The sequence below is a fragment of the Prevotella sp. OH937_COT-195 genome (assembly GCF_003932845.1).
Classification (GTDB): Bacteria; Bacteroidota; Bacteroidia; order Bacteroidales; family Bacteroidaceae; genus Prevotella.
The window spans coordinates 1-115,343 of sequence record NZ_RQZH01000003.1 but is presented as its reverse complement, the minus strand read 5'-3'; the positions used below and the strand labels follow the sequence as shown (position 1 = coordinate 115,343).

Below are 115,343 nucleotides of genomic sequence, written 5' to 3'. Positions count from 1 at the left end.
TTTTGTTGCTCTAATCACGACTTCGGAGTGATTTAATCCCCATTTTTGGGCAAGGTGTGTCTTTGTGGGACAAACGGCAGTTTGTGTCACAAAGACACACCTTGCCAGTATCAAAAATGATATACTTAAGCCCTGCTGTGTTACTGCATTCTCTGAATGCTGTAACTCTGCATAGGCTTGCGTTCTCAGAACGCTACAGTTCAGAGTTTCCGCCATACTTCTACTTCCTCTTTATATCGGTCAAGATACTCCTGAAGAACCAGTTCCACATACCCTGAAATACTTGCTCCCTGCTCACCAATCTTACGCACAACGAAGTCTAATCTTCTTTGGGTTTCTTCTGATACATACACCGCTTTGCGGTGGCTGATACGAATTGGCTGAAGATATTTCCTTTGAAACCTTGCTAATCGTTCTCTATACTTGGAATTGTCCATTCTCTGATGAATTTCTTCGGCAGTGGCTGCTCCTTACATTGGTTGCGATTCTGCCACTTGACATGGAGAAAGAGAGGCTTCCTCATGGTTCTTTTCCTCATCTAATTATTCCATTTGAATAGGCTCAAATCTTTTCTTTTCCTCCTCATAATTATAATTTACGGGTTGGTCATAAAACGACAAGTCTTCTGGCTTGTAGAGCTTAGAGCCATAATTACTCATATCTTTAAGAGCTTGTTCTAAACGCAAACTCCTCTTTTCATCTATAATTGCCATGGCTTCTTGGATATTGGGTAATAGTGTTTCTCAAGCATTGTTTGTATGTCGCCCTGCCTATACAGTATCTTTCCTCCGATTTTGTAGTAGGCAATCGTTCCGTTGTTGCGGTATTCTTGGAACGTCCTTGTACTCAACCGTAGCTGTTTGCAAACTTCCTCTCCTGTGAGATAAACCTCACCGTCCAATATCGGACGCGAGGTGGCACAATAACGCTCCAACCTCTTTAATATGCACTCCATCAATTGAGCAAACATTTGCATCTGAGGGTCTTGTTGCGTAATGATTCCATTCTCGTTCATTGTTCATTCATTGTTTGAGCTCGTTAAATCTTTGAGTTCATTTTTTATTGCATTCAGAATCTCGGTGATGTCACTCTCCTTGTAGTAACACTTGTGTCCAATCATTGAGAAGGGGATTTTCCCCGTATCTCTGTAAGTTTGCAAGGTGCGCTTGCTGATGCCTAGCCTCTTGCATACGGCTTCATTGTCAATCCACTGCTCCGCTTCTGGCGGATTACCAATAAGTTGTTGCACACTGTGGATAAAGTCTGTAAAGGAGGAGCGAAGATGCTCCCATGCATTGCGCTCGATAATGATAAGTTTCATTGCCTTGATTATATTTCAATTGCGTTATTATTACTCGGAAAACAAACAAAGATACAGTCCGTTTCCTCTTTTATCGTGTGCAAACATAGCTCTTCAAGAGCAAGGGGAAAAGGGATGAAGAGAAGTGAGGAAAGAGTGGGATAATAAGGGAAAAAGGAGATAGAAAAAGCGGTGGTATTGCGGTAATGAGATGAGGTGTCGGTTCTTTCTTTTTTCATAGAAATATGAAACCCTCTAATCAGTCATATGATTTTCGCTGTATGCCCAAATCTATGCCTTGAAAGCAGGTGTGCTTGCGTATAAAGAGCCTGAGTATGCCGTATTCTTTTCGTGTATCTCTTCTCAACGGCAGCCTAGCCATGCAAGGTTGGGAGGGAAGAATACTACCGATCGGCGAACGGAAATAAAACATCAGATTCGAAAACGGAAAATCCTGCGGTGGAGATTCTTCTCTCCATCCGCAGGACTTTGAAAGGGTGCAGTTGTATCTTTACACGATAAAGAGACGGCACCAGGGGCTTTCGTGAGCCTAAACAACAAAGGTATGGGCTTACATCATTTGTTATTTGACGATGGGCAGTCTATTGCTTTCAATAAGCAGCACTATTGTGCCTGTCAGTTCGGTGTAAAGACGGTCGTATTGCTCGCTTGCGGAAAATTCGTCCGTCAAACCGAATTTGGCGAATGTGGCTTGAACAGCCTTATTCGCCAACAATATGTGTGCAAGCCTTTTAGGAAGCGGTGTAGGCAATTCCTTGCCAAACTCATTCTCTAAGACAGAAACGAGGGTGTCGTACTTGGAGAAGTGCAAGCCTTGGTACAAGACCTCGCTAGCCATATTTTCGGCATCTTGGTGCGTAAGCCCTTGTATCACTGCATTGCAGTAAGTGATTAATCCCATGTCGGCTCGCTCCTTAATAAACTCCGTTTCTTCCAATCGATCGGGATGATGTTCACGAATATGGCTTTCCAATTTCAGACGAAAATAGGAAAGTTCCTTTTGATAGCTGTGTTTCATAGTACTTGAGAATTATATGTTTGTGATTCATACGAGTTTTGCCTTGTCTTCTGTCGTGAGATGGACTCGCAATAGCCTTCAAGAACTGAATGCTCCCTGTCAGTGAGTGCAGTCATATCCTCCTGTATCTTGTGGTCCGTTATCTTCCCATAGATTTTTGTCGTGCCGATATTACTGTGTCCGAGCATCTTGCTGAGTATTTCCATTGAAATACCATTGGATAGGCATATCGTGGTCGAAAATGTGTGTCGTGCCATGTGAAAGGTCAACCCTTTTTCTATACTACATATCTGACCGATGTTCACACAGGCAAAGGAGGCTTCGCGAACGGTCAGATTTGGAAATATCAAATCGTTATTCTCCTTATCCTTGATAAACAGAGAAAGGATTTGTTCCGCAATGGGTAGAAGGGGAACGATGGCTTCTACATTTGTTTTCTGTCGCTTGATGCGAATTTCCTTTGTGCCATCAGCATTACAGATGATATGTTTTGGTTTAAGTCGTTGCATGTCCACTCGTGCCAATCCTGTAAAAGCGCAGAACAGAAAGAGTTGTCTTACACGCTCGAACTGCTTATCTACAATGGGCGTTTCAAGAAGACGTTGCAATTCCTCTGTGGTGAGATAACGTCTTGTGCGGTGGGGCTGTTCCGCCTTGTAGGCTACAAATGGGGCGATGCGTATGTATTTCTTTTGCTGACCGATACCGATGAGTTTTCGCAGATAGATGATCACAATCTGAATAGTGGCAAGGGAGAGGTTTCGCTCACTTTTGAGATAGAAGTCCATTCCCTCAATAAAGCTATAGTCCAATAGAGAGTAGCGAATATCCTCAAGTCCCAAGCGTTCACGCAGATAGGATTGGATAAGCTTTGTGGCATAGATGTAGTTGGCAAAGGTCGGCTTAGCAACTGTCTCTCCGACACAAGGACGCTTCTCCTCAATGAAGAGATGTGCTTCCTCCATGAGAAAGCCCTTGTGCGAGTCTTCTTCCATGAGTTCATGCTTTATAAGTTCGGCAGAGATATAACCACGCTTCCATACCAACTCTTGGTACTTGGCTTGTATTTGTTCCTCCTTGGCATGGAGATGGCGGTTGATTTCTCTTACCTTTTCGTCCGTCCTCTTGCATCGTGCTTTCCTGATGTCCCAGAATTCATGGAAAATTTCCTTTCCTGTGCTGTATTGGACTTGTTCTCCGTCTATGGTGATGCGTCCCATAATCGGACACTTACCGTTCTTCTTCTGTTTGGAGCGGTTGATGTAAAACAGGTTTTTGAAGGTGCTTCGTGCCATATGTTCAAAGTTTTAAGGTGAAAATATCTTGTACTCGCTGCAGCACTTTTTGCATATCCCGATGGATTCTTTCGGAGGAAACCGCGGCGTAGATTTGTGTTGTTCTCAGATTGCTGTGTCCGAGCATTCGGCTTACCGTTTCTATCGGTACACCTGCCGATAGCGTGATGAGGGATGCAAATGTATGGCTAGCCATATGGAAAGTCAGCGGGGTTTCCATGTCAATGTTTCTCTGTATGTGGTGCATGCCGTTGTGGATGATATCGCTAGTCGGTACGTCAAAGATAAAACCTGCCCGTTTTCCCCTGTAGCGCTCCATAATCGCCAATGCAGGAGATAGCACCTGCACACGGTAGAGAGTTTTGGTCTTCATGCGTCTGCCCTTGATACAGAGTTCCCCTTCCTATGTGACGAGGTTCTCCTCTTTCTGGTTGCGGACATCGGAGATGGCAAGCCCAGTGAAGCAGGAGAAGACAAAGAGGTCACGGACGACACGGTAATTCTCCCACTCAATCTCTAAGTAGATAATTTTTTGCAGTTCCTCCTGAGTAATACTTCTCGGTTCTCCTTTGGGACGTTCATAGCTGTACCTCAAGAAGGGATAAAAGTCCAGCACGCCTCTTTTCACTGCCATGCGGACAATGGTCTTCAAGGTGGACAAGGTGCTTGAGATGCTGCTCCGTTTCAGTTTGCGATCGATTGTGAGATAATACTCGAAACCCTCAATAAAAGCTTTATCCAACTGTGAAACAGGAATGTCACTTACTCTGTATTTCTTTTGCACATACTCACGAAGCAATGAGAGCTGGTAGGTACGGAGTTTGAATGTCTTCAAAGCTCGGTCGATACCTATGCGCTCCTTTGTTTGTCTGAGATATTCCTCAAAACTTTCCAAGAGCATGGTCTGACGATAGATTTGTCCTTGATAGGCATCTCTTACATCTGTAGCGGTGAAGACAGTTTCCCTTTCACTGAGTTCATGAAAGCGTGAGTGAATAAGTGCGGTGCATTCACTTAGTTTCTGATTAATGGACACCGCAATGGCACTTTTTCCGATGAGTCTCTGTTTACGGCTGTCCCATAGGGACAGCGGAGTCTTGCACTTGGTGGAAAAGCCAGAATGGGTTCTACCCAGAGAGATGCGCCCGATGATAGGCACAAGCCCTTTCTTGTCGGTTCGTTTCGCCTGAACGAAGAACGATACTTTCAGTTTGTTTTCTTTCATTTTTCTAATTTTTTTCTATGTTACAAAGTTACTTACGCACCTGTGTTTATGAGCGATGCAAAAGAATGAAAGATGAAGAATAAAAACCTATGGCACAGTTGTTTACATGCTATTCGTAACCCCTTTTTGCTTTTTCCATGATGGGTTACGATTTGGTAACGGAACTCCTGCCGTTTTCTGCTCGTTCTTGCTCATCCTCAAAGTGGCAAGAAAACGCTAAGTAACACCATTTCAAATGGTTACATTCCTTTCGTTTCCCTCTATTTCCCTTGATTCTTATCTACTTACTTTGCCCGCAAAAGATACTACACACAAGTGGTTATCGGACAGAGTGGCAAGATATTTTATGCTTAAACAGTATGATTTCGTGTAATGTCTTAAAACAAACCATAAACAAACGATAAAGGGTGAATAACGTGCTTACCTTTGCAGAGGTGTCAGACAAAGAAAAAGAATGTATTTAAAAAGCCAATATATATGATTAGGAAAAAAATGATTAAATTTGCATTTGCTTATGGAATCCTCCCAAGTTGTGTCATGGATTAACAAATGATTCAGTAGAAATAATAAACTAAAAAATCATATTTGACCGGAAATAAGTGTTATATATAAAGTCGGATTAACAAACGTACAAGATATGACAGAGCAAGAGTTAGAACAAAATCTCATCAAGCAATATTCAAAGGAGAATGAGGGCTGCGAGTGGAAGGAGTTTAAGAATATGAAGAATGGCTTTAACGGTCATGAGAAAGATGATGTCATTTCATACGTATCGGCATTGGCAAACATGGAAGGCGGACATCTGGTTATTGGTGTAGAGGACAAAACATTGAAAATTGTTGGAACTAATACCTACAACTATACGATACAACAGGCAGTACTACGATTGACGGATTTATGCGCCAATCTTTCGAGTGAGGGTCTGAACATTGAAGAGTTCGTTACAGATGACACACAAAAAACGGTTTGGGTGATACATATTCCCAAACATCAGCCAAAGTTGCCTGTTTATGCTCATAACAAGGCATGGCAGAGAATAGAGGATTCGTTGGTGGAACTGACACCGGAGCGGTTGAATGCAATCTTGGAGGAAACAAGTCCGACATACGATTGGTCTGCGGAGACGATTGCTGAGGTTACGCTTGATGATTTGGAACCCAAAGCATTGCAAAAAGCTCGTGAGGAATACAAGTCAGTTCATCCGAGGGTGGCTGACGAGGTTGACACTTGGTATGACATGGAACTACTTGGCAGGGCGGGGGTCGCCGTTAAAGATAAACTGACCAGAGCTGCCGTCTTGCTCCTTGGTAAACCAACGGCAGTTCATTTCTTGGCTCCGTCTGTTGCCACTGTCACATGGGTGCTGATTGACGGGCAGGGCGAAAAGATGGACTATGAGCACTTCACCATTCCGTTCATGCTAACCGTGGATGAAACCCTTGCCAAAATACGTAATCTAAATCAGCGTATATTACCAGGCGGAACGCTGTTTCCGGACATCGTGAAGCAGTATGACGATTACAGTATCCGCGAGATTTTGCATAATGCCATAGCTCATCAAGACTATACGATGCAGAAAAGAGTGACAATGGTAGAGACATCGGAGTCTGTGACATTTTCTAATGGTGGTTATTTCTTGCCGGGTTCTGTGCGAAATGCCATTGAACAGACCGACCCGCAGAAGTATTATCGCAACTATGTCTTGTCGGCTTATACAGCCAAGACTGTTGATGACAAGGAATTGAAAATGGAGTATATTCGGAACAAGAGTTTTAACTATCTTCATTTCAAGGACATGATAGTGCAATATCTGCGCTCGTTTGGCGGAGCGACAAGAGCAGAACTTAATATGCTGTTACAATCAAAATTGTCCGATGTACTCACCGAAGAACAAAAGATAAGAAAGATTGGCAACATGTTGTTTGCATTGAAACATAAAGGAGTCATTAAACTAAGTGAAAAGAAAAGTGGGTTTTAGTCGAAGTTTAGTCGAACTCACAACTTACGATATGCTGAAATGCCTTTGGATAAAGACTTCTTTCTATTCATTTGCATGTATGGAATTGGTTGAAGTTTTGATTTGATTTAGTCGAAAGTTAAGTCGAAGTAAAGAACTCAGTATATAAAAAGGTACAAATAATCCGAGATTTTTTGGGGAGTCTGAGTATTATTTTGTTCCTTTGCAACCATTAAGAGTGTTCTTTGGATTTGTGTAAAATGTGTAGGAATATATAAGTCCTATCGTTTCCAAAATATACCCTGTTCTTGTTTGTCTTATGGGTAATCGGTTGATTTCCAAAGAAATTTTGATATGGCATTGTTTACGAACGTTTTCTATCTAAAAGAATCATGTGTCCGGAAGAATTATTTGAAAGAGCGGCGCAAATAGCCTATGCCGTGAACAAAACGAAAGACGAAGACGAGTATTTGCGTCTTTGTCCGAAATTGTTGAGGCATGCCCATGAGACACTTGTGATGGCATGCGCGGCAGGAGTTGCCGACACAAAACAGGCTTACGGCAATCTTTTTGCCCAAGTTGATTATCTTTGCAAGCGGCACGGGATTGCCGTGAGCGACGTAACAGACATACAGGCAATGCGCCGACACAGCAACAGGTGCGAGCCGGTAACGCCCGTACAGTTGCTATACGACGTGCGCTCGCTTTGCATATTCATTTCGGCAGTGTTCTCTTGTCATGTCCCGGCATCAGTCATGAGACTGCTGCCACAGGTGATGCCGGAGAAAATTGAGCGTAAGGAAGAGGCGAAGCGCGAACGTTATCCGTATGTCAGGTGTATCGTTGACAGTATTGCCGACACTTCGTTTTCAGCCACCGCCGATGACATCGGCAACGCATCGGGCATAATGGTTGACATATCGGCAGAACACTTGCGATACTTGCAACCGATACTGCACGCCGGTATGCAGGTGAATTTGCTTGACAGTCGCTCGTCGCGTGCCGACCACGGCGGAGTGCACTATCTGCAACCGTCGATAATAGTAATAGAACCCGATTTTTTGATAGACATAAGCACCATCGCATCGTGCTTTAAGTCGTATGGTCGCAGTCCGCTGAACTACATCGTTAAAAGGTTCGGCGCACCGCCAAACACACAGCCAATATTGCTCGGAAACCTTGCAAGCGCGGTATTGGATGACACAATCAATGCACCTGCGACGAAAGTCAACGACACCATACGTCACAACTTCCGCGACAAGGCATTGGCATTTGCCACATGCAGCGACTTCAATGCCGAGACATTTGTCAACGATGCGCGGAGACAAGCGGAGAATATCACGAAAGCAATAGAAGTGTTGCGTAATGACAAAATGGTTCCGTTCGATACAGACAAGGCATTGCTCGAACCATCGTTCGTGTGCGAGAAACTCGGCATGTCGGGACGCATAGACCTTATGAGTGCAGACATGAAAGTACTCGTGGAGCAAAAATCGGGAAAGAATTGGAACATTGAGACGCACCGTAGAGACAGGCACGGCGTGCAACTCGAGGATAACTATGTCCAGATGTTGCTGTACTATGGTGTGTTGAAGTATAATTTCGACCTTGGGAAAGACAGGGTAAACATGCATCTGCTATACTCCAAGTATCCGCCGAACGAAGGATTGGTGGCGATGAATTTTTATCAGGGACTATTCCGCGAAGCGATAAAGATGCGCAACCGAATGGTTGCTCTCGACATGTTTACAGCCGACAAAGGATTTGCGACAATATTGCCTATGCTGACACCCGATGTGTTGAATGAGAACAAATGCACCGACACACTTTACGTGCGCTACCAACTGCCGCAACTGCATGCCTTGCTCGGCCCGCTGCACAATCTTACCGCACTCGAACATGACTATTTCTGTCGCATGATGACATTTTTGTTCAGAGAGCAAAGGGTGGCAAGACTCGGACTACAAGAGGGTATCGGTTCGGCGGCAGCCGACTTGTGGAATATGCCGCAGGCGGAGAAACGCGAGACGGGAAACATTTACACCGGTTTGAAGATTGTGGCGAAGGAGAGGAGCGATCCGTATAGGGGCTTCGACATGATAACTCTCCATGCCCCTGCGCAGGGCGATGATTTCCTCCCTAACTTCCGTGTTGGTGATGCTGTCTATCTGTATGAATACAATGACGTGCCGGATGTGAGGCGAAGCATCTTGTACAAAGGTTGCTTGACGGAAATGACGACAGACAGAATTACCGTGGCTTTGAGCAACGGGCAGCAAAACCCGACGGTACTTGTGCCACACTCTGACGCGGTGTATGCCGTGGAACATTCTGCGGGCGACTTGTCGCAAAGCAGCAAGATTCATGCCTTGCATAACTTCATAAATGCACCGAAAGCGTTCCGCGACCTGATGTTGGCACAGAGAGAACCGCTTGGCGAAGATGTTGACGAAGACGATGATATTACGCGGCGTGCACTTTCGTCGAAGGACTATTTCCTCATCATCGGTCCGCCGGGGACGGGCAAGACTTCAAAAACGTTGCGCAGCCTCGTAGAGGGAGAACTCGCTGCCGGCACACATACATCGCTGCTGCTTATGTCATACACCAACCGTGCGGTTGACGAGATATGCTCGATGCTGGATGACGCCGGCATCGACTATCTGCGAATCGGCTCGCCGTACCGCTGCGACCCGCGTTTCCGCGACCGCCTTTTCTGCAATGCCGTATGCAGCGATGCTACCTTGAACGGAATGCGGCAACTGCTTGTATCGACGAGAGTCATTGTCGGTACGACGACCACAATGTCGTTGCACGAGGAACTGTTATCGCTGAAGCATTTCTCGCTTGCCGTGATAGACGAGGCAAGTCAGATTCTTGAGCCGGACATAATCGGATTACTAAGCCGGTGTGATGCCGATGGTACAACGGGAGTGGAACGTTTCGTACTAATAGGCGACCACAAACAACTGCCGGCGGTGGTACAGCAAAGTGCGGCAGACAGCAGGGTGGAGGAAAAATGCCTGCGCGACATTTGTCTCGATGATTGTCGCAACAGCCTGTTCGAGCGACTGTTGCGGATTGAAAGGCGTGCAGGCAGGGAACGCTTCATCGGCGTGCTGAACCGTCAGGGACGCATGCACCCGGACATAGCACGTTTCCCGTGCAGCATGTTCTATGCCCGCGAGAACGTTACAGCCGTGCCACTGCCACATCAACTCGAACCGTCGGATCCGAAACGGCGCATTATATTTATTCCATCCGACGATTGTCGCGAACCGGGGCAGTCCGACAAGGTGAACGTGAGCGAGGCTGCAATCGTGGCACAAGAACTTAAAAACATATACGAGGAATACCGAGACAATTTCAGTCCGCAGCATACGGTGGGCGTAATAGTGCCGTACCGTAATCAGATTGCCGTTATACGGCGAGAGACGGAGAAACTCGGCATAGCACCGCTGTGCGACATTGTCATAGATACCGTGGAGCGTTACCAAGGCTCGCAGCGCGACATAATAATCTTTTCGTTTACGGTACAGAACCCTTACCAACTCGATTTCCTTACCGCCAACTGCTTCGATGAAGACGGCATTACCATAGACCGCAAACTCAATGTGGTGCTGACGAGGGCGAGGGAACGATTGATAATAACCGGAAATCGTAGCACGATAATCCGAAATGATATATTCAGACAGTTGGTGGAGAGTATTGAGGAGGTTTGATTATTTCCATGACTGTTTATGATGTTAAGGAAATACTTTATGATGCACATATAGAAACATACTTTCAAAGAATCTGTCGGTAAAGAAATCCAAAGTAGCAACATTCATAATAATATTTATCCACAATGGGTAATTGGGAATAAGACAGTCAAACTATTCTAATTGCCGATTGTGGATAAATGCTTTTCGTGGTTTTTATCTGTCGAAAATATAAAGTAGAAAACATTATTTTGTGTGATGCTCTACATAATTCATATATCCGCAGAACTGCCAAACCGATTTGTTGGAAGCAGGTGATGTTGATTTATAGTTTGTCTAACATTCCTTTCATGGCCTCTTCCTCTTGTCGGATGCGGATAAGGAGAAGTAACATATAGAGCGGAAGTCCGATGCTTAATGTAAGCCAAGCGTTACATAGTAGTGCCACGCCTATAAGCTCGGGAATGATGTTCAGAAAGTAGTTTGGGTGACGTACGGTTCTGAACAGAAAACTACGCTCGATGCGTTGATTTGGTACGATGTATAGTTTCACCGTCCATACATCTCTCAGTTTGTAGATGACATAGAACAGCATGCCGTATGCAAATGCCATTACACCGATACCGGCCACAGAGATGGTATTGAAATCGCCCCCTTTGGTATATGCTTCATATAGTGTTGCGAAATAATATGCTATGTGCGCAAATGTCAACAGTAGCGAGTTGAACTTGCCGTATTGTACCGCTCCCTTTTTCAACAGTAGTTTTTCGTTGCGTATTGAAAACGACAGAGAAACCAATCGCAGAATGAAGAAAGCAATGAATGTGATTATGATATATTGCATTATAGTGATGTTTATTTATTGTTAATATTTACTCAAAACCGGTCATTAGGTTACAAAAACCATCATTTCCTATTGACAGTCTTGCTTCCTGCCATCTTTTATTCGCTTGTTTGCATCCTGTCTGTCTTTCTAACTCGATGTGGCTCTGCCACACCTTCGATAGAAAGACAAACAGCCTGCTCGGCAATCGAACAAAAATGTTCAGACTCTAATGACCGATTCGGGTTTAAAAATAGCCCAGCCAGCGCAGTATGTCATTGAGATTGGCAACCACCATGAGCAGAATGAGTATTCCGAAACCGGCATACTCGGCATATATGAGGAATTTTTCCGATGGCTTGCGGCGTGTTATCATCTCGTAAAGCAGGAATAGAACGTGTCCGCCATCGAGTGCCGGAATGGGAAGAATGTTCATGAAAGCGAGGATGATTGACAAGAATGCCGTCATCAGCCAGAACGAATGCCAGTCCCAAGTAGGCGGGAAGAGGCTGCCAATAGCCCCGAATCCGCCGAGCGATTTCGCCCCTTCGGCGGAGAAGATGTAGCGCATGTCGCCGACATATCCTGCCAAGGTGTTCCAGCCATAGGCAATTCCTGCGGGTATGCTCTCTATGAAACCATATTCCACATTCACCGGCTTGTAGTATTTCGCTATGCTTGTCTGTCCCACGCCGAGCAGCAAATCCGGTGTCATGGTCAGCGTGGTGTTCAGCGTGTCGCGCCCTGCCTTTCCTCGTGCCACGCTAACCGTGACGGTGCGCACCTTCATGGAGTCGGCATGCGACACGGCAGCGGCAAGCATATCGGTAAGTACGCCATGCTCGAATTTGAATTCGTTCCACGAGTCTATTGCCTTGCCGTTTATGGCAAGCAGGCGGTCGCCTTTTCTTATCCCTACTTTTTCTGCCGGCGAACCGGGCATTACGCTGTCAATCTCTGCAGGTACGAAAGGGCGTGCGAACACCGGTTCGTTCTTTAGCATTGCCAACAGACTCATATCTTCGGGCATGGCGATGTCTATTTTCTTGCTTCCGGTCACTTTCCCCGTTGCGTCGGTTGTGTTTCTTATCACTTGTACCGTCTTTGCATCGGTGATGTTGCGATATACGTCAACGTTGAACTTTCCGAACTCCTTGCCGTCGAAGCCCACGAGAATGTCATGGTCGCGGAAACCGAGTTCCTTTGCCTCGGTGTTGAATTTCCAGCCCATTGTGAAATCTTTCGTGTCGAAATACGAATCGCCCCATGTAAAAAGCACCATAGAGTAGATGAACAATGCAAGGACAAAGTTGACAAGTACGCCGCCTGTCATTATTAGCAGTCTCTGCCATGCGGGTTTTGTACGGAACTCCCACGGCTGTGCAGGTTTTTTCATTTGTTCGGTATCGAAACTCTCGTCAATCATTCCCGAGATTTTACAGTAGCCTCCCAATGGCAGCCACCCGATGCCGTATGTGGTGTCGGATTTCTTCGGTTTGAACTTGAAAAGATGAAACCAAGGGTCGAAGAAGAGGTAGAATTTCTCTACCCGCACTCCGAAAAGTTTTGAAAAAAAGAAGTGCCCTCCCTCGTGAAGCAGCACCAAGAGTGAGATTGCCAGCACAAATTGCAGCAGTCTGATTAAGAAAACTTCCATGTGTTAAAAATATGTGTTACGGTGTTATTGTTTATTTCTCCGTCTCCGGGAAAGACTTTCGGTTTATTGCTTGCTCCTTCCGGTTTGCAGGAGATTCTGTTTTATATATTAAATTAGTTCCGTTGCGATGCGCCTTGCTTCGCGGTCGGTCTCGATGTATATGTCGTAGTCGGGTTCGGCAACGAATGTTGCGCGTTGCATGGTACACTCTATCGTTTCGGCAATTCGCGGGAACGAGCAACGGTCTTCAAGGAAGGCACGGTTTACTATCTCGTTGGCTGCATTCATTATGCACGGCATGTTGCCTCCACGCTCTATTGCTTCGAAAGCGAGTGCGAGGCAGCGGAATTTACCGAGGTCGGGTTCAAAGAACTCGAGAGGCTGTTTGAACAGGTCGAGACGGTCGCCGGTAAGAGTGAGCCTGTCGGGGAACGAGAAAGCATATTGTATCGGCAGTCGCATGTCCGGCACGCCGAGTTGCGCTTTTACCGAGCCGTCGCAGAACTGTACGGCACTGTGAACTATCGATTGTGGGTGTACGAGAACCTGTATTTTGTCTGCCTCCACGCCGAAGAGCCATTTTGCTTCGATTACCTCGAAGCCCTTGTTCATCATCGTTGCAGAGTCTATCGTTATCTTTGCTCCCATGTCCCAAGTCGGGTGTTTCAGGGCATCGGTTTTCGTAACCCCTGCAATCTGCTCCATTGTCATCAGTCGGAACGGTCCTCCCGAGGCAGTCAGCAGAATTTTCTCTATGACATTGTCGCCCTCGCCAACAATGCTTTGGAATATTGCCGAGTGCTCGCTGTCAACCGGTAGTATCGGAGCTTGGTTCTCCATTGCTAATCTTGTTATCAGTTCGCCCGCCACCACGAGTGTCTCTTTGTTGGCAAGACAAATCTTTTTTCTTGCCTTTATGGCGCGGATTGTCGGTGAAAGACCTGCAAAGCCCACCATTGCCGTCAGCACAATGTCTATCGGGTCGGCCTCGACAATCTCGTCAATGGCTCGTGCTCCGGCATATATCTTTATTTCCGGCAGGTCGCCGAGCATCTCCCGCAGTTCGTCGTATCTTGCCTCGTTGGCAATAACCACGGCTGCCGGATGGAAGCGTCTTGCCTGTTCGACGAGTTCCTTTACGCGGTTGTTCGCCGTAAGACAATATACTTCGTACAAGTCAGCATGCTCCTCTATCACCTGCAATGCCTGTGTGCCGATGCTGCCTGTCGAGCCTAATATGGCTATTTGTTTTTTCTTTTCCATTTCTGTAATGTCTATATTTCGAGCAGTCCCTCGGGCAGTGTCATTATTATCGTTTTGCCGTCGGCGTCGATTTCCCTTATCAGTTCGGGCGATGCCGGTATAAGCAAATTGCCTCCGGTTTCTGTCTTTACCACGAAAAGTATGTTGGTCGTTGCGTCATCAATGCCGCATACGGTTCCTATTACCTTATTATATATACAATCTTTTATTTCGAAACCCACCAACTCGGTAAGGCTGTATTCGCCGTTGCCGCTGTCGGAGAGATTTCTCGGGAAGAACACTTCGCAGTTTGTCAGTTGTCTTGCCTGCTCCTGTGTGTCTATGTCGCAAAACTTTACGATTGCTGTTTCGTCCGAGCGGAAGCGGTATTCGTCAAAAAAGAAAGGAACGAGTATGCCTTCTGTTTTAAGTATTACATATTCTGCATCCACGCGGTCGAATACGTCGTCGTCGAACATCATCGTGACTTCTCCGCGTACGCCGTGCGTTTTGCCTATTTTCCCTATACGATATACCTCTTCTTCGTGTATCATGTCTCAGTTTTCTACCCGTGTTATGCGTGCTCCAAGTGCATTGAGGCGTGCTTCGATGTTTTCGTACCCCCGGTCAATCTGCCCGATGTTGTCTATCCTGCTGGTTCCGCCTGCCGTTAGTGCAGCAATTAGCAATGCAATGCCTGCGCGTATGTCGGGACTTGTCATTCGTCCGGCACGCAGTTGTTTCTTGCGGTCGTGTCCCACAACCACGGCTCTGTGCGGGTCGCATAGGATTATCTGCGCCCCCATGTCAATCAGTTTATCTACGAAAAACAGTCTGCTCTCGAACATCTTTTGATGTATGAGCACCGAACCGCATGCCTGTGTCGCCACCACGAGCAGCACCGAGATGAGGTCGGGTGTGAGTCCCGGCCACGGTGCATCGGCAAGTGTCATTATGGAACCGTCGATGAACGAATCCACCACATAATGTTCCTGATGCGGTATGACGAGGTCGTCGCCGTCGGTTATTATCTCCACTCCGAGGCGGCGGAATGCCTCGGGTATTATACCGAGGTTATGTACCGACACGTCCTTGATGCGTATGCCGTCGCCTATCATTGCCGCCATGCCGATGAACGACCCAACCTCTATCATGTCAGGCAGTATTCTGTGGTTGGTGCCGTGGAGCGATTCCACTCCGTCTATCGTAATCAGGTTGCTGCCAATACCTTCTATGCGTGCTCCCATTCCGTTGAGCATTTTGCACAGTTGCTGTATGTATGGTTCGCATGCGGCATTGTATATTGTTGTTTTACCTTCGGCAAGTACTGACGCCATGATTATGTTTGCCGTTCCCGTCACGCTTGCCTCGTCGAGCAACATATATGTTCCGCGCAGCGAGTTACACCTTTTTCCGCCGTCTTCGTTGTTGTATCCGGGCAGTGCCTGTATCTCGTACACGTTCTGTTTTTTGTTGAATTCGAAATGCGCCCCGAGATTTTTGAAACCGAGGAAGTGGGTGTCGAGCCGCCGCCGTCCTATTTTGTCACCTCCCGGTTCTGCCACCACGGCTTTCCCGAAGCGTGCCAACAACGGTCCCATCATCATTACCGAACCTCGCAGTGCGGCACATTTCTGCACGAAAGCGTCGCTGCCGAGAAATTCGTGGTTCAGGTTTCTCGTTTGGAATATATAATCGTTCTCCCCTTGTTTATTAACTTCCACCCCGATGTCTCGCAGCAGTTGTATAAGGTTGTTTACGTCGAGAATGTTCGGAACATTAGTTATTCGCACCTCCTCTGTTGTCAGCAGCGAGGCACAAATCACCTGCAAAGCCTCGTTTTTGGCTCCTTGTGGCACTATTGTACCGCTCAACGTGTGTCCTCCTTCGATAATGAATGATTGCATGTTCGGTGTTTTTCTACTTTTTCCTCCTCTTTTTGGCCTGTTGTCCTTGTGGAATCTGCTTTGTCGTGTAATGGTTGTCGAACTTGAACGTAGCGAGGTCGAGTTGTATTACGCCGTCGGTAAAGCGTGCAAGGTCGCTTGCTATTTTCTCATCGTCGATTGAACCGTGACTCCACTGCATGAGGTTATGCTTCATTTGGTTTGCCGTGAGTTTTGTAAGTTCGTCCCTCTCCCTGCCTTCGGGCATGTTTTTTAGTTTCTCGAAGAGTTCGAACAACATTTTCCCGTAGTGCCTCACCGGTATTTGCTGCATCGGGTATTCCATCGGTTCGGGCTTGGCGGCAATCTTCAGTGCCGACGACACGTCGAACGGATATTCGATGTCGAGTTTGAAGTCGCTCATAATTGCGAGATGATCCCAGAGTTTCCGTTCGTAGTCGATGCTTTCTCTGTTTTTCGGAACCATCTGTCCCATCACCTTTATTATGGCTTTGGCACAGTTTTGTCGCTCTTGTTTCGTGGGCAGTGTCATGGCATGCTTAACCATTTTCTGAACCTCGCGTCCGTATTCCGGCATCACAAGTTTCTCGCGTTGCGTGTTATAGTCAAGTCCTTCGATGTTCATATATAAATTCTTTAATCCTTAAATTGTCTGTATTTTAATCCTGTTCGTGCTTCAGATGAGTTTCTTCGGAGTCTTTGCCACAAAGTCTTTCAGGTAGTACGGCACATAGTATGCCACGTCCTCAAACTCTTCCGTTACCCATTTTCGTTCCGCAATAGGGAACATATACTTTGCCAGCGGTTCTATTCCCTCAATCAGTCGGGCATTGGGATGGTTGATGGTTTCCATGCACTTGGCTGCCCCGTTGCCGAAGAAATACACCGGTCGGCTGTCAAGGTATTCGCGGTAGGTGTCGGCATCCACAATGTCGGCTCGTGTCTCGCGTTGCTCTTTCAGTGCGCGGTCGTATATTGCCGAATACACTTCCATGCGCCGTGCGTCTATCATTGGGCACAGCAGTGCATCGTCTTCAATCTCGTGATTCAGCAGTACCGGCACACTCATCACTTTTAGTGTGGGCACGGCGAGCAGTGGGACGTTTCTTCCGTAGCACACTCCTTTGGCCATCGACACCCCGATGCGCAACCCCGTGTATGAGCCGGGACCGCAACTTACTGCCACCGCACCGAGCGGAATGGTGTGATTGTCGGTAAACGATAGTGCTTCGTCGATAAAAACGCCAAGACTTACGGCATGGTTAGGTCCGCTGTGGTCTTCTTGTTTGAATATGCACTGCCCGTTCTCGCTCATGGCCACAGAGCATACTTCTGTGCTTGTCTCAATGCTTAAAATACACGACATGATAATGTTATTGTCTTAATAATTTTGCAAAATTACTCATTTTCCAAGAAAAAATAGTACTTTTGCAGAAAATTAACGCGAAAAGAGAGATATGATACAATCAATGACGGGCTACGGCAAGGCCGTTGTCGCTTATAAGGACAAGAAGATAAACGTTGAAGTAAAGTCGCTGAACTCCAAGGCTCTCGACCTGTCCACGCGCATATCACCGCTGTACAGAGAGAAAGAACTGGAGATGAGACAAATAGTTTCGGCCGCCCTCGTGCGTGGCAAGGTAGATCTAAACGTGTGGATAGAGAAAGATGCCGGAACCGATGCCACACCGATAAACGCAGCACTCGTGGAGAACTATTTCTGTCAGTTGAAAGATATTGCCGGCAAAGTGGGCTTCGAGTTGTCGTCGGAGATGCTGTTGCCTACGCTGATGCGAATGCCCGATGTGCTCGCAAAGACCGAGACGGAAACTCTCGACAACGAAGAATGGGCTGCACTGAAAGAGGCTCTCGCCGTTGCTCTCGATGCCGCAACGGAGTTTCGCAGACAGGAAGGAACCGCGCTGCAAAAGAAGTTTGAAGAGAAACTCGACAACATAACTGCATTGCTTGAAGGAATAGAGCAGTATGAAACGTTGAGGGTGGAGAAGATACGACGGAGAATAGTTGACGGACTGAAAACCATTCCCGAGGTGGAATATGACAAGAACCGTCTCGAACAGGAACTAATATACTATATAGAGAAACTCGACATAAGCGAGGAGAAGCAGCGTCTTGCCAACCATCTGTGCTATTTCCGCCGTACGATGGAAGACGACGAGTGTCAGGGGAAGAAACTCGGATTCATAGCGCAAGAGATGGGGCGCGAGATAAACACCACCGGTTCGAAGAGCAACCTTGCCGAGATGCAGAACGTTGTGGTAAAGATGAAAGACGAACTGGAGCAGATAAAGGAGCAGGTGCTCAACGTGCTTTAGACATAGTTCCTTATTGTATGCGGCTCATTTCTTTGCAGGCACCACGATAATCTTTATCGTCGTGCCCTCTCCCTTGGCACCCTTGAGCGTCTCGCACTTGCCGTTTGACCATACGGCACCAAGGAAACCGACATCGCCGGTGGCATAAACCTTTCCGCCGGCAACTGTCATCGACTTTATCCAGCCCATCTCGTTATTGTTGTCAATGTTCATTGCCTTTCCGTTCTTCCAGATTCTCGGCATGCTGATTAAAGTTTCGTTCCCGTCGTCAGATACGCGACTCTCGCTTCCTCCGACGTAGATGTCGTTGCCATCTGCCACTATGCAATCGGCTGTTTTGAAAACGCCATTCTCTCCCAGCGACCTCACAGACATGCCATTCTTCCACAGTGTGAGTTCGTCGTATTCCGGTTCACCGTAGTTTGATATCATCGTTGTGTATATGTTGCCTCCCGAAACTGCTATTGCCGTGAACCCGAACATCGTTGTTCCGTTATTCGGGGCAGGGTAAGTGGTGAGTTTTCCGTTCTTCCACAAGGCACCATAGCCGTTCTCGTAATTTCCCCTATACACCCGGCCGCAGGCATAAATGTTGCCGTTTTCCGCCGCGACACCGCATATTTCGTTGCATTTGAAACCGTCGAGGTCAAATGTTTTCATACTACCGTCTTCGCTCCACATAGCAGGTTGGTAAATGATTGTGGCATCTTCGTCAGTTCCCGGGATTCCTCCCACAACGACAGGTTTCCCGTCAACGTCGAGCAGTTTTGGTTTTTCGAGATCTTCCTTGTCTCCTATCCTCGTGAATTTCCCGCTTTTGTAAATGAAATAAGTAGCCCCGTCCATGTCATTTATGGTTGCCGAGCCGAGGAAAACGAACTTCCCTTCTATCACTATCATGTCGAAAATGGAGAAAAGGTCGTATCCGTCGGGTGTTCCAACCTTGTCGGCAATTACTTTTGGTACCCCGTTTTTCCAATACACCATGTCATATCTCGTCTCCGGAAAATCCGTTTCATCATTGTCCGCCGTACCGTTTTTTTGCATCGCACCAAGTACATAAACATCATACTTGCATGCTTTGTCGTTCTCTTTTTGTGTTTCTCCGACTTTCTTTTTGTTCATGCAACTAATCGCCGTTACGGCTGCCAATACAATTAATAACTTTTTCATAATTGTGTCGTTTTATAGAGGTTTTGTTTGCAAATATACAAAAATATTTTTACGGATAATTGAAAAACGTGTAAAAATTTATTGGTAATATACCGAAACTTTGTGCTTTTATGAATACTTTTTAGTACCTTCGCACCATGAAAGGGAACAAACTTGTAATTTTCTCGGCTCCCAGCGGAAGCGGGAAGAGTACTATCGTGAACTGGCTTATGACCGAACATCCCGAACTGTCGCTCGCTTTCAGCATATCGTGCACCAGTCGTAAACCGCGCGGAACGGAACGAGACGGCGTGGAGTATTTCTTCATAACGCCCGAAGAATTTCGCCGCCGCATTGCCGCAGACGAGTTTCTCGAATACGAGGAGGTGTATCAAGATCGCTTTTACGGCACGTTGAAATCACAGGTGGAACGTCAGTCGGAAGCCGGACAGAACGTGGTGTTCGATGTGGATGTTAAAGGCGGATGCGCCATAAAGCGGTTCTACGGTCGGCGTGCGTTGAGCATATTTGTCCGCCCGCCATCGATAGACGTGCTGCGCGAGCGTCTCCTGCATCGCGCCACAGACGCACCGGAGGTAATAGAGCAAAGGTTGCAGCGTGCCGAATTCGAACTGTCGTTCGCCGAAAAGTTTGACAAGGTTGTGGTAAACGACGACTTGAATAAGGCAGAAGAAGAGACGCTGGCAGTGGTGAAGGCATTCCTTGAAAATGATTAAGACGGAATCTGTTTCCCTTTGTCAATCTGCTCTCGGCATTGACAGGCAGATGCTTAAATATATTCGCGTATGTTATCCGTTAAGTCGGTAGGTCTTCTCGGAGGCTCGTTCAATCCCGTTCACAACGGCCACATTGCCCTTGCCAAGGAAATTCTCGTTGAGGCATGTCTCGACGAGGTGTGGTTCGTGGTGTCACCGCAAAACCCGCTGAAACCCACGGAGACACTGCTCGACGATGAATTGCGGTTCGAGATGACGCGCCTCGCTCTCGAAGGCGAACCTCATCTCGTGGCAAGCGACTACGAGTTTCGTCTCCCGCGCCCCTCTTACACATGGAACACGCTACGTCATCTGTTTGTCGACTATCCGCAATACCGTTTTGTCCTGCTCATCGGAGCAGACAACTGGCACGTTTTCGGCAACTGGCGCAACGGCAAAGAAATACTTTCCGCCTGCCAAGTGATAATCTATCCTCGCAGAGGTTATGTCGTTGACGAGTATTCGTTGCCCGACGGTGTACGTGTTATAAACACCTCTTTGCACGATGTCAGCAGTACGATGGTGCGCAAGGAGATTGCAGAAGGAAAAGACGTGAGCCGCCATGTTCCCACGCGAGTATTGACATTCATCAAACAAAAACATCTTTACAAATAACCCCTTAGGTCATGTTTCATCATGATACGAGCGAGTCAGGGGGGTAATACACGAGTTCAACATTAAAATTCTTGTTAAATTCATCGATAATACAGAAAGTTTACAGAGTTTCCTTGAACCCAAACCGGTCATTAGAATCCTCAACCGATTTTGTCCGATTGTTGAGCAGATGTGCAGCCGTTTCATCGAAGGCGTAGCGGGCTGCGTCGAGATGTAATGGCTGTGCAGATGTCAGCAAGCGGGCTAAAGCAGTCGGGAAGCGTAACGGCAAAGGCAAATCTAAGCAAATGCGGTCTAATGACAGATTTGGGTTGAACGAAGTGAAAAACATTGTCCTCGGTAATCATAGTGGCTTTTGTTCGTATTTTGTTGATTTTAGGACTATAAAAGCGCAACGATTTTCGCAGATTACCAAATTTCATGATGATTTCTTATCCCGAACCCGCGTATTGGATGAAAACCAAATCAGGCGGTTTTGCAAAACAATTTGGGCGAAATTGGTCAGCAAAATCGCCCAAATTGGTCGGCAATTTCGTCCAAATTACTTTTCCGAACAATATAAACAAGACGCGTATTGTGGGAAAAGTGTGAGAAAGTCAGGCTCCTGTCATCGAAAAAGTGTGATTATCTCTTGTTTTAATCATCGAAAAAGTGTATTTTTGCAGAAAAGCAAACGATTATGAAGAGACGGGCATTTAAACAACTGAAGGCTTGGAAGGAGAGTAAGAACAGGAAACCGTTAATACTTCTTGGTGCACGACAGGTGGGCAAGACATGGCTCATGAAGGAGTTTGGTGAAAAATGTTATGACTCTGTTGCCTATGTGAATTGCGATGCGGAACCATTGGCAAAGAGTTTGTTCGTTGATGATTATGGCATTGAGCGCATTCTCTTTGCCGTGCAGGCCATAACCGGTGTGAAACCGGAACCGTGCAAGACGCTGATTGTCTTTGACGAGATACAAGAAGCACCGCGGGGCTTGCATAGTTTGAAATATTTTCAAGAGAACGCCCCGGAATACCATGTGATGGCGGCGGGTTCGTTATTGGGTATTACGCTTCATAAGGGAGATTCGTTCCCCGTGGGTAAGGTCGACATGCTCTCTGTTCATCCTATGGACTTTGAAGAGTTCTTGGAAGCAAATGGTGAATATGCCTTGTCTCGACTTCTTCATCAAGGCGATTGGGAGATGATAGACATTTTTGCACCGAAATTCATTGAACAACTACGTTACTATTATTTCGTGGGAGGCATGCCCGAAGTGGTTTCGCATTTTATTGAGAATCACGATTTGGCAGAAATGCGCAGGCTTCAACGGAATATCCTCGAAGCCTATCGCAATGATATTTCCAAACATAGTTCAAAGTCGGAAAGTGTGCGCATCGGGCAGGTTCTGGATAGTTTGCCCTCACAGTTGGCAAAAGAAAACAAGAAGTTTATATATGGAGTGATAAAACAGGGGGCACGTGCCAAGGAGTACGAGTTGGCCATTCAATGGCTTATGGATGCCGGGATTATTCATAAAGTGAGCCGGGTGAAAGAAATACTGTCGCCCGTTAAGTTCTATGAAGACATGAGTGCTTTCAAACTATTCTTGCTTGATTGTGGTTTGTTTGCCTGTATGGTGGATGCACCGTCCAAGCAAATGCTTGTAGGCGATAATGTTTTCAAGGAGTTCAAGGGGGCTTTCACGGAGCAATACGTGTTGCAACAACTCGTAGCCAAAGGTTTTACACCTTATTATTGGAGTAACTACAAGACCCCCGCGGAAATAGATTTCGTCATTCAAACAGAAGACAGGGTAATTCCCATTGAAGTGAAAGCAGAAGAGAATGTCCGTGCACGTTCAATGAAAAACTATATTGACAAACATTCTGAAGCCCGCCTGAAAGGACTTCGTTTCTCTATGAAAAGGTATGTTGACCAAGGGTGGATGGAGAATGTGCCGTTGTACGGAATAATAAATGTGTGATTAGTACATGATTTCTTACTGCCGAACTTATCGAGTTATTTCTTCTGCAACGGAACTGTCGCAATGTGATAATATCCATGCACACATATTGTTGCGAATAAAAGATGTTTTTAATGGCAATAGTGTTAAATAAACAAAAAAGAGAACATTCGCACCCGTTACGCGCATTATTATCGAAATAAAAGAATTAACTTTGCACTCACAAATTTTCGAGGGGCCTTGGAACCCCCGGGGGCATTGTGTAAATAGCAGTCACCTTATATATAAATATGGTCATTGCGGTTTGTGAATCGATGTCTCACTGGCAGGCGGAGAGTCTGCCCGCTCCCAGGTGCGTGAAGCCAGGCGCGATCGGATGGCGACATATCCGGCAATAATAAAACGTTTTAAGTAATATTTTCAAATTACATGAACACTTTAAGTTACAAGACTATTTCCATTAACAAGGAAACAGCAAAGAAAGAGTGGGTTGTTGTCGATGCCACCGATCAGGTGGTGGGTCGTCTCTGCTCAAAGGTAGCGAAATTGATTCGCGGAAAGTACAAGCCGTCTTTCACTCCACATGTTGACTGCGGCGACAACGTAATCATCATCAATGCCGACAAAGTGGTATTTACCGGCAAGAAAGAGACCGACAAGGTTTACACCCGTTACACCGGCTATCCCGGCGGTCAGCGTTTCAACACTCCCGCACAGTTGCGTCTCCGCAAGGACGGTGCCGACCGTATTCTCCGCCATGCCGTGAAAGGTATGCTTCCAAAGGGTCGTCTCGGTCGTGCGTTGCTTGATAATCTGTATGTATATGGAGGTTCGGAACATCCACACGAGGCACAGAAGCCTAAGGCAATTGATATTAATCAGTACAAATAAAGAATAAAGGAAAAATGGAAGTAATTAATGCAATAGGTCGCCGTAAGAGTTCTGTGGCACGCATATATGTCAGCGAAGGAACAGGCAAAATCACTATAAACAAGAAGGACATCGATACTTATTTCCCTTCTGCAATACTCCAGTATGTGGTAAGGCAGCCGCTGAACCTACTTGATGTGGCAGAGAAATATGACATCAAGGTAAATCTCAACGGAGGCGGTTTTACCGGTCAGAGCCAGGCACTGCGCCTTGCCATAGCACGCGCTTTGGTAAAAATCAATGCCGATGACAAGAAGGCTCTTAAAGATCAGGGATTCCTCACACGCGACAGCCGTGCTGTTGAGCGTAAGAAACCGGGTCAGCCAAAGGCTCGTCGTCGCTTCCAGTTCAGCAAGCGTTAAACTTTTTCTTGGCGAGAGTGTGTTCTCGTATTTCCGGAATGTGCGGACTGCATGGCATGTATTGCCTCTGTCGGGCTGTTCGGGAAACTTGAAAGCACGCACGATGAACTCGTCATGGAGAAAAGTTGCTGACAGTTTAGTATCTAAATCTGCGAGACTTGGGGCATCGGTTCCGATTACCCGCAGGTTGGTTCTAATCGAAACAAGAATTTAAAAGAAAGTAAACAACAAACAAAATTTAAGAAAAAATGGCAAGAACAAACTTTGACCAACTGCTTGAAGCAGGCTGCCACTTCGGCCACCTCAAGCGCAAATGGAATCCGGCAATGGCTCCCTACATATTCATGGAGCGCAACGGTATTCATATCATAGACCTGCATAAGACCGTGGAAATGATCGACGAGGCAGCCGATGCACTGCGTCAGATTGCCAAGTCGGGAAAGAAAATTCTTTTCGTGGCCACCAAGAAACAGGCGAAGGACATCGTGGCAGAGAAAGCATCGAGTGTAAGTATGCCTTACGTAATCGAGCGTTGGCCGGGCGGTATGCTCACCAACTTCCCCACAATCCGCAAGGCTGTGAAGAAGATGTCCAACATCGACAAGATGATCAACGACGGAACTTTCTCCAACCTTTCGAAACGGGAGATGCTGCAAGTGACACGTCAGCGTGCGAAACTTGAGAAGAACCTCGGCTCGATAGCAGACCTTACGCGCCTGCCTTCTGCACTTTTCGTAATCGACGTTATGAAAGAGCACATCGCAGTGAGCGAGGCAGTGCGCCTTGGTATCCCCGTGTTCGCAATCGTTGACACCAACAGCAACCCGAAAGACATCGATTTCATTATCCCTGCAAACGATGATGCAAAGGACTCTATCGAGGTAATCCTCGGTGCTTGCTGCGAGGCAATCAACGAAGGACTTGCTGAACGTAAGGTGGAACGTGCCGATGAGAAAGCCGCAAAGGAACAGGGCGAGGAGGCAGAAGATGCCAAACCGCGCCGCCAGCGTCGTCCGCGCAAGGACGAGAAATCTGAGGCTCCGGCTGCAGAGGCTCCCGCCACAGAGGAGGCACCTGCCGCAGAGACAGTAGCAGAAGAGGCTCCCGCAGCAGAATAAAACGTCCGCATCCTTGCAAAGGAACTTTTAATATTAAAATTTTAACATTTAACGTATATAAGAAATGGCTATTTCAATAGACGACATAAAGAAACTGCGCGCCATGACCGGTGCCGGTCTGGCAGACGTGAAGAAAGCTCTGACCGAGGCCGAGGGCGATTTCGACAAGGCAAAAGACTTGCTGCGCGAGCGCGGATTGGCTATTGCCGCAAAGCGTAGCGACCGCGAGACATCGAACGGATGCGTACTCGTGAAGAGTGTTGACGGCTTTGCCGCGACATTGGCTTTAAAGTGCGAAACCGACTTTGTGGCAAACGGTGCCGATTTCATCGCTCTCACACAGTCGATACTCGATGCCGCCATAGCAGCGAAGGCTAAAACTCTTGACGAGGTAAAGGCTCTCGTTCTCGCCGACGGACAAAAGGCCGAGGACGCGGTGACACAGCGTTCGGGTATTACCGGTGAGAAGATGGAACTCGACGGATACCTCGTAATCGAAGGAGAAAACATCGAGGTGTATGACCACATGGGCAAACACACTCTCTGCACGATTGTACAGACCAACAAACCTGCCGCCGAAGCAGGTCACAAGGTGGCAATGCAGGTGGCTGCTATGAAACCGGTGGCTCTCGACGAGGCTAACGTTCCGCAGAGCATGATAGACGAGGAGTACAAAGTTGCGGTTGAGAAGACTAAGGAAGAGCAGGTGGAGAAAGCCGTCGTGGCTGCCATAAAGAAAGCCGGCATAAACCCGAACCTCGTGGATAGCGACGACCACATCGAGTCGAACATCAACAAGGGATGGCTCACACGCGAAGAGGCTGACAAGGCAAAGGAAATACGCGAGAAGACGGCTGCAGAGAAAGCCGCCAACCTGCCTGCACAGATGATAGAAAACATCGCAAAGGGACGCGTGGCAAAATTCCTCAAAGAGAATTGTCTCGTGGACCAAGAGTTCCAATTCGGAGACGGCGACAAGGCTACCGTAGCACAGTGGCTTGCCGCACAGGACAAAGAACTGAAAGTCGTTGCATTCAAACGTTTCACGCTCGTTGCAGATTGATGATAAAAAGACACACTTAAAAATAAATCCCGGAATGCAACATGCATTTCGGGATTTATTTATATCTTTGCAATTAACGGGTGAAAAATTAATTATTGTTATCATATGACTAATCTCTGACAAAATGAAGATTTTTGCAATAGGAATGAACTACGCGCAGCACAATAAAGAACTCGATGGCGCGTTATATATACCTGAAGAGCCGGTGGTTTTTACCAAAGCAGACTCGGCATTGCTGAAAGACGGCAAGCCGTTTTTCGTGCCGAACCACCTCGGAAGAGTGGATTACGAGGCAGAGTTGGTGGTTAGAATATGCCGTCTTGGCAAAGGCATTCCGGAACGTTTTGCCCACCGATACTATGATGCGGTAACAGTAGGTGTCGACTTTACCGCCCGAGACCTACAGCAACGGTTGCGTGCCGCCGGCAAACCATGGGAATTGTGCAAAGGTTTCGACGGTGCGGCAACGATAGGGGAGTGGGTTGACAAGGAAAAATTCCTTGACGTGCAGGCTCTGCACTTTCGTCTCGACATTAATGGGACGACCGTTCAACAAGGATTTTCCGGCGATATGATATTTAAGATTGACCGGATCGTAAGTTTTATAAGTAGTTTTTTTACACTGAAAACCGGCGACATGATTTATACAGGCACTCCCGCGGGAGTGGGATCGGTAAGTATCGACGACCATATTACCGGCTATATCGAGGAAAGAAAAGTACTCGAGTTCAACGTGAAGTGATAAATATTTGATATGATGAGCATACGGAATATAACATTATCTTATAAATGTAAAGTGTCGGGAGCGGGGCTGTTGCTGCTTCTTTTGCTTTCGTATATGCCGGTATCGGCACAGACACGTTTCTTCAATCTTACCGCCGACGAGGTGAAGATAGACTCCGTGCTGCCGTATTTCGGTTACAGTCAACGTTTGGGCGACAACTATGTTGACTCTGTATATACGGTGGAAATTGTTTATCCGGAGTTTTACGACATGTCGGAGAAAGACATAGAGGCATACAAACTCATTGACGACGAACTGCCGCCGGCAATGCCCGAGATTATCAGCAGCGTGGTTACGGAACGCAAAAAAGGAATACTTAAGGCAGGATTTACGCCCATCGTGTATCGCGACGGCAAGTATCGGAAGGTTGTAAGTTTCATGTTGCGCGTGAAAGCAAGTGTCGCAAAGAACGATGTGAGACACATAATGGCAAAAGCCGCTGTGCCAAAAGCAGAGAGATATGCAGAAAAATCGCTGCTCGCAACAGGACGATGGGCAAAGATAAGGGTGTCCGGAAGCGGCATTCATCAACTTACCAATGAAGTGATAAAACGTGCAGGTTTCTCCAACCCCGAACGAGTGAAAATCTACGGGTATGGAGGTGCATTGCAGAACGAAAAACTCGTGGGCGATGAACTCGTGGCTCTCGATGACCTGAAGGAAGTACCAACATGTACGGTAAACGGTCGCCGATTGTTCTATGCACAAGGACCGGTAAGTTGGGAGGACGGAAAAAAACGTGTGCGCAATCCCTACTCCGACTACGGATATTACCTTATAACGCAGTCGGAAGATGCACCGATGAGTGTCTCGGCAGAAGAATTCATGAAAGAGAATTACCCTAAGCCGGACGACTACAACAGTCTTCACGAGATAGACAACTACGCATGGTTCCACGGAGGACGCAACCTGTATGAGAACTCTCCGATAAATGCCGGTGATGACAAAACCTACACCATTGCAAGGAAAGGGAAATCGGAAAGGGGAAATATAAAAGTGGTAGTTTCGGCAGGGAAGAAAACAAATGTGGATATTGAGATAAACGGCAAGACTGTGGGAAGTATTGGTGTGCGACCGATTATTTATGAAGTGGGACATGCCACCGAAGCAGAATTTAATATAGACGGATTGCAGGACGAGAACAAAGTAAAGATTATTGTGAAAGACGGCGGTCCGGCACGTCTCGACTATATTTCATTACACACGGACGACCCCGCACCGGAACCGGATATTGCCTCGGCGGCATTCCCACAGGCAGAATATGTGCACAACATAACAAACCAAAACCTGCATGCCGACCGCAACATAAACATGGTAATAATAGTTCCCACATCTGGAAAACTTACGGAACAAGCACTTCGTCTTGCCACTTTCCATGAGAAATACGACAATATGAAAGTGAAAGTTGTGCCGGCAGACGAACTGTACAACGAGTTCGCATCGGGAACACCGGATGCAAATGCGTATCGCAGATACCTGAAAATGCTGTACGACAGAGCGGAAAACGAGGCAGACATGCCGAGATATTTGATACTGTTCGGAGACTGTGCATGGGACAACAGGATGAGAATAAGCGATTTCAGGAACTATTCCGTGAACGATTTCCTGTTGTGTTACGAGAGCGAAAACTCGTTCAGCCATACCGAATGTTACATAGACGACGGTTTCTTCTGCGTACTCGACGATGGTGAGGGGGCAGATCTGCTCAAACAGGATCTGCACGATATTGCCGTGGGACGTATTCCGGCACGGAATGAAATCGAAGCAAAAATAATGGTGGATAAAACCATCAACTACATCAATAATGTCAATGCCGGGGCGTGGCAGAACGTGGTAATGTTCATGGGAGACGACGGAAACGGTAATATTCACATGGAAGATTCGGAAGATGCGGCACTACAAACCGAGGCTCAACAGCCGGGAATGGTGGTGCAACGTGTGATGCTGGATGCCTATCAGGTGCAAAGCAGTTCTACGGGAAATACTTTCCCGGGAGCAACGGCAGACATATTGCAGCAGCAGAAGCGTGGAGCATTGGTAATGGATTACTGCGGTCACGGAAGCGCATGGCAGTTGAGTCACGAGGGTGTTATAAGACTCAAGGATTTTAAGGAAACCGAATGTCACAACCTGCCGCTTTGGATCACGGCATCATGTGACGTAGCCCCTTTCGATGGTGTGGAGGAAAATATCGGTGAGGCATCAATATTTGCCCCAAAGGGAGGTGCCGTGGCGTTCTACGGAACAACCCGGACGGTGTTCGTTACACGCAATAAGGTGATAAACCTTGCCTTCTTGAAATATGCACTCGGATACACAGACGGCAGACCGAACACACTCGGAGAGGCGCAACGGCTGGCAAAGAACGAACTTATAACAAACGGAAAAGACAGAACTGCCAACAAATTGCAATACTCATTGCTCGGCGACCCGGCACTCGCTCTGAAACTACCGACACTGAAAGCGGTGGTGGATCGTATAAACGGAGTTGACCTGCAAGAGGGCGTAATGCCGAAGCTGAAAGCCGGAAGTGTGGCAAAGGTGGAAGGGCACATTGAACGTTCGGGGGCTGAATGTACTGATTTTAACGGACTTCTGACTGCCATCGTGCGCGACAGCAAGGTTCTCGTAAAATGCAAACAGCAGGATCCTAATACCTCAAAAGCATTCGAGTTTTATGACCGTAAGAAAGTTTTGTTCAATGGTTCGGACAATGTGAAAGATGGAAAGTTCGCATTCTCTTTCGCCGTGCCTATGGATATGAGTTATACAAACGAACAGGGATTGATAAATTTATATGCCGTAAATAACGAGAAAACCGAGATGGCAAACGGAAGTACGGATAAATTCACGCTCGGAGAAACCGTCGCCACGGGCAACGACTCGATAGGACCGTCGATATATTGCTACCTTAACTCGCCGGCATTCGTCAACGGTGGGAAAGTTAATGCCACACCGTTTTTCGTGGCACAGATAACGGACAAGGACGGGATAAACACCTCCGGAAACGGCATCGGACACGACCTCGAACTCGTTATAGACGGAGAGATGTCGCTAACGTTCAATCTCAACGACAATTTCGAGTACGAGTTCGGCTCTTATACATCGGGAAAAACCTCCTATGCGTTGCCGGAATTGAAAGAAGGACCGCACAAACTGAGATTCCGTGCATGGGACATTCTGAATAATTCGTCAACTGCAGAACTCTCATTCAATGTGGTACACGGATTGGCACCGACTCTTTTCGACATTAACTGTACCAAAAATCCGGCATCGAACGCAACAACGTTCATCGTAAGTCACGACTACATGGGGAACAAACTTGACGTTAACATCGATATTTTCGACATAAGCGGCAGACATCTATGGACATATACCGACAAAGGGGTTACGTCGGCAGGCTCATATACCATGGACTGGAACCTTACCATTGACGGAGGCGAACGGCTTAAGACGGGAGTATATCTGTACCGTGTGCGCATAAGTGCCGACGGAAGCAGCAAGGTATCGAAAGCAAAGAAACTCGTGATAACACAATAAAAACATCATAACATAGTTAATATAGATGATGTACAAAAAAGTGCATCGTGAAAAATCATAGTAAGATGAACCGAAAAACAAGGATAATTTTCATTGCGCTGACATTGCTCGCAACCGTAGGGCTGAGAGCGCAGGACAAGAAGAACTTTTTCAATCCGGTAAATACCTCGGTAACGTCGCAGAGCATTGCTCCCGATGCACGCTCCGCAGGAATGGGCGATGTGGGTGTTGCCACGGATCCCGACGTGAACTCGCAATACTGGAACCCTGCCAAATATCCGTTCACGATAGGTCGGGCGGGAGTGGCGCTAAACTACACTCCTTGGCTGAGACAACTCGTAAGCGACATGGACTTGGCTTATCTTTCCGGATATTATCGTATCGGCGACTATTCTGCCGTAAGTGCATCACTGCGTTATTTCTCGCTCGGAGAGGTAATTATGGACTCGGCACCGAATTCTAACAACAACCTTACAATCAACCCTTACGAGATGTCTTTCGACGTTGCATACTCACTAATGTTAAGCGAGACATTCTCCCTTGGTGCCGGAGTGCGTTGGATTTACAGTGATCTGACATACAATTACAACGAGGATACCGCCCCCGGGTCGGCATTCGCGGCAGACCTTTCAATGTATTATCAGAACTATATCAACCTCGGACAGCGCGAGTGTCAGTTGGGTTTGGGCATGAACATAAGTAACATCGGTTCGAAGATAAACTTCGGAGACGACAACCGCAGCGAGTTCATACCGACAAACCTGCGTCTCGGAGCATCGCTTATGGTGCCGATAGACGAATATAACCGTTTCACAATAGCCGCAGATGCAAACAAACTGCTCGTTCCGACATACCCGAAGATAAAAGACGGTGAGGCAAAGTCGGACTACGAGGATCGTGTGTTGCGCGAATACTACGATGTTTCGTCGATAAGCGGTATATTCAAGAGTTTCGGAGATGCACCCAACGGCATCAGCGAAGAATTGCAGGAGATACAATGGAGTTTGGGAGCGGAATACATCTATAATGACAAATTTTCATTACGGGCAGGCTACCACCATGAGAGCGAGAACAAGGGAAACAGAAAGTACTTTACCGTTGGAGCCGGTTTCCGCATGAGTGTCTTCTCACTCGATGCCGGATATGTTATTGCCACGGCAAAAAGCAACCCGCTCGACCAGACTCTGCGCTTCTCGCTAACGTTCGATATGGACGGCATAAAAGACTTGTTCCACCGCAGATAATATTGAATTGTTTATGATACGAGTTGGTTTTGGATATGATGTTCACCGTTTGGTTGAGGGGCGCGACCTATGGCTTGGCGGCATAAAGATACCACATTGTAAAGGATTATTAGGGCATAGCGATGCCGATGTGCTGATACATGTAATCTGTGACGCGTTGCTCGGGGCTGCCAACATGCGCGACATCGGTTGGCACTGGCCTGACACCGCTGCCGAAACAGACGGAATAGACAGTAAAATATTGCTGCGCGAGACAATGAAACTCATTGCCACAAAGGGCTATCGCTTTGGCAACCTTGATGCAACGATATGCGCAGAGCATCCGAAACTGAACCCGCATGTGCCGGCAATGAAGAAATGTCTTGCCGAAATAATGAATACCGACGAGGACAACATATCCATAAAGGCGACGACAACAGAACGTCTCGGATTTACCGGACGCGAGGAAGGTATGTCGGCATTTGCCACCGTACTGATAGAAAAGGAATAACTCATAAGTTCCTTTTTCCGGCATTGGGAATATAAATAATACGTTTATGGCAGGTCTGAATCCTGCCTTTTTTGCCGGAAAAATCAATGACACATTATACTATTAAAAGAATAAAGACAAAGATTAAACAGGTGTTATCGCATATTACGTTTGATTGTTAATACCTGACTACCTATTAACGATTAATTATTCGTCATTAACGATTAATTGTTATGTTTATGTAAAAGCATATAAATCAAACACTTGCTATTCAATTATTGCAAGTGCGTATGTATGCCGCAAGAATAAATATACTACCTTTTTAGTATTGTGGGTATCTGTAATTGTTTTTAACTTTGCCGACAATATTTAAGAAATAAACTATTGATTAATTTTAAAATTAAATGAAAATAAAGTTGCCCACGGTAATGTCATGCCTTGAAATGTGTGTGTTACAACCTTGTGGATACGAGAAAAACCAAAGAAAATAAACACAGCCTGAAGTCTGATACTTATATGTAACGAAATGAATAAGATACATGCTTGCTTTTACTAACATTTATATTTACATTAAATAAAAAACACATGATTAAAAAATTACCATTTGTTATTGGAGCATTATTGCTCTCAACGTTTTACAGTGCATCGGCACAAGTTAAGATGGCACCAAATTATTTCAAAGCCGATCCTGCCGTCTGCAAATACCGTATGAAATCCGTAATTGCGTGGAAAGACACTCAATACGAGATGAAAACGACATACACCTACGACGACAACGGACTTCTCATCCGTGAAGAAAGTGGTGAGCAGAACAGTGAAAATTTAATTACTTCCAATTATTCTTATGACAAGAATGGTTATCTCGTAAAAAAAGAGAACGTGGAAATTAATGCTTACGGAACTGAAAAAATTGTAACGCACAAGGAGGTATATGTAAGAAACGAAAAGGGATATCCTTTGGAGTACCACCGTTACACTCTTCATGGCCCCGATCCGGACAATCTTGTACTCACCGAAGATGTTATAGTTTTGTTCAACTATGACTCGGAGAATCGTTTGACAAATGCAGAAATACGCCAATATGATTACATATTGGAGATGTTGGAAGAGAACATTGGACGTATATGCAGAGTGGAATACAATGAAATTGGAAAGGTTTCGAAAGTCAGCCAGTTCCTTCCGGGAAATGAACTGATATGGTATGAAGAATTTACTTATGACGATAAAGGTCGACGCACGGCAATAAGCAAAATTTGTGGCTCGGCCTACAATGCCGACTCTGGTGATATAATATGGAGTTGGGTTTATGATGAAGAAGGTGACATAATAGAGTCTGGACGTGAAGACTTTATGAAGTCATTCACTTATGACAAATCCAAGAAGGCTTCGGAGACCTTCATGCCATTAGAGGGAGCCGAGGGAGACTGGGTTTTATTAGGCCCGGTAAACTGCACACTTTTCAGAGAATTGCCCATTGAAAAGTATTTCACGCACGCAGTAACGGGTGAAATTTCGACAGAGTCGGTCGTAACTTATGAAGAAGTACCTATTAGCACAGTTATCGATACGACCGTTGCAGATGATGCAAATATAGTTGTTACGGTGAATGGAAACGTTCTATCGGTCAATATTCCTGCCGAACTTGTTGGCAAACGTTTGTCAATATTCAGTGCCACGGGTGTTATTATTTACAGCGAAATAGTCACAGATGTCCGCCAAAACATCGGTGTCGGCAAACTTAATGCCGGACTTTATGTGCTCGAAATAGGTGGAAAAACAGCGAAATTCATTAAAAGATAATTTCCAAAACAGAAGTTCACGGTTCGCCTTTGATTTTTCCCAATTCATTATATGAACCATTAAACCTTTTAAACCCAAATCGGTCATTAGAACCTTCAACTGATTTTGTTCGATTGTTGAGCAGATGTGCAGCCGTTTCATCGAAGGCGTAGCGGGCTACATCGAGATGAAACGGCTGCGCAGATGTCAGCAAGCGGGCTAAAGCAGTTGGGAAGCGTAACGGCAATGGCAAATCTAAGCAAATGCGGTCTGATGACCGATTTGGGTTAAATAAATTCCGGGAAAGATTTTTATTGCTTTCCCGGAGTTTTGTTTTTTATATAATTACGATATAATTCTCTTCCAAATAAAAAACGCGCAGCAATTCTCATCGAACTGTGGCGCGTAAAAAATATGTTTAACTAAAAAACCTCTGCTGATCGAAAGGCAGTCTCGCGACTCCCCTTGTCAACCTTTTACAATCATGAAAAACTTACCTTAATTCAATAACTAAAAACCTAAATATTTTACTACTAACCTAAACATTCTGTCTTTTTTTGACGGTGCAAAGGTATGACTATTATGAATTACACGCAACATACATGCCGGATATTTATTGCTTTTAGTGCTTTTCTTGAGGTAAATCAATCCGTTGTGTGCGGAAACAATGACTAAAATGTCGTTTTCGTTTTGTTTTTACATAAATTAGGAGTACCTTTGCTTTATGTTTTAAAAGCCCATTCGAGGGGTAAAATAGCAGATGAAAGTATTGATAGTGAACACGAGCGATGCGAGTGGCGGAGCCTCGACGGCTGCCAGAAGACTTGCCGAAGCCCTCAACAACAACGGTGTCGAGGCGCGAATGCTTGTGCGAGAACGTCTTACGGAAACCCCGTTCGTGGAACTGTTGCCGGGGAGATTGCGGCAGAAATGGAATTTTCTGTGGGAGCGTATGCGTATTTTCGTCTCAAACATGTTTTCCCGAGACAACCTTTTCACGGTGTCGATAGCCAATACCGGACAAGACATTACCCGCACGAAAGCATTCCGCGATGCAGACATCATACACCTGCACTGGGTAAATCAGGGAATGCTCTCGCTCGGCGACATGGGAAAAATACTCCGCAGTGGCAAGCCCGTGGTATGGACCATGCACGACATGTGGCAACTCACGGCAATCTGTCACTATGCACACGAGTGCCGCCGCTTTGTCGAACGGTGCGGAAGATGCCCTTTTCTGCGTTTCTCCCACGAGAAAGATTTATCGCGAAAGGTGTTCGTCCGGAAACAGAAAATGCTCTCGGGGACAGACGTGAGTTTTGTTGCCGTGAGCACATGGCTGCAACGTGAGGCACGACAAAGTGCACTGTTGGCAGACCGTGACGTTCGTGTCGTTCCCAACGTGTTGTCTCTTTCGCGCTTCCGACTTTTTCCACGCGATGACTCCCGCCGCCGTCTCGGCATCAGGCAAAAGTATGTCGTGATGTTCGGTGCAGCGCGAATAGATAATAAAATTAAAGGATTTAATTTTCTTCGCGAGGCAATAAGACATATAATTGATAATGGAATGTTGCCGAAAGACGACCTCTGTCTGCTGCTCTTCGGGGGCATTAAAGACGAGTCGGTACTGCACGATTTCCCAATACATTATATATATGACGGCTATGTGAAGGGTGACGAGAAGTTGTCCATGATGTATTCTGCCGCCAACTGTGTGGTTTCTTCATCTCTGTACGAAACCTTCGGGCAGACCCTCATCGAAGCATTGGCATGCGGATGTCTGCCCGTTACGTTCGATAACAGCGGACAAACCGACATAGTGCGTCATCGAGAGAACGGCTATCTCGCTCGGTGGAAAGACTCGCAGAGCCTTGCCGAAGGTATAGTGTGGGCTGCTCTCGACGGTCTGGCAGACCGCATGGCATTGCGTCGCGATGTGATTGATAGATATTCCGAGAGTGTGGTGGCACAACAGTATATAGACATTTACAAGTTGATGAAATAGAATTTGAAGATGATTACATTCAGCATAATAACCGTAACATACAATGCCGCGGAGGTATCGGGACGCACGTTCGAAAGTGTTGCCGGACAGACATATCCCGCGGTGGAACATATAATAGTGGACGGGGCTTCCACGGACGGAACCCTCGCCGTTGCCGAGGAATACCGCTTGCGGTCGGACGAGGCATGCAACGGTCACTGCGTTTTAATAAACTCCGAACCCGACAGCGGCATTTACGATGCCATGAACAAAGGGCTGGAGCGGGCAACGGGCAACTACGTCCTTTTTATGAATGCCGGCGATACTTTTGCCTCGCCCCGCACGCTTGCGGAGATTACAGAAAAAGCATGCCTCGACGTTAAAGAGAATGAGAGGCGACTGCTGCCGGCGGTTATTTACGGGGATACCGACATATATGATGCCGGCGGCAATTTTGTGTGTCACAGACATTTGTCTGCTCCCCGACGGCTGTCGTGGCGTTCGTTTGTCAAAGGCATGCTTGTTTGTCATCAGGCTTTCTATGCCCGTGCAGACATAGCCGCACGCATTACCTATAACCTCAAATACAAGTATTCTGCAGATGTTGACTGGTGTATCCAGATTATGAAAGACGCCGAGCGCAACGCTCTTCCCATGGTCAATGTAAATCAGGTGGTCGCACATTATCTGCAAGAAGGCCGGACGACTCAAAACCACCGTGCCTCGCTTAAAGAACGCTACGACGTAATGTGCCGGCACTATGGCACGTTTACCACACTCTTCATGCATGTGTGTTTCGCATTTCGCGACTTGAAGAGACGGCTTGCCGGCTGACAAACGGCACGCTTATTCTTTCCGTGGCATGTCTCTTCGGTCTGTAAAACCGCCTGTTTTACTTTACAATTTCGGCGAATTTGCTTTTCAATTTCGGCGGTTTTGGTGAACAATTCAGCCGAAATTGCCAACCGTCGCAGTATTAAATCTTTTATATTTGATGATGTAAAATTTTGCCATTAGGCAAAGTTGCTGTAATTTTGCGGCGAAAATGGCGAATGTGAAGATATTCCATGTTATCATAAGATTGCTCGGCACGGCGACTGTCCCGATAAGGAAAAACTTTGTTTTCTTTGTTATGATGTATGTCCTCGGCACGGTATGCACCTACGCAGTGCTTCCCGAACGGCGGGGAGCGCATGTTTTCGAGTTCTGGTGGCAGGAACTTTTCGTTGATGTTTACCTCCTCTGTATCGTTCTTTCGCTCATACCGGAGAAAGTTAGGCGGTGGGTTCGGCGCTCGTTCTACATTGCTGCGTATGCCGTTGCCATGGCGGATGTGTATTGTTTCGTGAATTTCGACTCCACTCTGACACCTACCATGTTGCTTCTTGTAGGCGAGACCAACAGTGGCGAGGCTGCCGAGTTTCTGCGTTCGTACGTCCGACCGTCAATTGTTTTGAGCCGTTTGGGGTGGGTGTTGCTCGTAATGGCGGTTCATATTGCACTTTCGCTGTCTTGCATTTTCCTGAAAGAAAAGAAAAACGAGCTGTTGTACCGTATTGAAACTTTTTGGCATTGTGCTGCGACGAGGTATTCGCCAGTTTATTATCTGTATCCCGCCGTGTCGCTGTCGGTTATACTCTTGTTTGCATATTCTCTCTCGTCGTGTTTGGAAAACAAACGGGCGGAACACCGGCTGATGTCATACGACAACATAGGCGACATAGAACACGAACTCACCGAGAAGACATGTGCCAACCTTTACCAGCCTCTTTACCGCCTCGTATTCAGTATCTATGCCAACAGACTTACGTCGCGGCAGGTGGCACGGCTCATCGACGGCATCGATGAGGCACGCGTTGACAGTTGCAGTTTCGCATCGCCCAATATAGTACTTGTCATAGGCGAGAGTTACAACCGTCACCATTCGCAGTTGTACGGTTACGAAAAGCCCACCACTCCGCGACAGGTGGAACGTGACCGGCGTGGCGAACTGATAAAGATGAACGATGCCATATCCCCTTGGAATCTCACTAGTTATGTCTTTAAGTACATATTCTCGATGTATGCCGTGGGCGACAAGGGCGACTGGTGCGACTATCCGCTCTTCCCCGAACTGTTCCGCCGTGCCGGCTATCATGTCACTTTCATTACCAATCAGTTTCTGCCGAAAGCGAAGGAGGCAGTGTATGATTTCAGCGGAGGCTTCTTCCTTAACAACGAGACGTTGAGCCGTGCAATGTTCGACACGCGCAACACAAAACTGCATGCTTTCGATGCAGGTGTCGTTACGGAATATGACAATCTCAAAAAGACCGACAGAGAGCACAACCTTATTATCCTACATCTCATGGGACAACATGTGAAATATGCCTCGCGGGTACCGGACAAGCAGAAACATTTCCGTAAGGAAGACTACCGGCGCAAAGGTTTCTCGAACAAGGAGAAGCAAATAATGGCAGACTATGACAATGCCGTACTTTACAACGACTCGATAATGGACGAAATATTGAAACGTTTCGAGGACAAAGATGCGATAGTGATATACGTCCCCGATCATGGCGAGGAGTGCTACGGGGGCAATGTGCATTTCTTCGGGCGTATGCACAGCACGGATATTACTGCCCGACTTGCCCGAGAGGAGTTTGATATACCGATGTGGTTCTGGTGTTCTGCCCGTTACCGCGATGCCCGTCCGGAAATGGTAAAGATGCTGAATGCCGCCGCGAAGAAACGTTATATGACAGACGCGCTGCCTCATTCGCTGCTTCGTCTGGGCGGAATCCACACCCGATGGTATCGTTCCTCGCTCGATGTTTTGAGCGAAGAATACGACGAGAAACGCCCGAGGATTCTGAAGAAAACCACCGACTATGACAAACTTGAGAAGGTGAAAGAGAAATGAATGCGTAGAATGTTTTTTTAATGACAATCAACAATGGATATAAGAAATAACGCTTTGCGCGGCATTGCCATACTCGGCATAATGCTTCACAACTACTGTCATTTGCTCGGTTTTGCCGTGAAGGAGAACGAATATACGTTCACGGTTGGCAAAGCGTTGCAGTTTTGGGACAAACTTACGTTGCCAGACCATGACATACTGATACATATTCTCTCGTTCTTCGGTCATTACGGCGTGCCGGTCTTTCTTTTTGTGAGTGGTTACGGACTTGTCAAGAAGTACGAGAAAGGAAGTATTAAAGACGGAAATGGCAACGATGCCCAATTCTCGATGCCTGCTCCTCTGCCTTTCATGCGTTATCATTTCCTGAAACTTTTCCGTTTGATGATAATAGGTTACGTTGTTTTCGTTGCGGTATATTTCCTGCGAAACAACGACGGTGCGGTAGTCTATTCTTTCGACAGGATACTTGCACAGTTGGGAATGGTGATAAATTTTGTGTTCAAGTATCCTGACAAGGTGATAAAACCGGGACCGTACTGGTATTTCGGTCTCATGCTACAGTTATACGCTTTGTATGTTCTTGTGTTCAACCGTTGGCGCGGTTGGAAGATACTCGTTGTCTTCGTGGTTCTCTGTTGGGTGGTTCAGTTGCTTGCGAACGCGTTGGGCGAGAATGTCCTCAACCACGTAAGATACAACTTTTTCGGTGCAGTTCTTCCCTTTGCCATGGGAATTGCCTATGCCCGTTGGGGGCGTGAGTTACCGCGTGCGGGCTATTTGGCATTGACATTGTTGTCGTTTGTGGTGGTATTGTTCGGCAGTTTCCGGTTCGGTTGGTGGCTTTGGACTCCGGCTTTCGTCGTCATTGGTGCAGTAAGTACGGTGCGTCTTCTGCCTCCATTCCTGTTAAATCCTTTTTCGTGGACAGGCACTCTTTCTGCTGCAATTTTCGTTATGCACCCCCTTGCGCGTGAAATAATAATCGGTCATTATCGTCGCAGCGATATATATACAGGCATTTTCATCTATGTTTTCACGGCTTTTGCCATGTCGATGTTGCTGCAATATATATTGAAATATATCCCGAAGCCTAAGATTTAGGTTGTGTTACCATGTTGTGTGACGGTATTTCATATCCTGTCAACATGCAGTGTGTGGTCGCAATATTCAACCACTGCGTGTCGGTGCGTGATAAAGATTACCGTTTTATCGTGTTTCTCGAGTATGTTTTTCAGCAGTTGTCGCTCGGTTTCAGGGTCGAGCGCACTTGTTGCCTCATCGAAAAGCATGATACTCCCGCACCTGAGCAGTGCACGCGCTATGGCAATTCGCTGTGCCTGTCCTTCGCTTAATCCTCCTCCGCTCTCGCTGCATGCGGTGTCGATGCCGTTTGGCAGCGAGAAAACGAAATCGGCACAAGCCTCTCGCAGTGCATCGTTCATCTCCTCCTCGGTTGCCTCTACGCGTCCGAGGTGCAGATTCTCGCGTATTGTTCCGCTAAGCAGTGTGTTTCCCTGCGGCACATACACGAAGTTGCATCTCATCAATGGAGACAGGTTGAGTTCCTTTTCTTTGTTATATATCAAGGCTCTCCCGTAATTCGGTCGTATCAATGCGAGTATCATTCGCACAAGAGTTGTCTTGCCGGCTCCCGTCTCTCCGAGAATTGCGGTACACGACCCAGGCGGGAAATCGAACGTAAGTCGTTTCAATATGTAACGCTCATTGGCAGAATAGGCATACGAAACGTTGTCGAGTCGCACGCCGCACGGTCCTTCCAACTCTATCGGGTCGCCCTGTTCCTCAAGAGGGTTCTCCTCCAATTCCATGAGTCTTTCGGCAGCCGTAAACACACTGACGAATGCCGGCACGAGTTTTGTAAGCGAGCGTGCCGGCCCCTGTATTTTTGCCACTAATTGCAGGAATGCCGTCATTCCGCCGAATGACAGTGTGTAATTAAACATTCGCATTGCGCTCCATAGGAATGCAATGAGATACCCGAGAGCAAATCCGAAGTTAAGTATAAGGTTCGATGTAACCGAGAACTTTGTACGTTTCACAACGTTTTGGCGCAGTTCGCTCTGTGTGGTTTCCAGTCTGTCAACCATCATTGAGTCGCTTTCGAGGGTTTTTATGAGCATTCTGTTCTGTACGGTTTCTTGCAATACGCTCTGCACTTTCGAGTCGCTGTCGCGCACCTTTCGGGTGAGTTTCCGCATTTTCTTCATATATACTTTGCTCACAAGAATGAATATCGGCAACATGGCGATGATTAGCAACGCCAAAAAATGATCCATTTTGAAGAGATAGAAGAAAGCACCCAAGAACATGGCAAGCACGGAAAGGGTGTTCGGAATTGTCTCTGTGAGGAAAATCACTACGTTGTTAATGTCGCCTTCGAGTCTGTTGATGACGTCGCCGCTGTGGAAACGCTCCCTGCCATGCCATTCCGAGCGCAGTATCCGGTCGAGCATTCGCTGTTGCATGCGGTTTTGTGCACGTATTCCGAGTATGTTCCGCACCCATATTGCAGACACATGAATGGCAAAGTCGCAGATGACAAGACCTCCCATCAGTGCCACCGCGAGGTACAACGAGCCTTCGATAGAGTGTGATGCCACGTCTATGGCGTTTTGCACTGCCCACACCTGCGCGAGACTTACGCATACACCGAGCAGTCCGAGCGAAGCATTGAGCACCGCCTGCAAGCGGTTTCCGCGCCATGCCCGCCACAACCAGCGTATTATGTCGCGTGCCGGGTAGCGGTTGTTTTCCATCTTAAGCAGTTCCTTTATTTTCATTCTGATTCGGAAATTGATTAGGCGGACTTTATGAATTACCACCGTGAAGATTAATTTTGCATTGCGGGTGACTTGTATACGGAAACAATTTTTCAACCGGACAAAGTCGATTTGTGAAACCCGTCATAATCGAAAATCGCCATAAAGTGTATTTCATACACTCCTCCATGCTTGTCTTTCAATCTTTGTCGCTTGTCGCTCAACTCTTATTGCCGACTCTGTTGTCTCTTCCCCACATCATTTTCTCTCTCAGTGTGGAATAGTAGTTGCGCCCGGCAAGTCGCATAATCTTGATGTTGTGCCGTGCCCTGCGGATGGTAATGGTTGTGTTTTCGGTGCATTTTTCCGAGCGGCCGTCTATTGCTATGAGGAAACTGTGCGACCTGCTTTCCACCGACAGACTAATCTCAGCATTGTCGGGAATTACTATCGGGCGCACGTTGAGACTGTGTGGAGCGACAGCCGTCAGACTCAACACTCCGGACATAGGAGCCATTATCGGTCCGCCGTTTGAAAGCGAGTATGCCGTTGAACCTGTTGGTGTGGAGATAATCAATCCGTCGGCCTGGTAAGTGGTGAGATATTCCCCGTTTATCGCCGCCGTTATTGAAATCATCGAGGCGTTGTCGCGTTTTAGTACGGCGATGTCGTTGAGCGCGAACGGACTGCCTGCAACAATTCCGTTCTCCGTGCATACCTCAATCACCGCATGCTCTTCAAGGTTGAATTTACCGTCGAAAATCGCATTTACGGTAACCTCTGTCTCCGCATCCGTGGTGTCGGCGAGAAACCCCAGTCGCCCGGTGTTTATCCCGATGATGGGCAGTCCGCGTTCCCCAACATGGTTTGCCGCCTTAAGCAGCGTGCCGTCTCCGCCTATCGATACCACAAAATCGGCATCGGGTTGATCGACCTCGAACGTGTCAAACTCGCCGAGCGCAATTCTTCCGAGATTCGACAGATACCCGTAAAAGTCTTTTTCTATGCACACTTCTCCGCCACGCCGTTTCACATGGTCGATGAATTCGTATGCAACCGCACCGCCACGGGGCTGGTAACTGTTGCCGAAGAGTGCAAATCGAAACCGTTGTTGTTGCATTTTTCTTGTTTGTTTTTTAAAACTTTTGTCGCCAACCCCTTTGCCGTTTTGCAAAGTTTTCGTATCTTTGCGGTATGGTATTCTGCCATTGCGTGCGGCTGCCAACTCCTGCAAAGGTAGTGTTTTTAATTGAAACAATGTAATTCTGACAGTAAAAATGATTATCATGGCAAAAGTTTTTCAGTTTATGGCAAACGGTTTCGAGGACATCGAAGCAATTATTCCCGTTGATGTTTTGCGTCGCGGAGGTGTTGATATAAAGACGGTAAGCATCACGGAGACCAATATCGTGGAATCGGCACACGGCGTTAAGATGCACACCGATCTTACTTTCGAGGAGGCGGAACCGATGCTTGGCGATGCCGATCTGCTGATGCTGCCCGGCGGTATGCCCGGTGCTGCCAATCTAAACGACCACGAGGGAGTGAAAAAAGCTTTGCTCCGTCAGGCGGAAAAAGGCAAGATGATTGCAGCGATATGTGCCGCGCCAATGGTGCTTGGTGGTCTTGGATTGCTTCGCGGTCGCCGTGCCACATGCTATCCCGGGTTTGAACAGATGCTCACCGGCGCGGAATATACCGCCGAATTGTTCACGGTAGACGGCAACATAACCACCGGCGAGGGACCGGCGGCGGCGCTTCCTTACGCATACTCGCTGCTCGGCAGACTTGCCGACAGTGCCACTTCCGATGCCGTTGCCGACGGCATGCGCTATGTTCATTTGATGGAGAAGCGATGACAGATAAATTTTAAAAGCAGTATTTATGACAATATAATAATGAAAAACATACTTTTCGTCTGTGTATTGTTATTTAGTGCTTTGCCATGTACGGCACAAGAGTCTGCGGCAAAGAATGTAACATTGCCGGTGGAGCAGAATGGCAAGAGATTTCATGGCGACGGTATCGACGATGTGTTGCAATACATGCCGTTTGCAACAGTGTTGACACTGAAAGCACTCGGCGTAGAGAGCAAGAGCGAGTGGGGGAGACTTGCCGTGAACACCGCCGTATCGTATGTCGTTACCGCAGGTATTTGCTACACCATGAAGCACACAATACACACCATGCGTCCCGACCGTACCGACAACCGTTCGTTTCCGTCGGGACATACCGCAATAGCCTTTGCCGGTGCCACACTTATGGCAAAGGAGTACGGACAAGTGTCGCCGTGGATAACAGTGGGAGGCTATACCGTTGCCACAATCACCGCCATCGACCGTGTGCGGCGCAATCGTCATCGCTGGGGTGATGTCGTTACGGGTGCCGCCATAGGCATTGCCGCTGCGGAGGCAGGATATTATATCGGAAAATTGATATTGCCCGACCGCGACCGTTATGTCCTGTCGGTCTCGCCCATGGGAATGAATCTTGTCGTAAAATTGTAATAAAGCGATATTGAAAGATTTCTTTCATAAGTCAAGTAGAGGTTAAATAAAAGGTTTTTGAAAAACTCGCGGAGTTGTATAGTTAAAAAGTCATATCGTTATTAAGCATTGAAGTTAGGAATGATGAGGAAAAACTCGGGGCTGTTTTTACTTAGTGATTACCGCACGGAACTAATGGGGGCGGCAATGATATTCGTCATTCTCTTTCATGTCGGTATGGATTCTCGCAACTTTTTCTTCCCTCTGCGCCGATTGGGGAATATCGGTGTGGACATGTTCTTGTTCTTAAGCGGTATCGGATTATGGTTCGCATGGCAGAAGAAGCCGGTGTTGCGACATTTCTATTGGCGTCGTTTCGTGCGCCTTTATCCTGCGTGGCTCATCATGGCGATGCTCTTCTATATCCCCAACTACGTCAATACTGCCAACGGAGGATATAGTCCGGACATACCGAACCTTGTGCTTAACATCTTGTTCGGCTGGAGTTTTTGGCGTGTCGACGACCTTACGTTCTGGTTTATTCCCGCCATTATGGTACTATATCTCGTCTCGCCGTTCTATTTACGCATGATAGGTCGCAGCAGTTCGTGGCGTTGGCTGCCCGTGTTGGCAATGTTGTGGGCAGTCATGGTGCAGTATTGTCCGCCCGTACATTCCCTTGTCGGTCATGTAGAGATATTCTGGAGCCGCGTGCCGATATTCCTTCTCGGCATCAACTGCGGACTTCTTGTCGAGCGCAAGCACAATTTGGACAAGGCATCAATGTGGCTGTTGCTCATCGCGTTTGTTATGAGTCTTGTGGTATGTCTTGAGTTCGAGAGTGCTCTGCGCGGCAAATTCCCGCTCTTTCTCGAGCGAATGGTGTATATTCCACTTGCGGTTTCGCTTACCGTTCTGTTGGCGTGGTGCATGGACATTATGCCCCGTCGTCTGCTCTGCATGTTGGCTTTTGTCGGTACTCTTTCTCTTGAAACATACCTGATACACATACAGTTCGTATTGGTATATGTCCAGAAACACGGACTCGGATATGTACTCACGTCGCTCGTTACCATCGCCGTGTCATTGGTACTGGCTTTTCTCCTTCATCATGCGGTGGCTTTTGCTACGCGTTTTCTCCCAAAGTGATGTCTTGTGGCGACTTCCGAGACGCCAAACAGCCCCGGAACTCTATTTTTTATATGTTATTTAGGCTTATTATCGCAAAAAAACGTAACTTTGCACGGAATTAAGTTACGCGTATGAAGGAAATCCTCCTGTTGATACGACCAAAGCAATGGCTGAAAAATGTGTTTGTGTTGCTGCCTGTTTTCTTCGGTGGTGCGCTTACCGACGGCAATGCCCTGTTGCGTGCATTGGCTGCATTCGTTGCTTATAGTTTCGTTGCTTCGTCGGTATATTGCTTCAACGACATAATGGATTTGAAAGCAGACAGGCTGCATTCCACCAAATGTCGCCGCCCGATTGCCTCGGGTGCCGTATCCGTAGGACAAGCATTCCTGCTCATGGCGGCAATGCTGCTTTCGGGAATGATGTTCTTGCCGGTGTTCGGCGAGTCATGGTATAAAGTCGGCATGGTTCTTGCCGGATATTATGTGCTGAACTTGTTCTATTGTGTACGGCTGAAACATTATGCCGTTGTAGATGTATGCGTGGTGGCGTTCGGTTTTGTCCTTCGCCTTATTGCCGGCAGTCAGGCAACAGGCATACCTCTCAGCAAGTGGATTGTCTTGATGACCTTCCTGCTCACTCTTTTCCTTTCGTTTGCCAAGCGGCGCGACGACGTGGTGCGAATGGAACAGACCGGCATCGCACCGCGCAAAAACACAAATCGCTACAATCTCACTTTCATAAACCAAGCCATAACGATATTAGCCTCGGTCACGATAGTGTGCTACATAATATATACCGTGTCGCCCGAGGTTGTGGCACGCACCGGCAGTCAGTACATATACCTTACCACGGTGTTTGTGCTGCTCGGGTTGCTTAGGTACATACAGATAACGGTTGTTGACAAGCGTAGCGAAGATCCCACCAAGATAATGTTTACCGACCGTTTCCTGCAAATTGTGGTGCTGGCATGGGCGGCGATGTTTTTCATAGCGATATACATATTATAGTAATGATGGAGATTTGTGCTTTCGATTTCGACGGAACGCTTACCCGCAGCGACACTCTTCTCGGCATGATACGTCATCATCGAGGTATGGCAGGCTTGCTCGGCGTTCTTTTGTGGCATTCTCCGTTGTTGTTGCTAATGAAAGTCGGACTGTATTCCAACGGAAAAGTGAAGCGGAAAGTGTTCGACATGTGCTTCGGCGGAATGGCAGTCGCAGATTTTGACAACCTCTGTCGCGAGTATGCGGCAAAGCATCACGGAATATTGCGAACCAACGGCATGCGCTGCATTGACAACGCTCTGCGTCGCGGGAGCAAGGTTGTCATAGTAAGCGCGAGCATTGAAAACTGGGTGCGACCGTTCTTCCACGGTTACGAAAGCATAGAGATAGTCGGCACGAAGATAGAAACGGAAGACGGAAAACTCACCGGACGCTTCATTACCGAGAATTGTTACGGCGGCGAGAAGGTAGCCCGGTTGCTCGAACTATATCCCGACCGTAAGGCATATCGTCTCGTGGCATACGGCGACAGTCGTGGCGACCGCGAATTGCTGGCATTTGCCGACGAACGACATTACAAAGAGTTTGATAAGCAGGGGTGAGTGCCGACACCGCGAGACACCGGAATTTCGGAGACTGTTCCGTGATAATTGAACATGAAAAGACAATGAAGAAATATTTGAGAATGTTGAAAATAAAGAAAGAAGAGATGCCGCTCGTCGGTATCCTCCTCTCGATATTCGTCGTACTCCATATTCTTGTGGTGCGCCGTTTCTGGGAAGCATTCTCACCGTTGGGCAAAGATTATTGGTGGTTGTTTGTGGGGAAATTCGACATTTCGGGCTTCGACCCCATCACCTATTCCGTTCTTTCGCAGTGGTACACGCGCTATCAAGTATATCGTCATCCGCTACTCGCTTTCTTTGCATGGCTTCCCTCGCAAGTCAATCAATGGCTTATGTCGGTGCTCGGCATGAATCCCGTGCAGATAATGGTGGCTGTGGTTCTCGTGGTGTGTCTTATTTATAGTGCCGTTTTTCTGTTCCGCATATTCCGCGAGATAGTCGGGCTTGCGGTGTTCGACTCCACATTGCTCTCGCTTCTCACGTTCTCGTTTGCCTATATCATGCTTGCCTACATCTGTCCCGACCATTTCGCCTTGTCGATGATGCTACTTGTAGTAACGTTGTATGCCGCGGGCAGAAAGATGCAAACGGGCAATAAGTTCAAGATGTGGCAGACAATCGTACTTTTTCTCGTTACCTCCGGCATCACGTTGAGCAACGGTTTGAAAACTTATATCGCAGTTCTCTTTGCCAACAAACGTAGTTTCTTTCGTCCCCTCCACTTGCTTTTTGCAGTTGCAATACCTGCTGCCGCAATATGGTATTTTGCCGACTGGGAGTTTCATCACTATGTTGTTCCGCACGATATGCGCCGCAAACAGATCAAGGAGATACGTGCCGCCGCAGCCGAACGCAAGGCATACAAGTTGTTCTGCGACACCACTTCAATTACTGACACGGTACGCCGTCGTGCCGTTTTCGACTCCGTTCAGAAGGTAATGGAAAAGCAACGTCGTGCTCAGATGGCAAAGAAACCGGTCTTTGCTCATGCCGGCAAGCCCATGAGCAACGGTAAGTTTACTCAATGGACAGATATTTCCACCTCGCGATGGGACTCCGCGGTGGAGAACCTTTTCGGCGAATCGATACAACTTCACCGTCAACACCTGCTTGAAGACACGCTCCGCAAGCGTCCCGTAATAGTGCGTTACGATTGGCTGCTTAATTATATAGTGGAGGCTTTCGTGGTTCTTCTTTTCCTTGTTGGTATATGGTGCGGTCGCAGGAGCAAATTCTTGTGGCTCTGCCTTGTATTTATTCTTCCCGACATTGTCATTCACTTAGGTCTCGGCTTCGGCATCAACGAGGTTTACATCATGGCGTGTCACTGGTTGTTCGTCGTTCCCGTTGCGCTCGGTTTTGCTTTCCGGTCGGTTTCCGGTCGGCTACTTTTATCGCTGCGTGCCGCCACGTTTTTGCTCATGCTCTATCTTTTTGCGTATAACCTTTGGCTTACCACAGGCTTCCTGATATCCACCTGACGTTTTTTACAATCTCGGCATGGAGACATTGAAAGATAAAACCGCAAAAGGATTGTTCTGGGGAGCGATGAACAACAGCGTGCAACAACTGTTGGGATTTCTCTTCGGCATCGTCACGTTGCGCCTGCTCTCGCCTCAAGACAACGGCATGATGGCAATCATAGCCATCTTCTCGCAGGTTGCGACGGTGCTTCAAGACAGTGGTTTCCGTTCGGCTTTGGTAAACATAAAAGCCCCTTCCCACCGCGATTACAATGCAGTGTTCTGGTTTAACATCATTGTCGGAGTGACAATGTATTTAGTGTTGTTCTTCACCGCACCTCTCATTGCAGCCTATTACCACACTCCCGAACTCACATGGTTCAGTCGTTACGCTTTCCTTAGCATAATTCTTGCCAGTTTCAACACGGCACAGTCGGCATGGCTTTTCAAGAATTTGTGTGCCAAACAGCAGGCAAAGGCAGCCATGACCGCTGTCCTGCTGTCGGGGATAGTCTGCATTGTCATGGCATGGCAAGGCTTTGCCTATTGGTCTCTTGCCACGCAGGGATTGGTGTTCATGGGCGGATACATGCTTATGAACTGGCATTACAGTCCGTGGCGTCCCACTTTCCATTTCGATTTCCGCCCGATACGCGGCATGTTCCGTTTCTCGGTTAAGATGCTCGTCACCACTGTTGTGGAGCGTGTCAACGTCAACATAATGAACATTCTGCTCGGTCGCTACTTCTCCAAGCACGACGTGGGCATATACAACACTGCCTACAACTGGAGTCAGAAAGGTGCGTCGCTCGTTCAGGGAATGGTGGCGCAGGTGGCACAACCGGTGTTCTCCGGACTTCAAGACGACCGTGAGCGGCAGTTGCGTGTTCTCCGCAAGATGATGCGTTTTACCTCTTTCGTGTCTTTTCCGCTTATGTTCGGTCTTTCTCTCGTGTCCGAAGAGGTAATCGTAGTTGCCATAACGGCAAAGTGGCTCGACAGTGCCATGCTTTTGCGGATACTATCCATTTCGGCCGCTTTCAGTCCGTTGAGCACCGTACTGTCTCAATACATAGTGAGTCGTGGTCGCAGCGGCATCTATCTCGGCTGTACTTCGGCACTATGTGTCCTGCTCGCCGGCATGATGATACTGCTTCACGGCGAAGGCATCGGCGTAATGGTGTGGGCATACACCGTGCTTTTCGTGGCATGGTTCTTCGTGTGGCATCATTTTGTGAGCCGTCTGGCAGGCTATCGTTTTATCGACATGCTTGCCGATGTCGTTCCTTTCCTCGTTGCTTCCGTCTGCATCATGCTGCTCACGGGGTGGGCAACATCGTCTGTCGATACTCTCTGGCTGCGCCTCGTTCTGCGTTTCACGATCTCCGCCTCGCTCTATTTCGCACTGATGAAAATGCTCCGCGTCAAGATACTTGACGAGTGCATCGAATTTGTAATGCGTAAGATTAGAAAGTGATTTAGCCCTTTTTGCATTGCAATTCTGCCGATTTTACATTGCAATTTCGCCTGTTTTGTGTTGCAATTTCGCCCATATTGCGGTTCGGCAGTAATGTTTTTGTCGTTCTTTTGTGCATAACCGGCATGCCGTTAAGGCTTTTTGTGTAATGCAGAATGACAACCGATAAGAGTTACCGTTTGAGCAATTCTTTGATTACCGATGCCGTTTCGCTCGTGCATTGGCGAATGTTGTATAATCTCTCTGCCAGTTCTCTCCCTCTCTTTCCCATTTCTCGTGCCTCTTCGGGGTGTTCGGCAACGAAACGTATGGCGCGTTCCCACCCTGCCACGTCACCATAGTCAATGAGCAGTCCGCAACCTTCTGCCTCGATGTTCATGGGCAGTTGCGGGTTTCGCGAGCAGATTATTGGTATCCCGAGAGCGAGAGCCTCTACCACGGTGGTAAGTCCCACGGTATAGTTGGTTGGCAGACAGCAAATCGTGACACATGCCGCGCGGTTCACCTCTGCCGTAAGTTCATCTATCATCAGGCGGTTGTTGAACGTTACCTCTATGTTCTCGCGGCATTCCATGTTCCCGATAATCTTCTCGTAGTCGTTCCCGAGGTAACTCTTTATTGAGAAAATGCGCAACGGCAGACCGGTATTGTTGAATGCAGATATTAGTGTCGGCATGTCGCGACGCTCCATTCCCGATGAAACGAAATCTCTGCGTGTTTCCCGATGCTCGCGCATGAAACGGTCGTAGTAGTCGAGGTCGGCTCCCCAGTGTACCACCCGTATTCTTTCCGGACGACATTTTGCGGCACGCCCCGACATTTCTGCAATGGTGTCCGAGAACATCAACATGCGGTCGATGCCCCTGTAATATATGCGCGACACGCACTCTCGCAGCCAACCGCGGGCTTTTTTTACCGGCTGGTGGTGCCATATACATATCGGGTGGCTGTAGATGCCGAGTGCACGCAGCATGATAAGCAGTTCGAGACCGCGGTGAGACGACCCGTACAGCACGTCGTACCGCTCTTTCCGGCGCATCACCTGCCATGCCACACGCAACATTCGTCGCAGTCGGTTGTTCTCTTGACGATGTTTGTGCATCACAACGTCTATGCCGTTCTCTTCGAAAAACGTTGCTCCGTACAACAGATGCGAAGGATACCGCCCGCGTTTCCACTCGTTTATGATATGTTCTGCGTCCTGAGTATGATAGTAGTATATCTTCATTTGTTATTCTTGCCGGCTTAAAGTCGTTCCGACGTTTATCGGGGAAAAAACATTCCCGATGATATATTTCTCCTCCATGCTTGCAAAAATAACATAATTTTACGGAATGGCAAAGCGAATAATAAAAATAAAGACTTAACTTTGCATCTTGTATGAACAGGACTTACAATACGGGAGAGACCGACGAGAGCCTGCGCCGTGAATACAACCCGGAAGGCTCTACGATGCGCAATGCACAGATGCGCATGCTCGACATGCTGATATACTTGCAGAAGGCAGGGCGCGAGTGTGGTGTGCGACTGCGTCTCGACGGAGGTTCCGTGCTGGGAAGTCTGCGTCACGGAGGCTTCATTCCGTGGGACGATGATGCCGACATGGTGGTTGACCGGAAGGACTATGACAAGATTATTGCCTATCTCGAGCAACATCCGCATCCGCAATATGTTGTGCAGACAAACCGTACTGACAAAGGCTACTATAAGGAATGGGCAACGCTGCGCGACCTGCACAGCGAGTATATATCGCTCGAACCAGAGGGAAGTCGCGATTGGCGGTCGCATCAGGCTCTGCGATACAAGGGTTTGCACATCGACATATTTCCCTACGAGCCGTACATGATACCGTGGTTGCAAAGACTGGCGGCGAAATTGTCGTGCGTGGTAAACTTCGACCTTGCGGGGCGTTATCCGGCACTGGCGCAGGCGGGATACATGTTGTTGCACCATGTCGTGTTCCCCGTGTTCCGCATGGGGGGACGAGTGTTCGGCTCGCGCGACAGTTTCATGCACTCGTATGGCGCATGGTTCTACGAACAGAATCCGCGGAGAGCGATGCTGCCGCTGAAACCCATTGTGTTCGAAGGGCATACCTTCGACGGTCCTGCCGACCCGGACGAAATATGCCGGATAGCATACGGCAACTACATGAACCTGCCTCCGCGCGACAAGCGGAACAGACATAACACGGAGATAAGGATGTGGTAAAGCCGAGGGCACGGCATACTATTGTAACAAAATCTGTCAGACAATGAAAAAGAACATGAACATAGCAGCAATATTCGCAGGCGGTTCGGGTGTGAGAATGAACACCAAATCGCGCCCCAAACAGTTTCTCGAACTCAACGGGAAACCCATAATAATATATACACTCGAACTTTTCGACAATCATCCCGATGTAGATGCAATCGTGGTGGCATGTATTGAGGCGTGGATTCCGTTTCTGCAAAAGATGATTCGCAAGTTCGATATTACAAAGGTGGCTGCCGTCGTGCCCGGAGGAGAGACCGGACAAGACTCCATATTCAACGCTTTGGAAGAGGCTGAGCGCATTGCGGGCGACGGGGAGGCAACGGTAATGATACACGACGGGGTGCGACCGCTGATTACCGGACAGACAATTTCGGACAACATAAAAACCGTGCGAGAACACGGGTCGTGCATAACGTGCGTGCCGGCAACAGAGACATTCGTGGTGGAGCAGCCCGACGGCTCGCTCGAAATTCCCGAACGAACGGGTTCTCTCATTGCACGGGCACCGCAGAGTTTTGCTCTTGGCGACATACTTTCTGCCCACAGGCGTGCCATCGGCGAAGGAAGGCACGATTTCATAGACTCGTGTACGATGATGAGCCATTACGGCTATCCGCTCAAAACGATAATAGGACCGATGGAGAACATCAAGATTACCACACCGACCGATTTCTTCGTGCTCCGCGCCATGGTGGAGGTGCGCGAGAACCGGCAGATATTCGGACTTTGAGAATGGCAATGATACGGAAACTTTAAGTTATGGACAAGGATATAATAGAGAAACTGCGTGGCAGCAGATGGATTGTGACGGGGGCTACGGGACTTGTGGGGGCGTGCCTCGTGGATTTCCTTTCCGAACTGAACCGTCGGTATGCAACAGACATCGGCGTGACGTGTGCCGTGCGAAATGTGGCAAAAGCAGAGGCTATGTTCGACAAAACTGACTGCAAAGTTGACTGTTACGAGTACGACTTTGCATCGGGCGGAACGTTTTGTCCACCGCAGGAGGCCGATTATTTGGTGCATCTCGCATCGCCTACGGCATCCAAGGATTTTATCGAAAAACCGGTGGAAACGCTGAATACGTCATTTTTAGGGACACGACAGGTGCTGGAGTATGCCAAGAGGGCAGGGAAGAGGCTGAAAGGAATGCTCTACGTGTCATCGCTTGAGGTGTATGGCACGGTGTGGGACGACAGCGAACCGCTCACCGAAGACTGTCAAGGATACCTCGACCCGATGCAGGCACGCAGCAGTTATCCCATGGCAAAGCGAGCGGCGGAATGTCTCTGTCATGCTTACAATTCGGAATATGGAGTCAGGGTGATGACGGCACGCCTCGCACAGACGTTCGGAAAGGCGGTCGATGAAAACGATAACCGTGTCTTTGCGCAGTTTGCACGCTGTGCGGCGGCAGACAAAGACATAGTGCTTTTTACCGAAGGAGAACTGCGCCGGTGCTACTGCCACACCGAAGATGCCGTGGAGGCAATGCTTTACATACTGCTGCGGGGCGAAGGCGGAATGGCATACAACGTGGCAAACGAGGATGCGTACATATCGGTGAGAGACATGGCAGAGATGGTTTGCCGTGAGTTCGGCAAGAATATGAAGGTAAGGATAGAGCCGAAAGAGGGCATGGGATATTCGCCCGTGACGTATCTTCGGCTCGACACAAGGCGCATCAGGGCACTGGGTTGGCAGCCTCGGCATGACCTGAGACAAATGTTCGAGTCTGTTATATATAAGATATGAAAGTGCATTTCACGGATTCTCTGTTTAGGGTATATCGACGTTATGATACCGAAAAGTGGGAACACGAGCCGCGTTCGGCAAGACCCATATACGGCGTATATCATGTATATTGTATTGACGGATGGCAGAAACTCGTGGAACGGCAGGTGGAAAACTTGCGTAAAGACGGTCTGCTGGATGCCACGCAGCGGCTGTTCGTGAGTTGCATATCCGGCAACAAAGGCGACATTGACGAATTGCGGCGCATCATCGGCACTGCAAAGACAGAGTTGGTCTCGTTTACCGACGATGCGCAACGGTACGAATATCCCGCACTTGAGAGAGTGCTGGCACTGTGCAGGGAACAGGATTGTCTCGTGTATTATTTCCATACCAAAGGCATCAGTTACCGGTGCATTGACACCGATGACCGCCTCTTTCGCGGTTTCCAATCCAAAATAGAGGCTTGGAGAGAAATGCTTGAGTATTTTGTGTTTGCAAAGTGGCGCGTGGCGGTTAATGTATTATGCGATGGTTACGACCTTTACGGCTGCTACCGGTGGCCTCCGCGCAACCATAAAATGTTCTCGGGAAACTTCTGGTGGATAAATTCCGACTATGGAAAGATGCTCCCCGATTTCAATGCCGACGTGACGGCACACGATCGTTTTTACTCCGAGGTGTGGCCGATGAGCCGGGGCGGTAGAGTGTTCTCGGCTTTCGAAACCATCGCCGACTTATATTTCGTTCGCATGAGGCGCTCAATATATGCCTCCGCCACTCCCGGACTGTATGACAGAATTGCTTTTGTAGCCACTTACAACTGGCGCAAATTTCTGAAACATGCGTTCGGTTACAGTTACAAAAAACGTTGTCAGGCGCGTTTCCAGAAACTTAGGTAGATACCGAATGGAAAAAGACAAGCAGCCGGACAGGAATGATTCGGAATTAGGTAATACCGCTATTTTACAATGAAAGGAAATCACTATTTTTGGGTATTGCGGCACAGGTTGTTTTTTTATACCTTTGCGGTCGGATTAATAAAAAGTAATTTACATGGCAGGAAACAGTGGTTGTTGCCGTAGGGCAGGAACTTTGAACGGCATAAAGCGCAATACTCTGATAATGAGTGTTGCGCTTTTTTAAATGAATATGACTGAAAGATATTCGTTTTTGTTTCCTCGTCGCAGTGCTTTGAATGAATAATAAGAATGTAGGAAATGGATAATATCTCAAGACAAACGGGGAAATGCTGCCGCCGTAAGGCGTTGCGCATTCTTGTTACGGTGACGATGTGTCTGGCGTGTTTCAATGTCTCGCACGCACAGAGTGTTGTTTACGGAAAAATAACGGATGCCGTTACGGGCGATGCTTTGTTCGGAGCATCTGTCAATTTGGAGAATACAATGGTGGGAACGGTGTCCGATGTCGACGGGAAATATGTGATGCAAGTACCCGCAGGCATGAAAAAGCGGCTCAGGATAAACTATGTGGGATACAAAACGAGACTTGTCGGCAAAGGCATTTTAAACGGCAGAGACAGCATTCGGTGCGATATAGAGTTGTCGCCGTCTGCCCATCAACTGTCAGACGTGGTCATAGTAGGACACAACGAAGCGAGGAAACTGCGAGAGTCGGCAATGCCCGTGTCCGTGATTTCTGCAAACCAGTTGCAGGGTACGGCATCTTCAATAAATGATGTTATTGCCCGTACAGCCGGCGTTACGGTAAGAAACACCGGCGGTGTGGGCAGCGCGTCGCGTGTGTCGGTGCGCGGATTAGAAGGCAAACGCATGGGAATGTTCGTCGATGAGAACCCGCTGGGGCAGATGAGCAACTACATCACACTGAATGATATTCCGACGGATATGATAGAACGGATAGAGATATACAAGGGAATAGTTCCGTATAAATTCGGCGGGTCGGCACTCGGCGGAGCGGTAAACGTGGTGACGAAGGAGTATCCGCCGGTGTATATGGATTTCGGATATGAAATTTCTTCGTTCAATACCCATAAGTTCGATGCCGTGGTTAAGCGCACCGACAGCAAGAGCGGACTGCAATTCGGAATCGGAGGAGGCTATACTCGCTCTGACAACAACTACAAGATGCGCCTTCAAAACATTGACAACCGCATTGTGAAACGCAACCACGACAAGTATGGCAAACTGCTGTTGGGAGGCTCCGTGAAGGCTGTTAAATGGTGGTTCGACGAAATAAAACTCGAATTGGTGTATTCGAGAACGAGACAGGAGATGCAGGGTATCGACTTTGACATAAGGGAGGCGTACAATCACTCGTCGTCACTATTGGCGGGATTGACGCTGAAGCGTGACAATTTCTTGCTCCCGGGGCTGGACTTTGACTTTGATTTCAACTACAATGCAGGATGGTTCGGACTGTGTGACAAGGCCATGCACCGATATGACTGGGACGGGAAGGAATACCCGCCGGTGTCTTCCTACGGAGGAGAAGAAGGTTCTTTCCCTTCCGATGGGAAAAATCGTTCGCACGACTTTGCCACAAAACTAAACTTGAATTATATCATGGACGAACATCACTCGTTCAACCTTAATGTCTTCGGGAGCCACACCAAGCAAATGCCTAAGGACGAATTGATGGACAAGGCCTTGGGGTTTTCAGCCAATTTCCCCAGCAGGATGTCGAATCTCACGGTGGGACTGTCTTATGATTTGGCTCTGTTTGACGGGAAATTACAGAGTGCCACAACCGTGAAAAATTTCTTCTTCACTTCAAAGTCGAAGATGTTGCCCAATTACTATATCAGCAAACCGGTAGAGGCAAAGACCAACAAGGACTTTTGGGGTTGGAGCGAGGCAGTGAGGTATAAACTTACACGCGACCTGATTGTCAAGGCTTCGTTCAGTTCTGAGGTGCGAATACCGACTACCGAGGAACTCGTGGGCAACGGATATTCCATACTTCCGTCGGCATCGCTCGTGCCGGAGAGGTGCAACGGAGTGAACTTGGGATTGCTTTATCATAAGAACAATGCATACGGATTCGTGGAAGCCGAGATAAACACGTTCTTCAATCACCTGAAGGATATGATACGTTTCACGGCAGACATTATACCAACGATGGCGATATACAGGAATTTCGGCAGTGTAAGGACGCGCGGAATAGAGGCAGAAATGAAAGGAGACGTGCTGCCGTTCCTTTATTTTTATGTAAACGGAACATTGCAGGATCTGCGCGATGTACGCCGGACGCTGCCCGGAACAAACGTAGAAAACCCTACAAAGAACAAGCGCATGCCGAACATTCCCTACCTTATGGCAAACGGAGGACTCGACATTCATCGCGAGAACTTGTTCGGGGGAAAGCGACAGAACACGCGTTTTCTGTTCGACATGTCGTACATTCACGAGTATTTCTACGACTTCGAGATGAGCGTAAGTCAAGACAGGAAGATACCGACGATGCTTACCATGGATGCAAGCATAGAGCATAGTTTTATGAATAACAGGTGGACGGTGACGTTGAAGGCGAAGAACATTACCAACAGAGAGGTGTTCTCGGAACTCAACCGCCCGTTGCCGGGACGCTCGTTCGGTGTAAAATTAAGGTATCTTTTTAAGTAAGAATATTTTCATTACATAAATGTATAACTTTTAAAATCAATTATTATGAGCATTAAGAACATTATGCTGGCAGTATTGTTGGCTGCGTTACTAACATCTTGCGGCGGCGACAACGAGCCTGCACCTACGCCCACGCCTGAAGAACAGAAAGTGGCAAACATCATCTTCGCCACATCCGTGACAAACCCGGAGGGCAATTCGGGGAGTGTATATTTGCAGGCCATATCTAATCTCAACCCTGCAACGTACGATAACAAGAACAGTGTGCCGACGGGTTTCGGGGCAATACCTATTGCACTTGACAACGGACATATATATTCTTTCCCAGACTATATGGGAAACTCTAAGACAGAATTGAAACTGTATGAGCGCGACTTCAACAAAAAGTTAAAACTACTCGGAGCGATGAGCATACCCGCCGGGGCTTCGGCATGCAATGTTGTGGAACTGAACGACAAGAAAGCATATCTGAGTTGTCAGGGAATTGGGTTGGTAATCGTATTCGATCCTTCCACTATGAAGAAGACAGGGGAGATAGATTTGTCAAGTCTGGCACACGACAAAACCAGGGTTTCGCCAGCGGCAATGATCATACGCGACAATTACCTGTATGTGGCATTGTCGCAGTTCGACAGCCAATATATGCCGGTGGAGAACTCCGTGGAACTCGCATTGATAAATACCAAGACCGACAAATACGAGAAGACGATAAAGAATGCTTCCCTTGGAGTGAGCGTTCCCACCCGACCGATTGATGCAAAATCCATTTTCATGGACGAGAAAGGCGACATATATATCAGTTGTCTCGCTTCGTTCGGACTGAAACCGGGTTATAACGGGGGTATAATACGCATAAAGAAAGGTCATACGGAGATTGACCCTGACTATTGCATACGTTTAGACAACACCGTGATAGAGGGACTTTCAACGAAACATGCCGAGTATCTCGGAATGTTGTGCTATGACAAAGGCGGACTGTTGTATGCTTATGCCAACTCGTACGGTTTGGATCCCGAAGGAGCGAGCAAGCCTTACACTGCGATGAGCAACTGCCCCGTGGTTATAGATTTGTACAATAAGACCATCAAAGTAATAGAAGGCATGCCTGTTTCAAACCCGCACGGCATAGCGATAGGAAAGCATAAGGGGCTCATCGTGTTCGGAAGTGCCAACAAGGAGCACAACGGTTTCTATACATACGACACCGTTACGAAGAAAGTGGAAGGACCGGTTGTCAATGTACAAGGTTTCCCGTGCTTCTTCCATAGTTTTGAAAAATAGGTCAGAGTCTGAACATTCATGGCATCTTGATATGCAGATACGGAAGGAAAGTATAAGGAAGCGCATTATTATTATGGCGCGACAAGAGTTTTGCAGCAAAGGATTGAAGCGCACTTCGATGAAAGACATCGCATCGGCCTCAGGCATTGCGGTAGGCAATATATATAATTACTTCAAGAGCAAGAACGACATTTTTGTGGAGATATGCTCGCCTTTGATGAAAGCGCTTGACGATTTGGTCATGCAGGAGAACGGCAGCAGAAACCAAACCATCGACATGTTCTATGTCGTCAACTATCAAGATGCCATGATAACACGTTTCCTGCGTATTATAAAGGAATACAGACACGAACTGAGATTGCTCCTTTTCGAGGCGTCGGGTACGCCGCTGGAGGACTATTTCCGGCACTATGCCGCAAAGCAGGCGGCGGTAGGGCAGATGTATATAAGTGCCATGAAAGAGAAATATCCGCACATAAACGGCAACATTTCTCCATATCTCATCGAACTAAACTGTAATATGTGGTTCTCGTTGATGCGCATCGTGATACAGAACGAGAACATGAACAGTGAAGAATTGCAGCGTTTCGTTACCGACTACATAACGTTCAGCACTGCCGGTTGGAAAAAGTTGTTCGGAATATAGACCATGAAAAACTCCGGGGGTGGTTGTAAACCCTCGGAGTTTTTTGTATCGTTTCTTATGTCTTTATAATTTATTTCGATTAGGAATATCTCAATATCTGTCCCACTTTCACACGCATGTTCTTTCCTATGTGATTCAGTCGGCACAGACGTTCTATGCTTACACCGCGCTTGCGGGCAATGGAGTAGAGCGTTTCGCCCGTGGCAACCTTGTGGTAGCGCACATCGCCGCCGAACGAAGTCTGCCGACTTGCCTGCTGTTCCTGATTGTCGGGTTGTGTCTGTGCATACGTCCCTCTGTCATACGATGCCTCGCTCTTTCCCGCATTCTTGCCGCGCAGACGGTTTGCCATATCGCTCTCGCGGTCGTGTGAGTTGCGACGGAAGACATAGTAATCGTCCGTAACGTCCTGATTACGGAAATCGAACATCAATGCAGGGTTAAGCGCCACACCGCAAAGGCGTGTCTCGAAGTGCAGGTGCGAACCGGTGCTTCGGCCGGTGTTGCCTCCCAAACCTATCGGGTCGCCTGCCTGAACGTTTTGATTCTCGTTAACGAGATGCTTCGACATGTGACCGTAGATTGTCTCCAATCCGTTGTTGTGACGTATCACGACATAGTTTCCATATCCTTTGGCTTCGTATCTCACTATGCGCACCTTGCCGCTGAAAGCAGCACGAATGGTGTCTCCTATGTAAACTTTTATGTCAAGACCCTTGTGCATGCGTCCCCAGCGGCGACCGAAATTGCTCGTTATGACACGACTTGTTGTGGGCATGCAGAATTTGCGCAGGTCGATGCGGAAAGAGTCGGGCAGTTCTGTGGCGCGGTGTGCATATTTGTTGCTCCACTCGCTGTACAGTTTTGCCGAAGGATTTGTTGTCATTTCGCGTTCTGTAATACTGCGCAGCGTCACGGTGTCCACTGCTTTCATCTTACGGTCAATCGGTGCTTGGAATGCAATAATGTCCTGCGCCGTCATTGGTGCGGCGACAAAAACGAACATGGTTGTTGCAAGCAAGGCTTTTATTTTCTTTTTTAATCGCATAATCGAAGTTAGAGTTTAAACATAAAAAGAAGGGAAATACTCCTACCCGTAGAAGCGTTTGGCTGATAATAATGCCAACCTTTTTTCAAAATTTCGTTGCAAAGGTAAGAAAAATATTTTTATAATACGACTTGTGTTAACATTTTTATTGGTTAATTTACACTTTGTAATTGGTGGAGCGTGGGATATTTTGTTCAGCGTTAAAGGTTTGACACTCAACTTATGGCTCCCCAGTTAACGTTGTTTTTCCTTATCGCTGCGAGTCGTGCCCAAAGCATTCCGTTCTCCGGTTTGTTACATTCCGGGTCATTGTCTATTATGTGTTGTGCCTCGTCTCGTGCGAGTTGCACGAGTTGTCCGTCGCGTGCGATGTCGGCAATCTTAAGGTCGAATGCCATTCCGCTTTGCTGCGTGCCTTCAAGGTCGCCCGGCCCGCGCAGTTTGAGGTCGGCTTCTGCGATTCGGAATCCGTCGTTGGTGTCGCACATTATGTCAATGCGTTTCTTGGTCTCGGCAGAAAGTTTCCGCTTGGTTACGAGTATGCAGAACGATTGGTCGGCACCTCTGCCCACGCGTCCTCGCAACTGGTGCAACTGCGACAGTCCGAAACGCTCGGCGTTGAGTATTATCATTACCGAGGCGTTGGGTACGTTCACCCCCACCTCTATTACCGTTGTGGCTACCAATATCTGTGTCTCTCCGTTTACGAAACGTTGCATTTCCGCCTCTTTCTCCGCCGGTTTCATCTTTCCGTGTACCTTGCTCAGTCTCATGTCTGCAAATATCTCGCACAATTTTGTGTATCCTTCTTCGAGATTTTGCATATCCATTTTCTCGCTCTCTTTGATAAGCGGGAACACGATGTATGCCTGCCTGCCCTGCGCCACCTGCTGCCGTATTCCTTTATAAAGGCTCGTCGTTTGGTATTCAAACTTGTGTATCGTCTGTACCGGCTTTCGTCCCGGCGGCAGTTCGTCGATGATGCTCACGTCGAGGTCGCCGTACAAAGTCATTGCCAGCGTGCGCGGTATCGGTGTGGCTGTCATTACCAAAACGTGCGGCGGGTTTTTACTCTTGCCCCACAATTTTGCTCGTTGTGCCACCCCGAAACGGTGTTGCTCGTCCACCACCACGAAGCCGAGTCGCAGGAACTGTACCGCATCTTCTATCACGGCATGTGTCCCGACGAGAATTTGCACCTCGCCCGTGGCCAGTTGTTCGAGAGTTTCTTTTCTTTTCTTTCCCTTCACCATGCCCGTAAGCAGTTCCACCCTCACCGGCATGTCGCCGAGAAACTCTCTTATGGTGGCAAGATGCTGTTCGGCAAGTATTTCCGTGGGTGCCATTATGCACGCCTGATAATTGTTGTCGAGTGCAATGAGCATCGACATTAGTGCCACGAGTGTCTTTCCCGAGCCCACGTCTCCCTGCAACAGTCGGTTCATCTGTCGTCCCGATCGCATGTCTTGCCGTATCTCCCTTATCACTCTTTTCTGCGCCTCTGTCAGTGGGAAAGGCAGATGGTTGTGATAGAACGAGTTGAACGTTGTTCCAACGTGCGGGAACACATACCCCCGGTATTTCCGTCGTTGGTCTGAGACATATCGCAGAATGTTCAGTTGTATGTAGAAAAGTTCTTCGAATTTAAGTCTCTGTCTGGCATGGCTCATCTCTCCGGCATTCCCCGGATAATGAATGTGTCGCAGTGCGGTGTCTCGCGAGACGAGTCTCAGTCTGTTTACGATGAACGGCGGCAGCGTTTCGGGAATTTCCTGCGTGATGCGTTCCAACATGTTCTTCGTTATTTTCTCCACGGCATGCGATGTCATCCCCGCTTTCTTCATCTTCTCCGTCGTGCCGTAATATGGCTGCATTCCCATTGCCGACAGTTCAACATCTTTTGCCAACTCAATCTCCGGATGCACAAACCCGTATCGCCCTCCATACGCCGTCGGTCGGCCGAAAACGATGTACTTCGTGTTAACTTTCAGTCCTTTCGTAATCTGTTTGGCGCGTGCGAACCACACGACATCTACATATCCCGTACCGTCTGTGAAGTGTGCCACGATGCGTTTTTTGCGTACCCCCATGATGTATTCCTCGAAATCGAGAAACTCTCCGCATATTTGCACGAAAGGCATCTCGCCGTTCAAGTCGCAGATGCGGTATATTTTCGAGCGGTCAACATACTTGTACGGGTAGTATTCCAGCAGGTCGCCGAAGGTTTCTATTCCTAATTCCTTTTTCAGGAGTTCCTTTCGTTGCGGCCCCACGCCCGGAACATACATTATGTCTTGTTGAAAAATGTCAGGCATCGGGTAATTTGACGATTGAAGGTTTAAATTATGTAGATTAAAGGTATGGCATTTTGTGCCGCCTAACGAGATTGTTGCCGCATGGCAATTACTTCTGCGATGCACATGTCGAAGGGTGTTGTTATCTTTATGTTCTCGCGGTTCCCCTCAACGAGTGTTATGTCGTGTCCGAGCGACTCCACAACCGAGGCATCGTCGGTAAAGTCGTTGTTGTACTCTTGTCTGTATGCACGTTTGTGCAGTTGTATGTCGAACGCCTGCGGTGTCTGTACCAGTCGGTATTCCGCTCTCGGCACCGTTGCCGACGAGTTGTTGTCGCCCACATGTCGCAGCGTTTCTATCACTTCTGTCACCGGCACAGCCGAGCCTTTGCTCCGTGCCGTCTCGAAACATCTCGCAATGACCTCTGTGTCGGGGAACGGCCGCACACCGTCGTGCACTGCCACCACTCCTTCTGCATCGTCCGGTACGAGAGCCAGTCCGTTTTTAATGGAGTGAAACCTCGTCTCTCCTCCGTCGGCAATCTCGAGGTTCTCCGTGAAACCTTTCTCCTCACACAGTTGTTGCCAATATTTTTGCTGACTTGCCGGCAGCACGAGAATTATTTTCAGCGTGTCGCTGTACTCGCGGAATCGGCGTATGGTACGCATCAGTATCGGCATGCCTCCCACCGGCAGAAACTGTTTCGGCACATCGCCTCCCATGCGCAGTCCCTTTCCGCCGCCGAGTATTATCGCGTAATCTGTCGTTATTCCTCTGTTGTTTCCCATTTCATAGTATAGTGTCCGGCAATTTCGCCTGTTTTGGTTTACAATTTCGCCGAATTTGCAGAGCAAACCCGGCGAAATTGCTTTTTATTTCTTATCCTTTATCGCGCTGACGCATAATGCTCCGATTACGAGGAACACGCCTGCCACGATCATCATGTTGCTCTGCGACGAGCCAACGAGACTCAAAATGTAGCCTCCCACGAGTGCCGCGGCTATCTGCGGAACGCATATCGTTCCGTTGAATAGTCCGAGATATGCCCCCATGTGTCCGTAACCTTGCAATGCGTTTGTGACAAAGGTGAACGGCATGGCGAGCATTGCAGCCCACGCGCAGCCGATGAGCAGGAACGGGCCAATCTGCAAGTATTGGTCGTGAACGAACGGTATGAGTGCGAAACCTATGCCGCCCAGCACAAGGCTTGAAGCATACGCCACCTTCATGTTGCCGAAACGCGGCAGCACCATGGCCCATACCACCGAGCCCATTGCCTGTATGGCGTAGAGAATGCCTGTCCAGTTGCCTGCTATCTGATATGCCTCGGAGGTGGGGTCGGTTGTGTACCATACCGTTTCTGACACGGCATCGACAACGTATGTCCACATGTAAAGGAACGCGCCCCAGCAGAAAAACTGAACCAGTCCCACGCGCCAAAAGGTGGTCGGGGCGTTCTTCAGCAGTGTTATCCAGTTGGCACTCTCCTCTTTCTCTCCGCTCGTAGGGTTATATTTGCGGTACTCCTGCGGGTTCCACTCTCTCACTTTCAGCACAGTGTAGATTACACACAGTATCAATATTGCCGCTCCCACATAGAACGACCATATCACCGAGTCCGGCACTATGCCCTCGGGAGCCACGTTTTTCATTCCCACCCATGTGAAGAAGAACGGGAACACGAAGCCCACCACCGAGCCTGCGTTGCACAGGAACGACTGTATGGAGTACGCCTTTGCTTTCTGTTTCTCGTTTACCATGTCGCCGACGAGCATTTTGAACGGCTGCATGGCCATGTTGATGCTGGTGTCGAGCAGCATCAGTGCAATTAATCCGAATATGAGTGCCATTCCCACAGACATACCGAACGAGCCTGCGTTGGGCAGCATTGTCATCACTGCCACTGCCACCGCGGCACCCACGAAGAGATATGGTATGCGCCTGCCGAAGCGTGTCCATGTCTTGTCGGAGAGCGTACCCACTATGGGTTGCACCAAAATGCCCATAAGCGGTGGTAGGATCCAGAAGAAACTGAGCGAGTGCGGATCGGCTCCGAGTGTACGGAATATTCGTGATATGTTGCCACTTTGCAGTGCGTATGCAATCTGTACGCCGAAGAAACCGAAACTGAGGTTCCATAACTGCCAGAATCTTAAATTGGGTTTTTCCATTATTTGATTATTGTTTTATTGTTATTTTCTTTTATTTTGTCGTTCCTCTCACCACGAGTCGCGTTCTCACCACTTTCTTCTCCACCTTGTCTTTTGGCAGTGTACCCTCGACGTGCGCCACGAGTACATCGACGGCTTCTTCTCCCACCATCTGCCCTCGCTGCTCCACGGTTGTCAGCATCGGTTCGCATGCCGTGGCTCGCTCGCAGTTGGTAAATCCGCAGATGCTCACATCCTCCGGCACTCTCAGTCCCATGCGCTTTGCGGTATATAATATCCCGATGGCGGTGTCGTCGTTTATGGCGAAGAAAGCGTCGGGTCGGTCGGGTCGTGCGAGCACCTTGGTGGTCAGTATCTCTGCGTCTTCGCGGTTGTCGCATATAAATTCTATCGACTCGTCGGTCTTCAGTCCGTGGCGCAGCAGAGCGTCCCGGTATCCGTTGTATCGGTTTTTCGATATTACGAGTTTCATCGACGCGCCGTAGAATGCTATTCTTCGGCAGCCCGTCTCTATGAGGTGTGTCACTGCGGTGAATGCCCCCATGTAGTCGTCCACCACCACTCTGCTGGCGTTTATGCCTGTGCAAATGCGGTCGTAGAACACCATTGGTATCCCCATGTCGTTGAGTTTCTCGAAATGGTCGTAGTCAACAGTGTCTTTTGCCTGTGCAACGATTACTCCGCACACACGATTCTTTATGAAGTGTTCGCAGATGATTTTCTCGAGATCGCAGCGTTCTTCGCTCTGTGCCACGAGTATGTTGTATCCGCGGATCCTTGCTTGTTTCTCTATCCCCGACAGTATCGTCGAGAAGTAGTAATGCGCTATCTGCGGCATTATCACGCCGATTATGTTCGATGGGCGCACTCGGTTGTGACGCAGTTGCTCTGCGGTAAGGTTGGGATAGAAATTATGCTCTCTCGCGAATGCTTTGATGCGCTCTTTCTGCACGGTGCTTATTCGCGGACTGTCTTTCAGTGCACGCGAAACCGTGGCCACCGACACGCCCAGCTCGCGCGCGATGTCCTTCATCGTTATCGTGGTGTTTTCATTCGTTTTCATTGTGTTTTACCGACATTGCAGTTGCGTAACTGTTGCACAACACTTGTCTTTTCGGCTGCAAATTTATTTATTTTTTTCTATAACACACATTTATTATGTATCTTTGTGATCAGCATTTAATGCAAACGTTTGCGCATATAAATAGTAAAATATATTGTTAAAAAGAATGTTGTGTAGCATTTTTAAAACTAATTTTGCAAAATAAAAGAACCCTTTTAAGGGTTTGATTCAAACTAAAAGCACATATTGTGCCGTAAGCCTAAGAAAAATATAATTAAAATCGTAAATGATAATTTTTTTGTAAATCACTAACTTAAAAAAACAATGTAAATGATGAAGCAGGTAAAAGTTAGAATCCCAATGCGGGTTCTTGCCCTCTTGTTAGGGGTGTTCCTATCTGTCGGGGCCTTTGCACAGGGTAATGCCGTGTCGGGTCAAGTCAAGGATGCTGCCGGCGAGCCGGTAATCGGCGCCACTGTCCGTATCGACGGGCAGGCAGGTGGTTCGATTACCGATTTTGATGGCAACTTCACAATCGAAGCTCCGGTCGGGGCTACTCTCACTATTTCGTATATAGGTTTTCAAGAAACAAAAGTTACCGCTGCTCCGAACATGGTGATTACGATGCAGGAAGATGCGGCGCAATCTCTCAACGAGGTTGTGGTAATCGGTTACGGAGCAGTTAAGAAGAGCGACCTCACGGGTAGCGTGACGGCACTTAAGCCGGACGGAAAAAACAAGGGCGTGGTGGTAAGCGCGCAGGACATGCTCGCCGGTAAGGTTGCCGGCGTGAATGTAACCGTTGGCGACGGTACTCCGGGCTCGGGAGCGCAAATCCGTGTACGCGGAGGTTCTTCGCTCAGCGCAAGCAACGACCCGCTTGTCGTAATCGACGGACTGGCAATGGACAATCATGGTGTGGGCGGAGTGAGCAACCTGCTCGCATCGGTGAACCCGCAGGACATCGAGTCGTTCAACGTACTCAAGGACGCTTCTGCAACTGCCATCTACGGTAGCCGAGGCTCGAACGGTGTAATCATAATCACCACTAAAAAGGGACGACGCGGACAAAAACCGTCTGTGTCTTACTCGGGAAGTGCAACTATAAGCACCAAGCAGAAGACGATCGACGTGATGAACGCTGCACAGTATCGCGAGTTCATAGCCGGCATATTCGGCAAAAACAGCGAGCCGTACAGTTATTTGGGAACGGCAGACACCAATTGGCAGGACCTTATCTATCGCACTGCGGTGAGCCACGACCACAATGTGACACTCTCCGGCTCGGTGGGCAGCAATCTGCCTTACCGCATATCGGCAGGATTCACGAGTCAGCAGGGAATTTTGAAGACATCGGATTACAAGCGTGTTACCACATCGGTAAACCTCAATCCGTCGCTTCTGGACGATCATCTTGTACTCAACATTAATGCAAAAGGTATGTATGCCAAGTCGAGTTATGCCAACACCGGTGCCATAGGTGCAGCCGTTTGGTTCGACCCCACACAGGATCCGTACAAGTTCACGTCTCCTTTCCACAGAGGAATAAGCGGTCAGACGCTTTCCAATTTCGGAGGATACTACCAATGGGTGCAGGGAGGTTCTTCACTTAACGACAGCAGTTGGCCGAATACCATAATCGGTACGGCAACGAAGAATCCTCTGGCATTGCTCGACAGAAACCTCTGGGACGACAGAGCATACAACCGTCAGTTCATCGGCAGTGCAGACGTTGACTATAAAGTTCACGGCTTCGAAGACCTGCGCCTTCACCTGACACTCGGTATGGACATTCTGCAGTCGCGCGAAAACAAGAACGCATCTCCTGCACATGCCGACAATATCTATTTCGGCAACCATGGCAGCGAATTTAACCTGCGCCGCAACTATCAGTTGAGTGCCTATGCACAGTATTTCAAGGATTTCAACGAAAACCATCACTTCGACGTCATGGCGGGTTATGAGTACCAGAGATATTGGCGCAAGAATAATAATGATTATATTTCTTACTATCCCAAGACGAACAACGATCCCGCACTTGCAGGCAAGGCACGTCCTCACACTCCGTACAAATTCAAGTCTGAGCATTTCCTTGTTTCGTTCTTCGGGCGTGCCAACTACACATTGATGAACCGCTACATGTTCACTGCAACGGTTCGTGACGACGGCTCTTCGAAGTTCAAGGAACACTGGGCATGGTTCCCATCGTTCGCTTTGGCATGGAAAATCAAGGACGAGAAACAGTTCCGCAATATGGAATGGCTGTCTGACATGAAACTCCGTCTGGGATGGGGTATGACAGGACAGCAGGACGGCGACATCATCGATGACTACGGATGGGTGCCCACATACTCGCGCAACACCGGCACGAATGGTTTCTATCCGTTGCTGGGAGACGGCACGCTGTATCGTCCGGACAACTATAACGACAAACTGAAATGGGAAACCACAACGACATACAACATCGGTCTCGACTGGGGAATTCTCGACCAGAGACTCTCAGGTAGCATTGACTGGTACTACCGCAAGACCACCGACCTGCTCAACCGCGCACCGCTCGCAGCCTTGTTCGGTTTCACCAACGAGGGAGTGCAGAACATCGGCTCGCTGAAAAACACCGGTGTGGAGGCTTCTTTAAGGTGGAAAGCAATACAATCTAAGGACTGGTTCTGGACAATAGACTATAACTTCACATACAACAACAACGAGATTCTCAACCTGAACGGAGTTTCGGCTACCGGCGATCCGGTGGCAAACACCGACCGCAAGGTGGGACAGGGAACAACGATACAGGCAAACCAGACGGGATATGCCGCCAACTCGTTCTATGTGTATCAGCAGATATATGACAAAAACGGCAAACCCATAGAAGGTGCCGTGGTCGACCGCAACGGCGACGGCGAGATAAACGAGAAAGACAAGTACCTCTACAAGAGTCCTGCCGCTCCCTTTACTATGGGACTTGCATCAAGACTTGAGTATCAGAACTGGGACTTCGGCTTCTCTCTCCGCGCAAGCATAGGCAACTATGTGTACAATGATGTACTTGCAGGGGCATTCAACACAAGTCCTTCTGCGGTGTGGGCACAAAGTTCGTACATAGCAAACCGACCGCTGGCAGTGCTCGACTACAAATGGCAGCACGACGAACTGCAGAGCCGTTTGTCAGACATGCACGTAAAGAACGCCTCGTTCCTCAAGTGCGACAACATCACGTTGGGATACAGTTTCTCTAATCTATTTAAGTCGTCAAAGTGTAACGGAATCAACGGACGTATCTATGCCACCGCTGCAAACGTGTTCACGGTAACAAATTATGACGGTCTTGACCCGGAGGTTGCATCCGGACTCGACAATAACGTCTATCCGCGTCCGCGCTCGTTCATCGTTGGTCTGAACATCAATTTCTAATAAACAATCAATAAGACAAAAGTCATGAAAAGAATATTCAAACATATCTTGCCTGCCGCAGCAATGGCTATGGCATTCGGGTTTACGTCATGTATAGGCGATCTCGATGTTGACAAGAACGTACTCGACCCGAACAAGGACACCAAGTTCGAGGCGGAGGGCTTGTTCAACAAGTGCTATGCCAACCTCGCCATGGAAGGAAACGGCGGTGGCGGTACAACAGACATCGTGTATCCTGACGCAGGTTTCACCGGACTCGTGCGCCAAATGTGGAACTCCAACGAACTTACCACCGACGAAGCAATCTGCGGTTGGGGCGACGATGGTATCGCAACATTCATAGACAATGTGTATGACGCGTCACACCCGATGCTCGCAATGTACTATCAGCGTCTTGCTCTGGGTATAAGTTATTGCAACCAATATCTCAATGTGGCGGCAGACTACAATCCCACGATGACTGCCGAGGTACGTTTCGTGCGTGCATTGCAGTATTATCTTATGATGGACGGTTGGGGAAACATTCCTTTCGCCGAAAAGATAGAAAAGCCGGTACAGATTGAAAGAAAGGCTGCTTACGAGTGGTTGGAGAAAGAACTGCTTGAGATTGAGCCTCTGATGTCTGACGCGAAAGCCAAGAAATCAACCGATACGGGATATGGTCGTGCCGACAAGGCTGCCGCATGGTTCCTTCTTATGCGTCTTTACCTCAATGCAGAGGTATATACCGGAACACCACAATGGGAAAAGGCCGCCGAATATGCAAATAAAGTAATCACGTCAAGTTATCGTCTCAATACGAAAGGTGTAGATGTGTGGACTCCGTATCAAATGCTCTTCATGGGCGACAACGGAGAAACCGATGCCGCTTACGAGGCAGTATTGCCGTTGTATGCAGACGGAATAACCACTACACAGTATGGTTGCTCGGAGTTCCTAATCGCCTCTACTTTCGATGCCGACATGCACGCGAACCCGAAAGACCCCGCTGCCACTAACGGTGTAAACGTAGGTTGGTCGGGAAATCGTGCCCGCCCGAACCTCGTAAGGAAATTCTTCCCTGTCGGAGACGTTCCTCAGAAGGAGTCGTACGAGACTGCCGAGATAGCAGGAGACGACCGCGCTCTGTTCTGCGGAGTGAAACGTGAACTCGACAACATCAAGCGTGGCAACTTTACCGACGGTTATGCCGTGGCAAAGTTCACAAACTTCAAGACCGACGGCAGTGTGGGAAAGGATCCTACTTTTGCCGACACCGACTTCTTCTTGTTCCGCGTGGCAGAGGCTTATCTCGCATACGCCGAGGCAACGGCACGCATGAGCGGAGGCAACACCACCGCCGAGGGAACTAAGTGCATCAACGACCTGCGCAAGCGTGCTCATGCACAGGAACGCACCTCCGGCTCGTTCACGCTCGACGATATTCTCGACGAGTGGAGTCGTGAGTTCTACTTCGAGGGCATCCGCCGCCCGACACTTATCCGTTTCGGAAAGTTCGGAGGCAAAAATGGCTACAAATGGCAGTGGAAGGGAGGCTCTTTCGAGGGCAGAGACTTCGCCGAATACCGCAACATCTTCGCCATTCCGGCAAAAGATCTCGTGGCAAACGGAAACATGAAGCAGAACCCCGGATATAAATGATAAGTGGGTGTTCGGGATTAATTGACACATCTTGAACACCTGCCTCACTTACAACAAGTAATCATAAACGGGCGGAGAACGTTAACCAAACCGCCCTAATAAAAGGACAAAACAATGAACAAAACAATAAAGTCAATATTAATGCTGGTGATGGGTGCCTGCCTTTTCACCGCATGCGATGAGGATCGCGATTCCAACCCGACGGTAAAGAGTCCGACAACGTTCGTCCTCAACAAACCGGCAATATCCAACGCTGTCATCGATTTGGCAAATTCCGGAAAGATAAACGTGACTTGCTCGCAGCCGGACTACGGCTTCCCCGCAAACACAGACTACTCTCTCGAAGCATCGCTTAATGCCAACATGGAAGACGCTTTCGAAGTTGTCACTGCACAGAAGAGTGCGGTACTCGGCATCGATGCCGCTTCGATGGCAGCCACACTTACCGATAAGATTAAGGCAACAGGTAAAAACGAAGCCGATTTCCCCGTTAATGTAAAGGTGTATCTGCGTGCAAAAGCCGTGCAGGTAACGGCATACGGAACTGCCATAAAAGGCACGGAGATTATGTCGAACATAGTGGAACTCTCGCAAGTACTCGTAGAATACTCGCTTCCGCCCGTCAAGATACCGGAGCAACTCTATGTAGTCGGCAATTTCAACGGCTGGAAATGGGATACCGCACCTGCCATGGTTCCCGTACATAGTGCTCCGAACGTTTTCTGGCGCATGGTATGGGTAGACAATGTCGGAATTAAGTTCAACTCTGAAAAAACTTGGAACGACAATGTGGTAGAATACGACAAGGCGGTTGTAGGCGGCGAACTGGTCGGCGACATATTGAAAGGCGACAACGGAAACTTCAAGAGTTCGACCCCGGGTTGGTACTTGGTTATCGTAACCATGTCCGTATCCAACGGCAAGATAATATACAACGTCGATTTCAACAAACCCGAAGTGTGGCTCATGGGTCCCGTTACTCCCGAAGCAGGTTGGGCTGAGAAAGAAGAAGGATGCTCGTTTGAAGTACCTGCAACAAAGGACGGCGAATTTGTTTCTCCTGCCTTTGCACATGCCTCGAACGAGGATGCCGGTCTGCGTGCATACGTAAAAGTGCCCGGATTCGATTGGTGGAAGTCGGAGTTTATGGTGTTCAACAAGAAACTTGTTTACCGCGGAGCAGGCGACGATCAGGAACGCATCGTAGTGTCGGCCGGACAGAAACTATACATAAACTTCAGCAACGACACCGGTGACATTAAGTAAGAAACAATAAAATAAATGATCAAGACATGAAAAAAATATCATTTTTAATACTTTCGCTTGCAGGCTTGTTGTTCACAGCCTGCGGCGATGACTTTACCGATTGGGCAAGTCCGCAGTCGAATTTACCGGAAAATGCCGTTGAGATTCCCGGTTTGAAGGCTTCTGCGGTGGGTGACATAGACCTCGCCAAGGCAGAAGATGCAGTGCAGGTATTCACTTTGAGCACCGAGAAACTGCCCGAAGGCTACACATTTGCCAATGCACGCATCTCCATCATCACGACAGAGGTAAACTGCATGCCGGTCAAAATTAATGCCACTCTTGACGGAAAGGTGAGCAAGGAAGAACTCCAGAACTATGCAGTGAAGACATTCGGCAAGCGCATCGAGAAGCACAACTATTCTGCACACGTGTTCTTAAATGCCGTGAAAGACGGTCAGGCATTGCTCATCGATGCCGGAGTGGTGTATTTCGACATGACCTCGGCACCCACGAGAACCGTAATCTATCTATTCGGAGACTTCTCCGGATGGAGTCCCGAGAAGGCAAAGGAATGTGCAATGTTCCAAACAGACGTTAATGTGTTTGCCTACTACGGCAAGTTTGACGGCAACGTGAAGGCATGGGACGAGCACAATCTCGGCAACTGGGACATGTGTTACAACACCTCGAAGGATAAAGATGGTTCCACGGAAATGTCAGGTCCGCTCGAAATATCGAACGGCGGTGCCATTCATTCGCCCGAAGCAGGCTTTTGGAAGATGGAGATGAATCTCAATACCATGCAATATACTTGGACGAAATTGGAAAACCAAACTCCCCAAGAATATTCTTCAATAGGTGTCATCGGAGACTTCAACGGCTGGGGAGGCGACGTAGAACTTACTCAGGTTACTCCTCACAACTGGTTTGTGAAAACAACACTGTCGAAAGACGGTGGCTTGAAGTTCCGTGCAAACGGTGGTTGGGACATAAACTGGGGAGCCGACTTCACCGTTTCTGATGCCGACTATTCGGCACAGGGTGTTGCCGGTGCTGCGAATATCAACGTGCCCGCGGGAAATTACTGCATCTATTTCAACGACATTACAGGCATGTTTGCCATAGTGTCGGAGTAATAACTCACGATAAATCTTGACATAAGGGAAAAGAGTGCGTAAAAACATTCTTTTCCCTTGTTTGTTATTCTTTCTCATAATAAGCAGATGCCCGGAATCATTTTTGTATGTGTAATGCTTTCATTTGCTTTTCTTTTATCTGTGTATTACCGTTCTTTTTTCTTCATTCTGCCGGCTCTCATAAGTAATGCAGTACGCCACGCGCTCATTTTTTCATCGCCGTTTCGTATTCGAAAACAACCTTGCGAACGGACGAAAAGAGTTTTTGAATCCCGTAATGATTGGTTTTGATGCAAGCGTTTGCATTGTGTAAACGGGTGAAAAACACAGGCTTGATATGTACGTATCGGTATTTTTTGTTATCTTTGTGACCTAAACTATAATAATTAAAAACCACTATGTTATGAAGAAATTTACTAAAACGCTTATTGCAATTGCGATAGTTGTCCTTTGCTCGCAGACCGCCGGTGCTCAAGGGTGGCCCGAAAACTACGGCGGAGTGATGTTGCAAGGCTTTTACTGGGACTCGTTCTCTCATTCCAAATGGAAAAAACTTGAGGCACAGGCAGACGACCTCGCCTCGACATTCAGTCTCGTATGGATACCGCAGAGCGGAAAGTGCCTCGAGTCATACAACGTAATGGGATATACCCCTTACTACTATTTCAACCAGAACAGCAGTTTCGGCACCGAGGAAGAACTGCGTTCGATGATACGGACGTTCAAAAACAAAGGTCTCGGAACGGTTGCCGACGTGGTGATAAACCATCACAACACAAACGGATGGTGGACTTTCCCGGCAGAGACATACAAGGGAACAACCTATCACTTGCAGACAACCGACATTGTGAACAACGACGATTACGACCCGATGACGGGGAAATACAAGACACGCGAGCAGGCTGCCATAGACGGAGTGACTCTGAGCAGTAACAACGACGAGGGCGACGACTGGGGCGGAATGCGCGATCTCGACCACAAAAGCGACAACGTACAGAAGATAATGAAGGCATACGTCAAGTTTCTCAAGGACGACCTCGGATATACCGGCTTCAGATACGACATGGTAAAAGGGTTCGCCGGATCGCACGTTGCCGATTACAACGATGCCGCAGGAATAGAATATTCGGTGGGAGAGTGCTGGGACGGCAACGATAGGATTAAAAGATGGATAGATGCCACGGGAAAGAAGAGCGCGGCATTCGATTTCCAATTCAGATATAACGTGCGCGATGCAATAAACAGCAACGATTGGAGTAGGCTGAACAGTACCAACAATCTCATGCACGACCCTGCATACAACCGATATGCCGTGACATTCGTGGAGAATCACGACACCGAGAAACGGGCAGGCTCCGAACAAGACCCGATAAGGCGAGACACACTTGCCGCAAACGCGTATTTGATTGCAATGCCAGGAACACCATGTGTGTTCTACAAACACTGGTTGGCATACAAGAGCGACATAAAGGCTATGGTGGATGCGAGAAAGGCCGCGGGAATAACCAATACGAGCACTTTCCTCAACCTGAAGAGTACGGCAGGATGCCATGCCAATGCCGTAAAGGCGGGTGGACAGAGCCGACTGGTGGTCGTAGTGGGCAGGGAAGCAGCCGGTTTCACCCCTTCCGGTGCATACTCGCTTGTTCTTTCGGGACATAATTACCGCTACTATTTGGCCAAAAACCTTGAAACGGCATGGGCAGACAAGAGTTCGGGAGTGTATGAAGAGGCGTTTAAAGTAAAACTTACGGCAGTGAGCCAGACCGAGGGGGCACAACTCGTATATACCACCGACGGAACCACGCCGACAGCCGCGACAAAGAAGGTGGCAAGCGGCACGGAAATAGAAATAAACAACGACTGCACGCTGAAAGTGGGACTGCTCGTTGCCGGGACGGTAAGCGGCATCATCGAGCGCAACTACACTATCAAGATAAACAATTACGAACCGAAGACAATCACTGTGTATTGCAGGGTTGACGAGAATGTGACGGGATGGACAACCATGAACTATTGGACATGGAGCGATTTCGGTCACACACCGGATAATCCCAACTGGCCGGGCGACCGCATCACGGCTACAAAACAAGTTGACGGAAAGACATGGTACCAAAAGAATTTCACGCTGACGAGCGAGGACGATTACGTTAACTTCGTGTTCAGCAACGGCAGCGGCTCGCCGCAATCGGTGGATGTTGAGAACGTTACGACCACGAAATTCTTCGTCGTTCGCAACGAGAAAGATGCGCAGGACCACTATCTCGTGGAAGATGTTTCATCGGTATCGTCTATTGAATGGATCAACACCGTTACCGATAATCAGTCTTCACCGCTCAATGTTTACACCACCGATGGACGCTTGCTTCGCCGCTTGCCGGCAGGGACATCTGAAAGCGATGCCCTTAACTCGCTACCGCGAGGCATGTATATCGTTAACGGAAAGAAACTGGTAAAATAAAATATTGGTGTTCGCTAAAAGTTGAAAATCAATAAGTCATGTGTCCGCATTGCCGATAAACAGGCATTGCGGACTCGTTTTTGAAAAAGTAAGCCCCTTTAGTCAAATGAACTAGCCCCCCATTTTCTCATATCTTTTTGTCAAAAGCGTTTCGCTGTATGCAACGCGTTCCGTTAACATAGGAAGGGAGGCGCAGGGACGGATGAAAAGTGGAGGCTGTGACCAACTCGATGACAAGGACTGTGCCATAAGCGCGGGACTCCCGTTGGTCACAATGTCCACCACCATGTCCGGATAGCGGAGCGGTCTGACTCCACGACGTATCAAAACATATCAAGAAAGAGCAACAATGGCTAATAGACATCACAAAAGCAACATTTCCAAAGATTTTTTATCCAATTTTAAAATATTAGCACACATTTGTTTGGCAAATAAAAAAAAATCGCTACTTTTGTGATGTTCACTTGTCAAATCAAGAGCAGAAGCAAACTAAAAGTCTAAATACATTCAGTGTTAACTCTAAAATCGTAAACTTATGAAAAGACTATTTTTACTTAGTTTGGCCATTGCGGCTACATGTGCTTCTTCCGCACAGACAGTAATCGACTCAAAAAAAATGGCTCCTGGTTATGAGAACCAAATTGTACAAGACCAAAACGGCAGAATTTTCAAAAAGTTGGTAAAGCCTAATACCATTGCCAACGAGAATATACTACCCGCAACAAAGGTCATGAAAGACGAGTACGACATCGAAAAAACGTTCTACGAGGGCTTCGAGGGTTGGGAGACGAGTTACGGTATCAACTGGATACCCGAGGATTGGACAGAGATAAACACCGAGGCCAATATTCCTACGGAGGAGAATCTGTCGCACAACGTGAATAACACGTGGTTTGTCTTCACAAGTTCCAATATGTTTCAGGAATTGACCACAGACGGAGAGAAGGAGGCTTTCATCCATTTCGGCTACGTAAGTGCTGCCTATGGGCTCAACGCCGAGGCGCAGGACGAGTGGCTGGTGTCTCCGGTCATCTCTTTGAAAGAGAAGGAAACGCTCCACTTCATGTTGCAGGCTGATTTCTTCAACTTATATAACTGTACCGATTTCGACTGGTCCAACCATGTATATAAGAACGGACGCCAGGTTGTGAACACGATGAAGGTCATGCTTTCCACCGACAATGGCGAGACATGGGGCGAAATTTGGGACTTGGTCAACGATGTAGTGTCGCATCTCACCGATAAGGAGTGCTTCGACAACTCCGATTTGAGAATCAAACACTACGACATCGACCTCTCCGGCTATGCGGGTCAGAACATCCAATTAGCATGGAGATACGTCCGTGAAGAGGGCGACTGGAAGGGTAACTCCATGATTCTCGACGGCATTATCATCAATCATCCCGTTTCGTCTGACATCCAAGGCGTGTCAACAGGTTCTGTAAGCTATGAGTATTACGATGTGAACGGAACTAAACTGACTGGCAAACCGACCAAGAAAGGCCTGTACCTCCGCAAGGGCGAAGGCAAGACCACAAAGGTAATGCTCTAAAATATTCATGGTGATAGACAGGTCAAAGGATAAGGACTTGTCTATCACCATTTTTTCAATACGGTAAGGTCATCATTCCACGATGCTCTTGCCCGTCACATAGCACATTGTCCACGCGGCTTGAAGGTTTAATTCTCCCGTCACGGCATCAATATTGGTCACCTCGCCAGCAAAGAAAAGATGCGGATACACCTTGCTTTCAAGCGTATTCAAGTTGAGATTGCCCAAGGAGATATGTAAGTGACGAATTCCTTCCAGAAACTGCTCTTGCCACTTACTTCATAGACATCGTTTGTCATCGTCTTTTTCTACATGTACCGGCAATGCCTGCGGTCTGTTCTCAAAGAAATAATATGCAGTAAGTGCCGGGCACAGATTCATGATGAAGTTATGGACATACCCGTGTCGTGAATGAACGAGGTTCGCCTTGTTCTTCAGCAATTCGTTTACGCACTATAATATAACTTTTACGAAGCATTGTCTTTTCCCAAATTGGCATTAGTTTGTTCTTCATGTTTGCTCTCCGCCCATGCACAAGATGCGCCCCTTGGTCGTAACGTATCGAATAGTCCTTGCTTTTTTAAGGAACGACTATTTGTAGGGACAGAGGAGACAGTATTTGTTGTTTTTTTATTTTTACCGGACACCAATAATATTTTTATTTCTCGCTTCCCCCTTCCTCATATATGTTCAATGCCATACTATTCTGTAATTTCATCCATTTTGGTTTATCAATCACGGTAAATGGTGTTGTTTTACCTTGATTTTCATGGCGTTATCGTTTGTTTTCTTCATGTTGTTCTCGATAGGAGTGATGCCATGTTGTATTTGCTTGTTACCATCTTGTCAGTCCTGTTTTTATTGCCGTAGCCCGCTGTGTCTTAGATAACAGGACAGACAACCTGACCAACAATCAAACAAAATCTGTGCAGGCTTTTAATGAGCAATTTGGGCTAAAAGATTGTTTTTATGAAAACAAGACGATGCTAAATTAATTATTTTTCAGAAACATTCAAGTGAAATATAAAGTTTTTCTGTTTTTGAGTATTAACAGGTATGTGGATGTGATTTTGATGCAAACGTTTACACAATATATTTATGTTTAAATGTTGCTAAATTAGTGTCGTATAATGTTGGTTTTTAGTAATTTTATGCCCAAATACTAACCATCATGGATATGAATTTTCAATTTAATATCGATTATCAGACGAGTTATGGTGAAGACCTTACTCTGAACATCGTTGACAATGAGACAAAGGAAGTTGTAGCAAAATACAGAATGAATACCTCCGATGGTATTCGTTGGACTTGTGACTTGCGCCGCGATGCGGAGGTCGGAACGGTGATATGCTACTATTACAGTGTTGAGCGCAACGGAGAGGAGATACAGCATGAATGGCTCGTAGAGCCTCACAGGATAGAGATGTCGTGTGCAAAGGGCGTGCGGTATGTAGTTTACGACCATTGGATATCCATGCCGGAAGACAGTTATCTTTACAGTTCGGCATTTACCGAGTGCATCTCTCGCCGTCGTCATCGCAAGATAGAGCAAAACACCAATGCCGTGACGGTGTGTCTAAAGGTGCGTGCACCGCAGTTGCGTTCAAACCATCGGCTTGCCGTGGTTGGTGCGCAGGGAGTGCTCGGCTCGTGGCAGTTGAATGATGCGAAACCCATGGTGGAACATCAGTTCAATGAGTGGGTAATTGACATCGACACGGCGGGAATGTCGGGTGACACGCTCGAGTTCAAGTTTGTGGCGACAGACGAAAACCGCGACATCATGCCTTTGTGGGAGACACAGGGCAATCGCACCATAGCACTGCCGCCGATGGGGCGCGGCGATGTGTTTGTATATGAACTCGGTCAGGCATTTTTCCCGATATATGACATGAAATGCGCAGGTACGCTGGTGCCCGTGTTCTCGCTGCGTTCGGAAGGAAGTTTCGGCATAGGCGACTTCGGCGACCTGTGCCGAATGACAGACTGGGTGGCAGAGACTGGTCAACGCGTATTACAGATACTGCCCATAAACGACACCACTACCACCAAGACTTGGATCGATTCGTATCCGTATTCGTGCATCAGTATCTTCGCACTGCACCCGCAATATGCCGACCTGAGACAGCTGCCGCAACTGCACGATGCAGAGAAACGCAGGCATTTCGAAGAATTGAGACTCGAACTGAATACCCTCGGACAAATAGACTATGAGCGAGTAAACGCTGCCAAGGAAGAATATCTGCATCTGCTGTACGAGCAGGAGGGCAAAACGGCACTCGCATCGCAGGAGTTCAAAGCATTTTTTAAGGATGCGGAACAGTGGCTCGTGCCATACGCACAGTACAGTATGTTGCGCGACAAGAACGGTACTGCCGATTTCTCGCAATGGGAAGGTCATGCCGCGTGGAACGAGGACGACCGCAAGGCTCTCGTCAATCCGCGCAACAAGCTTTACCGGGAGGTGGCATATTTTTACTATGTACAGTTCGTGTTGCACTGCCAAATGAGCCGCGTACACGAGTATGCACGTTCCAAAGGAGTGGTGCTGAAAGGCGACATACCCATCGGCGTGAGCCGTTTTGGCTGCGACGTGTGGCAGGAACCACGCTATTTCAACCTCAACGGACAGGCAGGTGCGCCTCCGGATGATTTCTCGGTGAACGGACAGAACTGGGGATTCCCCACATACAACTGGGACGAGATGCTTGCCGACGGATGTGGTTGGTGGGTGCGTCGCTTCCGAAATATGTCTAAATATTTCGATGCTTACCGCATAGACCATGTTCTGGGCTTCTTCCGTATATGGGAAATTCCCGCCGATTCGGTTCACGGACTTTTGGGGCATTTCGCTCCGTCGCTGGGCATGACGCGCGAAGAAATTGAAGCCTACGGGCTGGGCTGGCAAGAACAGTTTTTTACCGAGCCGTTCATAACCGATTGGGTGCTCGACCGTGTGTTCCACGAAGATGCCGATGCGGTGCGCCACGAGTTTTTGGAGACAACGGGCTGCGACCGATACCGCATGAAAGACGAATATGCCACGCAACGCAAAGTGGAAGCGTGGTACATGGCAGAAGAAGAGAAGGGCGGCGACAACCGTTTCTCGATGCCGCTTGCATCGGTGCGCGACGGACTTTATTCGCTCATAAGCAATGTGTTGTTCGTGCGCGACCATAAATCACCTGACCGTTTCCACCCGCGTATATCGGTGCAGTTCGACTTTATATACGAGTCGCTTTACGACAGTGACAAGTATGTGTTCAACAAACTTTACAACGATTACTATTACCGTAGAAACAACCAGTTCTGGTATCATGAGGCAATGAAGAAACTGCCGCTTCTTGTGCAGTCAACGCGAATGTTGGTGTGCGCCGAAGACCTCGGAATGGTGCCCGACTGCGTGCCCTGGGTGATGAACGAACTGCGTATCTTGTCGCTCGAGTTGCAGTCGATGCCGAAAGATAACCATGTGCGTTTCGGACATTTGGATAATAACCCGTACCGCTCGGTGTGTACCATATCGAGCCACGACATGCCTACGCTGAGACAGTGGTGGGACGAGGACGAAGGACGGGCACAAGACTATTTCAATTCAATGCTGAGACGCGACGGATTTGCACCGCACCCGATGCCGGGGTGGCTCGCATACGACATCGTGTCGCGACATCTCGCATCACCATCGATGCTCTGCATATTGTCTGTTCAAGACTGGCTCGCCGTTGATGAGAACCTGCGACTTGCCGATCAAAATGCCGAGCGCATCAATATTCCTGCCAACCCGAAGCACTACTGGCGATACCGTATGCACATCGGTATCGACGAAATGATGGAGAACAAAGACTTCAAGAACATGGTGGCAGACATGGCAAGGAATAACGGAAGGAAATAAACAATAAACAACGGTTTTCACAGACATCCCGGAATGACGAGAAAAACATCATCGGTGACGGTCTGCGAAAACCGTGTCTTAATATATATAAGGTATGAAAAGGACATTATTTTTATTATTCTGCGGATTGATTTCATTGATGGCGTCGGCACAGGAAGCGGCATCGCCAAACGGAAACGTGCGCCTTAAATTCTATCTCGACGGCACACGACCGGCATACGAACTTGCATATAAAGGCAGGGAGGTGATAAAGCCGAGCCGACTCGGATTGGAACTCGCACGGGACAAACATGCCTCGAAAGGATTGGAAGAGACAGACCTGATGGACGGCTTCGGCATAGTTGACTACAAAACATCGACATTCGACGAGACATGGAAGCCGGTGTGGGGAGAGACGGCAACGATACGGAATCATTACAACGAACTCGCAGTGACGCTTAAACAGCAGTCGACGGGGCGAAACATAATCGTACGCTTCCGGGTGTATGACGACGGAATGGGATTCCGTTACGAATTTCCACAACAAGACAACCTGAACTATTTCATAATAAAGGAAGAACGCAGCGAGTTTGCCATGAACGGAGATCACACTGCGTGGTGGTTGCCGGGCGACTACGACACACAGGAACAGGAGACACAGCAGAGCAGACTGTCGGAGATACGCGGACGGTTTGACAAAGCAGTGAACTGGGGCAACTCTTCGGTGGCAATATTCTCGCCTACGGGCGTGCAGACATCTCTGCAGATGAAGAGCGACGATGGACTGTATATCAACATACACGAGGCCGCATGTGCCGATTATGCAACGATGCATCTCGAACTCGTCGATGCACATACGAAACAACTTACGACGGAATTAAAGGGTAACAGCAATGTATATACGCCGGCACCTCAACCATCGGCTTATCCGCTGCCCGCTCCGATGACATTTGTAAGTCATCTGACACCTGATGCCACCGGACTGAAAGGCTGCATGCAGACTCCGTGCAGCACACCGTGGCGAACGGTAATGGTGAGCGACGACGCACGCGACATGCTCTCATCGAACCTTATTCTGAACCTTAACGAACCATGTGCAATCGACGATACCTCGTGGATTCACCCCACGAAGTATTGCGGAGTGTGGTGGGAGATGATCGTGGGCAAGAGCAGTTGGAACTACACAGATGATTTCCCTTCGGTACAACTTGACAAAACAGACTATACAAAGACAAAACGGAACGGTCGTCATGCCGCAAATACGGAGAAAGTAAAGCAGTATATTGACTTCGCGGCGGCAAACGGGTTAGACCAAGTTCTCGTGGAAGGGTGGAACATCGGCTGGGAAGACTGGGTCAATATGTGGAAACGCGACGTGTTCGACTTCGTTACACCGTATCCTGACTTCGACATAAAGGCTCTGAACGACTATGCACACTCGAAAGGAGTGCGCCTTATGATGCACCACGAGACTTCTTCTTCAACGCAGAATTACGAGCACCACCTCACGGAAGCCTACAAACTGATGAACCGTTACGGATATGATGCGGTAAAGACGGGTTACGTCGGTGACATCATTCCACGTGGCGACCATCATTATTCGCAGTCTATGAACAACCATTATCTTCATGTCTTGAAAGAGGCTGCAAAGCATCGCATCATGGTAAATGCACACGAGGCAACGCGCCCGACGGGACTTTGTCGGACATATCCCAACCTTGTGGGCAACGAGAGCGCGCGAGGTACGGAGTATGAGGCATTCGGAGGTTCGCGTCCCGACCACACCTGCATACTGCCATTCACACGGTTGCAGGGCGGCCCCATGGACTATACGCCGGGCATTTTGGAAACACAACTGAAGAATTGGAGCGATAACCCGAACATTGTACATACCACACTCGTGGGACAACTGGCACTTTATGTTACGATGTACAGTCCGTTGCAGATGGCAGCCGACCTGCCCGAAAACTATGCGAAGTACATGGATGCGTTCCAATTTATACGCGATGTGGCATGCGATTGGGACGACTCACGCTACCTTGAGGCCGAACCTGCCGACTATATCACCGTGGCACGCAAGGCGAAAGGCACCGACAATTGGTTCATCGGTGGGAAATGCGATGAGAACGGGCACAAGAGTAACATACGGCTCGATTTCCTCGATGAAGGTCGCAAGTACGAATGTACCATATATGCCGATGCAAAAGATGCACACTACGAGCATAACCCTAAGGCGTATGTCATCACGAAAAAGACCGTGAAAAAGGGCGATGTGTTGAAACTTACCGAGGCTCCGGGCGGTGGTTTTGCAATCAGTTTGTTTGCCAAGTGAGCCATATGACAGTCGTTCGAAATCTCTCTCAAAACATTTCTTGTTACGGAAAAGAGACTAAAAGAACATCTTTTAAAAAAAAGAAAGGTGAAGAACGGTATGTTGACAATGTTTTATGTTAAATCGATGAAGAATATTAAACCATGAAAAGATTCTTATTTGCAGGCATCCTATACATGCTTATATCAATCAATGTGACGGCACAGAATTTCAGTTTCAACGAGGCTGACTATACGCCGAGCCGTACAACGTTCCGACTTTTTGCGCCAAAGAATGCAAAAAAGGTAAAGGTGGACTACGGAATGGCAGTCGGCAAAAACGGAATGAACAAGCCGGAGAGCATCAAGATGAAACTCGGAAAAGACGGAATATGGACGGCAACGGTAAAGAAAAACCTTGCAGGATACCATTACCGGTTTGTGGTTGACGGTCGTCAATCGCCCGGAGTATTTGCCAAGGCGGTGGGAGTGAACGGCAGGGAGGCTGTTATAATAGACATGAAAACCACCGACCCGGAGGGTTGGGAGAAAGATCATCGCCCCGTGATAAAGTCGCCTGCCGACCTCGTCATCTACGAGATGCACCACCGCGACTTCTCCATATCGCCATCGTCGGGCATCAAAAACAAGGGGAAATTCCTCGCATTGACAGAGCCGAAGGGAATAGATCACTTGAAATCGCTGGGTGTCAACGCAGTGCATATCCTGCCTTCGTACGATTATGGCTCGGTTGACGAGACACGACTCTCACTGCCTCAGTACAACTGGGGCTACGACCCGGTGAACTATAACGTTCCGGACGGCTCGTACAGCACCGACCCTTACACTCCCGAGGTTCGCATACGCGAGTTCAAACAGATGGTGCAGGCACTTCACAAAGCCGGCATCCGCGTGATACTCGACGTGGTGTATAACCACACTTACGACATAGAGAACAGTAATTTCCAGAATACTTATCCCGATTATTACTACCGAAAGAATGCCGACGGCTCGTACAGTAACGGCTCCGGTTGCGGAAACGAGACGGCATCGGAGAAGCCGATGATGAGGCAGTTCATGCTGGAATCGGTGAAATACTGGATCAACGAATATCATATAGACGGTTTCCGCTTTGACCTCATGGGCGTTCACGACATCGCAACGATGAACGAGATACGCCGTGCGGTTGACGAGATAGACCCCACCATATTCATTTACGGCGAAGGGTGGAGCGCGGGAGCATGTGCATTTCCTGCCGAACAACTTGCCACCAAAGCACACATCTCGCGGATGCCGCGTATCGCTGCGTTCTCGGATGAGTTGCGCGACGGGCTGCGGGGTCCGTTTTCCGATGACTCCAAAGGTGCTTTCCTCGCAGGCGTTGAAGGCAACGAGGAGAGCATAAAGTTCGGAATCGCCGGCTGCATATCCCACCCGCAGGTTGACATGTCTCGCGTTAACTACTCCAAAGAGGCATGGGCAGCCGAGCCTGTGCAGACAATTTCATACGTCAGTTGCCACGACGACATGTGCCTTATTGACCGCCTGTTGGCAACAACCTCCGCCAACTTTCCGCCACGAGATACCCAGCAACCTCTTTCCATAGAGCACGATTCGCCGCTAATCGCCCTCTCGTGCCTCGCCCAGACCGCGGTTCTGACATCGCAGGGGGTGCCGTTCATTTTCTGCGGAGAGGAGATGATGCGCGACAAGAAAGGCGTACACAACTCTTACAAAAGTCCTGACAGCGTGAATGCGCTCGACTGGGACAACCTGAAACGTCATCCCGAGGTGTTCACATACTACAAGAAACTGATACAGTTGCGCAAAAACCACCCCGCATTCCGGCTCGGAAGTGCCGACCTCGTGCGCCGACACCTGCAGTTCCTGCCCACACGGCCCTGTCTCGTGGCATACCGGTTGGTGGACAATGCGGGAGGAGACACGTGGAAAAACATATACGTCGTGCTCAATGGAAACTGGTATCCGCGCAAGGTGGATATACCGGAGGGCAAATACACTGTGGTGTGTGCCGAGGGAGTAATCAACGAAGACGGAATAAGAAACATATCAGGCAATTCCGTTACCGTGGCACCGCAGTCGGCTTTGATATTCCATGATTAGTCCATTAACTGTTTTAGAAATAAATATAACATGAAAAGAGTAGTTTTGTTCCTATTGTTCGTCGCGGCATCATCAATGATGAACGCAACACCGGTGAAAGTGAGCAGGATAGATCCCACCGACTGGTATGTCGGCATGAAAGACCCCTCGCTGCAACTAATGGTATATGGTAAGAACATCCGTGAGACCGACGTTACGACCGACTATGCCGGAGTACGTCTCGACAGCGTGGTGCGTCTCGACAGTCCCAACTATCTGTTGGTATATCTTAACATCGAAGGAGCGCAACCGGGAACGATGAAACTGAAATTCACCGCACGCAAGGGGAGCGGTGCGAAAGGAACGTTCACATTCTCTTACAAACTTAAAGCCCGCGAGATGGCTGGCTCCGAGCGTAAGGGATTCTCTAATGCCGACGTGCTTTACATGCTCATGCCTGATCGTTTTGCTTCGAGCGGGAAATACACCACGCCGCAAGCCACAAAACGACTGGCAGCCGAACTCAACACTTATGTAGTAGATCGCAATGCTCCTTCGCTGCGTCACGGCGGAGACCTTGAAGGCATCCGCAGGCATCTCGACTATTTCAACGAACTCGGAGTAACCGCATTGTGGTTCACGCCGGTACTCGAGAACAACTCGCCCGACAATGCACTCGGATACAGCACATACCACGGATATGCCACGACAGACTATTATCGTGTTGACCCACGCTTCGGTACAAACGAGGAATACCGCAAACTTACCGACGAGGCACACACCAAAGGTCTGAAAGTCGTCATGGACATGATTTTCAACCACTGTGGTTTTGAACATCCGTGGGTTGCCGACATGCCCTCTGCCGATTGGTTCAACCTGCACGACTGGCTGAAAGAGTCCGGCGGAACTGCCAATCCCGAAGGTACATCTTTCAAGCAAACAAGTTACAAACTAACGCCGGTAATCGACCCGTATGCTTCTGAAACAGACAAAAAAGAAACCATGCAGGGGTGGTTCGTGCCTACAATGCCTGACCTTAACCAGCATAACCCTCACGTAATGACGTATCTCATACAGAACAGTATATGGTGGATAGAAACCGTGGGCATCGATGGAATACGTATGGATACCTACCCCTACGCTTACGCCGAGGGAATGGCACGGTGGATGAAAACCATAGACAACGAATATCCCAACTTCAACGTAGTGGGCGAGACATGGGTTACCGAGGCGGCATACACGGCTGCATGGCAGAAAAACAGTCGTATTGCAGAGAACAACTCGAACCTTAAAACAGTGATGGATTTCTCTTTCTACGACCGAATTTCGAAGGCCAAGAACGAGGAGACCGATGCGTGGTGGGAGGGGTTCAACCGCATTTACAACTCTTTCCTGTATGATTACCTGTATGAGAATCCGGACAACGTGATGGCATTCATAGACAATCACGACACCGACCGTTTTCTCGGCAATGGCTGCGACACGCTCGCATTGAAACAGGCTCTTGCCTTGTTGCTAACCGTAAGACGAACACCGCAACTGTACTATGGCACCGAGATACTTATGAACGGAACGAAGGAAGTGACCGATGGCGACGTACGTTGCGACTTCCCGGGAGGCTTTCCGGGCGACTCGCAAAACGCATTCACTGCCGAAGGACGCTCGGCAGAGGAGAACGCCATGTTCAACTGGCTGTCGAGTCTGCTGCATTGGCGCAAGGGCAACGACATAATAATACGCGGAAAGATGAAACATTTCATACCGTACAACGGCATATATGTCGTGGCTCGCGAGTACAACGGTCGCGGAGTGGTGGTGATACTAAACGGGACAAACACCGTGAAAACACTTGATGCGGGGCGGTATGCCGAACTGTTCGAAGGTGTCTTGCCCGCGGCAACTGCCAACGACACCGGCATTTCAGTAAAGACAAAAGACGTGATAACGGGAGCGCAGGTGGTTCTGTGCAATGACATGCAGTTGTCTCCGCGCAGTACGTTGATACTGGAATACTGAATACCTAAGGCTCTTTAGCGATTTTTTTTCATAACTTCTTGCACGCATCTCTGCATAATGGAGGTGCGTGCGTTCTTTTTGTTCGCAACGCTATTTGCCGCATACATAAAGACACGGTACACGACAATTCCGCAAGTATGCCCGTGCCATGTCTTGTAAAGAACAATGTCCCGCCATTTACATGACAGGACATTGTTTTTGATTTGTCGTCTTGCTGTTATTCCGACTCCGGAGCCTTGTCGATCAGATCCATGAACTGGTCGAGTTTCGGAGTGATGATAATCTGTGTGCGGCGGTTGCGTTGCTTGCCAATCTCGGTGCCGTTGGTGGCAACCGGGTTATATTCGCCTCGTCCGCCTGCGGTGAGACGTTTCGGGTCAACACCGTAGTTCTTCTGCAAGTACTGCACAACGCTCGATGCACGCAGACACGAGAGGTCCCAGTTGTTGCGTATGTTCTCGCGCGAGATGGGAACATTGTCCGTGTTACCCTCCACGAGAACGTCGTAATCTCTGTAATCCATTATGATTTTGGCAATCTTTGAAAGCGTCTCTGCCGCCCTGTCGTTTATTTCGTACGATCCGCTCTTGTAAAGCATGTTGTCGGCAAGCGATATATATACCACGCCTTTCAGCACTTGTACGTCAACTTCGCGCAACTCCTCCTTTGTCAGCGAGCGCGTCAGGTTGTTCGTTAGCACCATGTTGAGCGAGTCGCTCTTAGACTTTACCTCAACCAAATGGCGTATATACATGTTCGATTCGTTTATCTGGTCTACCAATTTCTCTATGCTTACATTGTTTTGGCTCGCATTCGAGAGACTCTTGTCGAGCGACTGCTGCAAGAGTTGGTATGCACTTTGTGCCTGTCGCAACTGGTCTTCGAGCGAACTGACGCGTGTGTTTGCCGCCGCGAGTTGCTCCTTGGTTTTTTGCAGGTTGCCTGTCAGTTCTTTGTTCTCGAGTTTGCAATTCTCCAAATCTTTCTTGCCGGCACAACTGCTCACGATGATTACGCCTGCGATTAGTGCCGTTGCCAAGATACTTTTTTTCATCACTTACATGGTTTAAAGGTTAATATTAAGGTGGTGTCTGTTAAATAACCACCGTAAAGATTAATTTTGTCTTGTGGATGACGTTCTGTAATATTGAGGTCTGTTCTTGTATAAAGCGTCGGTTCGCCTTGTCATGTGCTCTGCCGCACACTTCGCTTGCTTCCACTTTGCAATCCGAAACATTCTCTCAACCGTACAACGCTAATTTCTGAAACCCACATCTTGACACATCAATGCCTTGCAACAAAGATGCCGCATGAATTGTTATTATGACGGGTCAAAAATGATAATGTTGCATATCGTTATGTTTTTTTAACCGAAAAGAGTAACAAAAAACCTTTATTACACATTGTTTCAAAAAATGATAAAGGAAAAACGGTGAAACAATTCAGCCGGTATTGCTCTGCAAAATCGCCCAATTTGTTTTGCAATATAGGCGAAATTGCGATGTAAAACAGGCGGTTTTGGCAGCATGGTTTTATAAAAACGCATTTTCGCGAGATACGTTTTGACCGGACGTTTTGCGGCAAATATGGATTTGTCGGTGCAAGTAAGTCGGTTTCCTACTAACAAAGTGTGGTTTAACCCCAATCGGTCATTAGAACCCTCAACCGATTTTGTTCGATTGTTGAGCGGATGTGCAGCCGTTTCATCGAAGGCGTAGCGGGCTGCGTCGGGATGTAATGGCTGCGCAGATGTCAGCAAGCGGGCTAAAGCAGTCGGGAAGCGTAACGACAATGGCAAATCTGAGCAAATGCGGTCTAATGACAGATTTGGGTTTAACATATTGCAGGTTACTATATTTTTTGTGTGTCGGTTGCGAGTAAAAAGAAAAAAATGCTTACCTTTGCAGCATTAGATGAACAAAGTATATTTATTTACCGAATATGATATTTTTCTTCAAAACCCCGACAACGAGCATCATTGCGACTGAGACAGACCACCGGTTGAGTACTCCGGAAATAGAAAAACTGTGTTGGCTGTACGGCGATGCCGAACTGCTTTCGACAGATGGCAGGGCGCAGGAAACGGTGAAAGGTTTCTTCGTTGGTCCGCGGCGCGAGATGATTACTCCGTGGAGTACCAATGCCGTGGAGATAACGCAGAACATGAATCTCCGCGGCATAATGCGTATAGAGGAATTTTTCCCCGTGGCCGACGACACCGCCGGGTACGACAAAATGCTGCAACGCATGTATGAAAATCTCGATCAGGAGGTGTTCACCGTTAAACACGAGCCGGAGCCGGTAAGGCATGTCGGAAATCTTGAGGAATACAACGAACAAGAAGGACTGGCACTCTCGGTTGCTGAAATGGAATATCTGCACACGGTGGAGGCACAACTCGGGCGTCCGCTTACCGACAGCGAGGTGTTCGGTTTCGCACAGATAAACTCCGAACACTGCCGTCACAAGATTTTCGGAGGCAGGTTTGTCATCGACGGCAAGGAAATGGAGTCGAGTCTGTTCGGTATGATAAAGAAAACAACGAAGGAGAATCCGCACAAAATTCTGTCGGCATACAAGGACAACGTGGCATTCTCGCAGGGTCCCGTGGTAGAGCAGTTCGCACCGGCAGACCAATCGATGAGCGATTGGTTCCGCGTAAAGGAGATAGAAAGCGTAATATCGTTGAAAGCGGAAACGCACAATTTCCCCACCACGGTGGAGCCGTTCAACGGTGCCGCAACTGGTACGGGAGGCGAGATACGCGACCGCATGGGCGGAGGAACGGGGTCGTGCCCCATCGCCGGCACTGCCGTTTACATGACGGCATATCCGAGATTGGACGACAAAGAAAGAACAAACGATGAAAGAACATGGGAGCGGTTGCTGCCCGTGCGCGAATGGCTATACCAGACACCGGGGCAGATACTGATAAAGGCATCGAACGGAGCTTCGGATTTCGGCAATAAATTCGGGCAGCCGCTGATTGCCGGTTCCGTGCTTACTTTCGAACATAGTGAACGCGGCGAGAAATATGCTTACGACAAAGTTATAATGCTTGCAGGCGGAGTGGGGTACGGCACAAAGCGCGACTGCCTTAAAAAAGAACCGAAGACGGGTAACAAGATTGTTGTGGTTGGCGGCGACAACTACCGCATCGGCCTCGGTGGCGGCTCGGTATCGTCGGTGGATACCGGAAGATACGGCAACGGCATAGAACTGAATGCAATACAACGTGCCAACCCGGAGATGCAGAAGCGTGTATACAATCTTGTGAGAGCACTGTGCGAAGAGGAGGTGAATCCCGTTGTAAGCATTCACGACCATGGGAGTGCGGGGCATGTCAACTGCTTGTCCGAACTTGTGGAGGAATGTGGCGGAGAGATTGACATGACGAAACTGCCGATAGGTGACAAGACTTTGTCTGCCAAAGAAATAATAGCAAACGAGAGTCAGGAACGCATGGGGTTGCTCATCGATGAGAAACACATAGACCATGTGCGCCGAATTGCCGAGCGCGAACGAGCACCGCTGTATGTGGTGGGCGAGACAACCGGTGATGCACATTTCTCTTTCCGTCAGGGCGACGGCACGAAACCGTTCGACCTCGATGTGGCGCAGATGTTCGGGCACTCGCCCGTTACCGTTATGCGTGACGAGACTGTCGTGAGAGAATATGAGAATGTAAGTTATGCCGGAGAGAACACGATTAATCTCGACCTCTTATTGAAGCGTGTGTTGTCACTCGAGGCAGTGGCGTGCAAAGACTGGCTCACCAACAAGGTTGACCGCTCGGTAACGGGTAAAGTGGTGCGGCAACAGTGTCAGGGCGAGTTGCAGTTGCCGTTGAGCGACTGCGGCGTGGCGGCTCTCGACTACCGCGGCGTGAAAGGTATTGCCACCGCGTTGGGACATGCACCGCAGGCAGGACTCGCAAATCCTGCGGCAGGCAGTGTGCTGTCGGTGGCAGAGTCGCTTACAAACATAGTGTGGGCACCGTTGGAAGATGGTCTTGACAGCGTGTCGCTTTCGGCAAACTGGATGTGGCCGTGCCGCTCGCAGAAAGGTGAGGACGCAAGATTATATACGGCAGTGAAGGCTCTTTCGGATTTCTGCTGCGAACTGAATGTCAACGTGCCGACCGGAAAAGACTCGCTGTCCATGAGCCAGCAATATCCCGACGGCGAAAAAATCATCGCACCGGGAACGGTAATAGTAAGTTCGGGAGGCGAGGTGGCAGACGTAAGGAAAGTGGTGTCGCCCGTAATGGTGAACGACAAAGCCACAACGTTGTACCACATCGATTTTTCTTACGACGAACAACGCCTCGGCGGCAGTGCCTTCGCACAGACACACGGCAAGGTGGGAAGTGATGTGCCGACGGTGAAAGATCCCGGATATTTCCGCAACTCGTTCAATGCCGTGCAGGAGTTGATAAAAAAAGACCTCGTAATGGCAGGGCACGACATAAGTGCAGGAGGACTGATAACGACATTGCTTGAGATGACGTTCGCCAACCGTGAGGGTGGAATGAACATCGACCTCGGAGGTTTCGGCGGCGGCGACATCGTGAAGATAATGTTTGCCGAAAACCCGGGAGTGGTTATTCAGGTGGCAGACTGCGACACGGAGACGGTGGAGAATATTCTTGACGAGTCGGGAATATGCTATGCTCCCATAGGGAAACCGGACATGCCGCGTTACATTGTGGTTTGTAAAGACACTTTCTGCCATTGTTTCGACATAGACCAAATGCGCGATGTTTGGTATGAAACCTCGCATCTGCTCGACCGTCGTCAGAGTTTCAACGGATGTGCCGACGAACGTGCAAGGAATTATATGAACCAGCCGTTGGAACTGAAATTCAATGATGATTTTACCGGCATGTTGGAGCAGTACGGACTCGAAACGTTGAGAAAAGAAAGAAGCGCGGGCAACACACGAGGCGTAGTGCAAAACCTGCAAAAAGCAAAGGCTGCGATAATACGCGAGAAAGGCACGAACGGCGAGCGCGAGATGGCATACTCGTTATGGCTCGCGGGCTTTGATGTGAAGGATGTCATGATGACCGATCTTATCAGCGGGCGCGAGACACTCGATGAAATAAATATGATAGTGTTCTGCGGAGGGTTCTCGAATTCTGACGTTCTCGGCAGTGCCAAGGGTTGGGCAGGTGCTTTCCTTTTCAATCCCAAAGCGAAGGAGGCTCTCGAAAGATTCTATAAACGCGAAGATACTCTGTCGCTCGGCATTTGCAACGGTTGCCAGTTGATGGTGGAACTCGGATTGTTGGAGGAGCAAGGACGTGAGCGAAAGCGCGAAAATCGGACACGAATGCTGCATAATGACAGTCGTAAGTTTGAGAGTTGCTTCGTGTCGCTCGCCATACCTGAGAACGAAAGTGTAATGCTCGGTTCGCTGAGCGGCAACAAACTCGGTATATGGGTGGCACACGGCGAGGGCAAATTCTCTCTTCCGGAAGCAGAAAACGAATACAATATCATAGCGAAATACAACTATCACGGATACCCTGCCAATCCAAACGGAAGCGACTATGACACGGCAGGCATCTGTTCAAAGGATGGTCGTCACCTCGCAATGATGCCTCACTTTGAGCGTGCCGTATTCCCTTGGCAGAACGCATGGTATCCGCGCGACCGTCGCAACGACGAGGTTACGCCGTGGATAGAGGCTTTTGTCAATGCGCGCAAATGGATAGAGCGGCGGATTTGAGTTTCAGAAATTAAACATAATCAATAGGGTAAGTGGGTTTGAACAATGTTTATTTGGAGTCGTTCAAGACTTTCTTTAAAATCGGCGCGGTAACATTCGGCGGCGGATATGCCATGATACCAATCATCGAAACAGAGGTGGTGGACAAGCATAAATGGGTAAATAAGGAAGAATTGCTCGACCTCATTGCCATCGCTCAAAGCACACCGGGGGTGTTTGCCGTGAATATCAGCACATTCATAGGTTATAAACTGCGCGGTACCAAGGGTGCCGTATGTGCCACGGCGGGTGCCGCCCTACCTTCGTTCCTTATAATACTGCTCATCGCGCTGTTCTTCCATCAGTTTCAAGACAATAAGATTATCGCCTCGATATTCAACGGGATACGTCCTGCGGTGGTGGCATTGATTGCCGTGCCTACGTTCAACCTTGCCAAGAGTGCAAAAATAACTCTGTCCAACTGTTGGATTCCCATTGCCTGCGCACTGGCAATCTATGTTCTCGGTGTTTCGCCGATAATAATACTGATCGCTGCCGGAATATGCGGATATATCTATGGCAAGTACATAAAACCTACGGAGTAACCGTTGGACATTGGGCAATATCCTTTACGGTAAATATCAACATCTCTCAATGTATCACAATAGATACGGAGAAATTTTAATAAATCTCTTTGAAACTCTCAATCTTAGAATCTCGTCACACCATAAATAGATATGATATACTTATACCTTTTCATAACTTTCTTCGAAATCGGTCTCTTCGGTTTTGGCGGCGGCTACGGCATGTTGTCGCTGATACAGAACGAAGTGGTGCGCACTCACGAATGGCTTACGATGAGCGAGTTTACGGACATTGTGGCAATAAGTCAGATGACACCGGGACCGATAGGCATCAATTCTGCCACCTACTGCGGCTATGCAGCCGTGAAGAATGCCGGCTACGGCGGCGTGATGGCAGTATTGGGCAGTGCCACCGCCACATTTGCATTGGTGCTTCCTTCTCTGATAATGATGATATTGATAAGCAAGATGTTTATTAAATACATGGACACACCGATGGTGAAAAGTGTTTTTATCGGTCTGCGTCCTGCCGTGGTGGGGCTGCTGGGAGCCGCCACGCTGATGCTTGTTACCCCCGGAAATTTCGGTACTCCGTCTGAAACACCGTGGCGTTTTTGGATAAGTGTGGCACTATTCGCGGCATGCTTCGTGGGTACAGAGTTCGTTAAGATTAATCCTATAAGAATGATAATATACAGCGGTTTCGCCGGATTACTGTTGTTATATTAAGAAATATACTTAAAAGAAAACAAGTGCCGATAAGTCTTTATGCTACTTTCGGCACTTGTTTTTGTTACATTACTTGTTCCCTTTATAGTCCGCGTGCCTTGAGCAATGCAGCGGCATCGGGCGATTTCATTCCCGTGAAGTCGCTGAACATCTTCATCAAGTCTTCGGTATTGCCGCGACTAAGAATCTTTGTGCGGAAAGCCTGACCCACGGCAGGATTAAGTGCACCGTGCTTTTTGAAATAGTCGGCACAGTTCACGGCAAGCACCTCGCTCCAAAGGTAACTATAATAGCCCGCTGCATAACCGCCTCCCCATACATGATTGAAATATGACGTGTGGTAACGCGGAGGTATCTGAGTGTTCAACAGTCCTATTTGTTTCAGTGCCTCTGCTTCGAAATCCTTTGCCTTGTCTGCCGTCGGTACTTGCGAAGCGGCAAGGCAGTGCCATGCGAGGTCGGCACAAGTTGCTGCGAGATTCTCTCCCAATGCGTATGCCGTATGGAAATTGAGCGACTCTGTCATCTTCTTCTTCAGTTCTTCCGGCATCGGCTTGCCTGTCTGATAATGTTTGGCATAGTTTGCAAATATCTCCGGAACAATCGCAAACGACTCGTTGAATTGCGAAGGCATCTCCACAAAGTCGCGTGCAACCGATGTCCCGCTCAACGTGTTGTAGTGGCAATCGGAAAGCATTCCGTGGAGAGCATGCCCGAACTCATGGAACATTGTTGTAACTTCGTCCCAAGTAAGGAGAGTGGGTTGTCCCTCGGGTGCTTTCGCACTGTTGCATACATTATATATAACGGGCAGTTGTCCGCGCTGCCGGCTCTGTTTTACGAAAGCGTTCATCCATGCACCTCCGCGCTTTGTCGGTCGGCGGAAGTAGTCGCAGTAGAAAAGAGCCATCGGCTTGCCGTCATTGTTTATTACTTCGAACACTTTCATGTCCGGATGATATGTAGGCAGATCTTTACGTTCCTTGAATGTCAGTCCGTAAGCCTTGCCTGCGGCATAGAACACTCCTTTGAAGAGAACGGTGTCTATGTCGAAATACGGTTTAACCTCATCATCGGAGAAATTGAACTGCTCCTTCTTCATCTTGGCAGAATAATAGAAGCGGTCGTAAGGTTCGAGTGTGAAATCCTTGCCCATTGTTTTGCGGGCATAAGCCTCTATTGCTTTTGTCTCGGCTTCTGCTTTCGGAGTATATTCTTTTATGAGTTGCTTCAGGAAAGCATACACGTTGTCGGTGTTTTTTGCCATTGTGTCATCCAGCGAGTATGAGGCATAGTTCTTATATCCCATTAGTTCGGCTTTCTCTGCACGCAATTTCGCAATCTCTGCGATAACAGGGAAATTGTTGTATTTGCCCGTGCCGTCTGCGCGATGTATGGAAGCCTCATACACACGGCGTCGCAGGTCTCGGTTGTCGAGGTTTGCAAGTATCGCCTGCTGTGTTGTGTTCACTATCACTATGCAATAAGGAGCCTTTGCTCCGCGGCTCTCCGCGTCTTTTTTACATTGTGCGATGTCTGCATCGCTCAATCCTGCAAGTTCCTCGCGTGTTTCCACCCATACCGCAGCCTCGTTTGTAGCCTCGGGCAGTGTGTTGCCGAATTCTTGTTGAAGTGTTGCTATGCGGTTGTTTATCTCTTCCATTCTCGTTTTTTTGTCGGCAGGAAGAAGTGCCCCCGAGCGTACAAATCCCTTATATATCTCGTCAAGCAGTTTTTTGTCTTCGCCCTTCAGAGTGTTTCGTTCGTGGTCATATACATATTTAACACGTTCGAAGAACTTTTGGTTGAACGATATTTCGTTTTCCAATACGGTAAGCAGTGGTATCGCCTCGTTTTCCGCTTGAGCGAGAATAGGAGTCTTGTGGGCATTTGTAAGTGCGAAGAACACATTCGATACACGTTCGAGCAGATGCCCGCTCATCTCGTATGCGAGTATGGTGTTCTTGAAAGTGGGCTTTTCCTTGTTGTCAACGATTTTCCGAATTTCCTCTCGTTTCTGTTCTATTCCGACTTTCAGAGCCGGCAGGTAGTCGGTCTCTTTGATGATTTTGAAATCGGGTGCTCCATAGGGCAGCACGCTCTTGTTCATCAGGGGATTTCCGTCGGTGACGTTCCCTTTACCGTTGTTGCCTGTCGAAGCGGCTGATGCCATCATCACAGCCGAAGCAAGTCCGGTTGTCAACAATGTTTTTCTCAATTTGTTATTCATAGTTTTATATTTAATAATGTGCAAAAATATGAATAAAAAGTGATATAAATAATACTTTTTTGTTTTTTAACTATATATGACAAGACACGTGTTTAATGGATAATCATCTTCATAATTCATGATGATTATTTTCTCTGATGCCAACATGTCGTTCTTGTATATCCCTGATGTCTGCGTTAAGTTTTGGTTAATCAAGTTCTTGTATTTTGGGTTTGGTGCTGTATTGTTAATATTCTTTTTACTTCAAGGTTCGTTTTTTCTTATTACATGGAACTATCAGCGGAAAGGGTATTAGAGAGAAAATGATAGGTAAGTGAATGGAAATGAGAGGGATTTGCAGTATTTCTCTATGTTCTACACAGAGGGGTAAAGTGCAGAAGATGTGGATTTATGCAGAAGTTCCGTTACCAAATCGTTAGTCCATTCCTCGAATGGTAACGAAGAGGTAGGAGAAGGTAACTGACAGAAGACTATTCGGTAACTAGTCTTTTCTCTATCACGATGCTTATGCTTTGTATTACAATGCTTTGCGTAGCTGAAAACGCTTCGACAACGGGTAACTTTGCCCATAAAAACAGAAGCGTATGCAAAAAGAAAAATTCAAGGTTTTGCTCTACCTGAAAAAGAGCGGATTGGACAAGTCGGGGCAAGCACCGATCATGGGGCGGATAACCTACGAGCGAACAATAGCCCAATTTAGTTGCAAGCTTTCATGCGATCCCAAGTTGTGGAATGCTCGTGAGAGCAGACTGAACGGCAAGAGCCGTGAAGCAGGGGCAACGAATGGCAAGTTGGAACGCTTGCTTCTCTCGGTACAGTCGGCTTATAGAGTTCTTTGTGAGCGAGGGATTGTCTTTACAGCGACAGATATCAAAGAGCAGTTCCAAGGAAGTATGCAAACTCAAATTACCTTCTTGGAGCGATACGACCGAATGGTCAAGGAGATGGAGCAAAAGGTGGGTATAGAAATAAAGGCGACGACTTTAAACAGTTACTACACTACTCGTAAGCATTTACAAGCCTTTATCAGCGAGAAGTACCACACGACAGATATTTCTTTCGGTCAGATTGAAGAAGATTTTTTGGAGTGCTTGCAACATTACTCTGTTGGAAAGCTGGGACATTCGCAAGGTCATTATCGTAAGATGGCTTTGGCGGTGAAGAAAGTCTGCCGTTTGGCGTATCGTGAAGGACTAACCGAACGACAACTATTCGTCCACGTGGAGATAGAACGAGGTGAGAATAAACAACCTCGTGCCTTGGACAGAGCCTCGCTGAACAAATTAGAGGAGTTGGCTTTTGAGCCTTATGAAGTGGAGTTGGAAACCGCCCGCAATCTCTTCCTCTTTTCTTGCTTTACGGGGCTCGCCTATTGCGATATGGTCGCCCTTGGTCGGGAGCTTCTCTTTACGGACGATGAGGGGGCGTTATGGCTGAAGTTCCGCAGACAAAAGACTGATACGCTTTGTCGTGTAAAGCTCTTTCCTGAAGCCATACACTTGATAGAGCATTATCAATCTGACGAACGAACCACGCTCTTTGCTCCCATTGCCTATTCGGCTTATCTTACCCAACTCAAAGCCTTACAGCTTCGGGCTGGCATCTCTATTCCCCTTTCGGCACACGTTGGTCGCCACACCTTTGCGACCTTGATTACTTTGGAACGAGGCGTTCCCATCGAAACGGTTAGCCGAATGTCGGGGCATAGCAACATCCAAACGACCGAGCGATACGCCCACGTCACCCCGAAAAAGCTCTTCGATGAATTCGAGCGATTTCTCTCTTTCACCGAAAACTTAACCTTAACTCTATAAGACTTATGCGTAGTACATTCAAAATTCTATTCTATATCAATAAGAATAAAACGAAAGCAGACGGCACGACAGCATCCTTTGTCGTATTACTATTGATGGTTCAAACGTGGTAATAACCGCAGGCGAAAGCATTGTTCCCCACGGTTGGTGTGTGAAGCGAGGAGAAACAACGGACAAGAAAACCAATCAACGCCTGAAAACCTTTCGGGAGGAAATCGAACAAGGTTACAATACTTTGCTCTACAAATATGGAGCAGTGAGTGCCGAGCTTCTGAAGAACTACTTACAAGGCATCGGACGGAATCCAACGACACTTCTTGCCCTTAGTACAGAGGAACTCAATGCCCAAAGAGAAAGCAAGAGTGAGGGAACGTATAGCAACAATCGAAGTTCCGATAAACAGCTCAATGCTTTTGTGCGAAATTGTGGCGAAGAGGATATTCCCCTAACGGCTCTAACGATAGACTTTTTTGATGATTACCGTTTTTATTTGAAGAAGGAGGGCTATGCTCCTGCAACGATAAACAAGCATCTCTGTTGGTTGAGTCGGTTGATGTATCGAGCCGTCGGTCAGGGGACAATACGCTTTAATCCATTTGAAGAGGGGAAGTATGAAGCCGTGGAGCGTAAACCTCGTTTCCTAAGCAAAGGTGATGTGGCAAAGCTCTTGGCATTTCCATTGCAGGATGAGGGGGCGGAACTAAGCCGAAGAATGTTTCTTTTCTCCGTCTTTACGGGTTTAGCATTTGCCGACTTACAGAGTCTGCGAGCTTCGCAAATCGAAACGAATAACGATGGGAGGCGATATATCCGCAAGACAAGACAGAAAACGGAAGAGGAGAGTTTGATACCCCTGCATCCGATAGCGGAGCAGATACTCTCACTCTACACCAAGGAGAAGAGCAAGGAAGATTACAAGATATTCCCCGATACGATAAGTAAGGGCAAACTGCTTACCTATCTTAAAGCTGTAGGGTTGGCGTGTGGCATTCGTACTCCGCTGGGCTACCACGTTGGAAGACATAGTTTCGGCACGCTGACCTTGGAAGCAGGCATTCCAATAGAGAGCATCGCCAAGATGATGGGACATTCGTCCATTGCCAGCACGCAAATCTACGCCCAAATCACCGACCAAAAGATTGCAAGGGATATGGAGAGATTGATGTAATAATAAGGTGTGTAGACTGGTGTAGAAAAGAGCTTATTCCTGATGAAGGAGCAAACTCTTTCTCTTTATAGTTTCATTTTAAGTATTGGAAAAGGATTACCAAGTTCATCCGTTTCAGTTCTCTCAAAAACTTGAAATCCCATTTTCTGATAAAATGTGAGTGCATTGGGATTTTGCTCGTTTACATCAATATAGCGTATTTTGCATTCGTCAATGGCAAGTCTAATAAGTCGTTGCCCTATACCTTTTCTGAAATAATCAGGCGAAACAAACAGCATTTCTATCTTGTCGTCCGAGATACCCATAAACGCAATGGGGCATTCATTGTCATTCACGACAAACAAATCAACCACACTCAATGCTCTTCGACCGTGAGGAATAAGATTCTGAATATCTTGCTCCGTTAGAAAAAGATGAGTTGCTCGAACAGCTCTCTCCCATACACTTATCAAAGAATCAATAAGTTCATCTGTTCGTGATTTATTGGAGGGGAAATACTCTATGGTCATATCTACTTTAGTAGTTTAGTTGCAAGTTTGTAGGTAAACATAATTCGAGGATTAGATAAGTCCCATTGCTCCACTTCTTGCCGTATCAATTCTGAATATTTCTTGCTTATATCCCTTAAAGCGTTTCCAACAGATTTCCGAAGATACTCACTCTCATGTGCTTTGTGCTTACTGATTAGAGCAATAGCCAGCGAAGGATTATCCTTAAAGTATGGGCGACTTGTCCAAATCCTCAATCCCTCGGTTACAGCACGGATAACATTGGGATTATCGTTAGTTATCCATTCTTTGATGAGTGGCAAAGACGCTTTATATCCTCTATGTTTGCAAATCTCATCAAACGCCTTTGCAAGCATTTCCTGCACACGCCAATTCTCATCGGCGCTTATTCGCTCTTTCAGAAAACAAAGTGCGTTATTATCTTCTGTTGCCAATTTGCCCAATATAGTTGTTGCTAACATTCGGGCTTGATAGGCTTCATGTTCAAACAACGTGAGTGCAAGTTCAAAACATTGTTCCTTTGAATGTGTAGAAAATATTTCGTCAGCCCCATCAAGGATATGCTGAAAGCCATGTTCAATTTGCTGTATCTTGTTCAAGATATTGTCTATTCCTATTGTCATAAATCCTTTCTAAGGTAAATCATATCTACGAGTTGTATATCTCCCTCAAAAATTGGACGATCGTAATTGTTCGTGAAAAAGTTCTCTATTCGATGATACTTTTTAAAACCACAGCTTTCATAAAACGATAGGATTGCAGGAACTTCACCAGTACCGACAAGCATTGCTTTATAGTCTTTTTTGTAGAAATCGGAAATATAATCTATCAATCTCCTACCGTAACCTTTACCCCGATATTGCTCGTATGTCGCTATGTTCTTCAATTCACAGGTATCACTGCTTACAGGCATTACAACGCAAATGCTTTTCAAGTCATCATCGTATAAGGCAAACAAGTCTCCACACGACAAATACTTGTCAATCATATTTTCCTGTTCGTCCGCTAACAGCAATAAATCAAGAAATTGTTTCTTGTTTTTGGCAATTCTTTTTATTTTCATCGTATATTTCATTTGAAATTGTCAGAATGCTTTTTTCGATCTTCTTCAACAGAGATTTTACAATAACGATATGGAACGGACGAATAAAGAAGAAATAGATTCTTCCTAACGCATTGTGATACTTTACCACCGTTGTTATCCGAAGTTCCTGCCTGCCGTTGAAATATCTGCCGCATAGCAAAGATGCGTGAAAAGTGAGATGTTTGTCTGCTTTGCCGAAAACCATCTCATTCGTCTCCTTCTCGCATATCATATTGCGGACGCCACTGTCGGTATCAAGCTTCAGTGGTTTTACCAAACAATTTCTCAATCGGTACAACATCTTTACCCAATGCGAAGATCGGTTAAATGCCATATCGAAAACCTGTTCTGCGGTTATCGGTTCCCGGCATGAAACGGTTTTCACGTAGGAATCAGTATAATCATATGGAATGTACTTGGAGATAAGGCTATTGCTGTCGGTCAGCAGTTCCATTTTAATTGATTCATCACAAGGAAGTCTTTGGTAAAATTCCAACCAATGCCCGTCGGGGGCTTCAAAGGTCAGCAACTTGCCGTAAGGCTCTGTTCTTATTTCTCCGATTGTCTTTACTCCTCTATTCTTTAATTCTTCATATACAAGTTCTATGTCGTCAGTTTCAAACATCAGTCTTGTTTTGCTTGCAACTACATCACCTTTGTGTGCAGGTCTTTTCAAGATAGCGAATGAAGTTTCACCTAAATCAAACTCTATCCAATCTCCATCTGTTAGTTTAACCTCAAAGCCCATGTCCTGATAAAATTGCTTTGACTTTTGCAAATCACTTACATAAATCCAACAGGCGTATATCTTTCTCGGTTTCATTCTTTTGATATTATTGATGTTTGATTTTGAGCAGACCGAAAAACGGGGTTATTTCTTGAACCTCCACAAGTTTCAAACGGACTTTCTGCAATGTCGTTTTCAAATCTTCGATAGAGTGGAACCAATATTCAGGAGGCGTATTCTCTTTCATGTCCTGCCAAGTATAGATATGTCCCTCTTGCAGATATGGTTTGATATGATTTTCATACACTTCTTTCGGGGTGGTATGTTCCAACAGATAGCGATAGACTTCATTAAACTTTTCGGGAGATGCGTCCGGATTGAACAAGATAATTTCATCTGCCATTATCACTTCGCCATCTGCTTTCAGCACCTGCTTCACGGCTTCAAACAGTCTTTCCTGCTCATTCCATTCCACTTGATGCAGAACGAGCGAGGAAATGATTAAATCCACGCTTTCTGCCGACAGTTCCAGGTTTTGAATGCTACCACACTGAAACGAAACATTATCATAGTGCTTATAAGTATCCTTTGCCTGTGCAATATTCTCTTGGCTCGTATCTATTCCGAGAGCGGATAGAAAATGAGGAACGAATGGTTGCAGGGATTTTCCCCAGCCACACCCCAAATCCAACAATCTATCTCCATTCTTGACACTTGCAAACTCAAACATCCGTTCGCTCAATGCTTGTGTGGACTCAAACGTGTCTCTTCCGTCAGGACTAATCGTTCTGCTGATATGTACGGATAAATTCTTTTCCCAACTCTTTTCCATACGCAATTATCTATTATCTCGCAAATCCGTTTTTGTAGAAATCGTACCAAGCATCTATCTGTTCGGGACTGTTGGCTTTCAGCAACAGGAGCATTTCACGGGTGAATTCCAAATGTCCTACACCGTTTGCCGTAACGATATTCTTATCACTTACAGCTTGTGCTTCCACATAGTTTTCTGCGTTAGTGTAACCTGTACCGCCCCAGTGCTTGAGTTGGTCGAGACCGTTGCCTGTATGTTTTACATTGTTCAGAAAACCGTGTGAACACAAGAAAGAAGCACCGTTGCATATCGCCCCTACAATTTTACCTTTATCCAAAGCCTCCTGCACCAATGGTGCGACAAGTTTCGCTTCGGACGAATCCCATCGGTTGCCACCGATAAGTACCAAGGCTGCATAATCTTTCGGCATGCTTTCGAAAGAATAGTCGGGCAATGTCCTGAAACCACCTATGGAACGGACTGCGTCCGATGTCGGGGCAAGGGTATGCACTTCGTACTTTATTTCACCACCCGGTATTACACCTACATGAAGAGCCGTGGAGAGAAAAGCCCCTTCCCAGTCTGTGTATTCATTTAACAAGACAAATAAAACTTTCTGTTTCATTGATGAATGTATTTTGAATTTGATAACTTCGCCACAAGTTCTTTCAACCCCTTCGTGAAGATTACTCCTGCAAAGTTACCCATTCATAACTAGAAAGGCGAAGAAAACTGCAAGAAAATACTTCTTGCGAATGTTTTATCTCCGATAGTTCTCTTGCAGTAGATTGTTGATGTCGGAGAGACGATAGAGTATTTTCCCTGCGATTTGGGTGTAGGGAATAATGCCCTTGTCCCGATAGTCTTGCAAGGTGCGAGGACTGACGAAAAGGCGTTCGCATACCCATCTCCCCGTGAGATAGATTTCTCCCCCGAACAGCGGACGGTGCGTTTGGGCAATTTCCCGAATACGCTTGCTTACTTCTTGAATGCCCGAAATGAGTTGTTTCATTTCGGGCGTTTCTTTATTTATGATTTCGTGTTCCATAGTCATTGTATTTTTCGGTTCGACTTTTCGAGGAGTGCTTCCACATCCTCTCGTTTGTAGTAGCACTTATGCCCGATTTGAATGAAGGGCAATACGGAAGTATCCCGATAGTGCTGGAGCGTTCGCTTGCTTATGTTCAGTATTCGGCACACGTCCCCATTGTGCAACAGGTCGGGGACTTCGGGCTTCGTCCCGAAATGTTCTCTCATACAAAGAGCCAACTCTTCGATGCTCTTTTTCTGTTCCTCCCAAGCGGAGGAGTCGATGGCTGTAAATCTCATATCAATATCGTTTTAATTGTTGTTATTTTCTCTTTTTTGTGCAAATGTATGCAGCTGAGATCCTTGTTCAATGACCTGATGAAAGCAAGGGAAATAGCAGGAACTTGCAGGCAAATGTATAGGTAAAACCTATCTGTTTTCAGAAGGGATTCCCTGCCATTTCTCTCTGTTCCCCCGCATTCCTTCCGAGGGAAAAAATCCTGTTTCGATGCGAAAATAACGAACCTGCATATACTGTTTACCCCATTCCTGTTAAGTGGATACTTTCGGCGTCGAAATGGTATGAAGTGGCTCTGTTAGAGAGAATCTTCCTCCCTGTCTTTTTAGGCTTTTCCCTCTGCTTTCATCGAAAAGGCAAAGGCATGCATCTGCATGCAATCCGATACAGCCATTCGGGTAGCGTTTCCCGTTCTTCCATTTGTCGTTTTCTGATTTTTGAGGAGAAAATATGAGGTATCCTTTCCTTTTGCCGAAGAAATATGCAGCACCTCGATGCAACAACGCCACAAGGCTTGGCTTCACCTGTTCGCCTCTCTAACTTGGTTTCAGCATCCTGTTTCGGATGAAAGTTCAAAATCAAGCAAACAGAAGAAGAACGAACAATGAAAAAAGAAGAGAAGGACAACCCCTCCAGGAATGCCCAAATAGAAGAGTTCCTTTCGGCTCGCTACGAGTTTCGGTACAACACCGTGTTGCGCCGAGCGGAGTACCGTCCTCGAGGGATGGGTGATTACACAGCCATAGATCGCTACCGCATCAATACCCTTAAACGAGCCTTGGACAAGGAAGCCGATGTACAGACCTCACCCGAGAACCTGTACAGCATCATCGAAAGCGATTTCTCACCACGCATCAATCCCGTGCAAGCCTATTTCCAAGCCTTACCGCTGACGAAAGGGAATGCGGAAGCTATCACCGCCCTTTCCGACTGCGTGAGCGTAACCAATCTTGAGAAGTGGAAAGAATACCTCACCAAGTGGCTGGTGGCAGTGGTCGCCAATGTAATGGACGATAGGCAATGTCGCAATCACACCTGCCTTGTGCTGACAGGCGAGCAGGGCAAGTTCAAGACCTCATTCCTTGATTTGCTCTGTCCGCCTGCTCTCTCCGATTACCGCTATACAGGGAAGATATACCCACAGGAGAAGGACGTGTTGAGCCTTATCGGGCAAAACCTCATCATCAATATTGACGACCAGCTCAAAGCCCTTAACAAACGGGACGAGAATGAACTGAAGAACCTTATCACCTGTCCGCAGGTGAAGTACCGTATGCCTTACGAGAAGCACATTGAGGAGCGACCTCATTTGGCAAGTTTCGTGGCTTCGGTCAATGGCAATGACTTCCTCACCGACCCGACAGGGAGCAGACGCTTCCTGCCCTTTGAAGTATTGGCAATAGATATAGTCCGAGCCAAGAGCATTCCGATGGATGCCGTTTACAGCGAAGCCAAGACACGATTGAATGAAGGGTTTCGCTATTGGTTCAATGATGAAGAGATTGCCGAGTTGCATAGGAACAGCGAAGCCTTCCAAGTCTATACGACAGAGATGGAACTGTTGCTCCGCTATTTAACCTTTCCCACGGAAGCGGAGACTGCAACGAAACGCTTCTATATGACCAATTCGGAGATAGTGGGATATCTCTCCTGCTATACCCGACAATCGCTCTCCACCAAACGGATGGGTGAAGCCTTGCGAAAGGCAGGCTATACGAGGGAGTGTCGCAGGATAAACGGCAATCCTGTGTATGTCTATGCCGTCCGTAAGGTTTACCCCGAGCAACCGCCATAGCACTCTGTTGTTACCCACTCCTTTGCAATACCCCTTTCTCTTTTCTTTCCTATTCTCCTTACTACGTTACTACAACTACCGATAATACGATGAAAGAGAAAGGATTGCAGGAGGTATTCATCTTGCAACACAGCTTACTACCATCTTTCTACGCTTCTACGTCAGAAGGAATGAGGAAAAGCGTAGACAGGAGATGTAGAAGGATAAATCCGAATGAAGTGTTACACTTTTCTCTTTCACTGTCAATCACTTATCCGAGTGTCGAAGGGTAGTAAGATGAAAAGGGGAAAATTCCAAAAAGAGAAAACAATGAAATAACGAACAAATGAATAATCCAAATCCAACGATAACAGCAATGAACAACGAATATTACGACCTACAATACATCAAGGCGATACCGATAGCGGATTATCTGCACGCCTACGGTATCGAGCCTGTCAAGCGGTACAATGGCTATGCCCTTTGTCACGCACCCTACAGAGAAGACCACAACGCCAGCTTGAAAGTGGACTTTCGGAAAAATCTGTGGCACGACTACGGCACGAGCCAAGGCGGAAGCATCATCGACCTTGTGATGAAGATGCAAGGATGCAGTGCCTACGAAGCAATGGCGCATCTTGCCGAAGGAAAAGCGATAACCCTCGCTTCCTCTTCCTTTCATCGTGAAACTCACACAGAACAGATAAGAGGTGAACAGCGACCAAGTAATGTAAGGCGTATTCTCTTCATCAGCGAAGAATTGCCCCAGTATCTGCAAAACTATCTTCGAGAGGTACGCAAGATAGACCTTGCCGTGGCAAGTCCCTATCTCCGTCATATTCGCTACGAAGTAGGAGGACGAGAGTATTCTGCCATCGGTTTTGCCAATCGAGCAGGAGGGTATGAACTTCGGGACGACAAGACATTCAAGGGCACAATCGCTCCGAAGGATATATCTGTGATTGCAGGAAAAGCGAACAACGCCTCTCATTGTCTCTTCGAGGGCTTTATGGACATCCTTTCCTATCTCACAATGAAAGGGAAAGAAACCGCCCCTAGCCTTGTCCTGAACTCCGTCAGCAATCTGCCACGAGTCATCGCCTATCTCCACGAGAACGGCATCGACTCCGTTCGAGCTTTCATTGACAACGACCAAGCAGGACGAAAAGCTCTCCAAACTCTTTGCTCAGCAGGCATCAAGGTAGAGGATATGAGCCGACACTATTCCCGATAAAAAGACCTCAATGAGTACCACATTGCCCAAAGAACAGGGCAAAAACAGGTGATACCACCTCGTAAACGAGGACTTAGACGATAAGGCAAAACAGAGCAAACAACATCATTCTATCATCAGGTATTCAAAGATGCAGGAAATGAAATGTATGCGAATAAACGGCTTTGTTTCGATAGCTACGGCAGTTCCTCAGAACCGCAAGTTGGCAGAGCCAACTTAGAAACAAAGCGTGCAGGCATTCACAGAATGCAACGCAACAAGAAAGAAGTACGAGTAGGGCGGAGCGGACATTTCGAGAAATGCCATAGCTCATTAGGGTATTTTCTTCACGCTGCACTCCGTTATCGCTAAAAATACCCTTCTGAGCCAAGGGACTTCGCCCCTTTGGATACCCCTAAATCAATCTTCAAACAATGGGCTACGCCGTATTACATATAGACAAGGCGAGAAGCAACGACTCGGGAAATACCGCTCATATAGCGCGGACATATACCCCGAGTAACGTCGATCCTTCTCGCACACACCTGAACAGGGAATTGGTGCAATTCCCTGCAAATGTGACCAACCGTAGCGAAGCGATAGAACATCGCATCGCCACAGCCGGTATCTACCGAAAGGTAGCAAAGAACCAAGTCAAAGCCTTACGCTTTATCCTGTCAAGCTCACCAAAGGATATGGCTCGCATAGAGCAGGAAGGACGCCTGTACGAGTGGTGTGATGAATCGATGGATTGGCTTCGCTCCACTTTCGGGGCGGACAACGTGGTCGCTGCCACACTCCACGCAGACGAGGAAACGCCCCATATTCACGCCACGGTCGTCCCGATTGTCACGGGCGAAAGACGGAAAGCCAAAGAGGAAGCCGAGAATGGGAAGCGGAAGTACAAGACGAAGAAAAACAAGGTACGGCTTTGTGCCGATGATGTGCTTACGCCCAAGAAGCTGGAGCAGTATCAAACGGACTATGCCAAGCGAGTGCAGCGTTTCGGATTGGAACGGGGCGTACACGGCTCGGAAGACAAGCACCGCACCACGATGGAGTATTACAAGGAATTTCTCAAATCTACGAAAGAGAAGGAAGCTCAAAAGGCGGAACTCACAGCCAAGATAAAGGAGCTGGAGAAGCAGGCAGGCAAACTCCGAATGAAAGGCACGCTGTACTCCCTCTTTGGGAACCCCGAACTCGACAAGGCAGAGAAGCGTATTGCAGACTTGGAGCAGGAAGCCAAACGGCAACAGTATCTTTCGGAAAAGGAGAAGAATGAAATCCGAAAGGAGGTGGTACTCTTGCAGGACACGGTCAAGGGAAGAGACAGAGCCATTGCCGAATTGAAAGAAACCGTGCAGGTTTATGAGGAAGAGCGGAATTGGATAAAACGTTTTTTCAATGGCTTCTATCAATTGCTGAACATTCGTCTGATGCTCCGAAAGATGGATTTCTCTGACGACAGAATAGCGGAGATGTATCGCACAGAGACTCCCCAACGAGGAACGGCTAAAGCCTATTCGGGATTATACAAGAGAGAGTTCACGGAAGAGGACAGCGAAATCCGTATCATCAAGGATGAGAAGAAACGACCACTCCTAACTATTAACGGGCTTCCCATTACCGATTGGTGCGAACAGAGATGGAAACAACTCATCAATCGTAACCGCTCGCATCGGTTGTAAATGAATACGCATACTTTTTCATTTCATAGTTGTATTTCAGTCCCGATAAAACTTTTTAAGAAGAAAATCACGTAAGAACGCTCACTTTCCCTCGCAAATGTGTACCTTTGCAAGCAGTAAAAGTGAGCGTTCTTTGGCTATTCAAAACAATGTGCCTCAATGCACTCCGCTCATTTCTAAATCGTTACCTATCCATCTATCCCTAAATGGTAACACTCTATTATCCAACGAGATAGTTCGCAAGCAAAAAATCTTTTAGGATGGAATGTTTGTATTTCAAGAAATTAGTTTGTTCATTAGTTAAGACAACATCTTTTATCGATGATTGTAATATAAGTAAAAGACAAGTCGGCATACTATTGTTTTAACTCATCGGTTTTTCAATATCTTTATCCTCCAATCGTCCTTCTCTTCAAATAGTTTTCCCACTCGTCGCGATAGCCGTTGAATACATTGATGTCAACGTCTCCGCGTATTCCCGACAATCTTCCGTCGTAGCCGAGTTGCCAGAAAGCAAGGTGCATGTCGGGCTTGAACTCGTTGTAACGTGCAATCCATACCTCGTATCCTGCCGCAACATCTGGTGCAAGCGGCATATATTGGTTTACAAACATTTGGTTTATGTATAATATAGGTCGTATTCCGGTTGCTTTCTTAACGATACCCATCCATTTCCTTATGTTCGAAAACATAATGTCTGCTCCTCCCATTGCCTCTATTTGCGCATCGCTCGGTTCCACGTCGAGCACTGGAGGCAAGTCGCCTTTCCCGAACTTTGTGTTTCTCAGGAAAAACATCGCTTGTTCCTCTGGGGCACTTTTCGTTGAGAAGAAATGATACGAGCCGACGCGTATTCCGTTTTTCCGCGCTCCGAGATAATCTGCGGCATAGTATTTGTTTCGTATCGTTACGCCTTCGGTGGACTTTATGAATACGAACGATACTGGATAGTTTACTTTACCGGTTATGGTTTTCGGAGTTTTTTCCCCAAGACTTGTTATGCGCAGCCTGTTCCATGCTATCGGGTAAACGCCGCCTCCAACTTCGTGCTGGTATCGTGCGATGTCGATTCCGTAGATGCGTTCCGGTGTATGGTTCATGCGTTCTCCGCGAAAGCGGTCGGCTTTCCACAGTCCCACGCGTACGTTTCCTGCCGAATCCACCGAACATCCGAACCCTTCGCGCATGTCGTCTGCCCAAAAACCGTCGTAATAGTTTCCCGCACGGTCTGAATATATCCCATGTCCGTTGCGCTTCCCCTTTGATATTTTGCCATAATATGTGAATTTCGGCAAAGGCTTCTCGGTATATTGCCCCGGGTTGCCGGCATGGTTGGCATAAGCATTTACGGGCTTTGTGCGGTTGTGTGTTTGTATGGTGCAGAGAAGTTTCGGCTTGTCACTTCTCAAGAGATCGCATCCGTATCGTTGCGTTTTCCCCTCATTGTCCTTATGTATGGCAGTAAAGTGTTGAACGATGCTCATTTGCAGCGGTTTGTTTACGGCAGATTGCAATGCTGCGAGTGCGCGGTCTGTGCGTTCTTTGTCGGCTGCCACCTCTGCATAATGTGCTGCCACGACGTGGTATCCGTCGTTGGTCACACTGTGGACACGCATAAAATAAAGCAACTCGTTCAATGTCCGTTTGAGAGTTTCGCTTTTCCCGGCAAGCAGTTTTTCTTGTCGTTTGACAAGTTTCGGCAGGGTGTCGTTCGCAATTTTCAGCAAACTGTCTGCCTTATAGTCGGGGTTGAATGTCACTATGCGTCCGCAACACGATGGTATGAGTAGGTATTTGTTGTGCCACGTCCCACCGAATGTTTCATTCCTTGCCGCTTGTTTTTCATTTTCTGTTGACAAGTTGGTGCGCGTCCAGTCGGCTGAGAGTTCTCCTATATATAATAATGTGTCTGTGCCCGATGTCAGTGCATAACACGATTGATACTCAATATCAACCTTGTTGCGCTCTCGCTGGCTCTCCGTCATGGGCATGACTAACCATGCCACCCATGTCAATATGGCAACCGATAAAAGAATCCACGACCATTTCAGTATGCGTCGTGAATTCGTAATCTTGTTAATTGTCATCAATCTTAGTCAATCTCCTCGTCGGCATCGTACCCTCCCATTTCGCGTATGGCATTCTTCAGCATTGTGTATTGCTGGTAGAGATTGTTTACCGCTTCTTCGCCACGAGTGTAGTCGTGCATGGGCGATTTCAGGAAGAAACTTAAGAAACGCTGTATGCCGTAGCGTCCGGCGCGTGCTGCGAGGTCGCTGAGCAGACAGAGGTCGAGCAGCAGCGGTGCGGCAAGTATCGAGTCTCGGCACAAGAAATTTATCTTTATCTGCATAGGATAGCCCATCCATCCGAAGATGTCTATGTTGTCCCACCCTTCCTTGTTGTCGTTGCGCGGCGGGTAGTAGTTGATGCGCACCTTGTGATAGTAGTCTGTGTAGAGATCCGGCTGCACATCGGCTTTAAGTATCGTTTCGAGCGTGGAGAGTTTCGAAACCTCTTTTGTGCGGAAATTTTCCGGTTCGTCGAGTACCAAACCGTCGCGGTTGCCGAGAATATTGGTTGAAAACCAACCGTTAAGACCGAGGCAGCGAGTGCTTATTATGGGAGCGAAACCGCTCTTTACCAATGTCTGACCGGTTTTGAAATCCTTTCCGGAGATTGGCATGTGGGTTTTCTCTGCCAATTCCCACATAGCGGGAATATCCACCGTGGTGTTCGGTGCTCCCATTATGAATGGTGCGCCCTCCGATAGAGCGGCATAAGCATAGCACATAGAGGGTGCGATGTGTTCGCGGTCATCGTCTTTCATTGCCTTTTCGAGTGCTGCCAGCGTGCCATGCACGTTCTCGTTCACGGGAACATATATTTCTGTCGATGCAGCCCATATTACCACTATGCGCGCACAACCTTTCTCGGTCTTGAATCTGCGTATGTCCTCGCGCAACGCTTCCGTCATTTCCCAGCGTGTCTTGCAGCCTTTCACATTGTCGCCGTCGATGCGCTTGGCATAATTCTTGTCGAAAGCGGCCTTCATCGGCACAATCTTCTCCAGTTCGTCGCGAACGGGATTTATGTCTTTCTCATTGAGTACTTCGGCATACATCGCGGCCTGATAGGCGTTCTGCGGATAAACGTCCCATGTGGCGAACTCGATGTCTTCGAGTTTTGTCAGTGGGACGATGTCTCCGTAACCGAGATATTTCTTGTCATTGCCGCGGCCTACACGAATCTTGTCGTACTGCGTCATAGAACCTACGGGCTTGGCAAGCCCGCGGCGCGCCATGAGGACACCGGTAATGAACGTGGTGGATACGGCACCGCAGCCAACCACCATTACTCCCAATTTGCCATCGGCCGGCATAACATTATGCTGTTTCATCTTTAATTGTATTTAATATTTTTTTATGTGTTTCTAAAAGTATTCTGTTCACAATCAATTTTACAAAATTAATAAAAACTTTTAAGGTGTATGTCTATTTATGTTTTTTTAGCATACGCACTGGCGGTTTTTCGGAATTTTGTAACATTAATATGGAAAAATGGTACAAGGTTTTTGTTTTATTTGTTGTAACTTTGCACACGAATAACAAACAATATAAAGTGGAGACGATAACAGGACTGCAATTCGGAGGAGAAAGACCTCTGTTCGGGATACATGACACACGACTCGAAAACGTTACTATAACCGAAGGGGAGTCGGGAATAAAATGCTGCCGGAATATTGAGGCAGACAACTGCCGATTCATAGGGAAATACCCGTGGTGGCACGTTGATGGGTCGCTGATTACAAAATGCCACTTCGAGCCGGGATCGCGCTCGGCAATATGGTATTCGGACAACATGGTTATGAGGGATTGCGTGATAGATGCACCGAAACTGTTTCGCGAGATGAATAACGTAACCGTGGAGAACGTGGTATTCAACGATGCAGACGAGACTTTCTGGAAAGTGAACAATCTGAAGATTAAAAATGTAACGTTGCACGACGGGACTTACCCGTTCATGTTCTGCGAAAATGTATATGTGGACGGACTGATAAGCGATTCGAAATATGTGTTCCAATACTGCAAAAACGTAGAGGTGCACAACGCAAAGATAACCACCAAAGACTCGTTTTGGGAGGTTGAGAATGTCACTATATACGACAGCGAACTAAATGGAGAGTATCTCGCATGGCATTCCAAAAACGTGCGTCTCGTGAGATGCCGAATAACGGGAGAGCAACCATTGTGTTATGCACAGAAATTGGTACTCGAGGAATGTACTTTCGGAGAAGACTGCGACCGCGTTTTCGAAGACTCTGAGGTGCAGGCAGACATTGTGGGAGGAATAACCGAGATAAAAAATCCGAGAACGGGTGTCATAACGGCAGACCGGGTGGGGAAAGTGACAATAGACGATTTTGTGAAACAACCGGCAGACTGCATAATAAAACTGAGGCAATAGCCTCAGACAACAACGCCGGAGCGTGGCAATGATACGATGTTTCCGAAAAATGACCGACTTGCATGTGGCAACAATGTAGCAAGGAAGTAACAAAAATATAAAACCTTAAAACATATACTATGACCTACAATTTTGACGAAATCATCAACAGACGCGGCTCGAACTGCGTGAAATGGGACGAAGCAGGAAAAGAAGTAATGCCCTTGTGGATTGCCGACATGGACTTCAAGGTGTATCCGGGGATAACCGAGGCAATGCGGAAACGGCTCGACCACGAGGTGTTCGGATACACACTCGTGCCACAGAGTTATTACGACTCGGTAATCAACTGGTTCCAAGGACGGCACGGAGCAAAGGGCTGGAAGCGGGAACACATTATAATAACAATCGGAGTAGTTCCGGCAATATCGGCAATAGTACACGCATTGACGCTGCCCGGAGACAAAGTGTTGATGACAACACCTATATACAACTGCTTCTATTCGAGCATAACAAATCAGGGCGCACTCGTTGAAGAACTGCCTCTGTTGCTTGATGAGAAAAAGAACGGTAAAGACGAACATGCCTTCACAATAGACTGGGAAGCGTTTGAAAAAGCATGCGAGGATCCGAAAGTAAGGATTTTCCTGCTGTGCAACCCACACAATCCTTCGGGAAGGGTTTGGACACGCGAGGAACTTGAGCGTATCGGGGAGATTTGTTTCAAGAATAACGTACTGGTGGTTTCCGACGAGATACACTGCGAGTTCGTTTCGGAAGGATACAAGTATATTCCTTTCTCATCGCTCGGAGAGAATTTCCTCAAAAACAGCGTTACCTGCGTGGCGGCATCAAAGGCTTTCAACGTTGCAGGACTGCAGACCGCAAACATAATAGTGGCAGACCCGGATCTCCGCTACCGCATAGACAGAGCCGTGAACATCTTCGAGACTTGCGACGTAAACCCGTTCGGAATAGTCGCGGTAGAGGCGGCATACACCGATGGAGGAGCAGATTGGCTGAAACAGTTCAACGCTTACATACAGGGCAATTACGATTACCTCGTCGAACTGTTCAAGAAAGAACTTCCGCAACTGTGGGTGTCGCCACACGAGTCGACATACCTCGCATGGGTGGATTGCTCGGCATTTGGAAAAACATCTACCGAAATAAAGGATTACCTTTTCAACGAACACAAGGTTTGGCTTTGCGATGGCGTATGCTACGGCGAACGTCGCAGGGCTTTCCTGCGCATCAATCTTGCATGCCCGAGGGAGATTCTCGCCGAAGGCTTGAAGAGGATGATCGGCGGACTTAAATCCTTGTAAATACCCTGTTATTCCTTAGGTCGGCAGGAAAAACATTCCTCCGCCGGACTAATATGCCCCCCTGTGTCGTGCCTGATACATGACTGTGTTTTCATGTATCCGCACGCCGGGGGGCTTGTTTTTTATCCTTCAACGTTATTTTTGCCGTATCTTTTCCCGTCTCCTGTTTTTCCTTTTTCCTTTTTGTGCCATAATGACGATTAATTTCGCCTGTTT

The 115,343-nt window shown here is 47.8% G+C and carries 87 protein-coding genes and 7 pseudogenes; 53 read left to right on the top strand and 41 right to left on the bottom strand.

Annotated features, from left to right (window positions below; translation table 11 throughout):
* Positions 1-200: 200 nt before the first annotated feature.
* The 6 genes and pseudogenes from EII32_RS02545 to EII32_RS02520 form a co-directional block, all read right to left on the bottom strand.
* Positions 201-713 (bottom strand): annotated as a pseudogene (locus EII32_RS02545) (DUF3408 domain-containing protein).
* Positions 701-1,015: a helix-turn-helix domain-containing protein gene (locus EII32_RS02540; RefSeq protein WP_125233889.1), complete on the bottom strand. Its 315-nt coding sequence runs from the start codon at positions 1,013-1,015 to the stop codon at positions 701-703. The pseudogene EII32_RS02545 and the gene EII32_RS02540 overlap by 13 nt, the downstream one beginning before the upstream one ends.
* Before the next feature lie 3 nt (positions 1,016-1,018).
* Positions 1,019-1,321, bottom strand: a complete 303-nt coding sequence (locus EII32_RS02535; RefSeq protein WP_125233888.1) for a helix-turn-helix domain-containing protein — start codon at positions 1,319-1,321, stop codon at positions 1,019-1,021.
* Positions 1,322-1,883: 562 nt separating this feature from the next.
* Positions 1,884-2,339 carry a DUF1896 domain-containing protein gene (locus tag EII32_RS02530; protein WP_125233887.1) on the bottom strand — a complete coding sequence of 152 codons (456 nt, stop codon included), beginning with the start codon at positions 2,337-2,339 and terminating at the stop codon, positions 1,884-1,886.
* Positions 2,336-3,634 (bottom strand): site-specific integrase, encoded by a 1,299-nt coding sequence (locus tag EII32_RS02525; RefSeq protein WP_125233886.1) that lies wholly within the window; start codon positions 3,632-3,634, stop codon positions 2,336-2,338. Before EII32_RS02525 ends, EII32_RS02530 begins: the two co-directional genes overlap by 4 nt.
* 4 nt (positions 3,635-3,638) lie before the next feature.
* A pseudogene (locus EII32_RS02520) lies at positions 3,639-4,859 on the bottom strand (tyrosine-type recombinase/integrase).
* 637 nt (positions 4,860-5,496) lie between these two features.
* On the opposite strand from EII32_RS02520, the gene EII32_RS02515 reads away from it, so the two are divergent.
* Together EII32_RS02515 and EII32_RS02510 are read left to right on the top strand one after the other, a co-directional pair.
* On the top strand, positions 5,497-6,837 hold the full coding sequence (locus tag EII32_RS02515) for a helix-turn-helix domain-containing protein (protein WP_125233885.1): 1,341 nt from the start codon (positions 5,497-5,499) through the stop codon (positions 6,835-6,837).
* Positions 6,838-7,208: 371 nt separating this feature from the next.
* On the top strand, positions 7,209-10,538 hold the full coding sequence (locus tag EII32_RS02510) for an AAA domain-containing protein (RefSeq protein ID WP_125233884.1): 3,330 nt from the start codon (positions 7,209-7,211) through the stop codon (positions 10,536-10,538).
* A gap of 304 nt (positions 10,539-10,842) precedes the next feature.
* Here the strand turns inward: EII32_RS02510 and EII32_RS02500 are convergent, their stop codons facing one another.
* The 7 genes from EII32_RS02500 to tsaB form a co-directional block, all read right to left on the bottom strand.
* Complete coding sequence (locus EII32_RS02500; protein ID WP_125233883.1) at positions 10,843-11,361, bottom strand: isoprenylcysteine carboxyl methyltransferase family protein; 519 nt, start codon at positions 11,359-11,361, stop codon at positions 10,843-10,845.
* 226 nt (positions 11,362-11,587) lie between these two features.
* A complete protein-coding gene (rseP, locus tag EII32_RS02495) occupies positions 11,588-12,997 on the bottom strand; it encodes an RIP metalloprotease RseP (protein ID WP_125233882.1) in 1,410 nt (469 codons plus the stop codon).
* A 108-nt stretch (positions 12,998-13,105) separates the two neighbouring features.
* Positions 13,106-14,260, bottom strand: coding sequence for a 1-deoxy-D-xylulose-5-phosphate reductoisomerase (locus EII32_RS02490; protein ID WP_125233881.1), 1,155 nt, complete (start codon positions 14,258-14,260; stop codon positions 13,106-13,108).
* Between the two features lie 11 nt (positions 14,261-14,271).
* A complete protein-coding gene (gene rimM, locus EII32_RS02485) occupies positions 14,272-14,793 on the bottom strand; it encodes a ribosome maturation factor RimM (RefSeq protein ID WP_125233880.1) in 522 nt (173 codons plus the stop codon).
* A 3-nt stretch (positions 14,794-14,796) separates the two neighbouring features.
* Positions 14,797-16,146, bottom strand: coding sequence for a UDP-N-acetylglucosamine 1-carboxyvinyltransferase (gene murA / locus EII32_RS02480; protein ID WP_125233879.1), 1,350 nt, complete (start codon positions 16,144-16,146; stop codon positions 14,797-14,799).
* Positions 16,147-16,159: 13 nt separating this feature from the next.
* A complete protein-coding gene (locus tag EII32_RS02475) occupies positions 16,160-16,771 on the bottom strand; it encodes a DUF4290 domain-containing protein (protein ID WP_125233878.1) in 612 nt (203 codons plus the stop codon).
* Positions 16,772-16,822: 51 nt separating this feature from the next.
* Positions 16,823-17,512, bottom strand: a complete 690-nt coding sequence (tsaB, locus tag EII32_RS02470; RefSeq protein ID WP_125233877.1) for a tRNA (adenosine(37)-N6)-threonylcarbamoyltransferase complex dimerization subunit type 1 TsaB — start codon at positions 17,510-17,512, stop codon at positions 16,823-16,825.
* A gap of 91 nt (positions 17,513-17,603) precedes the next feature.
* Between tsaB and EII32_RS02465 the strand changes: the two genes are divergently transcribed.
* Complete coding sequence (locus EII32_RS02465) at positions 17,604-18,482, top strand: YicC/YloC family endoribonuclease (protein ID WP_125233876.1); 879 nt, start codon at positions 17,604-17,606, stop codon at positions 18,480-18,482.
* Between the two features lie 24 nt (positions 18,483-18,506).
* On the opposite strand, the gene EII32_RS02460 is transcribed toward EII32_RS02465, so the two are convergent.
* Positions 18,507-19,655 carry a hypothetical protein gene (locus EII32_RS02460; RefSeq protein ID WP_125233875.1) on the bottom strand — a complete coding sequence of 383 codons (1,149 nt, stop codon included), beginning with the start codon at positions 19,653-19,655 and terminating at the stop codon, positions 18,507-18,509.
* A 137-nt stretch (positions 19,656-19,792) separates the two neighbouring features.
* On the opposite strand from EII32_RS02460, the gene gmk reads away from it, so the two are divergent.
* Together gmk and nadD are read left to right on the top strand one after the other, a co-directional pair.
* Positions 19,793-20,371 carry a guanylate kinase gene (gene gmk / locus EII32_RS02455; RefSeq protein ID WP_125233874.1) on the top strand — a complete coding sequence of 193 codons (579 nt, stop codon included), beginning with the start codon at positions 19,793-19,795 and terminating at the stop codon, positions 20,369-20,371.
* Positions 20,372-20,440: 69 nt separating this feature from the next.
* On the top strand, positions 20,441-21,025 hold the full coding sequence (nadD, locus tag EII32_RS02450; protein WP_125233873.1) for a nicotinate (nicotinamide) nucleotide adenylyltransferase: 585 nt from the start codon (positions 20,441-20,443) through the stop codon (positions 21,023-21,025).
* A 100-nt stretch (positions 21,026-21,125) separates the two neighbouring features.
* Here nadD and EII32_RS12030 read toward each other — a convergent pair whose 3' ends face one another.
* Positions 21,126-21,302 (bottom strand): hypothetical protein, encoded by a 177-nt coding sequence (locus EII32_RS12030; protein ID WP_158611107.1) that lies wholly within the window; start codon positions 21,300-21,302, stop codon positions 21,126-21,128.
* A 402-nt stretch (positions 21,303-21,704) separates the two neighbouring features.
* Between EII32_RS12030 and EII32_RS02445 the strand changes: the two genes are divergently transcribed.
* The 10 genes from EII32_RS02445 (at position 21,705) to EII32_RS02400 (ending at position 34,286) form a co-directional block, all read left to right on the top strand.
* The gene (locus EII32_RS02445; RefSeq protein ID WP_125233872.1) at positions 21,705-22,997 is read left to right on the top strand and encodes an ATP-binding protein; all 1,293 of its coding nucleotides are present in this window, start codon (positions 21,705-21,707) and stop codon (positions 22,995-22,997) included.
* A gap of 408 nt (positions 22,998-23,405) precedes the next feature.
* Entirely contained in the window at positions 23,406-23,867 is a 462-nt protein-coding gene (gene rplM, locus EII32_RS02440; protein WP_125233871.1) for a 50S ribosomal protein L13, read from the top strand.
* 14 nt (positions 23,868-23,881) lie between these two features.
* Complete coding sequence (gene rpsI / locus EII32_RS02435; protein WP_125233870.1) at positions 23,882-24,268, top strand: 30S ribosomal protein S9; 387 nt, start codon at positions 23,882-23,884, stop codon at positions 24,266-24,268.
* Positions 24,269-24,516: 248 nt separating this feature from the next.
* Positions 24,517-25,386 carry a 30S ribosomal protein S2 gene (gene rpsB, locus EII32_RS02430; RefSeq protein ID WP_125233869.1) on the top strand — a complete coding sequence of 290 codons (870 nt, stop codon included), beginning with the start codon at positions 24,517-24,519 and terminating at the stop codon, positions 25,384-25,386.
* A gap of 64 nt (positions 25,387-25,450) precedes the next feature.
* The gene (tsf, locus tag EII32_RS02425) at positions 25,451-26,449 is read left to right on the top strand and encodes a translation elongation factor Ts (RefSeq protein WP_125233868.1); all 999 of its coding nucleotides are present in this window, start codon (positions 25,451-25,453) and stop codon (positions 26,447-26,449) included.
* A gap of 124 nt (positions 26,450-26,573) precedes the next feature.
* Positions 26,574-27,191 carry a fumarylacetoacetate hydrolase family protein gene (locus tag EII32_RS02420; RefSeq protein WP_125233867.1) on the top strand — a complete coding sequence of 206 codons (618 nt, stop codon included), beginning with the start codon at positions 26,574-26,576 and terminating at the stop codon, positions 27,189-27,191.
* A gap of 15 nt (positions 27,192-27,206) precedes the next feature.
* Positions 27,207-30,773 carry a type IX secretion system sortase PorU gene (gene porU / locus EII32_RS02415; RefSeq protein ID WP_125233866.1) on the top strand — a complete coding sequence of 1,189 codons (3,567 nt, stop codon included), beginning with the start codon at positions 27,207-27,209 and terminating at the stop codon, positions 30,771-30,773.
* Positions 30,774-30,838: 65 nt separating this feature from the next.
* A complete protein-coding gene (gene porV / locus EII32_RS02410) occupies positions 30,839-32,017 on the top strand; it encodes a type IX secretion system outer membrane channel protein PorV (protein ID WP_125233865.1) in 1,179 nt (392 codons plus the stop codon).
* Between the two features lie 13 nt (positions 32,018-32,030).
* A complete protein-coding gene (ispF, locus tag EII32_RS02405; protein WP_125233864.1) occupies positions 32,031-32,507 on the top strand; it encodes a 2-C-methyl-D-erythritol 2,4-cyclodiphosphate synthase in 477 nt (158 codons plus the stop codon).
* A gap of 564 nt (positions 32,508-33,071) precedes the next feature.
* Positions 33,072-34,286 carry a T9SS C-terminal target domain-containing protein gene (locus tag EII32_RS02400; protein ID WP_125233863.1) on the top strand — a complete coding sequence of 405 codons (1,215 nt, stop codon included), beginning with the start codon at positions 33,072-33,074 and terminating at the stop codon, positions 34,284-34,286.
* Between the two features lie 16 nt (positions 34,287-34,302).
* On the opposite strand, the gene EII32_RS02395 is transcribed toward EII32_RS02400, so the two are convergent.
* Positions 34,303-34,518 (bottom strand): hypothetical protein, encoded by a 216-nt coding sequence (locus tag EII32_RS02395; RefSeq protein ID WP_125233862.1) that lies wholly within the window; start codon positions 34,516-34,518, stop codon positions 34,303-34,305.
* Positions 34,519-35,025: 507 nt separating this feature from the next.
* Between EII32_RS02395 and EII32_RS02390 the strand changes: the two genes are divergently transcribed.
* The 4 genes from EII32_RS02390 (at position 35,026) to EII32_RS02375 (ending at position 40,255) form a co-directional block, all read left to right on the top strand.
* Positions 35,026-36,270, top strand: a complete 1,245-nt coding sequence (locus tag EII32_RS02390) for a glycosyltransferase (RefSeq protein ID WP_125233861.1) — start codon at positions 35,026-35,028, stop codon at positions 36,268-36,270.
* Positions 36,271-36,279: 9 nt separating this feature from the next.
* Positions 36,280-37,083 carry a glycosyltransferase family 2 protein gene (locus EII32_RS02385; protein ID WP_125233860.1) on the top strand — a complete coding sequence of 268 codons (804 nt, stop codon included), beginning with the start codon at positions 36,280-36,282 and terminating at the stop codon, positions 37,081-37,083.
* A gap of 211 nt (positions 37,084-37,294) precedes the next feature.
* Positions 37,295-39,151: a sulfatase-like hydrolase/transferase gene (locus tag EII32_RS02380; RefSeq protein WP_125233859.1), complete on the top strand. Its 1,857-nt coding sequence runs from the start codon at positions 37,295-37,297 to the stop codon at positions 39,149-39,151.
* 33 nt (positions 39,152-39,184) lie between these two features.
* Positions 39,185-40,255 (top strand): acyltransferase family protein, encoded by a 1,071-nt coding sequence (locus tag EII32_RS02375; RefSeq protein ID WP_233582291.1) that lies wholly within the window; start codon positions 39,185-39,187, stop codon positions 40,253-40,255.
* A gap of 29 nt (positions 40,256-40,284) precedes the next feature.
* On the opposite strand, the gene EII32_RS02370 is transcribed toward EII32_RS02375, so the two are convergent.
* Together EII32_RS02370 and EII32_RS02365 are read right to left on the bottom strand one after the other, a co-directional pair.
* Positions 40,285-41,955, bottom strand: coding sequence for an ABC transporter ATP-binding protein (locus tag EII32_RS02370; protein ID WP_125233858.1), 1,671 nt, complete (start codon positions 41,953-41,955; stop codon positions 40,285-40,287).
* Between the two features lie 199 nt (positions 41,956-42,154).
* Positions 42,155-43,054, bottom strand: coding sequence for an NAD kinase (locus EII32_RS02365; RefSeq protein WP_125233940.1), 900 nt, complete (start codon positions 43,052-43,054; stop codon positions 42,155-42,157).
* A 166-nt stretch (positions 43,055-43,220) separates the two neighbouring features.
* On the opposite strand from EII32_RS02365, the gene EII32_RS02360 reads away from it, so the two are divergent.
* The 7 genes from EII32_RS02360 (at position 43,221) to EII32_RS02330 (ending at position 50,127) form a co-directional block, all read left to right on the top strand.
* Positions 43,221-43,793: a DJ-1 family glyoxalase III gene (locus EII32_RS02360; RefSeq protein WP_125233857.1), complete on the top strand. Its 573-nt coding sequence runs from the start codon at positions 43,221-43,223 to the stop codon at positions 43,791-43,793.
* Between the two features lie 39 nt (positions 43,794-43,832).
* Positions 43,833-44,441, top strand: a complete 609-nt coding sequence (locus EII32_RS02355; protein ID WP_125233856.1) for a phosphatase PAP2 family protein — start codon at positions 43,833-43,835, stop codon at positions 44,439-44,441.
* Positions 44,442-44,561: 120 nt separating this feature from the next.
* A complete protein-coding gene (locus EII32_RS02350; RefSeq protein ID WP_125233855.1) occupies positions 44,562-45,569 on the top strand; it encodes an acyltransferase family protein in 1,008 nt (335 codons plus the stop codon).
* 113 nt (positions 45,570-45,682) lie between these two features.
* Complete coding sequence (locus EII32_RS02345) at positions 45,683-46,561, top strand: decaprenyl-phosphate phosphoribosyltransferase (RefSeq protein ID WP_125233854.1); 879 nt, start codon at positions 45,683-45,685, stop codon at positions 46,559-46,561.
* A gap of 2 nt (positions 46,562-46,563) precedes the next feature.
* Complete coding sequence (locus tag EII32_RS02340; protein ID WP_125233853.1) at positions 46,564-47,163, top strand: HAD family hydrolase; 600 nt, start codon at positions 46,564-46,566, stop codon at positions 47,161-47,163.
* A gap of 65 nt (positions 47,164-47,228) precedes the next feature.
* Positions 47,229-48,668 (top strand): DUF6080 domain-containing protein, encoded by a 1,440-nt coding sequence (locus EII32_RS02335; RefSeq protein WP_125233852.1) that lies wholly within the window; start codon positions 47,229-47,231, stop codon positions 48,666-48,668.
* Positions 48,669-48,687: 19 nt separating this feature from the next.
* Positions 48,688-50,127 (top strand): lipopolysaccharide biosynthesis protein, encoded by a 1,440-nt coding sequence (locus tag EII32_RS02330; RefSeq protein ID WP_125233851.1) that lies wholly within the window; start codon positions 48,688-48,690, stop codon positions 50,125-50,127.
* Positions 50,128-50,299: 172 nt separating this feature from the next.
* Here the strand turns inward: EII32_RS02330 and EII32_RS02325 are convergent, their stop codons facing one another.
* Positions 50,300-51,355, bottom strand: a complete 1,056-nt coding sequence (locus tag EII32_RS02325) for a glycosyltransferase family 4 protein (RefSeq protein WP_125233850.1) — start codon at positions 51,353-51,355, stop codon at positions 50,300-50,302.
* Positions 51,356-51,507: 152 nt separating this feature from the next.
* Here EII32_RS02325 and EII32_RS02320 point away from each other — a divergent pair, with 152 nt between their 5' ends.
* From EII32_RS02320 to EII32_RS02290, 7 genes are all read left to right on the top strand, one after another.
* The gene (locus EII32_RS02320) at positions 51,508-52,338 is read left to right on the top strand and encodes a phosphorylcholine transferase LicD (RefSeq protein WP_125233849.1); all 831 of its coding nucleotides are present in this window, start codon (positions 51,508-51,510) and stop codon (positions 52,336-52,338) included.
* 55 nt (positions 52,339-52,393) lie between these two features.
* Positions 52,394-53,113 carry a 2-C-methyl-D-erythritol 4-phosphate cytidylyltransferase gene (locus tag EII32_RS02315; protein WP_125233939.1) on the top strand — a complete coding sequence of 240 codons (720 nt, stop codon included), beginning with the start codon at positions 52,394-52,396 and terminating at the stop codon, positions 53,111-53,113.
* Between the two features lie 29 nt (positions 53,114-53,142).
* Entirely contained in the window at positions 53,143-54,138 is a 996-nt protein-coding gene (locus tag EII32_RS02310) for an NAD-dependent epimerase/dehydratase family protein (protein ID WP_125233848.1), read from the top strand.
* The gene (locus EII32_RS02305) at positions 54,135-55,019 is read left to right on the top strand and encodes a hypothetical protein (protein WP_125233847.1); all 885 of its coding nucleotides are present in this window, start codon (positions 54,135-54,137) and stop codon (positions 55,017-55,019) included. Before EII32_RS02310 ends, EII32_RS02305 begins: the two co-directional genes overlap by 4 nt.
* A gap of 318 nt (positions 55,020-55,337) precedes the next feature.
* On the top strand, positions 55,338-57,722 hold the full coding sequence (locus EII32_RS02300; protein WP_125233846.1) for a TonB-dependent receptor: 2,385 nt from the start codon (positions 55,338-55,340) through the stop codon (positions 57,720-57,722).
* 45 nt (positions 57,723-57,767) lie between these two features.
* Complete coding sequence (locus tag EII32_RS02295) at positions 57,768-59,003, top strand: YncE family protein (RefSeq protein ID WP_125233845.1); 1,236 nt, start codon at positions 57,768-57,770, stop codon at positions 59,001-59,003.
* Between the two features lie 31 nt (positions 59,004-59,034).
* On the top strand, positions 59,035-59,649 hold the full coding sequence (locus tag EII32_RS02290) for a TetR/AcrR family transcriptional regulator (protein WP_158611106.1): 615 nt from the start codon (positions 59,035-59,037) through the stop codon (positions 59,647-59,649).
* A gap of 79 nt (positions 59,650-59,728) precedes the next feature.
* Here the strand turns inward: EII32_RS02290 and EII32_RS02285 are convergent, their stop codons facing one another.
* The 5 genes from EII32_RS02285 to EII32_RS02265 all read right to left on the bottom strand — a co-directional run bounded on the left by EII32_RS02285 (position 59,729) and on the right by EII32_RS02265 (position 66,228).
* The gene (locus tag EII32_RS02285; protein WP_125233843.1) at positions 59,729-60,697 is read right to left on the bottom strand and encodes a M23 family metallopeptidase; all 969 of its coding nucleotides are present in this window, start codon (positions 60,695-60,697) and stop codon (positions 59,729-59,731) included.
* Positions 60,698-60,912: 215 nt separating this feature from the next.
* Positions 60,913-63,117, bottom strand: a complete 2,205-nt coding sequence (gene recG, locus EII32_RS02280; protein ID WP_255416441.1) for an ATP-dependent DNA helicase RecG — start codon at positions 63,115-63,117, stop codon at positions 60,913-60,915.
* The gene (locus EII32_RS02275; protein WP_125233841.1) at positions 63,075-63,782 is read right to left on the bottom strand and encodes a 2-C-methyl-D-erythritol 4-phosphate cytidylyltransferase; all 708 of its coding nucleotides are present in this window, start codon (positions 63,780-63,782) and stop codon (positions 63,075-63,077) included. The genes recG and EII32_RS02275 overlap by 43 nt, the downstream gene beginning before the upstream one ends.
* Positions 63,783-63,866: 84 nt before the next feature.
* Entirely contained in the window at positions 63,867-65,165 is a 1,299-nt protein-coding gene (locus tag EII32_RS02270) for an MFS transporter (protein WP_410524562.1), read from the bottom strand.
* Positions 65,166-65,196: 31 nt separating this feature from the next.
* A complete protein-coding gene (locus tag EII32_RS02265; RefSeq protein WP_125233839.1) occupies positions 65,197-66,228 on the bottom strand; it encodes a LacI family DNA-binding transcriptional regulator in 1,032 nt (343 codons plus the stop codon).
* A gap of 330 nt (positions 66,229-66,558) precedes the next feature.
* Here EII32_RS02265 and EII32_RS02260 point away from each other — a divergent pair, with 330 nt between their 5' ends.
* The 6 genes from EII32_RS02260 (at position 66,559) to EII32_RS02235 (ending at position 77,677) form a co-directional block, all read left to right on the top strand.
* Positions 66,559-69,639, top strand: coding sequence for a SusC/RagA family TonB-linked outer membrane protein (locus EII32_RS02260; RefSeq protein ID WP_125233838.1), 3,081 nt, complete (start codon positions 66,559-66,561; stop codon positions 69,637-69,639).
* A gap of 24 nt (positions 69,640-69,663) precedes the next feature.
* Positions 69,664-71,280 (top strand): RagB/SusD family nutrient uptake outer membrane protein, encoded by a 1,617-nt coding sequence (locus tag EII32_RS02255; RefSeq protein ID WP_125233837.1) that lies wholly within the window; start codon positions 69,664-69,666, stop codon positions 71,278-71,280.
* 114 nt (positions 71,281-71,394) lie between these two features.
* The gene (locus EII32_RS02250; protein WP_125233836.1) at positions 71,395-72,546 is read left to right on the top strand and encodes a SusF/SusE family outer membrane protein; all 1,152 of its coding nucleotides are present in this window, start codon (positions 71,395-71,397) and stop codon (positions 72,544-72,546) included.
* A 26-nt stretch (positions 72,547-72,572) separates the two neighbouring features.
* Positions 72,573-73,664 carry a DUF5115 domain-containing protein gene (locus tag EII32_RS02245; RefSeq protein ID WP_125233835.1) on the top strand — a complete coding sequence of 364 codons (1,092 nt, stop codon included), beginning with the start codon at positions 72,573-72,575 and terminating at the stop codon, positions 73,662-73,664.
* 403 nt (positions 73,665-74,067) lie between these two features.
* Positions 74,068-76,125, top strand: coding sequence for an alpha-amylase family glycosyl hydrolase (locus tag EII32_RS02240; RefSeq protein ID WP_125233834.1), 2,058 nt, complete (start codon positions 74,068-74,070; stop codon positions 76,123-76,125).
* A 535-nt stretch (positions 76,126-76,660) separates the two neighbouring features.
* Positions 76,661-77,677, top strand: coding sequence for a choice-of-anchor J domain-containing protein (locus EII32_RS02235; protein ID WP_148096813.1), 1,017 nt, complete (start codon positions 76,661-76,663; stop codon positions 77,675-77,677).
* Between the two features lie 72 nt (positions 77,678-77,749).
* Here the strand turns inward: EII32_RS02235 and EII32_RS02230 are convergent, their stop codons facing one another.
* Complete coding sequence (locus EII32_RS02230; RefSeq protein ID WP_233582290.1) at positions 77,750-77,905, bottom strand: NAD(P)/FAD-dependent oxidoreductase; 156 nt, start codon at positions 77,903-77,905, stop codon at positions 77,750-77,752.
* Between the two features lie 51 nt (positions 77,906-77,956).
* Positions 77,957-78,227 (bottom strand): annotated as a pseudogene (locus tag EII32_RS02225) (transposase); the annotation flags it as partial.
* 627 nt (positions 78,228-78,854) lie between these two features.
* Between EII32_RS02225 and EII32_RS02220 the strand changes: the two are divergent.
* The 4 genes from EII32_RS02220 to EII32_RS02205 all read left to right on the top strand — a co-directional run bounded on the left by EII32_RS02220 (position 78,855) and on the right by EII32_RS02205 (position 87,977).
* On the top strand, positions 78,855-81,569 hold the full coding sequence (locus EII32_RS02220) for a 4-alpha-glucanotransferase (protein WP_125233832.1): 2,715 nt from the start codon (positions 78,855-78,857) through the stop codon (positions 81,567-81,569).
* 94 nt (positions 81,570-81,663) lie between these two features.
* The gene (locus EII32_RS02215) at positions 81,664-83,880 is read left to right on the top strand and encodes a glycoside hydrolase family 97 protein (RefSeq protein WP_125233831.1); all 2,217 of its coding nucleotides are present in this window, start codon (positions 81,664-81,666) and stop codon (positions 83,878-83,880) included.
* A 143-nt stretch (positions 83,881-84,023) separates the two neighbouring features.
* A complete protein-coding gene (pulA, locus tag EII32_RS02210) occupies positions 84,024-85,982 on the top strand; it encodes a type I pullulanase (RefSeq protein ID WP_125233830.1) in 1,959 nt (652 codons plus the stop codon).
* Between the two features lie 30 nt (positions 85,983-86,012).
* Complete coding sequence (locus EII32_RS02205; RefSeq protein ID WP_125233829.1) at positions 86,013-87,977, top strand: alpha-amylase family glycosyl hydrolase; 1,965 nt, start codon at positions 86,013-86,015, stop codon at positions 87,975-87,977.
* Between the two features lie 217 nt (positions 87,978-88,194).
* On the opposite strand, the gene EII32_RS02200 is transcribed toward EII32_RS02205, so the two are convergent.
* Both EII32_RS02200 and EII32_RS02195 read right to left on the bottom strand, forming a co-directional pair.
* Complete coding sequence (locus EII32_RS02200; protein WP_199741379.1) at positions 88,195-89,031, bottom strand: OmpA family protein; 837 nt, start codon at positions 89,029-89,031, stop codon at positions 88,195-88,197.
* 354 nt (positions 89,032-89,385) lie between these two features.
* Entirely contained in the window at positions 89,386-89,817 is a 432-nt protein-coding gene (locus EII32_RS02195) for a hypothetical protein (RefSeq protein ID WP_148096812.1), read from the bottom strand.
* Positions 89,818-89,918: 101 nt separating this feature from the next.
* Between EII32_RS02195 and purL the strand changes: the two genes are divergently transcribed.
* The 3 genes from purL to EII32_RS02180 all read left to right on the top strand — a co-directional run bounded on the left by purL (position 89,919) and on the right by EII32_RS02180 (position 95,002).
* Positions 89,919-93,710 (top strand): phosphoribosylformylglycinamidine synthase, encoded by a 3,792-nt coding sequence (gene purL / locus EII32_RS02190; RefSeq protein ID WP_125233826.1) that lies wholly within the window; start codon positions 89,919-89,921, stop codon positions 93,708-93,710.
* A gap of 38 nt (positions 93,711-93,748) precedes the next feature.
* Positions 93,749-94,294, top strand: a complete 546-nt coding sequence (locus tag EII32_RS02185; protein ID WP_125233825.1) for a chromate transporter — start codon at positions 93,749-93,751, stop codon at positions 94,292-94,294.
* A gap of 132 nt (positions 94,295-94,426) precedes the next feature.
* Positions 94,427-95,002, top strand: coding sequence for a chromate transporter (locus EII32_RS02180; protein ID WP_125233824.1), 576 nt, complete (start codon positions 94,427-94,429; stop codon positions 95,000-95,002).
* An 82-nt stretch (positions 95,003-95,084) separates the two neighbouring features.
* Here the strand turns inward: EII32_RS02180 and EII32_RS02175 are convergent, their stop codons facing one another.
* Positions 95,085-97,232 carry a M3 family metallopeptidase gene (locus EII32_RS02175; RefSeq protein ID WP_125233823.1) on the bottom strand — a complete coding sequence of 716 codons (2,148 nt, stop codon included), beginning with the start codon at positions 97,230-97,232 and terminating at the stop codon, positions 95,085-95,087.
* 584 nt (positions 97,233-97,816) lie between these two features.
* Here EII32_RS02175 and EII32_RS02170 point away from each other — a divergent pair.
* Together EII32_RS02170 and EII32_RS02165 are read left to right on the top strand one after the other, a co-directional pair.
* Positions 97,817-99,046 (top strand): site-specific integrase, encoded by a 1,230-nt coding sequence (locus EII32_RS02170; protein WP_125233822.1) that lies wholly within the window; start codon positions 97,817-97,819, stop codon positions 99,044-99,046.
* Positions 99,047-99,051: 5 nt separating this feature from the next.
* Positions 99,052-100,214 (top strand): annotated as a pseudogene (locus EII32_RS02165) (tyrosine-type recombinase/integrase).
* 65 nt (positions 100,215-100,279) lie between these two features.
* Here the strand turns inward: EII32_RS02165 and EII32_RS02160 are convergent.
* From EII32_RS02160 to EII32_RS02115, 10 genes and pseudogenes are all read right to left on the bottom strand, one after another.
* Positions 100,280-100,723 carry a GNAT family N-acetyltransferase gene (locus EII32_RS02160; protein ID WP_185711556.1) on the bottom strand — a complete coding sequence of 148 codons (444 nt, stop codon included), beginning with the start codon at positions 100,721-100,723 and terminating at the stop codon, positions 100,280-100,282.
* A 2-nt stretch (positions 100,724-100,725) separates the two neighbouring features.
* Positions 100,726-101,340 carry a DNA alkylation repair protein gene (locus tag EII32_RS02155; RefSeq protein WP_125233938.1) on the bottom strand — a complete coding sequence of 205 codons (615 nt, stop codon included), beginning with the start codon at positions 101,338-101,340 and terminating at the stop codon, positions 100,726-100,728.
* 2 nt (positions 101,341-101,342) lie between these two features.
* Positions 101,343-101,786 (bottom strand): GNAT family N-acetyltransferase, encoded by a 444-nt coding sequence (locus EII32_RS02150; protein WP_125233821.1) that lies wholly within the window; start codon positions 101,784-101,786, stop codon positions 101,343-101,345.
* Positions 101,743-102,201, bottom strand: a pseudogene (locus EII32_RS12760) (DUF2867 domain-containing protein); the annotation flags it as partial. The pseudogene EII32_RS12760 and the gene EII32_RS02150, both read right to left, overlap by 44 nt.
* A 78-nt stretch (positions 102,202-102,279) precedes the next feature.
* Positions 102,280-102,630 (bottom strand): annotated as a pseudogene (locus EII32_RS12755) (VOC family protein); the annotation flags it as partial.
* A gap of 10 nt (positions 102,631-102,640) precedes the next feature.
* Positions 102,641-103,366, bottom strand: coding sequence for a class I SAM-dependent methyltransferase (locus EII32_RS02135; protein ID WP_125233820.1), 726 nt, complete (start codon positions 103,364-103,366; stop codon positions 102,641-102,643).
* 13 nt (positions 103,367-103,379) lie between these two features.
* Positions 103,380-103,973 carry a type 1 glutamine amidotransferase family protein gene (locus EII32_RS02130; protein ID WP_027326194.1) on the bottom strand — a complete coding sequence of 198 codons (594 nt, stop codon included), beginning with the start codon at positions 103,971-103,973 and terminating at the stop codon, positions 103,380-103,382.
* 135 nt (positions 103,974-104,108) lie between these two features.
* Positions 104,109-104,396 (bottom strand): helix-turn-helix domain-containing protein, encoded by a 288-nt coding sequence (locus tag EII32_RS02125; RefSeq protein ID WP_125233819.1) that lies wholly within the window; start codon positions 104,394-104,396, stop codon positions 104,109-104,111.
* A gap of 2 nt (positions 104,397-104,398) precedes the next feature.
* On the bottom strand, positions 104,399-104,677 hold the full coding sequence (locus tag EII32_RS02120; RefSeq protein WP_125233818.1) for a helix-turn-helix domain-containing protein: 279 nt from the start codon (positions 104,675-104,677) through the stop codon (positions 104,399-104,401).
* 252 nt (positions 104,678-104,929) lie between these two features.
* The gene (locus EII32_RS02115; RefSeq protein WP_199741378.1) at positions 104,930-105,199 is read right to left on the bottom strand and encodes a hypothetical protein; all 270 of its coding nucleotides are present in this window, start codon (positions 105,197-105,199) and stop codon (positions 104,930-104,932) included.
* Positions 105,200-105,279: 80 nt separating this feature from the next.
* Here EII32_RS02115 and EII32_RS02110 point away from each other — a divergent pair, with 80 nt between their 5' ends.
* The 3 genes and pseudogenes from EII32_RS02110 (at position 105,280) to mobV (ending at position 109,353) form a co-directional block, all read left to right on the top strand.
* On the top strand, positions 105,280-106,470 hold the full coding sequence (locus tag EII32_RS02110) for a VapE domain-containing protein (RefSeq protein WP_125233817.1): 1,191 nt from the start codon (positions 105,280-105,282) through the stop codon (positions 106,468-106,470).
* A gap of 355 nt (positions 106,471-106,825) precedes the next feature.
* Positions 106,826-107,767 (top strand): annotated as a pseudogene (locus EII32_RS02105) (toprim domain-containing protein).
* A 329-nt stretch (positions 107,768-108,096) separates the two neighbouring features.
* Complete coding sequence (gene mobV, locus EII32_RS02095) at positions 108,097-109,353, top strand: MobV family relaxase (protein ID WP_125233816.1); 1,257 nt, start codon at positions 108,097-108,099, stop codon at positions 109,351-109,353.
* 389 nt (positions 109,354-109,742) lie between these two features.
* Here the strand turns inward: mobV and EII32_RS02090 are convergent, their stop codons facing one another.
* Positions 109,743-111,440 (bottom strand): GH25 family lysozyme, encoded by a 1,698-nt coding sequence (locus EII32_RS02090; RefSeq protein ID WP_125233815.1) that lies wholly within the window; start codon positions 111,438-111,440, stop codon positions 109,743-109,745.
* Between the two features lie 5 nt (positions 111,441-111,445).
* Complete coding sequence (locus tag EII32_RS02085; RefSeq protein WP_125233814.1) at positions 111,446-112,753, bottom strand: inositol-3-phosphate synthase; 1,308 nt, start codon at positions 112,751-112,753, stop codon at positions 111,446-111,448.
* A 221-nt stretch (positions 112,754-112,974) separates the two neighbouring features.
* Here EII32_RS02085 and EII32_RS02080 point away from each other — a divergent pair, with 221 nt between their 5' ends.
* Together EII32_RS02080 and EII32_RS02075 are read left to right on the top strand one after the other, a co-directional pair.
* Positions 112,975-113,820, top strand: coding sequence for a DUF3737 family protein (locus EII32_RS02080; protein ID WP_233582288.1), 846 nt, complete (start codon positions 112,975-112,977; stop codon positions 113,818-113,820).
* A 119-nt stretch (positions 113,821-113,939) separates the two neighbouring features.
* Positions 113,940-115,127: a MalY/PatB family protein gene (locus tag EII32_RS02075; RefSeq protein WP_125233812.1), complete on the top strand. Its 1,188-nt coding sequence runs from the start codon at positions 113,940-113,942 to the stop codon at positions 115,125-115,127.
* Positions 115,128-115,343 lie beyond the last annotated feature (216 nt).

Bases quoted from the DNA above. Each gene is read 5' to 3' on its own strand.
- EII32_RS02540 (WP_125233889.1), bottom strand. From the start codon at position 1,015: ATGAACGAGAATGGAATCATTACGCAACAAGACCCTCAGATGCAAATG.
- EII32_RS02535 (WP_125233888.1), bottom strand. From the start codon at position 1,321: ATGAAACTTATCATTATCGAGCGCAATGCATGGGAGCATCTTCGCTCC.
- EII32_RS02530 (WP_125233887.1), bottom strand. From the start codon at position 2,339: ATGAAACACAGCTATCAAAAGGAACTTTCCTATTTTCGTCTGAAATTG.
- EII32_RS02525 (WP_125233886.1), bottom strand. From the start codon at position 3,634: ATGGCACGAAGCACCTTCAAAAACCTGTTTTACATCAACCGCTCCAAA.
- EII32_RS02515 (WP_125233885.1), top strand. From the start codon at position 5,497: ATGACAGAGCAAGAGTTAGAACAAAATCTCATCAAGCAATATTCAAAG.
- EII32_RS02510 (WP_125233884.1), top strand. From the start codon at position 7,209: ATGTGTCCGGAAGAATTATTTGAAAGAGCGGCGCAAATAGCCTATGCC.
- EII32_RS02500 (WP_125233883.1), bottom strand. From the start codon at position 11,361: ATGCAATATATCATAATCACATTCATTGCTTTCTTCATTCTGCGATTG.
- rseP (WP_125233882.1), bottom strand. From the start codon at position 12,997: ATGGAAGTTTTCTTAATCAGACTGCTGCAATTTGTGCTGGCAATCTCA.
- EII32_RS02490 (WP_125233881.1), bottom strand. From the start codon at position 14,260: ATGGAAAAGAAAAAACAAATAGCCATATTAGGCTCGACAGGCAGCATC.
- rimM (WP_125233880.1), bottom strand. From the start codon at position 14,793: ATGATACACGAAGAAGAGGTATATCGTATAGGGAAAATAGGCAAAACG.
- murA (WP_125233879.1), bottom strand. From the start codon at position 16,146: ATGCAATCATTCATTATCGAAGGAGGACACACGTTGAGCGGTACAATA.
- EII32_RS02475 (WP_125233878.1), bottom strand. From the start codon at position 16,771: ATGAACATCGAAGGACTTGACTATAACACGCAACGCGAGAAACTTGTG.
- tsaB (WP_125233877.1), bottom strand. From the start codon at position 17,512: ATGTCGTGTATTTTAAGCATTGAGACAAGCACAGAAGTATGCTCTGTG.
- EII32_RS02465 (WP_125233876.1), top strand. From the start codon at position 17,604: ATGATACAATCAATGACGGGCTACGGCAAGGCCGTTGTCGCTTATAAG.
- EII32_RS02460 (WP_125233875.1), bottom strand. From the start codon at position 19,655: ATGAAAAAGTTATTAATTGTATTGGCAGCCGTAACGGCGATTAGTTGC.
- gmk (WP_125233874.1), top strand. From the start codon at position 19,793: ATGAAAGGGAACAAACTTGTAATTTTCTCGGCTCCCAGCGGAAGCGGG.
- nadD (WP_125233873.1), top strand. From the start codon at position 20,441: ATGTTATCCGTTAAGTCGGTAGGTCTTCTCGGAGGCTCGTTCAATCCC.
- EII32_RS02445 (WP_125233872.1), top strand. From the start codon at position 21,705: ATGAAGAGACGGGCATTTAAACAACTGAAGGCTTGGAAGGAGAGTAAG.
- rplM (WP_125233871.1), top strand. From the start codon at position 23,406: ATGAACACTTTAAGTTACAAGACTATTTCCATTAACAAGGAAACAGCA.
- rpsI (WP_125233870.1), top strand. From the start codon at position 23,882: ATGGAAGTAATTAATGCAATAGGTCGCCGTAAGAGTTCTGTGGCACGC.
- rpsB (WP_125233869.1), top strand. From the start codon at position 24,517: ATGGCAAGAACAAACTTTGACCAACTGCTTGAAGCAGGCTGCCACTTC.
- tsf (WP_125233868.1), top strand. From the start codon at position 25,451: ATGGCTATTTCAATAGACGACATAAAGAAACTGCGCGCCATGACCGGT.
- EII32_RS02420 (WP_125233867.1), top strand. From the start codon at position 26,574: ATGAAGATTTTTGCAATAGGAATGAACTACGCGCAGCACAATAAAGAA.
- porU (WP_125233866.1), top strand. From the start codon at position 27,207: ATGAGCATACGGAATATAACATTATCTTATAAATGTAAAGTGTCGGGA.
- porV (WP_125233865.1), top strand. From the start codon at position 30,839: ATGAACCGAAAAACAAGGATAATTTTCATTGCGCTGACATTGCTCGCA.
- ispF (WP_125233864.1), top strand. From the start codon at position 32,031: ATGATACGAGTTGGTTTTGGATATGATGTTCACCGTTTGGTTGAGGGG.
- EII32_RS02400 (WP_125233863.1), top strand. From the start codon at position 33,072: ATGATTAAAAAATTACCATTTGTTATTGGAGCATTATTGCTCTCAACG.
- EII32_RS02390 (WP_125233861.1), top strand. From the start codon at position 35,026: ATGAAAGTATTGATAGTGAACACGAGCGATGCGAGTGGCGGAGCCTCG.
- EII32_RS02385 (WP_125233860.1), top strand. From the start codon at position 36,280: ATGATTACATTCAGCATAATAACCGTAACATACAATGCCGCGGAGGTA.
- EII32_RS02380 (WP_125233859.1), top strand. From the start codon at position 37,295: ATGGCGAATGTGAAGATATTCCATGTTATCATAAGATTGCTCGGCACG.
- EII32_RS02375 (WP_233582291.1), top strand. From the start codon at position 39,185: ATGGATATAAGAAATAACGCTTTGCGCGGCATTGCCATACTCGGCATA.
- EII32_RS02370 (WP_125233858.1), bottom strand. From the start codon at position 41,955: ATGAAAATAAAGGAACTGCTTAAGATGGAAAACAACCGCTACCCGGCA.
- EII32_RS02365 (WP_125233940.1), bottom strand. From the start codon at position 43,054: ATGCAACAACAACGGTTTCGATTTGCACTCTTCGGCAACAGTTACCAG.
- EII32_RS02360 (WP_125233857.1), top strand. From the start codon at position 43,221: ATGGCAAAAGTTTTTCAGTTTATGGCAAACGGTTTCGAGGACATCGAA.
- EII32_RS02355 (WP_125233856.1), top strand. From the start codon at position 43,833: ATGAAAAACATACTTTTCGTCTGTGTATTGTTATTTAGTGCTTTGCCA.
- EII32_RS02350 (WP_125233855.1), top strand. From the start codon at position 44,562: ATGATGAGGAAAAACTCGGGGCTGTTTTTACTTAGTGATTACCGCACG.
- EII32_RS02345 (WP_125233854.1), top strand. From the start codon at position 45,683: ATGAAGGAAATCCTCCTGTTGATACGACCAAAGCAATGGCTGAAAAAT.
- EII32_RS02340 (WP_125233853.1), top strand. From the start codon at position 46,564: ATGATGGAGATTTGTGCTTTCGATTTCGACGGAACGCTTACCCGCAGC.
- EII32_RS02335 (WP_125233852.1), top strand. From the start codon at position 47,229: ATGAAGAAATATTTGAGAATGTTGAAAATAAAGAAAGAAGAGATGCCG.
- EII32_RS02330 (WP_125233851.1), top strand. From the start codon at position 48,688: ATGGAGACATTGAAAGATAAAACCGCAAAAGGATTGTTCTGGGGAGCG.
- EII32_RS02325 (WP_125233850.1), bottom strand. From the start codon at position 51,355: ATGAAGATATACTACTATCATACTCAGGACGCAGAACATATCATAAAC.
- EII32_RS02320 (WP_125233849.1), top strand. From the start codon at position 51,508: ATGAACAGGACTTACAATACGGGAGAGACCGACGAGAGCCTGCGCCGT.
- EII32_RS02315 (WP_125233939.1), top strand. From the start codon at position 52,394: ATGAACATAGCAGCAATATTCGCAGGCGGTTCGGGTGTGAGAATGAAC.
- EII32_RS02310 (WP_125233848.1), top strand. From the start codon at position 53,143: ATGGACAAGGATATAATAGAGAAACTGCGTGGCAGCAGATGGATTGTG.
- EII32_RS02305 (WP_125233847.1), top strand. From the start codon at position 54,135: ATGAAAGTGCATTTCACGGATTCTCTGTTTAGGGTATATCGACGTTAT.
- EII32_RS02300 (WP_125233846.1), top strand. From the start codon at position 55,338: ATGGATAATATCTCAAGACAAACGGGGAAATGCTGCCGCCGTAAGGCG.
- EII32_RS02295 (WP_125233845.1), top strand. From the start codon at position 57,768: ATGAGCATTAAGAACATTATGCTGGCAGTATTGTTGGCTGCGTTACTA.
- EII32_RS02290 (WP_158611106.1), top strand. From the start codon at position 59,035: ATGCAGATACGGAAGGAAAGTATAAGGAAGCGCATTATTATTATGGCG.
- EII32_RS02285 (WP_125233843.1), bottom strand. From the start codon at position 60,697: ATGCGATTAAAAAAGAAAATAAAAGCCTTGCTTGCAACAACCATGTTC.
- EII32_RS02275 (WP_125233841.1), bottom strand. From the start codon at position 63,782: ATGGGAAACAACAGAGGAATAACGACAGATTACGCGATAATACTCGGC.
- EII32_RS02270 (WP_410524562.1), bottom strand. From the start codon at position 65,165: ATGGAAAAACCCAATTTAAGATTCTGGCAGTTATGGAACCTCAGTTTC.
- EII32_RS02265 (WP_125233839.1), bottom strand. From the start codon at position 66,228: ATGAAAACGAATGAAAACACCACGATAACGATGAAGGACATCGCGCGC.
- EII32_RS02260 (WP_125233838.1), top strand. From the start codon at position 66,559: ATGATGAAGCAGGTAAAAGTTAGAATCCCAATGCGGGTTCTTGCCCTC.
- EII32_RS02255 (WP_125233837.1), top strand. From the start codon at position 69,664: ATGAAAAGAATATTCAAACATATCTTGCCTGCCGCAGCAATGGCTATG.
- EII32_RS02250 (WP_125233836.1), top strand. From the start codon at position 71,395: ATGAACAAAACAATAAAGTCAATATTAATGCTGGTGATGGGTGCCTGC.
- EII32_RS02245 (WP_125233835.1), top strand. From the start codon at position 72,573: ATGAAAAAAATATCATTTTTAATACTTTCGCTTGCAGGCTTGTTGTTC.
- EII32_RS02240 (WP_125233834.1), top strand. From the start codon at position 74,068: ATGAAGAAATTTACTAAAACGCTTATTGCAATTGCGATAGTTGTCCTT.
- EII32_RS02235 (WP_148096813.1), top strand. From the start codon at position 76,661: ATGAAAAGACTATTTTTACTTAGTTTGGCCATTGCGGCTACATGTGCT.
- EII32_RS02220 (WP_125233832.1), top strand. From the start codon at position 78,855: ATGAATTTTCAATTTAATATCGATTATCAGACGAGTTATGGTGAAGAC.
- EII32_RS02215 (WP_125233831.1), top strand. From the start codon at position 81,664: ATGAAAAGGACATTATTTTTATTATTCTGCGGATTGATTTCATTGATG.
- pulA (WP_125233830.1), top strand. From the start codon at position 84,024: ATGAAAAGATTCTTATTTGCAGGCATCCTATACATGCTTATATCAATC.
- EII32_RS02205 (WP_125233829.1), top strand. From the start codon at position 86,013: ATGAAAAGAGTAGTTTTGTTCCTATTGTTCGTCGCGGCATCATCAATG.
- EII32_RS02200 (WP_199741379.1), bottom strand. From the start codon at position 89,031: ATGAAAAAAAGTATCTTGGCAACGGCACTAATCGCAGGCGTAATCATC.
- EII32_RS02195 (WP_148096812.1), bottom strand. From the start codon at position 89,817: ATGTTAAACCCAAATCTGTCATTAGACCGCATTTGCTCAGATTTGCCA.
- purL (WP_125233826.1), top strand. From the start codon at position 89,919: ATGATATTTTTCTTCAAAACCCCGACAACGAGCATCATTGCGACTGAG.
- EII32_RS02180 (WP_125233824.1), top strand. From the start codon at position 94,427: ATGATATACTTATACCTTTTCATAACTTTCTTCGAAATCGGTCTCTTC.
- EII32_RS02175 (WP_125233823.1), bottom strand. From the start codon at position 97,232: ATGAATAACAAATTGAGAAAAACATTGTTGACAACCGGACTTGCTTCG.
- EII32_RS02170 (WP_125233822.1), top strand. From the start codon at position 97,817: ATGCAAAAAGAAAAATTCAAGGTTTTGCTCTACCTGAAAAAGAGCGGA.
- EII32_RS02160 (WP_185711556.1), bottom strand. From the start codon at position 100,723: ATGACCATAGAGTATTTCCCCTCCAATAAATCACGAACAGATGAACTT.
- EII32_RS02150 (WP_125233821.1), bottom strand. From the start codon at position 101,786: ATGAAAATAAAAAGAATTGCCAAAAACAAGAAACAATTTCTTGATTTA.
- EII32_RS02135 (WP_125233820.1), bottom strand. From the start codon at position 103,366: ATGGAAAAGAGTTGGGAAAAGAATTTATCCGTACATATCAGCAGAACG.
- EII32_RS02130 (WP_027326194.1), bottom strand. From the start codon at position 103,973: ATGAAACAGAAAGTTTTATTTGTCTTGTTAAATGAATACACAGACTGG.
- EII32_RS02125 (WP_125233819.1), bottom strand. From the start codon at position 104,396: ATGGAACACGAAATCATAAATAAAGAAACGCCCGAAATGAAACAACTC.
- EII32_RS02120 (WP_125233818.1), bottom strand. From the start codon at position 104,677: ATGAGATTTACAGCCATCGACTCCTCCGCTTGGGAGGAACAGAAAAAG.
- EII32_RS02110 (WP_125233817.1), top strand. From the start codon at position 105,280: ATGAAAAAAGAAGAGAAGGACAACCCCTCCAGGAATGCCCAAATAGAA.
- mobV (WP_125233816.1), top strand. From the start codon at position 108,097: ATGGGCTACGCCGTATTACATATAGACAAGGCGAGAAGCAACGACTCG.
- EII32_RS02090 (WP_125233815.1), bottom strand. From the start codon at position 111,440: ATGACAATTAACAAGATTACGAATTCACGACGCATACTGAAATGGTCG.
- EII32_RS02085 (WP_125233814.1), bottom strand. From the start codon at position 112,753: ATGAAACAGCATAATGTTATGCCGGCCGATGGCAAATTGGGAGTAATG.
- EII32_RS02075 (WP_125233812.1), top strand. From the start codon at position 113,940: ATGACCTACAATTTTGACGAAATCATCAACAGACGCGGCTCGAACTGC.